The sequence below is a fragment of the Limnohabitans sp. 2KL-3 genome (genome assembly GCF_001269405.1).
Lineage (GTDB): Bacteria > Pseudomonadota > Gammaproteobacteria > Burkholderiales > Burkholderiaceae_C > Limnohabitans_A.
The window spans coordinates 1-115,343 of sequence record NZ_CXON01000007.1 but is presented as its reverse complement, the minus strand read 5'-3'; the positions used below and the strand labels follow the sequence as shown (position 1 = coordinate 115,343).

The window sequence follows — 115,343 nt, the reverse complement described above, 5'->3', positions numbered from 1 at the left end:
CAATGTCGGCGCGACCACCGACTTGGTCAACCAGTTGGAGCGCGGCTTCTTTTTGTCCAAGTTGTGCAAGCGCTTGCGCAAAGTCGAGCTGAGCGCCGGGCAGTGTGGGGTCGAGCAGGAGTGCTTTTTCGAGGCTGGTGGCCGCTTCAGGCAGACGCCCGGCCATGAGCAGCAGGCTGCCTCGGTAAGCAAAATAGTCGGCACGGGTGTCGCAGACTTCGGCTTGGGCAGCCAGCTTGAGCAGGTGTGCGCTTTGGGCCAGCGCGGGGGTGGGCACCGGAAATCCTGCTGGGCATTGCCCCGTGAGCAAGGCTACCGACGGTGGTGCACTCAGTTCTTGGGCTTGAGGATGGGGGATGTTTTGGGCTGCGGCTCCGGCGCACAACATGGCCATCGTCCACGCGCACACAAGCGCACGGCCCGTGGTGGGACTGTGCAAGTGCGCTGGGTGGGCAGGATTTGGGCGGATCATGGATCGGCCCAAATGAGGATGCAGCCCTGGCGCAACAGCGGACAAGGGGTGCTTGGCCCCCGGCTGGACATGGTCAAAGCGTTCAGGCCCAGTTGGCTTTTTCTTCGTCGATGCTGTAGACCAGGTGCAGGTGGCTGGCTTCGTAGTGCACGGGGAGTCTGTAAATCTGGTGTGAGGTGGTCAGTCCGTCGAGCAAAAATTCGCCCAGCGGTTCGGGTTTGGGGTTGGCCGCGCAGCGCACGACTTCGGGGCCCAGCAAGATGGGGTAGGCCAATTCGGCGGTGAGTGATTCGAGCCGGGCGGCAATGGTGACGGGTTCGCCCAGCACGGCGTGCACACGGCGGTGGGCGGGGCCAAATGAGCCGACCATGACGGGGCCGGTTTCGATGCCGATGCCGATGTCCAGCGGTGGGGTCAGGCGTGTGGCGACTCGGGGCAGTTGGGCCAGGGCTTCGCGCCAGACTTGTTCGGCCGAGCCCAAGGCTTGGCGGGCGTGTTCGGGGCAGGGGCTGGAGCCGTTCCAGACGGCCATGATGCTGTCGCCCACCATTTGCTCGACCACGCCACCGTGTTGGGTGACGATGCGTTCGACGGTGGTGTAGAAGTTGTGCAGCACGGTGGCGGTGTCTTCTGGCGTGCGGCCTTCGCAATAGGTCGAGAAGTTGCGCACATCAATGATCATGACGGTGGCGTCTTGGCGCTGGGCCTGCACTTGGGCGGTGGGTTCTTGGAAGGCGACTTTTTGGGCGGCTTGGGCGGGCAGGTAGCTGGCCAGGTTGACAAAGAGTCTTTCGCGTTCAAGGCGCACGCGCAGGGTGTCGGCACTGAGCACCAGCAAAGCGCTGAGCACGGCAAAGATGGCGGGGGTGCCCCACGGCAGCAGTTGGGCGTGCACCAACAGGGCATAGGCGTGCACGGCAAACAGGGTGCCCACACTGAGCAGCGCGGCCAATGGAAGGGTGACGGCCGCTGCCATGCGCCCGGTGTAAAGGGCGGCAAACAAAATGACCAGGCTGAACAAGCCGCCCAACCATGGCCACAGCTTGGCCCAGGTGGGGGTGTAGGGCGTGCGGGCGTCAAGCGCGGCGGCCATGAGTTGGGCGTGTACTTCGATGCCGCCGACCGCGCCGCCTTGGGGGGTGGGCACGGCGTCGCCTGCGCCCATGGCGGTGGAGCCCACCAAGGCCCATGCCCCTTGAAGCAGGCCGGGGGGCACGGTGCCCTGAATGACGTCAACCGCCGAGACCGACAAAAAGCCAGCGCGGGGCACTTGGTAAGAGACAGTCAGCTGGCCCTTGGGGTTGAGGGGCAGTTCAAACCCGCCAATGTCGAGCACCGAGCGCTGGCCCCACAGCTCGGTGCGGGTGGTGAGTTGCGGGTGTGTGCCGGTGGCTGCGGCCAGCGCCGACACCACCAGCGCCGGGTAGGTTTGGCCTTGGTAACAGACCAGCGCGGGCACTTGGCGCACGGAACCATCGGGGGCAATGACGGGGGTGATGTGACCAAGGGCTTGGCCGCTTTGCAGCAAGGTGCCTGAGGGCGAGAGGTGACCAAAGGCCGCCGTGGTTTGGTTGGGGCAAGCTTGCCCCAACAGGTCGGATGCGGGCAGTGCGCCGCTCAGCTGACCGGTGCGCACCAGGGGTTCGGCTTGCAGCGAAAAGAGTTGGGCCATGACGCTGGGTGCGCCTTGCTGAAGGGCTTTGGCCAACACCGGGTCTTGGCCTTGGGGGCCGTCAAAAAGTATGTCAACGACTTTGAGGTTGACGCCTTGGGCGTCGAGTGCGGTGAGCAGTTGGGCGACACGGTCGCGGGGCCACGGCCATGCGCCGAGTTGTTGCACGCTTTTTTCGTCAATGTCGACCACGACCACACGGCGTTCCAGAGCTTGGCTGTCGGCCAGTGCCCAGGTTTGGCTGCTCAGGCGGTCGTTCCAGTGGCCCAACCAAGCACCGGCCTGGCTGTGTAGCAAAGCCAGCAGTGCCAGCGCCAAAGCCACAGCGGCGCTGCGCATCCAGAAGGGGCTGAGCAGCAAGCGTGCCGCGAGGCTGGCCATGGTGGAGCCGGACGGCGCGGCGCTCGTTGTGGCAGAAGGCGTGGTGTGGCGGGCCATGCTCAGCGCCCCCAGAGGGTGGCCCCCGATAGGCTGCCGTTGCCCACGGGCTGGCTGAACAGGTAGCCGGCTTGTCGCCCGGTCTGGGTCAGGCTGCCGGCCAAGCTGGGTTTGCCGTTGCCGCCTTCGCTCAAAAAGATGCCTGAAGCGGGATCGACTTTGCCACTGTAAGAAAAGGCTTGCGGGGTGATGCCGGGGGCCGACACTTGCAATTGGGTGGCAAAGGTGCGGGCACCAAAGTCAATGCTCAGGCTGGCGGCATCGACCTGTGCGGCGCTGATGTCGTTGCCGGGTGATCGGTATTGGGCCGCAGAGCCAGTGAGTTTGAATTCGGCTTGGCTGGTGAGGCTGGGCAAGAGATTGACGGTGCTGGCTTCGCGAAAGAGGAAGTAGTAGCCGTCGCCCACGGTGACTTCGCGGCCTTGCATGGCGTCGCGGAAACTGAGGGTGAGGCCGTCACCCGGAGCGGGAGTTCGGCTCCAGCGGCCCCAGGCCAGCCGGGCCACAGGAAACAGGCCTTCGAGGAGTTTGTCGTCAACGCTGTTGACTTTGGGGTCGTCAATGCCTTTGCGGTCGGGCGAGATGGGTTTGGCGGGGTCTTTGACGCCGGGCAGGATTTGCAAGCTGGGGTCTGCAAACCCGCTTTTGTAGATGAGGGCCATGCCGACCATGTCGGCGGTGAGTTCGCGGGCCCGCGATCCAGAGCAAACGCCCAAGGCTTGGGCTTTGCAGTTTTGGTCAAACGGGGCCATGACGATGGCGCCTTGGTTGACCATGACGCGGGTGCCCTCTTGGCTGGTTTGGGTGACGAAGTCGGTACCTTTGACGCCAATGGCCACCAAGGGGGTGTTGAGGCGAAACCGGTCTTTGGCGGCTTGGGCAGCGGCACCAGAGATGGAGCGCACTTCGCCACGGTCGAGGTTCATGCGGACCACCGAGACCGCGGGGTCGGCCGGGTTGTAGCGAAACTCTTGGATGGACAGCACCGAGTTGGGCCGGACGCTGACCAGTGCGCCGTCAACAAAGCGGATGTGGACATGGCCGTTGGCCGAGGTCTTGACGATGTCGCCTTGTTGGATGAGGTCGCCTTTGGCGGGGGCGTTGTTGGGGTTGGCTGCGCGTTCGATTTCGGATTGGCCAATGACGAGGGTGATTTCACCGACGCGGTTGGTGGCCCATGCTGGCTGCATCAGGACGATGACCAGCGCGGTCAGTAAGCCTTTTTTGATGAGGTTGAGCATGGGAATTGCCAGTAAAAAAATCAGAGTAAGGCGGTATTCTATGAAGGCCTATAACAAATACGTGTGAGTACAATCACAGGACCGTAAAGATTCTTTCGTATGCATGGCTGTTTCATAATACGCAACTGATGGCCATTCACCCCTCTTTGTTGCTTCAGTTTTCTTTGCTGAAGAATTTGCCCCCCACTCTGTTGCCCGAGGTTGCCGCAGCAAGCTCGCTCAAGACCTTTGCCAAGCGCGAAGTGGTGCTGAACAAGGGGGCGGCTTCGGTGCAGCTGTGCTTTTTGCTGGAGGGGCGTTTGCAAGCCACTGACTTCACGCTGGATGGCAAAGAAGTGGGCTTGTACTTCGTTGACGAGGGGGGCTACTTTGGCGAGATCGCCATGCTCGACGGTTTGGCACAGCCCGAGATCATGATCGCCAACAAAAAGTCTCAGGTGGTTTTGATTCCCAACTCGGTGATTCGGGGCTTGATTTTGTCGCACCCGGCCATGACCGAAGCGATCACCACGGGCCTGGCCAAACGCATTCGCGCACAGAGCGAGCAACGGCAAATTTTGTCGATCAACAACCCAATGCAGCGGGTGTGTTCGCAGATTTTGTCGATGCAGCAGCCAGCACGACAAAGCGATGTGTCGGCCAGTGTGGAATGGGCTTTGGCCGATCCACCGACGCATCAAGAGCTGGCCATGATGGTGAATTTGAGCCGCGAAACCGTGACCCGGGTGTTTCAGATTTTGCAAAGCCAGTCTTTGGTTTTGCGCGAGAAAGATGCGCTGATCGTGTCGAAGCCCGATGTTTTGCAACAGGTGGCCAAAGGGCTACTGGATTTAACCAAATAAAAACATGCACTTTGTTGAGTTTTTAAAACGCTATTTTTGGCCTGTGCAGCACACCCATTTGTTGTGGCAGTTTGCGCGCCGTGAAGTGCTGGGGCGTTACCGTGGCTCCCTTTTGGGGCTGGGCTGGTCTTTTGTTTCGCCTTTGTTGATGCTGGCGGTATACACCTTTGTGTTTGTGGGCGTTTTCAAGGCGCGTTGGCCAGGGTCCGAGGCCGGTGGTGGCGTTGAGTTTGCCTTGCAATTGATGGCCGGGTTGATGGTTTTTAATTTGTTTTCGGAGTTGGCCTCGCGTGCGCCGCAGTTGATTTTGGAGCAGCCCAATCTGGTCAAAAAAGTGATTTTTCCGCTCGAGGTCTTGCCTTGGGTGGCGGTGTTGTCGGCCAGCTTTCATTGGTTGCTCAATGCCTCGGTGCTGTGCTTGGCCACCTTGGCGGTGCATGGCGCTTTGCCTTGGTCAGCGGTGGTTTTGCCGGTGGTGATTTTGAGCTTTTTGCCTTTCATGTTGGGCTTGTGTTGGTTTTTGTCTGCGCTGGGGGTGTATGTGCGTGACATTGGCCAGATGATGCTGATGGTGGTGAGCATGGGCATGTTTTTGTCACCGGTTTTTTACTCTTCGCGTGCGCTGCCCGAAGTCTTGCAGGACTGGATGTGGCTGAACCCCTTGAGCTTTGTGATCGAGACCTCGCGCATGGTGTTGCTGCAAGGTGTGTGGCCGGACTGGTGGGGTTTGCTGGTTTATGGCTTGGGGGGGTGCTGTGCGGCGGTGCTGGGCGCAGGATTTTTTCAATTGACGCGCAAGGGGTTTGCCGATGTCCTCTGACCTGAATGTGATTGAGGCGCAGGACCTGTCCAAGGTTTACCAGCTCTTTTTGTCCCCTGCCGACCGTTTGCGCCAGATGTTGTTTGGTGCATCTCGCTTTGGTAACCGGTCTTTTTCGGCTTTGAGTGGGGTGAGTTTTTCCTTGCACCGGGGTGAGGTGCTGGGCTTGGTGGGGCGCAATGGCGCGGGCAAGTCAACACTGCTGCAAATTGTGTGCGGCACCTTGATGCCGTCTTCGGGCGCACTGAATGTGCGTGGCCGGGTGGCTGCCTTGCTGGAGCTGGGCGCGGGTTTTAATGTCGAGTTTTCGGGCCGCGAAAACGTGTATTTGTATGGCTCGGTTTTGGGTTTGTCGCACCAGGAGATGGCAGACCGATTTGACGAGATTGTGGCGTTTTCGGGCATTGCCGAGTTCATCGATCAGCCGGTCAAAACCTACTCCAGTGGCATGTATGTGCGCTTGGCTTTTTCGATTGCCACCAGTGTTGACCCCGATATTTTGGTGGTGGATGAAGCCTTGTCGGTGGGTGATGGTGAGTTTGCCCGCAAGTCGTTTGACCGGATCATGGCGCTGCGCGAGCGGGGCACGACGATTTTGTTTTGCTCGCATTCCTTGTTTCAGGTCGAATCGATTTGCACGCGGGCCATGTGGCTGCATGCGGGCAAGGTGGTGGCTCAGGGCAATCCGGCGCAGGTGGTGTCGGCTTACCAAGAGTTTTTGGATCGCCAGGGTTCACCGCAGCCCGCGTCGGCGGTTTCGCCCTCACAGCCCATGTCTCCTAAAGGGTTTGCGCGCTTGGTGCGGGTGCGGGTGGGGGGTCTGGGGCCGGGTGAGGGGCCTTTGCACTTGACGTCCATGGTCGATGATTTGGTTGTTCAGGCCCGCTTTGCGAGTGACCCCGCCCTGCCCTGCCCCACGGTCGCGGTGTCGGTGCACACGCCCGATGACCGCATTGTGAGCAGCGCTGGGGCCTGGAACGATGGCGTGGAGTTGCAGCGTGATGCCTCGGGTGCGGGCTTCGTCCAGGTTTGTTTTGCCAAGTTTCCTTTGCTCAAGGGGCGCTATTTTGTGAGCGTGCATTTGTTTTGCGAACGGGGTTTGCACATTTACGACGCCGCCGACCGCGCCGTGTATCTGGAGGTGACACAAAACGGGCTTGAACAGGGTCTTTTTCATGTCCCCAGGGTCTGGACCTCGGCGGCCGGCGTGCCTCAGGCCGCTGACACTTCTGAAGGGGCCTTGCGGCTTGAGGGCAAGGCAGAAACACATCTGGTGACTTTGCTCGATGGGTTGTCGTCGCAGGCGGTGTCTTTGGAGGTGGGGGAGTCACTGACTTTCCCAGATCCTCAGGCCCATGGCTTGGCGGCGTTGGCCGCGCGTTTTGGTTTAACGGCGCAGCCCGATGGGTCTTGGCTGAAGACGCGTTCGCCGCGCTGGTCTTTGGGATGGGTCCGCTCAGGGGCTGTGCACAAGGGCTGGCATGCTTTGTTTGAGGCCAGTTTTGGCCATGTGTTGACCCAGGCGCACTGGGATTGGAAGTACGGCGGGCATGAGCTGGCTGGAGTGGGCGCGTTTGCCCAAGATGAATTGGTGGGTTTTTACGGGGGCTTGCCCCGTCCGGTGCTGGTGCATGGCGTGCAGGCGATGGCGCTGCAAATTTGTGATGTGATGGTGCAGCCGTCTGAGCGAGGGGTGCTGACCCGCCAGGGTCCTTTCTTTTTGTCTTGTACGACCTTGCTGGAGCAGTTGATGGGCTTTGGCCGCCCGTTTTTGCTGGGCTTTGGCTTTCCCAATCTGAAGCATTTGCGGCTGGCAGAGCGCCAGGGCATTTACGCTGCGGTCGATCAGGTGGTGGAGTTGCACTGGCCGGTGCCGCGCCTGCTGCCAAGCTGGCGGGTGCGCTCGCATGCGGTGTCTTTGGCCAATGAGGCGGCCGTGAATACCTGCTGGACCGAGATGGCGCAGGCCATGCGGTCGAGCATTTTGGGGGTGCGCGATTGGCAGCATGTGGCCAAGCGGTTTTTGCAGCACCCGACGGTGAATTACACGGTGCTGCTGATGCGTTCGCGTTTGTCGGGCAGGCCTTTGGGGGTGGTGGTGTTGCGTGACCGGGGTGCAGACGGGTTGGAGTTGATGGACCTGATTGGTGCCCCGGTGCATTTTTCGGCGTTGGTACGGGTGGCTTTGCGCCATGCGCATTTGCTGGGTCGCAGCCGTTTGTTGGCTTGGGTCACTTCGAGTCACCGGCATTTGCTGGGTGCATGGGACAGTGAGTCTGTGCCCCTGGATGTGTGGATTCCGGCCAATGTGTGGACGCCAGGGCCGTCGGCTGCCGAGTTGCAGGGGCAGTGGTGGTTGATGGGCGGGGACACGGATTTCCGGTGACAGATTGGCGCTTTGTCATGGCTTGGCCTGATCTTTGTAATGGCTTTAGGGGAGTTTTTGCTTGAACGAATCTGATCTGATCCCCTATGTGGCCACACTAGAAATTCCAGCTCGGCGTGTGCTGGTGGTCGCTCCACACCCGGACGACGAGGTGTTTGGCTGCGCAGGGGCCATCGTCTCGCACTTGCGGCACGGTGTCAGTGTTCAGGTACTGGTGTTGACCGATGGCTCCAAGCATGGAAACGACCAAATTCGCGCTGAGGAGTGTGCGCGTGCTGCAGCCGTTTTGGGTTATGGCGTCCCCATTTTTTGGGGCGAAGTGGATCGGGCTTTGGCTTGCAGTGAGCGGCTGGTCGATCGTCTGACACGGTTACTCATTTCAGAGCAAATCGATTTGGTTTATGCCCCTTCGCCTTGGGAAATTCACCCAGACCATCGGCAGGCGTCGCGGTTGGCGACAGAGAGCATTCAACGCACCGGTGGTTTTTGCCGCATGGCGTTTTATGAGGTGGGCGCTGCGCTGAGGCCGAATGTTTTGCTGGACATCACCGCGGATGTCGCCTTGAAACAGCAAGCCATGGCTTGTTTCGAGTCGCAGTTGGTGTACCAAAATTATGACCAACATATCGCAGCGCTGAATCGATTCAGGTCTTATACCTTGCCCGCCCCAGTCAAGTCAGCTGAGGCTTTTTTGCTGATGTCAGCCCAAGAGTTGACGAGTTTTACGGTTTGGCCATATTGGGGCGGAGCGACTGGGTCGAGTGGACCTGAGCCCGAAGCGCTCAGACCTGCTGCGCCACTGGTCTCGGTGCTGGTCAGGAGCGCCGACAGCCGTTATTTGCAAGAGGCTTTGGACTCGATTGCCTTTCAGACTTGGCCTCATTTGGAAGTGGTGGTGGTGGCTGAGGTGCCGGACCACAGCCGCTTGGCACATCGCTGTGGCCCGCATGCTCTGAGGCTGATCAGTGCGCAAGCGCCTTTGTCGCGCGCGGCCGCAGGTCAATTGGCTTTGCAGGAAGCCAAAGGTGATTATTTGTTGTTTCTGGATGAGGATGATTGGCTTTTCCCCGGCCATGTCACCCGCTTGGTGGGCGTGTTGGAACACCAACCCCATTTATTGGCCGCCTACACAGGCGTTGCTTTGGTCAGACCCGATGGCTCTGCCTTGGGGAAAATTCTGGATCTGCCTTGGGATTTTTCGAACCAACAGGACGACACGTTGCTGCCCTTACATGCGGTTTTGTTCAAGTCAAGCGTTTTGCAAAAAGGTTTGTCTTTTGATTTGTCTTTGGACTGGCAGGCGGATCGGGATTTTTGGATGCGCCTGGCGCAATTGGCGGTTTGGGTGCATTTGCCGGGTGTGAGTGCGGCTTCCAGAACGTACGGAGACTTGCCAGACGATGCTTCGCAGTCGCCACGGGCTCGCACTTACTCGGTCCTGGAGCAAGAGTTGCTCGACTTGCGCGCAGAGTTGGCCCACCAAATTGGCCTTCGCAATGATGCAACGGCCCTGTTGGTGCAGGCGTCTTTGTCGCTGCAAGAACAGGCCAGGGCCGGGGCGGCCAACGAGGCGGTTTTGAATCAGCTTTTGACCAGTCGCAGCTGGCTTTTGACGCGACCCTTGCGGTGGGTGGCGACATGGTTGCGGCGCTGAAATCTCGGGGAAATGCTGGGATGCCTGATGCGTCAGGCAAAGCGCCAGTCAGTCAGGGATATGCCCTTGTGCACCGGTGCGTTTCGCCCAGCCATCTCGCCAGCCACGGGCCACCCAGATCAACCTTTGCAGCCGACCGGGCGCAAAAATCAAGTTGGCCAGAATGACGCGCAGAGCGTAGAGGAGGTGGTGTGCGCGCCACCCTGTTGGAAAACGCTTGTCAGACCACAGCAACAAGGCATTTCGCAATACAAAGTAATGGCGAAAAGGTGAATGCACATGAAAATGCCGCCCCAAAAATGCCTGTGACCGATGACCTATGCGGTGAATCAAAACCGCATCACCGTCCATGAGCAGGGTGTAACCTGCCGCGCGTGCTCGGCCACACCATTCAACATCGACCCAATCGATGAAAAGATCGGCATTCATTGGGCCTGTTTTTTCCCAAGCTTCACGCGGGATAAGGCAGCCCGATGTAATGAGGTGGTCAACATGCCAACGCTTGCCGGACGTTGGTCGTATGCGCTGACGCATCCAGTTATAAGGCGCAAAGCTTGTAAGCAAATGCGCACCATCCCTGTCACATGTGGCGGGTCCGATGGCTCCAAATTTGAGATGCGATTGGCGATGGACTTCGCCGTTCCAATGGTCTCGCATTTGCGAAACAAGCCCCACTGGGGGTTCGCTGTCTTGATCGAAACCAATCACGGCATCGGCACCCTCGGCGTATGCCTTGGCAAAACCGCGGTTGAGTGCTTCGGCCACGCCTAGGTTGCAGCCAAGTTCTATGCATTGCACTTGTGCGCCCAAATCACTTGGCAGTTCATCCACTTGGCCGTTGTTCACCAGCAAAATTTGATGCACATCGGGCGCAAGCGCCAAGATCAAGCGGTGCAGTGTTTCAGGGTTTGGATGAAAACAAACAATGACGGCGGAAACCACATGAATTTCTTGGCTCATGTTTGATTAGCCAACACACCACGGAGTAAAGGTTGGGGAAACAGCTTTTCCAAATTACATTGCAAGTACGCTGTTTGATGAAAATAAGACATACTTGAATTGTATGATTCAAACATATGTCTACACCAATAATTTCAATACTGATACGCAGCACTGCCAGAAAATCCCTTGAGGAGACGTTGAACTCCGTTGGGCGGCAAACCTACCCAAAAATTGAGGTTTTGGTTATTGCTGCTGTTCCAAACCACCCGGAATTGCCCGTGCGAAATGACCACTGTCATGTGCAACTGGTGGCAACAGATATACCGCTTCAACGATCCAAGGCAGCCAATAAAGCGCTTCAACTGGCCACAGGTGAGTACGCTCTTTTGTTGGACGATGACGACTGGATTTCGCCCAACCACATCAGCAACTTGGTCGATGCCCTTCAAAAGGCACCCTCTTATCTGGTGTCTTACAGCCGAACGCAGACCGTCAACGCCAATGGTGAAGCAACAGGCCAACCCGTTATGGGGCTGCCGTACGATCCTTTGCGTTTGTTGGCGGGGAACTCCATGCCTGCGCACAGTGCACTGTTTTCCATTCGCTTGCGTGAATTGGGATGTCGTTTTGATGAGCAACTTGATCTGTACGAAGACTGGGACTTTTGGCTGCAAGCCGCACAACACAGCGACTTTCTGTTTGTGCCTGTCATCACTGCTTTTTATCGCATTCACGAGAGCTCTGGCGTGCATCAACATGCGCCATTTCACGGCAATGCGGCTCATGTTGTTTATGAAAAATGGCGTACTCGCTGGTCAATCTCTCAATTGGGCTTGGTCATGGAGCGCAATTGGCAACACAGCGATTGGGTTGAAACAGTAGAAAGTAAAACCTCCGAGCTTGCAAACCAAGCGACTGTCATCAAACAACAGCATGACCGTGCCATCGCCCTTGAAAATCACGCTCAACAACTCGAAGATCGCGCCCAGCAACTTGACAGTCTTCGTCTGCAACTCAAAGACCGATGCACGGTGCTTGAGGGTCAGCAACACGGACTGCAGCAGGAGCTGACGCAGTTGCTTGCAAGCACTGTGCCCAAACTGCAACACGAGCAGGAATTGGCCACTTTGTATAACAGCCGCAGCTGGCGTTGGATGTCTCCGGTTCGATGGTTTTTTAATGGTGTCAGGCGGTGGAGAGCGCAATCACGCTCATGGCTTCGGGTCATCAAAACCATGGCCGTCTCGCTGCCCAAGTTGCCCAAGCTTTTGCGCAAATACAGCATTCAAGATCTGTCAAACAAGGTGCAGGCCGAATTGCAGCTGGGCAATGACTACCTTGATTGGATCAAAGCCAATGAACCCACACCAGACCAGGTTGCACGCATGCGTGGCCTGATGCCGTCATGGTCCAACAAGCCGCTGGTGTCTATTTTGATGCCCACCTACAACTCCCCTTTGAACTACCTTCAAGAGGCGATCGAAAGCGTTCAGGCGCAGGTGTATGACCGTTGGGAGTTGTGCATTGCGGACGATGCCTCACCACGGCCAGAGGTTCGCCAATATTTGAGGGATGCGGCCAAAAAAGACCCCCGCATTGTGCTCAGCTTGCGCGAAGAAAATGGGCATATTTCAGAAAGCAGCAACACAGCTTTGCACTCCGCCAGTGGCGAATGGGTGGCCTTGCTGGATCACGATGACAGGTTGCACCCCTTGGCCCTGTTTTGGGTGGTCAACGCCCTGCAAAAACAGCCCGATGCCAACATCATCTTCAGCGATGAAGACAAGATTGACGGCAGCGGTGTTCGCTTTGGACCCTACTTCAAAGGTGAGTACAACCGTGAGCTGATGTGGGCTCAAAACATGATCAGTCATTTGGGTTGCTACAGACGCAGTGAGTTGCTTGAAATTGGCGGATTCCGCGTGGGTTACGAGGGCTCGCAAGATTACGATTTGGCTTTGCGCGTGATTGAGCGCAGTGCCACCCACCAGATTGTTCATATCCCGCGCGTGCTGTACCACTGGCGTGCGATAGCAGGCAGTACGGCTTTGGCCGCCGATCAAAAACCTTATGCAGAGTCTGCCAGCAGAAAGGCGTTAGAGGGTCACTTGGCACGCATCGGTTTGGCCGCAACAGTGTCTCCTTCGCCGGAAATTCCAAGCATGAATCGGGTCATGCCTGCACTGCCAACCCCCTTGCCGATGGTGAGCATTTTGATTCCGACCCGTGACAGGATTGAGCTTCTCCAAACCTGCATTGAGTCTTTGCTCAAACTCAGCACTTACCCTCACATTGAAATCCTGGTCATTGACAATGGCAGCGTTGAGCCCAACAGCTTGCTTTACTTTGAGCAATTGAAGGCTCAGGGTATTGGCATCATTCGAGACGATGGCCCCTTCAATTACTCGGCCTTGAATAACAGAGCGGCAAAACAGGCAAAGGGGGAGTTTTTGTGCCTGATGAACAATGACATTGAAATCATCACACCGAATTGGCTGGAAGAGATGTTGTCATTTGCCGCCCTGCCCGATGTGGGCGCGGTGGGCACAAGGTTGTGGTATCCCAACGACCAGGGTTTGCAACACGGTGGTGTGATCATTGGAATGGGTGGGGTGGCCGGTCACGCCCACTCCAAGTCACCCAAGGGCCATGCGGGTTACTTCGGCAGAATTGCGTTGCACCATCGCTTGTTGGCCGTGACTGCGGCGTGCTTGCTGATTCGCAAGTCGCATTATGAAAAGGTCGGGGGTCTTGATGAGAAACTCGCCGTTGCGTTCAATGATGTGGATTTTTGCTTGCGCCTTCACCAAGCTGGCTTTGCTTGCATTTACACCCCCTTTGCAGAAATGGTCCACCACGAGTCCGCAAGTCGAGGCGATGATCTAACGGGTGAGCGCCATCAACGCTTTGTGTCAGAGGTGCATTTCATGATGGACCGGTGGCAAGACCGTTTGAATGATGACCCGTTCTTTTCACCTAACCTGTCTTTGGCGCATGGCGACTTCAGGCCGGCCCTGAAGAGTCGTGTAGCGTCCATTGAGTGATCTTGGGTGATGAGGTGAGGCCATGGACCCAACGCTCTTGGCCGACGTGGGTCAAGGTCTCAACAACGTCAATATGCGCCGTCCTTGGAAAAAACCACATGGACGGTCCTGAACAGGATGATGAGGTCGTACCAAAACGACCAATTTTTAACGTACCAGGCATCCAGGTAAACACGCTTGTCGTAGTCCAAACTGGATCGACCGCTGGTCTGCCAGAGACCGGTCATTCCGGGCCGCACCAGCAGGTAGTAACTGGCATCTGAACCAAAGCGTTTGAGCTCGGCCTCAACCACAGGCCGAGGCCCCACCAGACTCATCTCGCCACGGATCACGTTGATCAATTGCGGCAGTTCGTCGAGGCTGTGGATGCGCAAAAAGCGGCCAAATCCGTTGACGCGGGGGTCGTTCTTGAGTTTGCGTTCGTTTTCCCATTGCACACGCAGTTCGGGCTGGCATTGGAGGAAGAGTTCGAGTTGTTGCTCGGCGTCGACCACCATGGTGCGAAATTTGTAGCAATTAAAGGTTTTGCCGTACTTGCCGATCCGTGGGTGTGCAAACAGGGCCGGGCCGCCGTCGCGCCGGATCAGCAAGGCAAGGGCCAGCATGAGGGGGCTCAGTACCACCAGCAAGGCGATGGCTGCCAAGGTGTCAAACACCCTTTTGGTCAGGCGGGCGGGCCAGCGGCGCAGGTTGTTGCGCATGCGCAGCATGGCGACTTCGTGTGAGAAAAAATGCGAGATGTCGGTGCCGTGCAGCGGTATACCGCGCATGGCGGGGATGACGCTGATGTCGGGTGCGCCCCATTGGGCCAACATGCGCAGCCAGTGTTCACGTTGTTCCGATTCGGAGTGTTCGAGGGCAATGACCCACTGCACGCCGATTTGGCCAGCCAGGGCTTCGATTTGTTGCTGTTGCAGGCGCGGGTAGGTAGCGGGGTTGTCGCCTTTTTGGCCTTCGCATGTCGAGACAAAACCGATGACTTGCAAGCCAAGTTCGGGCTGGCTTTTGAGGGCCATGGCGGCATCGGCGGCGTTGTTGCCAACGCCAATGATGACGGTGGGCCGAATCCAGAGGTTCATGCGTTTGAGCAGGCGCCGAGTCGCGGCCCGCATGCACACCAGCGCCAGCAAAACCATGCCCCAAGAAATGCACCACCATGGCAGGGACACTTGCCATTGGTTGATGGCCACGAGCGACATGTCCAGCAGCGCCAGCAAGCCGATCAGGCGTAAAAAATCGCCCAGTTCGTCCCAAAAGGGGCGTCGGTCGCTGTAGTGCTGGTAACTGATGAGCAACAAGAATGTGCCCAGCATGCCCATGAGCCCCCATGAGATGAGCCGTGCGGTTTGTTGTTGGTCCAACCAGTGCGCCACGTGGAGCATGCTGCCGGTGGCCAGCCCTGTGCAGGCCAGTGTGGCCAACACAAAGGCCAGCATGATGGCGGCCAGGTCGCCGCACAAAATGGCGAGTTTGGACAGCCGCACGGTGCGCAAGCTCATGGTCGAGGCCTCGCGCATGAAGGGCGCTGACAGGCTATTGGCTTGATTCAAACCCAATACCCTTTGTGCATGGACAAGCCCTTGGCCAGCCACTGGGGCATGTTCGCGTGAAGTTGTCCGGTTTTGAATCCGGCATATTTCATTAAGTTTCGCAATAAGGCTTCGGGCAATGAAAATGCGGATTTTTTAATCAAATAATTCATTTCTGAGCGGATGAATTGAATACCTTCATTTGCAGCAGATCCGAATGTTTCGATTAACCAGTGCTGTTGGGCATGAAAAACACCGGTGTCGAAGTAACGGCCGAGTTCTTGACGCAGGGAATAGCTGTGCGAGTGGTAAACGCTGGCGTTGGCTTGGTAGCGAATGGCGTGGCCGGCCAATAGCAAGCGGGCGGCAAGGTGCATGTCTTCACCCAAAATCAGATCTGTGGCGAACCCACCCACTTGGTGCAATGCCGATAGCCTGTAAGCGGCAAAGGAGTTGGAGAGAAAGCAGGTTTTGATGCCTTTGTGGGTTTTGTCTTGCAGGGTGACGGTGTGGCTTTGCGGGGGGTAGTTGAACAGCCGGGCATGGGCGGCGATGGGGGTGGCGTTGTGGTGGGGCAACTGCCGACCGTAAGCTGCGGCGACTTGGGGGTCGTTGAATGCTTGAAACAGGTTGCGCAAGGCGTAGGGGTCGGCAAGGATGGCGTCTTGGGTCAAAAAAATCACGAACTCGGCACCTGATGTGTGCTGCTCGATGCCTTGCTGGCGGGTTCCCCCGTGGTTGAAACGACGGCGGCTCACGGTTTGCACCTGGTGGCCCCGCGCTTGCGCCGCCTGTGCACTGCCGTCGGTTGATTCGGAGTCAAGAATGACGACTTTGAGGGGTTGCGCGACCTGTTGTTGGATCGCCTCCAAAAAGTCGGGCCAAGTCGGGCCGGGGTTGCAGGTCGGGACCAAAACGACGGCACGCTCACAAAATGATTTTGAGGACTGCTGAAAGTACGCCATTTTTTGGTTTAAGTTTGTATCTAAAAACATACTAGCTTGTTATTGTGCCTTTATTGGTTTGATGTTTATGAGACTTTTTAATAAAAAATTGAGAATTAAGGCACTATGTGCAGGTTCCTGTTGCGTCCGGGCTATAGTCCCGCACCGGCCAAATGGCCCTCTGTGTAGAAAAAAGGCGCCTGAAGGCGATACGGCATGAATGTGCAACCCGAGTTGGTCTGGACTGAGGACAACGAGACGCGGTCTTTGTTTTGGCGCATGGACCAGGGGGCGGCGGTGCCCAAAAAGGTGGTGTTGGCCGATGACACGATGAGCGCGGACACGGCTTTCAGGCTGGCTTGTGAGGGCACGGGCTTGTTGTGGCGGGGGGATTTTCAGAACGCCCGGCAGTTGTTGCAGGCTTTGGCGCGGCGCATCGACAAGCCCAAAAAGGTGCGCGTCAAGAAATCAGAGGCGGCCCCCGCCGTGGTGCCCGGGGCTGCGTTTCACACGCATCGCCAGGCGCAGGCGCACCGAAGCCGGGTGCTCAACCAAGTGTTGATTGAGTTGCAGGGCGATTACGGGGTGGCTTTGCGGCGTGCGCCCGATGTGCGCCAGGCTTGTACGCAGGCTTTTGGGCCGGCCAATGGGCAGGGTTCGGTGCTGTCGCTGCGCAGTTTGCAGGGGGTGGTGGGGGCGTTTGAGTGGCGCAAAAACGGGGTGGAGGTGCCCGCTTTGGGCGAGGCTCTGAGGATTTTTCCGCACTATGGGGTGTTTTCGCCCATTCGCGGCGAGTATGTGGCGTTGGTGGCCAAGGCCCCATGGCCTGCCGCCATGGGCACGCATTCGGTGGCGTTTGACATTGGGGTAGGCACGGGGGTGCTGTCAGCAGCACTGGCCCGTCGCGGCGCGGCCCAGGTGGTGGGCACCGATTTGAGCGATCGGGCCATGGCTTGCGCTAAAGACAATTTGCAGCGTTTGGGCGTGCAAAACCAGGTGACGTTGCTGCAGACCGATTTGTTCCCCCCAGGGCAAGCGGCTTTGGTGGTGTGCAACCCGCCTTGGTTGCCAGCCCGGGCCACGTCGCTGTTGGACCAGGCCGTGTACGACGAAGGCAGCCAGATGCTCAAGGGGTTTTTAAAGGGTTTGCCTGAACACCTGTGCCCAGGGGGCGAGGGTTGGCTGATTTTGTCGGACTTGGCCGAGCATTTGGGTTTGCGCTCGCGGCAGGAGCTGATGGGCTGGATCGAGGCGGCAGGTTTGGTGGTGCTGGGGCGCATGGACGCCAAGCCGGTTCACAGCAAAGCCCAAGACGCGACCGACCCGCTGCACGCAGCAAGGGCGGCCGAGGTGACATCGTTGTGGCGTTTGGGGGTGGCCTGCGAGGGTCATCGCGACGAGGGCGTCGCTCCTACAGGGGAATAACCCGCATTTTGTGGGAGCCCCGCCCTCGGGGCGATGGTCTTTTTGTGGGAGCCCCGCCCTCGGGGCGATGGGTGGTGGTCTGCTAGGGTCATCGCGACGAGGGCGTCGCTCCTACAGGGGAAGAGCCCGCATTTTGTAGGAGCCCCGCCCCCGGGGCGATGGGTCGTGGTCTGCGAGGGTCATCGCGACGGGGGCGTCGCTCCTACAGGGGAAGAGCCCGCATTTTGTGGGAGCCCCGCCCTCGGGGCGATGGGTGGTGGTCTGCTAGGGTCATCGCGACGGGGGCGTCGCTCCTGGTATGGATTGACCTGTCAATAGGTGTCGGTTGTTTTTCAGCTTTCTCTGTCTGTTTCTTTTGTCTTCTCGGTCAGTGACTGTGGTTCAGGGACTACGAGGCTGATTGGGCGACGGTAGATCAATCTGGTATTCGTGGGTTGGTTACCACATGCCTTGTCTTCGGTCGCGCAGCTGCCCATCTCTACAGTCGTGGGTCATCTCCCCCTTGCGAGTGAGCGCCACATAGGAGCATCTGGGGTTCTGCAGTTCTGCCTGCGCAGTCCCTGAACCACAATCACCGACCTCTTGTTCATGCCGTTGCCCGGCTACCGTGCACCCGGCCACTGGCCTCGCACGCAATCGCCCAGACAAAGCCCACCATCTCGCGGGCCACCGCCGTGCACACTTTTTGTTTGAGCTTGCCCGACGTCAGCAGTTTTTGATACCGCCCGCACAGTCTCTTTTGCCCCTCCCACGCAATGGCCTGCACCCGCTCGCTGGTCTTTTCTGCCCGCATCTCTATCGTGCGGCTCTTGCGTGCCGGGAATCGGTAGTTCCAGGCCGCCTCGATCAGCACCCGCCTGACGTGCCCGTTGCCCGTCTTCGTGATCGCGCCTTGCTGCCTTTTGCTGCCGCTGCTGTATTCGCTGGGCACCAGCCCCAAATACGACATCAGCTGCTTGGGGTTGTCAAAGCGCGTGATGTCCCCCAGCTCGGCCAACAAAGTCACCGCCGTGATCGTATTCACCCCTCTCATGGCCAACAGGCTGTTCAACACTGGCTCCAGGCTCCAGCCGCGCACGGCCAGCAAGATTTGCTTTTCCATGCCCAACACGCGCCGACTGGCCTCCTTGAGCGCCTCCACGTACTCTTGCATCACGATGTGCTGCGTGGGCGTCTCAAATGTGAGCGTCTCCATCCAGCGCCAGTGCGCCACGGTCCACTTGCTTTTGCCGGTGAAGACCTTGCCGTTGCGCAGCAAAAACGCTCCCAAGCGTTGGCGTGCCTTGGTCTCGGTTTGTTTGAAATCTTCGCGTGCCCGGCTCAGATCTCGGATGCCCTCTTGCTCTTTGTCGGGTACCCACACGGCCGTCAAGCTGCCATCGGCGTGCAACTTGGCCAAGCTCATGGCGTCACGCCTGTCGGTTTTGATGCGCACGCCTGGCATCTTCAGGATCAAGGAAGGGGCCACCACGTCACAGGCGTGGCCCTGCCGGGTGAGCTGATGGTAGACCTCATAACCACATGGCCCCGCTTCGTAGCAAAAGTTCAGCACCTCGCCATCGGGGCTCAGTTGTTTGAGCAACTTGGTGATGGCCGTTGGTGTGTTGGGGATTTCTCCAAAGTAACTCGGTTTCGTGCGAAGACCGCGCACGACGGCAACGGCGATGGTGTCTTTGTGAACATCAAGGCCGACGTAAATATCGTTAAACTGTTTCATGACCTGCCTCCTGAGTTGTGGCACTGAGTTGATAAAGGTTTCACACCCATTAACTTAACCCACGTTTGTCAGGTGGGCAGGTCATCCATCATGTCTACAAAATGCAGGGTATCCCCCATAGGAGCGACGCCCTCGTCGCGATCAGCCTCGCAGACCACGACCCATCGACCCGGGGGCGGGGCTCCTACAAATTGCAGGGCATCCCCTGTAGGAGCGACGCCCCCGTCGCGATAGAGCCTCGCAGACCACGACCCATCGCCCCGAGGGCGGGGCTCCTACAAAATGCAGGGCATCCCCTGTAGGAGCGACGCCCCCGTCGCGATCAGCCTCGCAGACCACGACCCATCGCCCCGGGGGCGGGGCTCCTACAAAATGCAGGGCATTCCCTGTCGGAACTACGCCCCCGGCGCGAGCAGCCTCGTTGACCACGACCCATCGCCCCGGGGGCGGGGCTCCTACAAAATGCAGGGCATTCCCTGTCGGAACTACGCCCCCGGCGCGAGCAGCCTCGCAGACCACGACCCATCGCCCCGGGGGCGGGGCTCCTACAAAATGCAGGGCATTCCCTGTCGGAACTACGCCCCCGTCGCGATCAGCCTCGCAGACCACGACCCATCGCCCCGGGGTCGGGGCTCCTACAAAATGCAGGGCATCCCCTGTAGGAGCGACGCCCCCGTCGCGAGCAGCCTCGCAGACCACGACCCATCGCCCTGAGGCAGGTCTTCCTCAAGGCCAAAAGCCATCGCCTGGCGGGGGCGGGGCTCCCACAACGGCATAAAACCACATGGCCGACAAAAACTGGGACCCTACAAACTGGATGGGGTTGGATCAATAAGTCGCGCGGGTGATATGCCTTAGGGGCAAACCCCGAGCGCATTTGTTGCCGCAGCGGTTACGCTGAAGCTGTTCCGATTAACCACGCAGGAGACCTTGAATGAAAACCACCACCCGTCTGATCGCAGCCGCAGCCCTGGCCGCTTGCTCCATGGGCGCTTATGCGCAAAAGGGCGAGACCGTCAAGATCGCCTGGATCGATCCGCTGTCCGGCCTGATGGCCCCTGTGGGCAGCAACCAGCTCAAGAGCTTTCAGTTTTTTGCTGAAAAATTCAGCAAAACCAACCCCGCAGGTGTCAAGTTTGAGGTGATTGGCATCGACAACAAGTTGAGCCCCGCTGAAAGCCTGAACGCGCTCAAAGCCGCCATGGACCAAGGCGTGCGTTACATCACCCAAGGCAACGGCTCTTCGGTGGCCGGTGCCTTGATCGAAGCGGTCAACAAGCACAACGAGCGCAACCCCGGCAAGGAAATCATTTTCCTGAACCACTCTGCGGTGGACCCCGACTTCACCAACAGCAAGTGCAGCTACTGGCACTTCCGCTTTGACGCCGACACCTCGATGAAGATCGAGGCCATGACCACCTTCATGAAGGACGACAAAGACATCAAGAAGGTGTACCTGTTCAACCAGAACTACTCACACGGCCACCAGGTCGCCAAGTTCGCCAAGGAAAACCTGGCCCGCAAGCGCACCGATGTGCAAATCGTGGGTGAAGACCTGCACCCCTTGGCCCAAGTGCGTGACTTCTCGCCCTACATCGCCAAGATCAAAGCCTCGGGTGCAGACACCGTGATCACCGGCAACTGGGGCTCTGACTTGGCATTGCTGGTCAAGGCGGCCAACGAAGGCGGCTACACCGGCAAGTTCTACACCTACTACACAGGCGTGACGGGCACACCAACGGCTTTGGGCCAAACCGGTGCAGGTCGTGTTTATCAAATTGCCTACAGCCACTACAACATGGGTGGTGACATGGGCAAGTGGATGGCCGAGTTCAAGCAAAAGTTCAACGACGACTTTTACACCGGTTCTGTGGTCACGATTTACAGCGCCTTGGGTGAAGCCATGGCCAAAGCCAAGTCGACCGACCCGGTCAAAGTGGCCGCAGCTCTGTCGGGCTTGAAGTTCAAGAGCTACCACGGTGATGTGGAAATGCGCAAGACTGACCACCAAATGCAGCAACCGCTGTACATGACCGTGTGGCAAAAGGCGGACAAAAAGTACCCCTACAGCCCTGAGAACACTGGCATGACCTTGGCCCCGGTCAAGGAATTCCCGTCTTACGTCTCCAGCACGCCTACCAGCTGCCAGATGAAGCGCCCTGGCTAATCAAAGGGTGCCGCTTGGCGGCCAGTCTTGTGCAGCGCAGAGCCTGTGGTTCTGTGCTGTGCAAGATGAGAGGGTTCAGGCCCGATCAACGTGATGTTCATCGGGCTTTTTCATGGGCTTGTGCCTTGGGTGTGGTTGGGGTTTGAGTGTTCAAACCCACTTTCGGTAACGTTGTTAGACCCCAGAGGGTCTGGAAAGTTTTTATGGAGTTTTTCATCATCTCCATGCTCAACGGTCTCAGTTACGGACTGTTGCTCTTCATGCTCAGCTCCGGGCTGACGCTGATTTTCAGCATGATGGGTGTGCTCAACTTTGCGCACGCCAGTTTTTACATGATCGGGGCCTATCTCGGTTACACCCTCACCGGGTGGATCGGCTTTTGGCCTGCCTTGGTTGTGGCGCCCCTGCTCGTCGGGGCTTGTGGTGCCGTTTTTGAGCGTGTCACCTTGCGCAAAGTCCACCCCTTCGGCCATGTGCCCGAACTGCTGGTCACGTTTGGCCTGTCTTATGTGGTGCTGGAATTGGTGCAGCTGGTGTGGGGCCGCACGGCGGTCGAGTTTCCCCCGCCTGAAATTTTGCGCAGCTCAGCTTTTACCCTGATCAACCACTCGGTCAACGGCCTGGGTGTGGTCTGGGGCGCTGCGCCTGCCGAGATGTGCAGTGCAGCCGATGCCGCCATTCGTGTGGTGTGCTCACCGTTTCCGGCCACACGCGGCTTCATGATGCTGGTGGCCTTGCTCATGCTGATGTCTTTGTGGCTTTTGCTCACCCGCACGCGCATCGGTTTGGTCATTCAGGCCGCGTTGACTCACCCCGAAATGGTGGAGTCGCTGGGCCACAACGTGCCACGCGTGTTCATGCTGGTGTTTGGTGCGGGCACAGGCCTGGCCGGTTTGGCCGGCGTGATTGGCGGCAGCACTTTCGTCACTGAGCCCGCCATGGCCGCCACCGTGGGTTCGGTCATTTTTGTGGTCGTGGTGGTGGGCGGAATGGGTTCGCTGTCGGGGGCCTTTTTGGCGTCCATCCTGATCGGTGTGATCCAGACTTTTGCCGTGGCCATTGACTATTCTTTCTTGACGCTGGCCAAAGACATGGGCTGGGCTTTGTCGGCCGCTACGCAGGAAAACTCCTTTGCCAAGCTCACGCTGTCGCAGGTCGCGCCCATCTTGCCTTACCTGTTTTTGGTGTTGATTCTGATCTTCCGACCCAAGGGTCTTTTGGGCACACGCGAGGGTTAAGACATGGCTGCTGTTTACAAATTCAAACCTTACAACGTGGGCCGCTGGGTCATCTGGAGCCTGTTCGCCCTGGTCTTGCTGGCTGCGCCGCTGGTTTTTACCAGTAACTTGTCGGTGACCATGCTGGCGCAAATGGGCATCGCCATCATTGCCTGCCTGTCCTACAACATCTTGTTGGGGCAAGGCGGCATGTTGAGCTTTGGCCATGCGGTTTACACCGGCTTGGGCTCATACATGGCGATTCACGCGCTCAATGCCGTGAGTGGCGGCAAGTTGAACATCCCGGTCAGCCTGCTGCCCATCGTGGGTGGCGTGGCAGGCATGGGCTTTGCCATTTTGCTGGGCTGGGTGACCACCCGAAAATCGGGCACGCCGTTTGCCATGATCACGCTGGGCGTGGCCGAACTGGTGTTTGCCATGTCGCTCATGTTCTCGGAGTTTTTCGGGGGTGAGGCGGGCGTCTCGGGCAACCGGGTGGCGGGTGAGGCCTTTTTTGGCATCACCTACGGCCCACAAATTCAGGTGTACTACCTGATTGCCATCTACACCTTTGTGAGTGTGGCGCTCATGTATGCCTTCACACAAACGCCGCTGGGCCGCATTTTGAACGCGGTGCGCGACAACCCTGAGCGTGTGGAGTTCATTGGTTACAACACCCAGCGCGTGCGCTACATGGCCTTCATCATTGCTGGCTTTTTTGCGGGCATCGCGGGCGGTTTGGGTGCACTCAACTTCGAGATTGTGACGGCCGAGGTGGTCGGGGCAGGGCGCTCGGGCGCTTATTTGCTCTTCACCTTTTTGGGCGGAGCCACTTTCTTTTTTGGCCCCATCATCGGCGCGATCTTGATGATCATTGCCTTTGTGCTGCTGTCCGAGTTGACCAAGGCCTGGCTGCTTTATCTGGGCCTGGTGTTCCTGTTCATGGTCATGTATGCACCGGGCGGCATTGCCAGCTTGATCATGATGAACCTGCGGGTGGCCAAGTTCGGCAAACTGCGCCAGATCTGGACCAGTTATTTGGGCCTGGGTCTCACGGCCATCGTCATGCTGGCGGGTGCCGGGGCCATGATCGAGATGGTTTATCACTTGCAGCTCAACTCGGCTTTGGGTGACACGGTCAAGTTCATGGGGGCCACGCTGAATGCCAAGAGCTTGGACAGCTGGTTTGGCTCGGCCTTTGTCATGCTGACCGGTTTGGGCTTGTTTGAGTTGGCCCGCAGGCAGTTTGCGCGTGACTGGGGCGAGATTCAGACCGACATTGAAAAAGAAATCAAGCGCCGGGAGAACGCAGCATGAGCACCAATGCACTTGAACTCAAAGACCTTCGCAAGAATTTTGGCAAGACCGAAATCATCCGGGGCGTGAACCTGGCGGTCGCGCCCGGCGAACGCGTGGCCGTGATTGGCCCCAACGGCGCGGGCAAGTCCACGCTGTTCAACCTGATCAGCGGCCGTTTTGGACCCACAAGCGGCGAGATTTTGCTCAATGGCCAAGCCATTCAACACAAAACGCCTTACGAGATCAACCGCTTGGGGCTGTCGCGCAGCTTCCAGATCACCAACATCTTTCCCAAGCTGAGTGTGTTCGAGAACCTGCGCTGCGCGGTGCTGTGGAGCCTGGGCTACAAATACAGCTTCTTGAAGTTCCTGTCAGGCCTGAAAGACGCCAACGAGCGGACCGATCAGCTGCTGAACATGATCCGTTTGGACAAAAAACGGGACGTGCTGGCGGTGAATTTGACCTATGCCGAACAGCGTGCGCTGGAGATTGGCGTGACCATTGCCGGTGGCTCGGATGTGATCTTGCTGGACGAACCCACGGCGGGCATGAGCAAGAGCGAAACCTCGCGTTTCATCCAACTCATCAAGGAAGTCACGGTGGGCAAAACCTTGCTCACGGTGGAACACGACATGGGGGTGGTGTTCGGTTTGGCCGACAAAATCGCGGTGGTGGTGTATGGCGAAGTGATCGCTTTTGACACACCCCAAGCCGTGCGGGCCAACGCCAAGGTGCAGGAGGCCTATTTGGGCTCTCCGGTTGCGGACAGCCAAGCGGGAGCCCACTGATGTTGAAAATCGAAAACCTTCATGCCTATTACGGCAAAAGCCATGTGTTGCACGGTGTTGATTTCGAGGTGGGGCAAGGCGAAATCGTGGCCTTGCTCGGGCGCAATGGTTCGGGCCGCTCCACCACCGCCAAGGCCATCATGGGACTGGTCGAGTGCGAAGGGCGCATCGACTGGAAAAGCCAGTCGATACAGGGCAAAAAAGCTTACGAAATCGCCCACTTGGGCCTGGGCTATGTGCCCGAAAACCGCGACATCTTTCCCAAACTCACCGTCAGCCAAAACCTGCAACTGGGTCAAAAACGCAGCGGCAAAAACGGCCGCTGGTCCTTTGAGGACATGTTTGCCATGTTTCCGCGCTTGAAAGAGCGTGAGCACACCGAAGCCGGTGTGTTGTCAGGCGGCGAGCAACAAATGCTCACGCTGTGCCGCACCCTCATGGGCGACCCGGACCTGATCATCATTGACGAGCCCACCGAGGGCCTGGCCCCCAAAATTGTGGAGTTGGTGGGGCAATTTCTGCACAGCCTGAAGGCCAAAGGGGTCTCGGTCTTGCTGATTGAGCAAAAACTGACCATTGCCATGAGCATTTCTGACCGTGCTTTGGTCATGGGCCATGGCTCCATCGTCTTCCAAGGCACACCCGATGAGTTGCGGGCCAACAGTTACATCCGCAAGGAGTGGCTGGAAGTTTGAGCTGAGGTGGGCGAATGGCCCACTTGGCTCTGGCTTGGCCCGTCTCAATCGCGACAAAATTTCGTTTTGGCTCGGTTTTTCTGTCTAAAATGGCAAAAAACGAACGGTCGTTCTTTTTTAATTTTTCACGCAAAGGAAGTCCAGCATGACAGCTGAATACAAAGTCCACGGCGATGTCGCGGTCATCACCCTGATGAACCCGCCGGTCAACGGTTTGGGTCTGTCCACACGCATCGGCATCACCGATGGTTTGGAAAAAGCCAACAACGACGCGGCTGTCAAAGCCATTGTCATCACGGGCGGCGGCAAGGCCTTTTCCGGTGGCGCAGACATCCGTGAATTCGGCTCGCCCAAAGCGATCCAAGAACCCAATTTGCTGAGCGTGATTCGCGCTTGCGAAAACTCGGCCAAGCCGGTGGTGGCGGCCATTCATTCGGTGGCCATGGGCGGTGGTTTGGAGCTGGCCTTGGGTTGCCACTACCGCATTGCAGCGCCTGGCACCTCGATTGCGCTGCCTGAAGTCAAGCTGGGTCTGATCCCCGGCGCGGGCGGCACACAGCGCCTGCCCCGCGTGATTGGCGTGGAAGCGGCCCTGAACATGATCGTCAGCGGCGAAGCCATCAAGAGCGAAATGCTGGCCATGTTGCCCGGTCAAAAGCTGTTTGACGCCATGGCCCAATCGGCCGAGAGCCTGCCCGAAGAAGCCTTTGCGCTGGCCCGCAAAGTGGCCGCTGCCCACGCCGATGGCAGCCCGCTGCCCCTGGTGCGCAACCTGCCTTGCAAGCACGTTCAAGGCGATGCGTACTTCCAGTTCACCCGCAACATGGTCAAAGGCATGGCCAAAAACCTGCCAGCCCCTGCCCAATGTGTGGACGCCGTCGAAGCCGCTACCAAGAAGAAGTTCGAAGACGGCATGGTCGTTGAGCGTGAGATCTTCATGAACCTGATGCTCACGCCCGAAAGCCGTGCTTTGCGTCACATCTTCATGGCCGACCGTGCAGCCAGCAAGATCCCCGATGTGCCCGCCGACACCCCCAAGCGCGACATCCAGAGCATCGCGGTCATTGGTGCCGGCACCATGGGCGGTGGTATTTCGATGAACTTCTTGAACGCGGGCATCCCGGTCAAGATTTTGGAAATGAAGCAAGACGCGCTGGACCGTGGCGTGGCCACCATCCGCAAAAATTACGAAGCCCAAGTCAAAAAGGGCAAGCTCAAGCAAGACAAATACGAGCAGCGCATGGCTTTGCTGAGCACCACGCTGAGCTACGACGACATCGGTCAGGCCGACCTGGTGATCGAAGCCGTGTTCGAAGAAATGGGCGTGAAAGAAGCCGTTTTCAAGAAGCTCGACGAAGTGATGAAGTCCGGCGCGATTTTGGCGTCCAACACTTCCACCTTGGATGTGAACAAGATCGCCAGCTTCACCCAGCGTCCTCAAGACGTGGTGGGCATGCACTTCTTCAGCCCGGCCAACGTGATGAAGCTGCTCGAAGTGGTGCGTGGTGCCCAAACCGGCAAAGACGTGCTGGCCACCGTGATGGCGATTGGCAAGAAGATCAAGAAGACCTCGGTGGTCTCGGGCGTGTGTGATGGTTTCATCGGCAACCGCATGATCGAGCAATACAGCCGCCAAGCTGGTTTCCTGATCGAAGAAGGCTGCACCCCTGCGCAGGTCGACAAAGCCGTTGAGAAATTCGGCTTTGCCATGGGCCCCTTCCGCATGGGCGACTTGGCGGGCAACGACATCGGCTGGGCGATCCGCAAGCGCCGTTACACCGAAAAGCCCGACCTCAAGTACAGCAAAACCGCTGACTTGCTGTGCGAAATGGGCCGCTACGGTCAGAAAACCGGCGCAGGCTGGTACGACTACCAAACCGGCAAGCGCGACGCGATCCCCAGCGCCGTGGTGGTCGAGATGATCGAAAAGCACCGCGCTGACATGGGCATCACCCCGCGCAAGATTTCGGACGACGAAATCGTTCAGCGCCTGGTGTTCTCGCTGGTCAACGAAGCCGCCCACATTCTGGAAGAAGGCATTGCCAGCAAGGCCAGCGACATCGACATGGTCTACATCACCGGCTATGGCTTCCCGTTCTGGCGCGGTGGCCCCATGAACTACGCCGACACGATTGGCCTGTTCAACGTGGCCGAAGCCATGAAGCGCTTTGCCAAAAACCCCCATGACGACGCCCAATTCTGGCAACCCGCGCCCTTGTTGGCACGCTTGGTGGCCGAAGGCAAGACATTCAACTGAGGCGCGTCGGGCGTTGAGGGTTCTGTGTTGCAGTTTGAGAGTTCAGTGTTGCGTGTCAAAAGACCACTTCACTGCTCGCTCAACGCCAGACGATCACCCATTAACGCCTGACACTCAACGCTCAACGAGCCAAAACAAGGATTCAAAATGACCAACGCCGTTATCGTATCGACCGCCCGCACCCCTCTGGCCAAGAGCTGGAAGGGCGCTTTCAACATGACCCATGGCGCCACTTTGGGCGGCCACGCGGTGCAACACGCCGTGGCCCGCGCTGGCATTGATGCCGCCGAAGTCGAAGACGTGATCATGGGCTGCGCCACGCCCGAAGGGGCAACGGGTGCCAACATCGCCCGCCAGATCGCCCTCAAGGCCGGTTTGCCCATCTCGGTGTCGGGCATGACCGTCAACCGTTTTTGCTCGTCCGGTCTGCAAACCATTGCCTTGGCTGCACAACGCATCATCGCGGGCGAAGGCCAGGTGTATGTGGCCGGTGGCGTGGAAAGCATCTCTTGCGTGCAGCAAGAGATGAACACCCACATGCTGCAAGACTTGGCGCTGGCCAAGATGAAGCCCGAGATTTACTGGAACATGCTGCAAACCGCCGAGCAAGTGGCCAAGCGCTACAAGATTGGCCGCGATGTGATGGACGCGTATGGCGCGGCCAGCCAGCAAAAAGCTTGCGCTGCGCAAGCCGCTGGTTTGTTCAACGACGAAATCGCTCCCATCACCGTCACGCAAGGCGTGATCGACAAGGTCATGGGCATGACCACCAAGCAAGTGACCGTGAGTGCGGACGAAGGCCTGCGCGAAGGCACCACCGTGGAAGCCATCAGCGGCCTGCGCTCTGCGCTGCCCGGCGGCCTGGTGTCGGCAGGCAATGCCAGCCAGTTCTCGGATGGCGCAGGCGCTTGCGTGCTGATGGACGAAAAGCTGGCCGAACAACGTGGCTTGAAGCCCCTGGGTCGCTTCCTCGGTTTTGCCGTGGCCGGTTGCGAGCCTGACGAAATGGGCATTGGCCCCGTCTACGCCGTGCCCAAAGCACTGGCGCGTCTGGGCCTCACCGTGCAAGACATTGACTTGTGGGAACTGAACGAAGCGTTTGCCGTGCAGGTGCTGTACTGCCGTGACAAGCTGGGCATCCCGGCTGACCGCTTGAACGTCAACGGCGGCGCGATCGCGGTGGGCCACCCCTACGGTGTGTCGGGCCAGCGCCTGACAGGCCACGCCCTGATCGAAGGCAAACGCCGTGGTGCCAAGCGCGTGGCAGTGACCATGTGCATCGGCGGCGGCATGGGCGCTTGCGGCATTTTTGAAGTGCTGTGATGCCGGTGGCTGTTGACGCCTGATCAACACCAAGGCGGTCGGTTTGCAGCTGACCGCCTTTTTCTTTGTCTGTTTTATTTTTCTGAACCGGGATGATGCGACATGAGCCTGCGCCCCACCGTTGATTTTTTGCTGCACGACTGGCTGAAGGTGGAAAGCCTGCAGTCCCGCGAACGTTTTGCCGACCACTCGCGCGAAACCTTTGACGCCGTGCTCGACACCTGCGAGCGCATCGCCCGCGAGAAGTACGCGCCGTTCAACCGCTTGGTCGACACGCAAGAGCCGCACTTTGATGGCGAAAAAGTCATCCTGCCTCAGGCCACACACGACGCCTACAAGGCCTATGCCGAGTCGGGCATGCTCAGCGCCGCGCAAGACTACGAGATTGGCGGCATGCAGCTGCCCTACACGGTCGAAGCGGCCGCCAACGCGTTTTTTGCCATGGCCTCGGTCAGCATCGGCTCGGGCATGCTCACCAGCGGCAACGCCAATTTGCTCATGGTGCACGGCACCGATTTGCAAAAGCAGGTGTTTGCCGCCAACGAATTTTCGGGGCGTTTTTCGGGCACCATGTGCCTGAGCGAACCGCAAGCGGGCTCGTCGCTCAGTGACGTGACCACCCGCGCTACGCCCGATGGCGAAGGCTTTGAAGACGACGCTTTGGGTGCACGCTACCGCCTCAAGGGCAACAAGATGTGGATTTCGTCCGGCGAGCACGAACTCTCCGAAAACATCATCCATTTGGTGCTGGCCAAGATACCCGATGCCAATGGCCAGTTGGTGCCCGGCGTCAAAGGCATCTCGCTCTTCATCGTGCCCAAAAAGATGGTGGACACGAATGGACAGCTGACGGGAGAACGCAATGATGTGGCGCTGGCGGGTTTGAACCACAAATGCGGCTGGCGCGGCACCACCAATACGCTGCTGAACTTTGGCGAAGGCAAGTACCCGGTGAGAGGCGATTCAGGTGGAGGCTTAGACGGTGGCGGAAGCGGCGCCGTGGGCTACTTGGTCGGCAAGCCCGGCGAAGGCCTGCGCTGCATGTTTCATATGATGAACGAGGCCCGCATTGGCGTAGGCATGGCCGCCACCATGCTGGGCATGGCCGGTTATTACGCCAGCCTCGACTACGCCAAAAACCGCCCGCAAGGCAGGCCCACAGGGGCAGGGGGCAAAGACGCCAGCCGCCCGCAGGTGCGCATCATCGAGCACGCCGACATCAAGCGCATGCTGCTTGCTCAAAAAGCCTACAGCGAAGGCGCTCTGGCGCTGGCTTTGTACTGCGCCCGCTTGGTCGACGAGCAGCACACCGGCACCGCCGAAGACGCCGATGTGGCACGTTTGCTGCTCGAAGTGCTGACGCCCATCGTCAAGAGCTTCCCCAGCGAATGGTGCCTGGAGGCCAACAGCCTGGCGATCCAGATCCATGGGGGTTACGGCTATACGCGTGACTTTCCGGTCGAGCAATACTGGCGTGACAACCGCCTGAACATGATCCACGAGGGCACCCACGGCATCCAGGCCATGGACTTGCTGGGCCGCAAGGTGTTGATGGAAAACGGCCGGGGCCTGCAACTGCTGGCTGAGCGCATGTTGTCCACCGCGAACAAGGCGCAAGCCATTTGGGGGCCTGAAGCTGAAGCTTTGCGTGACGCGCTCCAGCAAATCGGCCAAGCCACACAACAAGCCTGGGATGGCGCAGAACCCGCGCAGGCGCTGGCCAATGCCGTGCCGTATTTGCAGGCCTTTGGCCACACCGTGATCGCCTGGATCTGGCTCGATGTGGCAGCCAGCCTGGACGGCAACAATACCCCTGCCGCGCAGGGCCGTCGCGCTGCCTGCCGTTACTTCTTCCGCTACGAATTGCCCAAGATCGGTGCCTGGCTGAACGTGGTCAGCAGCCGCGACGCCACTTGTGCCGATCTGCCTGAAGAGGCTTTTTGATGATCCGCCACATGGTGATGTGGCGCTTGCATGACCAGGCACAAGGGGCCGACAAAGCCGCCAACCTGGCCAAAGCCAAAGATGTGTTGCTGTCGTGTGCCCAAGTGGTGCCCGGTATTCGCACTTTTGAAGTCGCCACCGCCACCCCCGGCATGGACTGCACCCACGATTTGGTGCTGCACATGCTGGTCGATGACGCCCATGTGCTAGCGGCCTATCAAAAACACCCGCAACATCAGGCCATCAAACCGTTCATGCAGGCCGTGGTTTTAGAACGCTGCTGCATGGATTTCACCCTCTGAATTCAACCCCCAAGGAAGCTCATCATGGCTCGCACCATTCAACAACTCTTTGATCTGACCGGACAAGTCGCCTTGGTCACAGGCGGCTCTCGTGGCCTGGGCTTGCAAATGGCCCACGCCTTGGGCGAAGCCGGTGCCAAGATCATGCTCAGTTCGCGCAAAGCCGCTGATCTGGAACAAGCGGCTGCCGAGTTGCAAGCCGCAGGCATTGACGCCCGCTGGATTGCGGCCGACTGCGGCAAAGAAGACGACATTCGCCGTCTGGCGGCAGAGACCATCGAACGCATGGGCCCGATCGACATTTTGGTCAACAACGCCGGTGCCACCTGGGGTGCCCCGGCCGAAGACCACCCGGTTGAAGCCTGGGACAAGGTCATGAACCTGAACGTGCGTGGCTATTTCATCCTTTCGCAAGAGGTGGCCAAGCGTTGCATGATTCCCCGTGGCAAGGGCCGCATCTTGAACGTCGCCTCGATTGCCGGGCTGGCGGGCAACCCCTCAGAGATGAAAACCATCGCCTACAACACCTCCAAAGGTGCGGTGATCAACTTCACCCGCGCCTTGGCGGGTGAGTGGGGTGAACACGGCATCACTGTGAACGCGATTTGCCCCGGCTTTTTCCCCAGCAAAATGACCTATGGCCTGCTCGAAAAGCTGGGGGCCGACAAAATGGCTCAGGGCGCTCCGCTGCGTCGTTTGGGCGACGACGAAGACCTCAAAGGTCTGGCTTTGTTGTACGCCTCGGACGCTGGAAAGCACATCACAGGCCAGTGGATGGCGGTGGATGGTGGCGTGAGCGCCATCATTGGCGGTTGAGCACGGGAGCCGGGCATTCATGAGCATTCCGTTTGGCGTCAAGATTCCCTTTGTGGACCACCTGGGCTTCAGCCTGGAAGTTTTTGAGGGGGGCCGATCCGAGTTGCATTTTGCCCCCCGTCCCGAACACCTCAATTCATTCGATGTGACCCATGGCGGGGCTGTGATGACGTTTTTGGATGTGGTCATGGCCACTGCGGCACGCAGCGTCGATCCAGGTTTTGGCGTGGTCACCATTGAGATGAAAACAAGTTTCATGCGGCCTGCCATCGCGCGATCGGGTCAGCACTTGGTCGGCCAAGGTTTGTTGCAGCACCGCACCAAGTCCATGGCCTTCACCGAGGCACGGATCTACGACGACCAAGGGCAGCTCTGTGCCATGGCCACGGGCACTTTCAAATATGTGCCCCACCGCGAAACACTTCCCACAGCCACCGACTGAGTTTTCAGCGGTCATTTGCCTCGATTTTTTTACCAACGACTGGAGACCTTTTCATGACCATCAATCACCAAATCCTGCTCGACAACCGCCCCCAAGGCGAAGCCACTGTGGCCAACTTCAAGTTGGTTGAAGCCCCCATTCCGGCCTTGCAAGACGGCCAAGTGCTGGTCAAGCACCACTTCATGAGCCTGGACCCTTACATGCGCGGCCGCATGAACGAGAGCAAGAGCTACGCCGTGCCCCAGCCCCTGGGCCAAGTCATGATCGGCGCCACCGTGGGTGAGGTGGTGGACAGCCTGCACCCCAAGTTCAAGGCCGGTGACCAAGTGGTCGGCATGGGCGGCTGGCAAGAGTACAGCGTGGTCGATGCCAACGTGCTCGGTGCGCTGCGCAAGGTGGACACCACCCATGTGCCCTTGTCGCATTACCTGGGTGCTGTGGGCATGCCCGGCGTGACCGCTTGGTATGGCCTGGTCAAGATCATCAACCCCAAAGCGGGTGAGACCGTCACGGTGAGCGCCGCCAGCGGTGCAGTGGGCAGCGCCTATGGCGCACTGGCCAAGGCCCGTGGCTGCCGCGTGGTCGGCATTGCCGGTGGCAAAGACAAATGCGACTACGTGGTCAATGAACTGGGTTTTGACGCCTGCATCGACTACAAAGAGCACAAGGATTACCTGAGCCTGTCCAAAGCCCTGCGTGAAGCTTGCCCGAACGGCATCGACGGCCATTTTGAAAACGTGGGCGGCATGGTTTTGGACGCGGTCATGCTGCGCACCAACGCCTTCGCCCGCATTGCGGTGTGCGGCATGATCGCCGGCTACGACGGTGCGCCATTGCCCATGGCCAACCCGGCGCTGATTTTGGTCAACCGCATGAAGATCGAAGGCTTCATCGTCAGCGAGCACATGGAAGTTTGGCCTGAGGCTTTGAACGAACTCGGCACCTTGGTGGGCACCGGCAAACTGCGCCCCCGCGAATCCGTGGCGCAAGGTTTGGCCGCTGCGCCTGAGGCTTTCCTGGGTCTGCTCAAAGGCAAGAACTTCGGCAAGCAATTGGTCAAACTGGTCTGAGGCCACGCGCATGTCCGATCTGATCTTGCACCACTACCCGACTTCGCCGTTTGCTGAAAAAATCCGGCTGATTCTGGGCTACAAACAATTGGCCTGGAAGAGCGTGTTCATCCCCATGATCATGCCCAAGCCCGACTTGACGGCCCTGACGGGCGGCTACCGCAAAACGCCGGTGCTGCAGATCGGAGCCGACATTTACTGCGACACCGCCTTGATCTGCGATGTGCTGGAGCATCTGGCCCCCACGCCAACGATCTATCCCGACGCCGTGAAAGGTGCGGCCAGGATCGTGGCCCAGTGGGCCGACAGCGCCTTGTTCACCGCCGCCATGGCCTACAACTTTCAGCCCGCCGGGGTGGCGCAAGTTTTTGCGGGTGCACCCGCTGAAGGCGTGCAGGCTTTTGTTGCTGACCGCACCGCCATGCGCGGGGGCGCATCCCGCATGGCGTCTGCGGACGCCACGGGCACCTACAAGAGTTATCTGCGCCGCATCGCCAACATGTTGCACGGTCAGGACTTCTTGTTCGGCGAGCAGCCTGGGGTGGCCGATTTTGCGGTCTATCACCCACTGTGGTTCACCCAAGAGCGAACGCCTGCATTGGCGGGCATTTTGGATGCCACGCCCGAGATCCAAGCCTGGATGGCCCGCATGCAGGCCATGGGTCACGGCACGGCTGGCAAATGCAGCGCCGAAGAAGCCTTGCAAGTGGCCCGCAACTCAACGCCCGCCACCGAGCCGGGCGACGTGTTTCAAGACGAGCACGGCATTGCCCTGGGCAGCCCGGTGCTGGTGGCGGCCGACAACTTCGGCTTGGAGCCCACCGAGGGTGAGTTGATCGCGGCCACACGCACCCGGTACACCCTGCGTCGCACCGATGACCGTGCGGGCACGGTCCATGTTCATTTCCCGCGTGTCGGGTTCACACTCAAAAAGGTATCCGCATGATCGACGATTTCAAAGGCAAAACCGCTGTGCTGACGGGCGCGGGTTCAGGCTTCGGGCTGGAATGCGCCCGCATTGGTGCCCGGCTGGGCATGAACCTGGTGCTGGTCGACGTGCAGCAAGACGCTTTGGACAAAGCCGAGGCCGAAATGACCGCCCAAGGCGTGCAGGTGTTGGCCCGCAAGGTCGACGTGTCCAATGCCCAGGCCATGGAGCAACTGGCTGCCGACGTGAAAGCCCGTTTTGGCGCACCGCACTTCGTGTTCAACAACGCGGGCGTGGGGGCAGGGGGCTTGGTCTGGGAAAACTCGGTGGCCGATTGGGAATGGGTGCTGGGTGTCAACCTCTGGGGCGTGGTGCACGGCGTGCGCCTGTTCACCCCCATGATGCTTGAAGCCGCCAAGGCCGACCCGGCTTACCGAGGCCACATCGTCAACACCGCCAGCATGGCCGGTCTGTTGACGCCCCCCAATATGGGCATCTACAACGTGAGCAAACACGCGGTGGTGTCACTGACCGAGACTTTGTACCAAGACTTGCAACTGGTGAGTGACCAAGTCAGCGCCAGTGTCTTGTGCCCTTACTTTGTGCCCACTGGCATCAGTCAGAGCCACCGAAACCGACCTGTGGACCTGGCGGCCGACAAGCCCACAGCCAGCCAATTGATAGGACAGGCGCAAAGTGATAAAGCTGTTGGCAGTGGCAAGGTGTCAGCGGCCGATGTGGCGCAAAAAGTGTTTGATGCTGTGGTCAGTGGTCAGTTCTACATCTACAGCCACCCGCAGGCGCTGGGCAATGTGCAAAGCCGGATGGAGGCGATTGTGCAGGGCCTGAACCCGCCGGACCCCTTTGCCGCTCGCCCTGAAGTGGGCGAGGGTTTGCGCAAGGCCTTGCGCGAAAGTTGATTTTGGGCTTTCACCGCTTCAACGGTGAAAGTGCCCCTCAAAACAATGCCGAACCTCGTGGCCCAAGGCCACATGGGTGGTCACGGGGCCAGTGACCACGGTGCATTCGGCCTTGACGGCATCCCACATGGCGCAGGCCAGAGGGGGTGTCAAATAAGCTTGTTCTCGCCCCATCTGATAGGCACGCGCACAGTACTGCGCCACGTCGTCCCGAATTTCCCACTTGATCCGCACGTTGTTCATGATCCGATTTTGGGTCGGCATGGCGTTGAATGCGTTGAACTCATTGGATGAAATGTTTTGTGATGGCACGCTGGTGCACGCGCTGATTCCCACCGCCGAGACCACCAAGGCCAGGGTGCGGAGAAGTCGGTTGCCACAGAAGCGAAGCTTAGATTCAACGAATTTCATAAAGAGTGATCTCTTGGTTGACGATTGTAGATGAATTTGTGTGTTTATGTGTTTATTCTCTTTGCAATTGTCAACTTTGTCAATAAATTTGGTGAAATTTATCAAAATGTATCAAATTTCTCTTTTGTCGATTTTGACGACTGTTCGTTCGGGTGTGCCTTTGAGGCGGCTGAACAGGGCAAGCTTTGTGGCAAACTCGCCCGCTTTCTATCTAGTGATGTGACCTGAGACATGCAGAAAATCCTGGCCCAACTGGCCGCAGAAATCCGTATCCGCCCTGACCAGGTCAAGACCGCCGTGGAGCTGCTCGATGGCGGCGCCACCGTCCCCTTCATCGCCCGTTACCGCAAAGAAGTGACCGGCGGCCTGGACGACATCCAGCTGCGCGAGCTGGAGTCGCGTCTGGGTTATTTGCGCGAGCTGGAAGACCGCCGCGCCGCCGTGATCAAAAGCATCACCGAGCAGGGCAAGATGACGCCCGAGTTGCTGGCCGCCATCGACGCCGCGCCCACCAAACAAGAGCTGGAAGACCTGTATTTGCCCTTCAAGCCCAAGCGCCGCACCAAAGGCATGATTGCCCGCGAAGCCGGTCTGGAGCCTTTGGCGGACAAGCTGTTTGCTGACCCCACACTCGACCCGCACGCCGAGGCTGCCGCCTTTGTGCTGGCCCCAGGTGCAATCGAAGGCGCCGACTTCACCACCACGGCTGCTGTGCTGGACGGCGTGCGCGATTTGCTGAGCGAGCGCTGGGCCGAAGACGCATCACTGGTGCAAGCCCTGCGCGAATGGCTGTGGAACGAGGGCCTTTTCAAAAGCAAGCTGGCCGACGGCAAGGACGAGAACAACGCCGATGTGTCCAAGTTCCGCGATTACTTTGACTACGACGAGCCGATTGGCCGCGTGCCCAGCCACCGCGCTTTGGCCGTTTTTCGTGGCCGCGCATTGGAAATGCTGGACGCCAAACTGGTTCTTCCTGTGGAGCCCGAGCCCGGCAAACCCAGCATCGCCGAAGGCAAGATCGCCATGCACCTTGGTTGGAGCCATGCGGCCCGCCCATCGGACGACCTGATTCGTAAATGTGTGGCCTGGACTTGGCGCGTGAAACTGAGCCTGTCGACTGAGCGGGATTTGTTTGCCCGCTTGCGCGAAGAGGCCGAAAAAGTCGCCATCAAGGTCTTCAGCGACAACCTGCGCGACCTGCTGCTGGCCGCGCCCGCTGGCCCCCGCGTGGTCATGGGTCTGGACCCGGGCATTCGCACGGGCGTGAAGGTGGCCGTGGTGGATGCGACGGGCAAACTGGTCGACACCTCCACGGTGTACCCCCACGAGCCGCGCAAGGACTGGGAGGGTTCGCTCTTCACCCTGGCCAAGCTCTGCGAAAAGCACAACGTGAACCTGATCGCCATTGGTAACGGCACTGCCAGCCGCGAGACCGACAAGCTGGCGGGGGACCTGATCAAGCAACTGGCCCGCCTGAGAGAAGGTGTCGAGATTCAAAAAGTGGTGGTCAGCGAGGCGGGTGCTTCGGTGTACTCGGCCAGTGAATTTGCCAGCCAAGAAATGCCCGACGTGGACGTGAGCCTGCGCGGCGCGGCATCCATTGCTCGTCGCTTGCAAGACCCGCTCTCTGAGCTGGTGAAGATCGACCCCAAGGCGATTGGCGTGGGCCAATACCAGCACGACGTGAACCAAAGCGAGCTGGCCAAAACCCTGGACGCCGTGGTCGAAGACTGCGTGAACTCGGTGGGCGTGGACCTGAACACAGCCAGCGTCCCCTTGCTCACCCGCGTGTCGGGTTTGTCGTCCAGCGTGGCCAAGTCGGTCGTGCGTTGGCGAGATGCCAATGGCGTGTTCAAAACCCGTCAGGATTTGCTGAAAGTGACTGGCCTGGGCGCCAAGACTTTCGAGCAAAGCGCGGGCTTTCTGCGCATTCGCGGCGGCGACAACCCGCTCGACATGACGGGCGTTCACCCTGAAACCTACCCGGTGGTCGAGCAGATCATTGTCAAAACCGCCAAGCCTATTCAAGAGATCATGGGCCGCTCGGACGTTTTGAAAACCCTCAAGCCCGAGCTGTTTGCCAACGACAAATTCGGTGCGATCACCATCAAAGACATCTTGGGCGAGCTGGAAAAACCCGGCCGCGACCCGCGCCCCGACTTCAAAGTGGCGCGTCTGGCGGACGGCGTGGAAGACATCAAGGACCTGAAAGAGGGCATGACCTTGGAGGGCACCGTGAGCAACGTCGCCCAGTTTGGCGCTTTTGTCGATTTGGGCGTGCACCAGGACGGGCTGGTCCATGTGAGCCAGCTGGCCAACAAGTTCGTCACCGACGCCCGCGAGGTGGTCAAGACGGGTGACATCGTCAAAGTGAAGGTGCTCGAAGTCGACGTGGCCCGCAAGCGCATCAGCTTGACCATGAAGCTCGACGCCGCGCCTGCCCGGCGCGATGGCCCCCGTGACAACCGGTTTGAAGGGGCAGGGCGGGACAACCGCCAGCGCGGCGGCGGTTGCTACACCTCCCCCCCCGCAGCCGGAGCAGGTTCGGCCATGGCCAGCGCCTTTGCCAAATTGCAGGGCTTGAAGAAATAAGCGCCTTCACTCTGACCCCTCCAAGTCATCCACCGAGATGCATAATTGCACCTTATTTGATGATTGGAGCCTGTGATGCGAACCACCGTGACCATTGAAGACCAGCTCTACCAAAGGGCTTTGGAAGTGGCCGACCCGTCCATGGACAAGGCCGATTTGTTTCGCGAGGCCATCAAGGCCTTTGTCCGCACGCAAGCGGCCAAACGCCTGGCCGCACTGGGCGGCACCCAAGTGGACATGCCCGACATTCCCCGTCGTGCGCAGGACTTGCCCGCATGACGCCTGTTTTGGTGGACACCTCGGTGTGGGTGGACCATTTCAGGCGCGGCAATGAGGCCTTGGTGGCGTTGCTGGTGCAGGATCGGGTGTTGATTCATCCTTGCATCCTGGGCGAAATCGCTTGCGGCACGCCGCCCCGGCGTGCGCAAACCTTGGCCGATTTGGCATCGCTGCAAGCTGCCCAGCAAGCCAGCTTGCCGGAAATGCTGGATTTTTTAGAGCGCGAGCAGCTTTTTGGGCGCGGTTGCGGCTGGGTTGAGTTGCAACTGTTGGCCGCCACCTGCCTGAGTCAAGGGGCCGTGCTGTGGTCGCTGGACCTGCGTCTGCAATCCTTGGCTGAGCGCTTAGGCCGCGCCTACCGAAGCCCCTTGCACTAAATACCATTGAGAGCCATTGATCCCACCATGCAAGCCCTTCACATCCACGCCGGCCCCAAGGCTTTGGCCCACATCCGCGAACATGGCCTGCGGCCCGAGCACATCGGCGTCATTCCGGGCGCAGCCGGTGGCCCCAAAGGCCTGATCCTCGGCCCACTCGACCGATTCATCTTTGGCGAGTGGTTGAGCCAAAGCCAGCAGCCTGTCGACCTGGTGGGCGCATCGATTGGCGCTTGGCGCATGGCCACCGCTTGCCTGAATGAGCCGGTGGCCGCGTTTGAACGGCTGGAGCACGACTACATCCACCAGCATTACGAACCGCTGCCGGGCAAAAAACGCGTGAGCGCCGAGCAGGTGAGCGAAGCGTTTGGACACAGCCTGCAAGCGTTTTACGGCGGCCGCATTGGCGAGGTGCTGAGCCACCCGCGTTACCGCCTGCACATCGTCACCTCACGCGGGCGGCACATCCTGCACCGCGAACACCCTCTGGCTACGCCACTGGGCTATGCGGGGGCATTTTTGAGCAACGCCGTTCACCGCCGGGCCTTGGGTGGTTGGCTGGAGCGGGTGGTGTTTTCAGGGCAGGGCCCGGCTTTGCCGTTTGACGCCCAAGACTTTCGCACCCGCGCCGTGGGCCTGACAGAGGGCAACTTCATGCCCGCCTTGCAAGCCAGTTGCTCTATCCCCTTTGCCCTGAAAGCCGTGCAGGACATCCCCGGCGCACCCACTGGCGCCTATTGGGACGGCGGCATCACCGACTACCACCTGCACCTGAACTGGACCGTACCCACCCAAGGCCCCGAACGGGCCATCGTGCTGTACCCGCACTTCCAGCAAAACGTGGTGCCCGGCTGGCTCGACAAAGCGCTCAAGTGGCGACACGGCGCCACGCCGTTTCTGGACAGCACCATCGTGTTGGCCCCCAACCCCGAATGGGTCAAAACCCTGCCGGGCGGCAAACTGCCCGACCGCAAGGACTTCATGACCTACGACCGCGATCTGGCGGGGCGGGTGAAGGTGTGGAACGCGGCTGCCAGCGCAGCGCAGCAGATGGCGGATGAGTTTGGCCACTGGTTGCAAAAACCTGCCACCTCCATGGTTCAGCCTTTATAAGGATCGCTCATGTCTAAAGCCTATGTCGTCGGTCAAATGACTGTGAAAAACCCCGAAAAATGGGGCCAATACCGATCGCAGGTTTTGGCGACCCTGCTGCCTTTTGGAGGGGAACTGGTTTTTCGGGGGGAGCAAGTCAAGGCCTTTTCGGGTGTTTGCCCGCACCCCGACATCGTGGTGATTCGTTTCCCCTCACTGCAAGAGGCCGAGGGCTGGCATGGGTCTGCAGCCTACCAAGCGCTGATTCCTTTGCGCCAAGAGGCGGCTGACGTTGTTTTGGTCACTTATGAGGCATGACCCTTCTCACAAACTCGGGTGAGAACGAGCAAGTCAATCATTTTCTACCTGTTCGGCTGACGAGGCGCTGGTTTGCCGAGAACTCGGGCGTCCGAGGAGTTCGCCCATACAAGGCGAGTATGCGCAGTGTCGTTGAAGCGGGGGGCGAGCTGGTCGACGAAGAGCCCCAAAGATGTCCTGTCGGTGTTGTGGTGAAGTTCCGCGACCCCTCGGGTGTGCTGCATGACCTTCTCCAGTTCGATGCGCTCTGATCTGTCATTCGATCAACATGTTGCTACCTCGTCCAATCAGCGCTGTCATCTTCGATATGGATGGCCTTTTACTTGACACTGTTCCACTTTATGCAGAAGCGATGGTGCAGGCCGGTCAGGACGTTGGCGTCAACATCACCCACAGCTATGTCCTCTCGCTGGTTGGCCTTCTCGGAAGTGAACTGAAAGCCCGGCTAATCGCCGACCATGATCCGGACTTTCCGATAACAAACTATCTGAAGGCAATGAATACCCGATTGGAACCACTAATCGGCGGACGGGTTCCTCTAAAGCCTGCGCTGCTGACCTGGCAAAGTATCTTTCCTCCCCAAAAGTCCCACTCGCCATCGCAACGTCGATGAAACATGCAGAGGCGCGGCACCATCTGGATGCAACGGGTTTGAGTCCCTACTTTCAGATCGTGGCAGCCCGAGACGATGTTGCACAAGGGAAGCCGTACCCAGACGTTTACTTTAAGGCCATGAGCATGCTCGGCTCGGCACCTGCATCGTGCATTGCGCTCGAAGACTCATTCAACGGCGTCAGAGCAGCGCATGCAGCTGGAGCGATGACCATCATGGTCCCGGACGTCCAGATTCCCACAAAGGAAATTGAAGGGCTCTGCGTCCAAGTCGCCCGGGATCTTTACGGGGTTAAGGCCATTCTCAGTGCCAGCACGGACGCCTGACGAGTGAAAGAGGCGCATAACAGTCGTCATCTTGATCCATACGGCAAACTGCCGTATCCTCGCATCAGGAGGTCACCACCATGCCCGCAGCCATTTCTACCGCCCGCCTCGAAGCCCGAATCAGCACCGATCTGCATGCCATGCTCAAGCGTGCGGCCGAGCTTCAGGGTCGCACCATGACCGATTTTGTGGTGTCTGCCGTGCAGGCCGCCGCACATCAGGCCATCGAACAAGCGGATGTCATTCGTCTGTCGCAGGCCGATCAAGCCTGTTTTGCGCAGGCGCTACTGTCGCCACCCAAACCGGCCCCTGCTTTGGAGCGTGCCTTCAGTCGTCGCAACAAGCTGCTGCGTTCTGAATGAGCCGCGCCCCGTTCCTGCTGGCCCCGCTGGATGGGGCACATGACCGCGCCAAGTTCCATTGCGATTCGGAGCCGCTCAATCGCTACCTGCGCGAGCAAGCCACCCAGGACATTCGCCGTCGCGTCGCCGCCTGCTTTGTGGCCCTGGCAGACGGGCAGCGCATTGCGGGGTACTACACCTTGGCCTCGGCCAGCCTGTATCTGGCCGATTTGCCGACCAGCACCCGCAAGAAGCTGCCGCGCTACCCGACGGTGCCCGCCGTGCGCATGGGCCGCTTGGCCGTCGATCATGAATTCAAGGGCCAAGGTCTGGGCGGTGCGTTACTGGCCGATGCGCTTGACCGCGCTGCTCGCTCAGAGATTGCCGCCTTCGCCCTGGTCGTGGACGCCAAGGACGAGGCGGCAGCTGCTTTTTACAGTCATCATGGTTTCATCGCCTTGCCCGACTCACCGCTGACCCTGTTCTTGCCCTTGGCCACTGTTCAGCATTCCTGAAGCTTGTCGTTCACGAAAAACCTGCCCTTGTTGGCATGGATAATTACGGCATGTTGACCGAAACCCTTTACCTCACCGCCGCCCTCTACAAATTTGTCGATTTGCCCGATTTCGAGGCCCTCCAAGCCCCTTTGCAAGCCTGTTGCGAAGCCAACGAGGTCAAAGGCACCTTGCTCTTGGCCCACGAGGGCATCAACGGCACGATTGCCGGACCTGAAAACGGCATCCGCGCCGTGTTGGCGTTTTTGCGGGCCGATCCGCGCCTGGCCAGCTTGGTGCACAAAGAGTCCTGGAGCCCCAAGCCGCCGTTCACCCGCATGAAGGTCAAGCTCAAAAAAGAGATCGTGACTCTGCGCGTGCCCGAGTTGGATCCGAACAAGACGGTGGGCCAGTACGTCAAACCTGCCGACTGGAACGCCTTGCTGGCCGACCCGGATGTGGTGGTGATCGACACGCGCAACGACTACGAGGTGGCCATTGGCACCTTCAAGGGCGCGGTCAACCCGAACATCAAAAACTTTGTGCAGCTGCCCGCCTGGCTGGATGCGCAGCCCCATTTGCAAGGCGAAGCCGCCAAAAAGACCAAGGTGGCGATGTTTTGCACAGGCGGCATCCGCTGCGAAAAATCCACCGCGCTGATGAAAATGCGCGGTTTTTACGAGGTGTATCACCTCGAAGGCGGCATCCTCAAATACCTGGAAGAAATTCCGCCCGAGCAAAGCACCTGGGAGGGTGAGTGCTTTGTGTTTGACGAGCGCGTGAGTGTGGGCCACGGCCTTGGCGTGGGCAGCCATGAGCTGTGCCGCTCCTGCCGCTGGCCTTTGAGCGAGCAGGACAAGTTGTCGCCGAACTACGTGTTGGGTGTGAGCTGTGACCACTGCCACGACCAGCGCACACCCGAGCAAAAGGTCAAACTGGCCGAGCGTCAGCGCCAGGTTGAGCTGGCCGAGTCTCGGGGCGAGCTGCATGTAGGCGCCAAGATGCCCAGTCACGACGGCCTTTGAACCGATGTGACTGACGCGCAGGGTGCACTGCACGAAACTGGTTCAGGTTTCACTTCAAAAGATCGGAAGAACATGAACTGGATTCGCACACCCAGCTTGCTGCTGGCCACCGGTGTATTGGCCGCTTGCAGCACACTGCCCAGCACCGGGCCTGCCGTCAGCACGGCCAAGCCACCCGCCCAAACCGCCACGGCACCGCTGCGCAGCATGCTGTGGGTGGGCAACAGCTTTTTTTATTACAACAATTCCATGCACGGTCACCTGGGCCAATTGATGGCGGGCGCGGCCGACAATGGCAAGCGCAGTGTGCGCAATGTGTCGGCCACCATCAGCGGCTCGGGCATCAACTGGCACGATGTGGCGGCTTATTTCAAGCCCGGCGGCGTGTCGAGCTATTCGTTTGTGGGCGACAACGAGGTGCGTTTCAACACCTTTGACAAGCCGTTTGACGCGGTCATGATGATGGACTGCAGCCAGTGCCCCATCCACCCCAAGCTGCAGCCGGTTTTCCATGAATTTGCCAAAAAGCACAGCGACACAGCCCGCAAGCACGGGGCTGAGCCCATCCTGTTCATGTCCTGGGCCTATTCGGACAAGCCCGACATGACCGAGCCACTCGCGGCCGAATACACCAAGGTGGGCAAAGCCAACAACGCGCTGGTGGTGCCGGCTGGCTTGGCTTTTGCCGCATCCTTGGCCAAACGTCCGGACATCCCGCTCATCATTGGCGACAAGCGCCACCCGACTTTGCAGGGCACTTACCTTGGGGCCAGCACGGTGCTGGCGTCGGTGTTCAAAATCAACCCGATCGGCAGCAAGTACACCGCAGGTCTGCCCGCTGACGTGGCCGCGCACCTGCAAGCCATGGCCTGGGAAACTGCCCAGAAGTACCACGCCGAGCACGGTCGGGGCAGCCTTTGAGTGAATTCATCGGCTTCGTTCAGGAGCTGTTGGAAAAGTGGGGCCAGGTCACCGCCCGCCGCACGTTTGGCGGGCATGGCCTGTACCACGAGGGCTTGATGTTCGCCATCGTCATGGACAACCGGCTGTACCTCAAGGCGGACGCTGTGAACCGGCCCGATTTTGAAGCGCTGAACTTGACGCCCCTCACCCACCCCATGAAGGGCAAAGACGTGGCCCTGTCTTATTGGACGGCACCCGATGCGATTTTTGACGAGCCCGCCGAGGCCGTGCGCTGGGCACGGTCGGCTTGGGATGCCGCTTTGCGTGGGCATGTGGCCAAAGCGCAGACACGCGAGAGGGCCAAAACCCGTTTGAAAAAACGTCTTGAGTCCACACGCACAGGGGGCTGACTGTCGCTCACAGGGGGGCGCTTTCCCCCCCACAAGCGATGGTTTTTTCTTCTTTGTGGGAGCTCACCCAGTGGGCGATGTCATGCCATGGCGGTGTACGACAAAAACGTCCACAGGGGTGGGAAACACAAAATCAAGGCTTTCGCCAAGCCTCACAGGCTGGTCAGCAGCATGTCGCGGTATTCGTCCGCCGAAGCGATGCGCGGGTTGGTCTTGTGGCAATGGTCGGCCAGCGCCCCAGTGATGACGGCGTCAAACAGGCTTTCCGTCACGCCCATGGCACCCAAACCGGTGGGCAGGCCCAAACGGACGTTCATGTCCTGGATGGCCGCAGGGATGTCGCTGCCGCTTTGCAAGCCCATGGCTTGGGCCATGCGGTTCAGGCGGTTTTCCTTTTGCACCGATTCGGCAGCCGCGTTGAACGTGACCACGGCGGGCAAAAACATGGCGTTCAAGGTGCCGTGGTGCAGGCGTGGGTTCACGCCGCCCAGGCTGTGGCTCAAGCTGTGCACACAACCCAGCCCTTTTTGGAAGGCCATGGCGCCTTGCATGCTGGCGCTCATCATGTTCAGGCGGGCTTCGCGGTCTTGGCCGTTGTGGGTGGCGCGTTCAATGTGGGCCCAACCTCGGGTCAAACCGTCCAGCGCAATGCCGTCGGCGGGCGGGTTGAAAGGCGCGGCCATGAAGGTCTCCATGCAGTGCGCCACCGCGTCCATGCCGGTCGCAGCGGTGAGCATGGGCGGCAAACCCAAGGTGAGTTCGGGATCACAAATGGCGGCTTTGGGCACGATGAACCAACTGTGAAAACCCAACTTGCGGCCGTCGTCCAAGATCAAAATCGCGCCGCGTGCCACCTCGCTGCCGGTGCCGCTGGTGGTGGGCACGGCGATGATGGGGGCCACACGGTCGGTGATTTTCAGCGAGCCGCCTTCTATGGTTGCGTAGGTTTTGAGCGGTCCTTCGTGGCTCACGGCAATGGCCACGCCCTTGGCACAGTCGATGGCCGAGCCGCCACCCACTGCGATCAGACCGTCGCATCCGTGGCTCTGGTACATGGCCGCAGCGGCGCGAACAGCCGCCTCGGTGGGGTTGGAGGGGGTTTGGTCAAACACGATGACAGGCAAGTCGGGCAAGGCGTCGAGCGCTTTTTGCAGCACGCCTGCGGCCTTGACGCCCGCATCGGTCACGATGAGGGGTTTGCGGATGCCCACGCGCTCGCACTCGGCCTGCAGCAGCTTGACAGCGCCAAAGTCGATCTGGATTTGGGTGACGTAATTGATGAAGGACATGAGAGGCACTCCGGTGATGTGCTGAGGATGTTTGCGGCGGGGGTGACAGGCAGGGGCCCCGGCGCGTTGTACGATGCCATTCATTTTGATTCAGGAAGCCGTCCATTGTCAGCCGCAACGGCCCCGAGCCGTCACGTTGGCGATAGGACCCCGCCTTGCATGAGCAGCCACCACCTCAACCCCCGATCCTTGCTGAACCCGGCCACCCGCACCCTGATTGACCGCGTGGAGCGGGCAGGGCGTCCCCCCATGCACGCCATGACGGCAGCACAGGCCCGTGCGTTTTACGACATCGGCGGCCCGATCCTGGACCTGCAGCCCGCGCCCCATGTGGACCAGGTGCAGGACCTCACCATTCCTGCCCGCGATGGCCACGCCATGCCCGCCCGGCTTTATGCCCCGCAAAGCGACGCCGCCTTGCCCGTGCTGCTGTACCTGCACGGCGGCGGTTTCACGGTGGGCAGTTTGACCACGCACGACGTGCTGTGCCGCCAACTCAGCCGCCAGGGCCACTGCGCCGTCGTGTCGCTGGACTACCGGCTCGCACCCGAGCACCGATTCCCCACGGCCGTGCACGACGCCTGGGACGCGCTGAACTGGCTGCAGCAGCACGGCCAAACCTTGGGCCTGGACAGCTCACGATTGGCCATAGGCGGTGACAGCGCAGGCGGCACTTTGTCTGCCGTGTGCGCCTTGATGGCCCGCGATGCAGGCCTGAAGCTCGCTTTGCAGCTGCTGTTTTACCCGGGCTGTGGCTCCCAACAAGACACGGCTTCGCACCACACTTTTGGCCAAGGCTTCATGCTCGACAAGGACACCATCGCCTGGTTTTTTGACGGCTACATCGATGCTCAAGACCGTCATGATTGGCGCTTTGCCCCCGGCAACGCGCCCGACCACAGCGATTTGGCCCCGTGCTGGATGGGCCTGGCCGAATGCGACCCGCTGGTGGACGAGGGCGTGCGCTATGCCGACACGCTGCGCATGGCGGGTGTGCCGGTTGATCTGGAGATTTACAAAGGCGTGATCCATGGTTTTGTCACCATGGGCCGCGCCATTCCCGATGCCCTGCAAGCGCATGCCGATGCTGGCCGGGCCTTAAAAACCGCTTTTTTGTAAGAGCGGCGCCCCCGCCGCGAGAGCCCTCATAAGGAACAAGATGAAACGCCAAGACTTCCGTTTTTCCCACCGCATGCGCGTGCGCTGGGTCGAGGTGGACATGCAAAAGATCGTCTTCAACGGTCATTACCTCATGTACTTCGACACCGCCGTGACCGACTATTGGCGCAACCTGGCCATGCCTTACGCCGACACCATGCACCAACTGGGCGGGGACATGTTTGTCAAAAAGGCCAGCCTCGAATACCACGCCAGCGCCGAGATGGACGATTTTTTGGATGTGTGCATGCGCTGCGAACGCGTGGGCAACTCGTCCATGACCTTTGTGGGCGCGATTTTTCGGGGTGATGAATTGCTGATCACCAGCGAGCTGGTCTATGTGTACGCAGACCCGGTGGCCAAAAAGAGCCAGCCCGTCCCGGCCCCCTTGCGCGACATGCTCGAAGGCTTTGAGCGCGGCGAAGACATGGTGCAGGTGCATCTGGGCGCTTGGCACGACTTTCAAAAGCTGGCCAGCCCGCTGCGCACCGAAGTGTTTGTGCTTGAGCAAAAAGTTCCGGCCGAGCTGGAATGGGACCATGAAGACGACACCGCCTTGCACGCGGTGGCCCTGAACCGAATGGGCTTTTGCCTGGCCACAGGCCGCCTGATTCAACACGCGCCCGGTGTGTCCCGCATTGGTCGCATGGCGGTCAAAAAGCAAATGCGCGGCAGCGACCTGGGCCGCCGCGTGCTGCATGCCCTGATGGACGCGGCAAAGCACCGGGGCGATACCCAGGTGATCCTGCACGCCCAATGCAGCGCCGAAGGTTTTTACAAGCGCTCAGGATTTGAGCCGCATGGCGCGGTATTTGAAGAAGCGGGCATTGCGCACATCGAGATGGTTCGCCAGCTGTAGTGTTTGCGGTCACAGCCTTGCCTGTGGGCCTGGTCTGCGAGGCTTATCGCGACGAGGGCGTCGCTCCTACGGGGGACAAGGCATGCCGTGCATCGCGTGTGCGGGTGCCAGGCATGTTGTAGGAGTCCCGCCCTCTGGGCGATGGGTCGTGGCCTGCGAGGCTTATCGCGACGAGGGCATCGCTCCTACGGGGGACAAGGCATGCCGTGCATCGCGTGTGCGGGTGCCATGCATGTTGCAGGAGCCCCGCCCTCGGGGCGATGGGTTGTGGCCTGCAAGGCCTATCGCGACGAGGGCGTCGCTCCTACGGGGGACAAGGCATGCGGTGCATCGCGTGTGTGGGTGTTATGCATTTTGTAGGAGCCCCGCCCTCGGGGCGATGGGTCGTGGCCTGCGAGGCTTATCGCGACGAGGGCGTCGCTCCTACGGGGGACAAGGCATGCCGTGCTTCGCGTGTGATGGTGCCATGCATGTTGTAGGAGCCCCGCCCTCGGGGCGATGGGTCGTGGCCTGCGAGGCTTATCGCGACGAGGGCGTCGCTCCTACGGGGGACAAGGCACGCCATTCGAGGGTGTTGCTCCCTCCAGTGATGCCGCTCTCGTCGTGAAAGGGTCATGCAAAGGCGATGAGGGCCTGTTCAGACTCTGGTCAACCCTCAAATGTCGGCCAGCAAGGTGTAGGGCAAGGGCAGCAACCCCAAGGCGGTGCCGTCTGCTCCGCCAACTTGCCACCCCGTCTGCTGGCTCTCGGTGGTGCCGCTGACCAGTGCGTCAAAACCTTGGCCGTCCGGTCGGGCAGCACTCAGAACCACGGTAGCGCAAGGCTGATCGGGGTCGGCTGGGGTGAACACGTCCTGCCCGGCCGTCAGGGCCACAGGGCTGTGCACCAGCGCCGTGCGGCGCTTCAAGGTGCCACGAAATTGGCTGCGGGCCACGACCTCTTGCCCGGGGTAGCAGCCTTTTTTGAAGTTGACGCCGCCCACCGATTCGTAATTCATCATTTGTGGCACGAAGGCTTCGAACACGGGCTGGCTGACCAGCGTCACGCCGCTCATGACCTCGGCCCAAGACCAAACATCGGTGGGCACATCGACGCCTGCAGGTAACGCATGGCCCGCCGGGGCGATCCACAAAGCGCGGGGAATTTTGGTGTCGCCCGATACGGCGGGATAAAGCGCCACGGTGTGCGCCATATCCTGCGCCAGGGTCTCCCAAGGCGCGGCACCGCCCACCACAGCCTGGGCGCTGTCACCCAGCAAACCGCGCAGCTGCCACTGTCCCGTGGCGTCGCTCATTTTGACTTTGGCCCGCAGCACAAACATGGACAGGCGCTTGAGGGTCTGGGCCAGCAAGTCGAGGCTCAAGACCAGCAGCACGGTATCGGGCGCGGTTTTGACCAGAATGAAACTGGCCTGCATGCGCCCCTTGGCCGAGCAAAAAGCCGCCAGTCGCGCTTGGCCCACGGGCAAGAGCAGCACGTCGTTGCTCAGTTGGTTGTGCAAAAAGTTGGCCGCTTCTTCGCCTTGGGCCTGGATCACGCCCAAGTGGGGCAGGGCGCTGGTGCCATTCAAAACGGTGTTCATGGGTGGGCTCAATTCTGGGCGGGTGTTCATGGGGTGACTCGGTCCGGGGGGCAAGGCCTGAATTATCATGCCCTCCACGTTTTCAACACCCGAACAAAGGACATGGCCGTGCTCAAAGGCTTGATGAAGTTACTGCTCAGTGTGATGTTGCTCGCCCTGGGAATGGCTGCGGCGGGCTTTTGGTGGCTGAATCAGCCCATGGACACCCGCCAAGCCACTCTGGATTTGTCGATTGAGCCCGGCACTTCGCCCAAGTCCATCGCCCAAGCGGTGGTGGACGCCGGGGCGCAAACGTCGCCCACGCTCTTGTATGCGTGGTTTCGCGTCTCGGGCCAATCGCGCCAGATGCGGGCGGGCAGTTACGAAATGGCGCCTGGCACCACGCCGCAACGCTTGCTGAACATGCTGGTGCGGGGCGAAGAAAGCCTGCGCACGGTGACGATTGTCGAGGGCTGGAACTGGCGGCAAGTGCGCCAAGCCTTGGCCAAAGCTGAGAGCCTCAAGCCGGACAGCCGCGCTTTGGCCGACGACGCCTTGATGGCGCAATTGGGCCGTCCCGGTGTGGCCCCTGAAGGGCGTTTTTACCCGGACACTTATTCCTACGCCAAGGGGTCGAGCGATCTGGCGGTCTTGCAGCGGGCCATGAAGGCCATGGACAAGCATGTGCAGCAGGCTTGGGCGCTGCGGCAGCCCGATGCGTCGCTCAAGTCGCCGGAAGAGGCCTTGATTTTGGCCAGCATTGTGGAAAAGGAAACCGGCAAGGGCTCAGACCGGCCGCTGATTTCGGGCGTTTTTAACAACCGCCTGCGCATCGGCATGCGTTTGCAAACCGACCCCACGGTGATTTATGGTTTGGGCGAGGCTTTCGATGGCAACTTGCGCCGTGTGCACCTGACAAGCGATACACCTTGGAACACCTACACCCGGGCCGGCCTGCCACCGACGCCCATTGCCATGCCCGGCAAGTCGGCACTCTTGGCCGCAGTGCAACCGGCCAAAACGGCCGCCATCTACTTTGTGGCCAAGGGCGACGGCCGCAGCCATTTCAGTGCCACCCTGGACGAGCACAACCGGGCCGTGAACCGTTACCAGCGTGGCCAGTGAGATCTGTCGGCCTTGGGGACAGTTCGCCCCCAGGGCTTACACCGCCATCGGCGACAATCGACGATCAACTCCAGACGCTCATGACACACGGCACATTCATCAGTTTTGAAGGCATCGACGGTGCGGGCAAGTCCACGCACATCGCCGGCGTGGCCGAGATTTTTCGGCAGGCGGGCAGGGCGGTGGTGCTGACCCGCGAGCCCGGCGGCACGCCACTGTCTGAAAAGCTGCGCGAATTGGTGCTGCACGAGCCCATGGACCCGCTGACAGAGGCGCTGTTGATGTTTGCGGCTCGCCGCGAGCACTTGGTGCAGGTGATCGAACCCGCGCTGGCCCGGGGCGATGTGGTTTTGTGCGACCGTTTCACCGACGCCACCTTTGCCTACCAAGGCGGTGGGCGTGGCTTTGATTGGCAAGTGTTGGCCCAACTCGAGGGCATGGTGCAAGGACTGGCTGACGGTTCTTTGCGCCAACCCGACCTCACCGTTTGGTTTGACCTTGACCCCTTGATTGCGGCTGAGCGCCTGGCTTCGGCCCGCGTGCCGGACAAGTTTGAGTCCCAACCGGCTGACTTTTTTGCGGCAGTGCGGGCCGGTTACGCCCGCCGCCAAGCCGAGATGCCCAGTCGTTTTGCCCGCATTGACGCGGCGCAAGTCATGGAAGCCGTGGGCGCTGATGTGTTGTATGCACTGAGTGATTGGCTGAAGAGGAGGGCCTCATGAGCGCCGTCTTGAACGCCCCCTGGATTGCCCGGCAAGCCACCGATTTGCTGGCCCAGCGCGGTCACGCCTGGCTGCTGCAAGGCCCGTCGGGCCTGGGCCAGTACGAGTTGGCTTTGGCCTTGGCTTCGGCCTGGCTGTGCGAAAAACCCACCGCGCAGGGCGCTTGCGGCGACTGCCCCAGCTGCCACGCGATTGCTGTGCACACCCACGCTGACCTCGAAGTGCTGATGCCCGAAACGGTGATGATCGAGCTGGGCTGGCCTTTGCCTGAAAAAGCCCAAGACGAGATCGACAAGAAAACCCGCAAGCCCAGCAAAGAGATCCGGGTGGACGCGATGCGAGATGCGGTGGAGTTTTCTCAGCGCACCGACGCACGCGGACGAGGCAAGGCGGTGCTGGTGTTTCCGGCCGAGCGCATGAACACCATCGCGGCGAATGCTTTGCTCAAAACGCTGGAAGAGCCGCCCGGCGACGTGCGCTTCGTGCTGGCCACCGAGGCCAGCCATATGTTGCTGCCCACCATCCGCAGCCGCTGCTTGGCCCACACCATGAAGTGGCCCGAAGCCGATGAGGCGCTGCCCTGGCTCACGGGGCAGGGCGTGCCCGCCGATGTGGCGCAAGATTTGCTGCGCAGTGCAGGCGGGCGTCCAGCCGATGTGCTGCGCCAAGCTGAATCGGGTTTGTCGCCCGACTGGTGGGCGCATTTGCCCAAAGCCATGCGCCAGGGCGATGCCCGGCACTTGGCCGAATTGAGCCCTGCCCAGGCCATTGACGCCTTACAAAAGCTTTGCCACGACCTGGTGTTGCGCCAAACGGGGGCAGTGCCGAGGTTTTTTGAGGCATCGCATTTGCCCGCCAGCGCGGCTTCTGTGGCGGTGTTGACCGACTGGTTCAAGCGCCTGATGCAATCTGCCCGCACGGCCGAACACCCTTTTAATGCCGGTCTGATGCTCGAAGCCCTGACCGCCGATGCCCAACAAACCCTGATGTCCAAGGGCTGATTCACATGTACACCGATTCCCATTGCCACCTGAATTTTCCCGAACTGATGAGCCAGCTGGACAGCATCCAGCAGTCCATGCAGGCCGCACAAGTGACCCGCGCCATGGTCATTTGCACCACCATGGAAAAGTTTGACGAAGTCCACAACCTGGCTTTGGCCCACGACAACATGTGGGCCACCGTGGGTGTGCACCCCGACAACGAAGGCGTGCAGGAGCCCAGCCTGCAGGATCTGCTGGACGGTGCCGCCCGCCCCAAAGTGGTGGCGATTGGCGAGACCGGGCTGGATTATTACCAAATGGACGAGCGCAAAGGCGGGCGCACCGTGGCCGACCTGGAATGGCAGCGCGAGCGATTTCGCACCCACATCCGCGCCGCGCGCCAGACGGCTTTGCCTTTGGTCATCCACACCCGGCAGGCTTCAGACGACACCATCGCCATCCTGAAAGAAGAGGGTGAAACGGGGGGGGCAGGGTGTGCGGGCGGCGTATTCCATTGCTTCACCGAAAGCCAGCAGGTGGCCCGTGCCGCTTTGGACTTGGGTTTTTACATCTCGTTTTCAGGTATCCTGACCTTCAAAACAGCGGCCGATTTGCGTGAGGTGGCCAAGTTTGTGCCCGATGACCGCTTGCTCATCGAGACCGATAGCCCTTATTTGGCGCCTGTGCCATATCGCGGCAAGACCAACAACCCATCTTATGTGCCTTACGTGGCCAAGTTATTGGGAGAGTTGCGAGGATGCACATCCGAGTCCATTGGTGAGTTGACCACGCATAATTTTTTAAGTCTTTTTTCAAAAACAGCCGCTTAAAAAAACCATGTTTCATGTTCAAGGCCTTCAAAAACTGATCGTTTTCATTGCTTTGTCTCTGGGTTTGAGCACCGCATCTGCGGGGTCTTATGAGGATTTTTTCGATGCGCTCAAAGCCGACGATGTGACCGTGGTCCGGTCCTTGTTGCAACGGGGATTTGATCCGAATACGGTGAACCCTCAGGGTGTGCCCGCCTTGATGATGGCCGTTCTGATCCCATCCCTTCAAGTGGCAGAGTTGTTGGTGCGATCTCCGCAAATACGGGTGGAGGTGCGCAATGCAAAAGACGAAAGTGTTTTGATGCTGGCGGCCATCAAAGGCTATTTGCCCTTGGTTCAACAATTGGTGGCCAAAGATGCCGACGTGAACAAAACGGGTTGGACACCTTTGCATTACGCCGCTTCTGGAGGACACGTGGCGGTGATGTCGTTTTTGCTGGACCACAGTGCGTACATCGACGCCGAATCGCCCAATGGAACGACGCCGCTGATGATGGCCGCCAGGTATGGCAGCCCTGAAGCGGTCAAACTGTTGATTCAGGAAGGCGCTGACCCCACCTTGTCCAATCAGTTGGGATTGACCGCCAAGGATTTTGCGGTTCAGGGTCGTCGCCAAAATTCCATCGAATTGATGGATGCCGGTTTGGCCAGGTGGGCTGCACGTCAAAAATCCACCACTGTGCCTGTCCAGCCCAATCGCTGGCCATCAGCGTTGCCAAGATAGTCGTTCAGCACGGTCTTGGGTGAATTGTGGATGTTCACGTTCACACAAGTAAATTTGATGCTACGAACAGCTGGATCTTCCCTCTGGAGGGTGTCTCTTTCCAAGTAAAGTTGATGCTACGAATTCCAAGTAAAGTTGACGTTAAGTGATTCTTCCTTTTTAATGAGTCTTGGATAGACCTTTAACTAGGAGGTTCTATGGCTTTATCGGGACGAATTGGATATCGCTCAACTCCGAATTCTGAGCTATCGAGCCAGAGCATTGACCTTGGCAATTGGCCTATGGTGGATGAGAACAGCTTGTCAGCTGCTCGCAAAACTAAATTTTTAGCCCGAAAAAAAGCCATTGAGCTGTATCTCAAGGGTGCTACCGATGCAGTTTTGCAGAAGAAAACGGGTGAAAAACGATCCAATATCTACCGAATCATCACAAACCGATGCCTTCAAAGGCACTCAGATGGGGATATTTTTGGTTGGCGAGGAGCACTTCCACATTTCCGTGTGACCGCTTACGAGCGTCAAACTGCACCTGTTGTTCACGAAAATGGGGCTGGAGCAACCGGCGCGTTGAAGTGGCTACTTGAACGTCCACAGTTCAAAGATTTGAAAGATCGTTTTCACAAACGAATCCTCAATAACGCCGATTCTCTTGCACACCCTAAGATCAATGTTCAAACGATCTTTCGATGGTTCATTGACGAGCTAAGAAAAGCTGGCTTGGAAGATCAGAAAGCCTGGCCATTCAATTCAGAGTCGCTCGGCTATGAGTCAGTTCGTCTGTACATCAAGAAGGTTTTGGCAGAGCATCCTTTTTTAGCCATGTCAAAAATGGGGGGGCCAGACGCAATTGCAAAAGCCAAAGCCTCCGATGGAACCCGACGGCCTGATTTCAAGCTGTTTGATCGGGTCGAGTGTGATGCCCACAAATTGGACTGCCGTATGGTGGTCATGGTGCCGTCTCCTCACGGCGGTTATGAACCCAGAAAAATCCGCCGCATCTGGATCATCGTGATCATTGACGTCAGATCCCGTGCAGTTTTGGGGTATCACATTAGTTTGCGACGCGAATGTAGTGCGCTCGACGTTCTGATCACCATCAAAAATGCTTTGTCCAAGTGGGCCCCAAGAACCTTGACGTTTTGTGAGGATGGGTACGCAGAAGGCGCGGCCTTGCCATCCGCGCACTCTGAAGTCTATTTGTCAGCTTGCTGGAATGAATTCAGTGTCGATGGCGCGTTGGCCAACGTTTGCCCTAGAGTCGAGGAACCATTACTGCATATTGTGGGCGCCAAGGTCATCAAGCCCCAGGATCCGATGTCTTACAGCTCAAGACGCAGCAAAGATGATCGGCCATTTATCGAGTCTTTTTTCAGGGTTTTGGCCTCTGGCACCATGCACCGACTCTCTCCGAGCACAGGCAGCAGTCACGAAGATAAGAAAGGGCGAGATCCAGAAAAAATTGCGGCGGAGGTCCAGTTCCAACTTGACTATGCCGAGGAGTTGCTGGATGTCACCATCGCGAACTACAACGCCACGCCACATACAGGTCTGGGCTATCGCAGTCCTCTGGCTCAAATGGACTTCTTGTCTTCCAAAACAAAAAATCGCATACGCCACGCTGACCCTGAGCTCGTTAAAAGAATGGCGGGAACAAGAAAGGTCTGCACATTGCTTGGCGGTGAATACACGGGCAAAAGATCGTATTTCAACTTTGAGAACGCCAAATACACCTCCGAGTGGCTGGTTCAACGTCCTGATCTTCTCGGTAAAAAACTATGGCTTCAACTGGATGACGAAACAGACGCACGCTGGGCCACAGTCTCCGATTCAAATGGTCTGATCTACGGAACCGTCCATGTTCAACCGCCGTGGCACCGATCACCCCACACCCTTTACATGCGGCAAGCCATTCGGGCACTTGCGACAAAGCGATTGTTATTTCTGACCGGCAACAGAGATCCCGTCCAGGCGTTAATTGAATACGCTGAGATACAAGCCAATAAAAAGCTACCTGTTCATCCGGCCTATCTGCATGCGTATTCCAGTGATGTTGACCAATCAACCCAGCAACGTGACCAACTAGTCCAATCGTTGTAACCATCGACAGCTATCGGCCAAAAGCGGACGATGCTGTTGTTGTATCAATCTGTGATTTAGGCTGGTTGTAGTCACTCGCGTGCTTGACGTCAACTATCCTGACCGCTCGGCGACAACTATCCTGGCCGGTGGAAGCGGGGAATGAATTCAATCCGTTATTTGCTTGAGCTGACCTTTCTCACCGGTGTGGCCATGGCCTGCGCCGAGCGCCTGCGGTAACTCTCCACATTCATCTCCAATATCGTGGAGTGATGCACCAAGCGGTCAACTGCCGCTATCGTCATGGCCGGATCTACAAACACCTCTCCCCACTGCGAGAACGGCGTGTTGGCCGTGATGGCCAAGCTCTTGCGCTCATACCGCTCAGAGATCAATTCAAACAACACCGATGTTTCAGCTTGGTCACGGCGCACGTAGCTCAGGTCGTCCAGAATCAATAAATCAAACCGCTCCAGCTTGGCCAACTCCTGCGGCAGCCGCAGATCACGCCTGGCCGCCTGCAAGCGTTGCACCAGATCCGAGCAGCGTGTGAACAACACCCGCTTGCCTGCTTCAATCAGGGCATGGCCCAAAGCACTGACCAAGTGGCTCTTGCCCACCCCGGGCGGGCCGAACAACAAGACATTCGCACCCCGGTCAAGCCACTCTGTCCCTTCGCTCAATGCCATCACCTGCGCCTTGGACACGCTGGGCACGGCCGCAAAGTCAAAGCTCGACAGCCGCTTGTCTGGCCCCAGCCCCGAGTCGTGGCGATGCCGGTCTATGCGCCTGCGCTCCCTCTCGTTGATCTCATGCTCCAGCAACGCTTCCAAGAAGCGGTGTGCAGGCCAGCCTTCCAAATCGGATTGGGCGCACAGATCCCCAGCCAAACGCTTGACCGTTGGCAACCTCAAGTCGGTCAGCATCAGGCCCAGCCTGGCTGATGTGCTGGCCCCTGTAGTTGTCGTCATAGTTGTCGCTGTAATTGTCGTTTTGGGTTTTGTCATTGACGCCTCGCTCATACCGCCACCCCAAACAGTTCGTCATAGCCCGCCAACGTAGGCAGCTTGACCACCACCGGTGGCACATCCGCACTGGGCGGACGTAGCAGCAAGCTCAATGCGCTCAGGTCGGGCAGCTGATCCAGCTCGATCAACTGCTGCAGTTCCTGGGCCAATTGCGCCTCGTGCCCGTCAGCGGCCAGCGCCAGTAAGCCGACCATGGTTTTGCAGGCCTCGCGCTCGGGCTTTTGTGCCGACAACCGCTCCCACGTTTGGCGGTACACCGCACGGGGGAATGCCGCATCGCGCAGCACCCAGCGGGCAAACGCACCGGGCTTGCGCTTTAACGCGCCCACCAAGTGCCTGTAATCAATGCTGCGGCCAAGACGCTGGCCGTCAGCAGGCTTGGCCCTTGGCAAACTGACCACGCATTGCCCACCGAGCCAGCCTTCCACATGCTGGGCGTACTGGCGAACCATCAACCGGTGGCCAATGAGTTGGCTGGGCACGCTGTAGAGCACGCCTTTGAGCGTGAAGATGGCGAATTTACTCACCCGAGCCGGGATTTCTTCAAACTCCGCCGTGCGGCGCACGGGCAAGGGCTTGAGCACGGCCCGCTCAGCGACCAGCAGCTTGGCCACGCGCGCATTCATGCGTTGCACGACGGTGTCCACAAAGGCCTCGTAATCGGCGCGTGTCTCAAAGCTACGGGTGCCGCGCAGACGCAGCGCCTGGTCCAGTGCTTTCTTCAAAGAGTTGTTGCGCGCCTCAATGGAGCCGTTCTCGTTGGATTGCCCGGGGTTGCAGCGGGTCGGGCGAAGACCATAGTGCAGGCACAGATCGGCGTAGCGCTGGGTCAGCTCCTCTTGCTCGGCCAAGTTGTTGAAGGCGGCTGAGAGGCTGTCGGTGCGGTGCTCTTCTGGCGAACCGCCCAAGGCCCAAAGCGCCGCCTGCAAACCGGTGGACAGCGCCAAGAAGCTCTCGCCGGTGTCAATGACCGTGACGTGCCGCCAGCCGGAGTGGGCCAGCGCGAATTGGTACAGGCGGTGCTTGAACGGGGCACCGGCAATCTCCACATCCAGCGCATCGGCCACGGTGAAGTCGGAGATGCCTTGTCGCCCGGGCGGGTGCTCTTGGGCAAAGTAGACCTCTCGCTCGGCACCGAACTGGGCACGCCACAGGCGCATGCGCCGCTGCAAGGTGCGCAGCACGCGGGTGTCCCACTGGTCTGGGTGGCGGCGTTGGAGTTCTTCGAGCAAGGTAACGGCGTTGAGATGTACGTCGGTTTGAAGCAAAGGCACGATCTCGCTGTCCCAAACCGCATTCAACGGATCTTGTCTGGTGCGCCAGTTTCGTTTGGGGCGCTGGGAGGGCAGGCTTGGGGCTTGCTCGATGCGCCTGGCGCTGCGCTCGCTGATGCCAGCTTTGGCGGCGGAGGCCACTTGGCTGAGTTGGTTGCGGTGTTGCTTGTACTTGTGCACTTGGTGGTCCGTGATTCTCTTGCCGGGCATGCCGCCTACCTTCGATTTGTCTCGAAGGCTCAACGGTAGCCCCGCCTCCCGGACCCGCCCGGAACAGGCCTCTAACCGGCCAACATAGTTGTCGTCAACCGGCCAAGGTAATTGTCGTCAAACACTCGCGGTAAGTGGACGTCATAGTTGCGGCGATTACTACCGGTCATTTAAGCGGGAGGAGCTACGAGGACCGTTGTAATTGAAATACCGGTCACTCGACATGCCGCGTATGCGATCCGTGCTTATGCGAACATGATCGGGCGGTCTGGTGCTGGCTGTACAGACACCCCGCTGTCATGGAGTCAGTCGCCATCACTATCTTTTACAGTCCCGTCTCACCAAATCCGTAACCGCTGCTCCTCCCACAGCGCAGGCGGGTCCACCGCAAGATCAAACAGCGTCAGGTGATCCGGCAGCGTATCCTCCAAAATCGCCTCGACGATGTCCGGTGCCAGCGTAGTCAAATTCACCATCCGGCTGACGTAGCTGTTGTCGACTCCCTCCAGCGCTACATTTTCAGTCAGGTTTTTCAACTTGCCGTACTCCAGCATTGCCAACCACCGGTGGCCCCTGGCCAGCGCCAGTTCCAGCGGTGTGGCCGCCACGTCCCACGGCCGCAGCAGTTTCCCCGGTCGCCTTGATTGCTCATTGGGCAGTCTCATTTGTTTGCGCCCGCTGCGGCGGTTGTTATGAATCGGTACAGCGCGATCCGGCCCTCTCTTGTTCACGCAAAAGGCGTTATTCAGGGCCGACTAAGTAGTTCAGTCGCTTGCCTCATCCTTGCTTGAAGCCCTGGAAAAACAAGCCTGAATCGAGTCCACTCCTGGTCTGAAGTAACCGAGATCGCCCCGCCATGGGCCTCGACGATGGCTTTGGTAATCGACAGCCCCAAGCCTGCCCCGTCAGAAGCTGGGTGCCTGCGTGCTGAGTCTGCGCGATAGAAGCGCTCGAAGACTCTCTGCTGGACATCCAATGGAATCTCCTTGCCCGTGTTTTTGACAGTGACTTCAATTCCACGCGACGAACTTTCGATTCTGACGCCCACGACACCGCCGACTGGTGCATGCCTGAGCGCATTGGATAGGAGGTTGCTCAAGGCACGTCTGAACATCAAACGATCGCCATAGATTCGCCCATCACCTTCCACGCTCATCAAGATGCGTTTTTCGTCCGCAACGGCTTCATAAAATTCAACGAGTTCGCGAGCTCCTTGTGCTGCCGAGAAGGACTCCTTATGGGGCAGGTCTACCCCCCGCTCTGTCTTGGCGAGGAATAGCATGTCTGATACCACCCGAGCCAAACGCTGCAATTCCTCTGCGTTGGACGCCAGCGTATCTTGGTATGTCTTAAGGTCGCGTTGGGTGGACAGCGTCACCTGTGTTTGGGTGAGGAGATTGCTGATGGGTGTGCGAAGTTCATGTGCCAAATCCGCCGCAAAATCAGCAAGCTGTTTGAAGTCGTTCTGCAGGCGACCCAACATCTCATTGAGTTCCCTTGCCAAATCTGCCATTTCAATCGGGACGGCATCCTCGGGCATGCGCTCTTGCAACTGTTGGCCTGTCACTGCAGCGGCGCGACGTTTCATTGCGCGCAGCGGAGACATGCCTTGATGAGCCGCGAACCAAGCCAAGAATCCGCTTAGAAGAATGGCCAGCACAGCATAGATCGCAATGCTGCGCCGGAGCTCCCTCATGAATTCTTGGTGGTGCTGCGTATCGACGGCGAGTGATATTTGGAGCGGCCCGGCCATTCCCTGAACCATGCCAGCAGTAAAGCTCATCTCATGGAACTCGCGACCGCCACTCCTCCAAGACTGAAGCCCGTGGCCGTCGTCATTCGTGATGAATGATGCTTGCGTAGTCGGGCCGCTGTATCCGTTGGTCTGGTACAACTTTTCACCCTGCGGTCCTTTGACCAGAGCGTAAAGGCTGTGGTGATGGCTCAATGCTTCGTTCAGGCGACTGCGAGCTTCTTCATGGGATCGAGAACTGGCCAGAATGCCCTCGATCAGGTGCTTTTTATCATCCAAGGCGGCGCTATCGAGGTCGACGAAGTGCCTATCAGCCTCTACCATGAAAAGAAGCGCCAAGCCCAGGATGACCGAACTGGCCAGCGCTATAAAAAAGATGGTGAGGCGGGATGTCAGTGACAGCCTGCGAAACATCTAGCGACCCTCCGGCGCTTCGAGCACGTAGCCCATGCCGCGTACAGTTTGGATCAGCTTGAACTGGTGATCATCATCGATCTTGACGCGCAGACGCCTCATGGCCACCTCGATGACGTTAGTGTCGCTGTCGAAGTTCATGTCCCAAACCTGAGAGGCGATCAGCGACCTGGGCAGGACTTCTCCCTGCCTACGCATCAGCAGTTCTAGCAATCCAAACTCCTTGGCGGTGAGATTAAGGCGCTTGCCGTCTCGGGTGACGCGGCGGCGTAGCAGATCAAGTTGGAGGTCTGCCACCTGCAAGATCGTGGATTCGGTGCCACTACGACCGCGGCGCACAATGGTGCGAACTCGGGCCAAGAGCTCGGCAAAGGAAAACGGCTTGACGAGGTAATCGTCGGCGCCTAATTCAAGCCCCTTCACGCGATCTTCCACCTGATCGCGGGCGGTGAGAAACATGGCTGGCACTTGTAGGCCTTCATGACGTATCGCCTGCAGGACCTCCCAACCGTTCATGCCCGGCATCATCACATCCAGGATCGCGAGATCGTAGTTACCGCCAAGAGCTAGGTGAAGGCCGTCGGGCCCATTTCTGGCCAAGTCCACAACGAAACCGGCCTCGATCAGTCCCTGGCGCAGATATGCCCCGGTCTTAGGCTCATCTTCCACAATCAAAATTTTCATTGGCAACTGACCCTCTTTGGCAGACCTGAGTATGACGACTTCCATTTGTTGCGATGGCAAGATGACAAATATGTAATCTTTTCGACATCGTGCTGACGACTTGGTATTTTAATAATTCCCCCTATCTATGTTACCGATCACATTGAGGAAACCATGCTCGTCAGACGTTCACTATTATTCGCACAGACATGTCTCGCCCTGAGTTGTGCCATGTTAGCTGGTGTAGCCGCGGCCCAAGCCACCAGCGAGCCCGTGAAAAATCTTTCGGTGGTGGAAGTTGAGTACAAGTCTGCACTTAGTGACTTCCGCCCCTATAACGACCAGGCCATTCAGTCATGGGTCAAAGCCAACGACTTGGTAGGTCGTATTGGAGGCTGGCGCAGCTATGCCAAGGAGGTCGCGACAGGTGAGGCCCTGAAGGACGCCTCTGACGTGCCTGATACGCAATCTGGTCATCATGGGGGAGTCAAGCCATGAAGCGCATCCCAAGCACCTCGCTAGGGAAACTGGCGCTATCCGCGATCGCCTTGGCCACGCTTGCCGGTTGCGCCACTGTTAGCCTCGAACAAAACGTTGCCCGGGTGAACGAGGAGGCCAAGAGTTTTGCCGAAGGGCAGATTTCTCTCGCGCGGACTGCCGATGAGCGCGAACAGCGTGCGCAGGCGGCCCAGAAGCTGCTTCAAAACATTCTGGGTCAGCGCGAGGCGGTCCAGCTGGCGCTCGTCAACAGCCCATCGCTCCAGGCGTTGCTGGCTCAAGGTTGGGCGGAGTCCGCAGATGCGGCACAAGTGGGCACGATTGCAAACCCGGTCTTCTCCCTGGAACGCATGGTGGCCGGTGATGCGCTGGAGTTAAACCGTGCGCTTTCCTTTGGTCTGCTCGATATTCTGACCCTCCCTAGTCGCCAGGGAATCGCCAACCGTCGCATCGAAGTGGCCCATCTGCGACTGTCGAGTGATGTGGTCGACCAGGTCACCCGCGTGCGCCAGGCATGGGTCCGCGCCGTGGCTGCCCAACAGACGCTTCAGTATGCCAAGCAGGTGTATGAAAGCGCTGCAGCGAGTGCCGAACTGGCTCGCAGGATGCAGGCCATAGGCAACTTCAATCGCCTCACACGGGCTCGTGAGCAGGCCTTCTATGCGGACGCAGGGACCCGATTGGCAACAGCAACTCACCAAGTAACTGCTGCCCGCGAAGAGTTCGTACGCGTACTCGGTCTGGATGCCCAACAGGCCCAGATGCTCAAACTGCCGGACCGCTTGCCTGAACTACCCAAACAGGCGCTCGATCCGCAGGGCGTTGCGACGTTTGCTACGCGTAACCGCCTCGACATCCGTCTTGCCCAAAGCACACTGGATGCTTCCGCCAGAGCCCAGGGTTTGAACATGGTCACCAGCATCACCGACATTGAACTGAGGGCCATGCGCAACACCAGCACGAACAGCGTGGCGGGTGAGCGCAGCGTAGCGCGAGGGTATGAAATCGCGGTACGCCTGCCCATCTTTGATTGGGGGGGCATGCAGCGCGATGCCATGAACGCACGCACCTTGGCCGCAGCCAATCAGCTTGAGGCGACCGTCCGCTCGGCGGGTTCAAGCTTGCGAGAAAGCTACTCATCCTATCGCACGGCTTATGACATTGCACGGCACAACCGGGACGAGGTGATACCGCTTCGTAAGGTGATCTCAGAAGAGAACCAACTGCGCTACAACGGAATGATCATCGGCATCTTCGAGTTGCTGGCGGACTCACGTGATCAGGTCTCTACGGTCATGGCTGCGATCGGAGCCGAGCAGCAGTTTTGGCTAGCGGATGCCGCGCTACAAGCCTCACTGGTCGGGCGACCGATGAACACTCCGCTGGCAGCCATGCCCAGTGCGCCAGCCGGTGGCGCTGCGCCTCATTGAATGAAAGATACAACGATGACTTCCAGAAGAGACTTTTTTAAGTACGCCGGGATTGCTGGTGGTGCCGTGGCCGCCAGCGCGGTCAGCCGCGTGGCGATGGCCGCTCTGCCTGAGCCTGTAATACAGACCAGCCCTAACACCATGGCGCCGCTTGTCCCCAACAGCGGACGCGCCTACAACCCGGTGGTGACGCTGAATGGATGGACTTTGCCATGGCGCATGAATCAAGGCGTCAAGGAATTTCACCTGGTCGCCGAACCAGTAGTGCGGGAAATGGCCCCTGGCTTTAAAGCCCATCTCTGGGGCTACAACGGCCAGAGCCCGGGGCCCACGATTGAAGTGGTCGAGGGCGATCGCGTACGGATCTTCGTGACCAACAAGCTGCCAGAGCATACCTCCATTCACTGGCACGGGCAGCGCCTGCCCAACGGCATGGACGGTGTGGCCGGACTGAACCAGCCGGCTATTCCCTCCGGCAAGACGTTTGTTTACGAGTTCGTCGCGCGCCGGCCTGGCACCTTCATGTACCACCCGCATGCTGATGAGATGACACAGATGGCCATGGGCATGATGGGCTTTTGGGTGACCCATCCTAAGGTCAAGAATGATCTGATTGATGAGGTCCAGCGAGACTTCTGCTTCCTACTCAACGCCTATGACATCGATCCGGGCAGCTACACCCCCAAGATCATGACAATGCTGGACTTCAACCTGTGGAGCTGGAATAGCCGGATATTTCCAGGCATTGACAGCCTCAATGTTCGCCTGAACGACAAGGTGCGTATTCGCATTGGCAATCTGACGATGACGAATCACCCCATACATTTGCACGGCCATGAGTTCCTCGTCACTGGTACGGACGGTGGCCCGACACCCAAGAGCACCCGCTGGCATGAAGTGACGACCGATGTGGCCGTCGGTCAGATGCGACAGATCGAGTTTCTGGCAGATGAGGAAGGGGACTGGGCCTTCCACTGTCACAAAAGCCATCACACCATGAACGCCATGGGCCATAACGTTCCGACATTGATTGGTGTGGATCACCGTGGCATCGCCAAGAAGATCAATAACCTGATTCCAGACTACATGGTCATGGGTGAGCGTGGTATGGCCGACATGACTGAGATGGAAATGCCCATCCCTGACAACACCGCTGCGATGATGACTGGCCAAGGCCCCTTCGGATCGGTCGAAATGGGTGGCATGTTCAGCGTTCTGAAGGTCCGCCGTAATCAAAAGCCGGGGGACTACAAGGACCCGGGTTGGTACAAGCATCCCGAAGGCACGGTAGCCCATGAGTACACCGGGCCGTTGACTGAACCAGCGCGCTTCAAGGCGGAGGGTGGGCAGTCCATGCCTCGCGCCCAGATGCCCGCCAAGACGACCGAAGTCAAGGTGCGCAAGCCCTCATCACATAGCAATCACTGAATTTTTTTTCCGGAGTTAACGAATGAAACCCAAGCACATCACTTCTCGCCAAATCTTTGTTTTGGTTGCTCTGACCCTGTCAGCGTCGGCTTTTGCGGCTGGAAAGCACGCCGGTGGGCATGGCCATGCTGACGAGGAAACCGCAATTGGCAAACCAGGTGTTGCCTCCAAGGTAACGCAGACCATCAATGTCGATATGACGGATAACATGCGTTACACACCCTCATCTATTCAGGTCAAGCAAGGAGAGACGGTCCGCTTTGTTGTCAAGAATCAAGGAAAGGTCAAGCACGAATTGAGTCTGGGCACCCAGAAGGAATTGCTCGAGCATCTGGAGCAGATGAAAAAATTCCCAGATATGGAACATGACGAACCTGGCAAAGTGACACTATCTCCAGGACAGCAAGGCGAAATTGTTTGGCAATTCACGAAGACTGGAACCGTAAATTTTGCCTGCTTGATGCCAGGCCACTACGAAGCTGGGATGAAGGGCGCGATCAAGGTTGGCAAGAAGTAATTTCATTACAGGATAGGGCTGCTGAAATGACTGACAAAAACAGTTCAAAAAATTCAACGAGGCGGTTGCTATTGTTGGGAATAGCTTCAATGTGCTCGTCCTCAATTGCTATTGCAGCCAGCCCAAACGCTATAGCTATACAAGTCTGGAAAGACCCTAACTGTGGCTGTTGCAAAGACTGGATTATTCATTTAGAAAAGAATAATTTTTCTTTGAAAGTAAACGATCAAGGTAATAACGCAGCGCGGGCTCGACTGGGTATGCCTCAAAAGTTCGCTTCATGTCATACAGCTCTGGTCGGTGGATATGTGATTGAGGGGCATGTGCCAGCCGAAGACATTCAACGTTTACTCAAAGAAAAACCACAAGCGTTAGGTCTTGCCGTTCCGGGGATGCCTATCGGATCTCCTGGAATGGACGGTCCTGTCTACGGCGCAAGGCGTGACGCGTATCAAGTCTTGCTAATCCAAAAAGACGGATCATCAAAAGTTTTTAACTCTTACTCATGAGGAAAATATGAAAAATATTCAAACGAAAATTGCAATTGCACTATTGACCATTGGTGCGGCTCTTCCCTTAAGCAGTTTTTCCCAAGCTGTCATGGATCACAGCAAGATGAACATGTCTCAAATGACGCCGTCTTTAACCGACGGAGAGGTCAAGAAAATTGATCTCGAAACTGGCAAGGTCACGATCAAACACGGCGAAATCAAACATATGGATATGCCGGGAATGACAATGGTATTTACTGCTAAAGATAAGAGTTTATTGACCAGCATCAAGCCAGGCGAAAAAATTAAGTTTATGGTGATCAATGAAGGTGGCAAGATGATCGTCACTGACATCCAGCTAGTTCAGTAAGAAAACGTCGCTGCATCGAAAATGTGCAGGGCTCCCTGTTCATTGGGCGTCATAGCCTGTTGTGCAAATTGGCCCATGCATCAATGGATCCTATCCGTCAGCACTGGATAGGATGTGTGGTAGCGGTCATTGGCCTATGACCGAACTGACCGGCTGCCGAGCCTGATGGTTAAAGATCGACCGACCGCTACTGGCAGAAAGCCCACAAATGACTGCGGGACACGACCGGCAGCAACCGCTACAAACAAGTCAACGTCTTAAAAGATGTGACCGGCTGCAATGGGTCGGAAGCTGACTGACAAAATTTGTGTTGCGAAATAGGAATTTGACATTAAATGCGGGGGGGGGGGCTACCGTCCAACCCATGGAAGAGTTAGTGTTAAAGCCATTGATCTCATTGACTGTCCACTGACACTAATTTTGGAACCCACACACGCAGAAACACGTTTAAGAATGGCTGAGGCACAACGCGGCAAACCAATCTGGGAGACGTGGGTTGACCGGGCTGGGCCTGTCAAGCTCTTGAAACGAGCCGACTATGGTCAGACTGCTTTTGGCTGGGGTGGGAGCAACGGCCCTTGAAGAAAGACGGCGGTAATGGGGGCCTCGCTGGTTGAAAACCAGGTTGACCAAGGTCGGTCCAGAGAAAAACCATTGACCAGATGCCCAAGTTTCAGATGTCGGTTTGATTTGATGTGCGACCAAGGGGTCATCGATTGATCTCACGGGAGAAGATGACCACTTCCATTCGCCATTCAGGGGATGGGTAGATCCAGTGTTTGCACTTGAGATCAATTTCATGGAATAGATCGAGTGCGATAGGCGCAATCTCTGGCAACACCTTCACCCAAGACTGGCAATGGTGGTAAGCGTTAAGCGCCAACTCTCGTAACTCTTGAGAGGAAATCAATTCTGATTTTTTGACGAGCAAGATGAGCGCAACCAACGCTTCAAATGTTCCGATTTCTGCCAACCGATAGGCCGTTTTTTCATCAAATTTCTGGAAACGATCTGGTTGCGGGATGGCCTGAAGCATTGGAGGTGCTGAAACCATCAGGAGATCCGTGATAGCAGGGGCTAATGCTTTCAGCTGATCGTCAATCCATCTCTGATTGAGCTGATCCCCACGCAACACAGCCCAAATAGGCGAATCAAAGTAGGACGCAGTACCGGGATAGTTTTGATCGGCAATATCAACTGAATATGGCTTGCCGACCATTCTTCGCGGGACACGCAAACCCGTTTGATAGCCATCCCATTTACGCGGGCGTACCACCCCTGCCTCTTTGTGTTTAACGATGGACGGCTCTATTGCCAACTCAATGGCGTAGGCACTTGGCAAACCCGACCTGGCTTTGACGGCATAAAACCAGACCTTCGTGCGCAAGACATCAATCGGATTTCGCTTGGGGCGACCCGGCTTTGGCGGTTGCAAAAAGGTGGGCATGGTCATGGTGTACAGAAACTCCGATTATCCGTTCGGGTTCCACAATTGCTAACTTTCGGAAACACTGCGTGACAACCGTAGAGAGACCCGAACAAATGACCACGAGTTCATGCGAGCCAGGCACCTTGGCTGAAAAATTGAAAACAGAAATGGAGCAAACCCATGGCCCACTGCTGGGAGGCCTGCGGTTGGCCAACGCTCTGGGACACGCCAGTGTGGCGGGGCTAAGACAAGCCAGATACCGTGGTCAAGTCGCCGTAACGCTGTTCACGTTGCCACATCGACGAGGTTTTTATGCACTCACCAGAGATGTCGCCCACTGGCTTGCGCAGGCACGGATCACGTCTAGCACTGAATAAAACGAGGAGGAAAAAACCAGAACGACGCTAAATCTAGCCACCCAGAAACGCAAAAGCCCGAGGCGGACACCTCGGGCCTAGCGTCCGACCGAAGCCGAATCAAGTAGTACCTTGTGGGTTGGAGTATCGGTCGAGCATCCCCTCATGTCAAGTGGGCGGGAGTGGGTTAACTCACCCCGAGTGCATGCCTCCTGCACTCGTTTGACCAAAGGAGCAGCCCATGAGGCTACCCGTTCATTTGCAGCGTGACATTGCACGCCAGCACTTTTATGACCCGACGTTGGCTCACCGAGCAATTTCAAGAACAACAGGGACGCACCACGACACGATCCGAAAATTTCGACAGCAAGTGGATGCCTCTGGCTTGAGTTGGCAAGAGCTTTCGCCGTTAGATGATGATGCCTGGCGGGCAGCACTTGGAACCCAAGATCGATCTATTGCGCAACTCAAGACGCATCCAGATTGTGAATTGATTCATGCCGAAATGCGGCGACCCGACGCAACTCTGGAGCGTCTTTGGCGAGAGTGGCGCGAGACCACCCCCGACGGGGTGGGCTACTCACAATTTGCCATGCTCTATAGAGCTTGGACAAAAAATCAACATGTGGTGATGCGACGCACGCACCGACCAGGTGAAAAGCTGTTTGTGGATTTTGCGGGCCGGACCGTTGAAATCCGAGATCAAAACGGTGGCCCATCGACCTTTGCTCAAATCTTTGTGGCTGTGCTTGGGTACTCAAACTACACGTACATCGAAGCTACGGCGAGTCAGACCACCAAAGACTGGCTGAAATGTCACGCTAATTGTTTCGAGGCTCTGGGTGGTGTGCCAGAGTGGGTCGTCAGCGACAACCTTAAAGCGGCCGTTTGGCGGCGTGAACGGGATCGAACGGTGATCAACCCCGCCTACAGAGATTGCCTGAGCCATTACGACACGGCACCTTTACCAACGGGGGCACGAAAACCCAAACACAAAGCCAAGGCTGAAGTGGGAGTGCAAATCGCTCAACGATGGGCTTTGTTTTCACTTCGTGATCGCATTTTCTTCAGCCTTGCCGAGTTGAATGCAGAACTCCGGATCAAGGCCGAAGAAATGAATCGCCATCCATTTAAACGGCTCCCTGGCTGTCGATTGGATCGCTTTTTGGAAACAGAAAAAGCGAGCCTCAAGCCATTGCCTGGAACGGCATTTGAATTGAGTGATTGGCGATATAGCGTCAGGGCCCTGATGGCCAGTCCAAATTCCCCCACCCGTGGCCACCCCAAATTCCCCCAGGCAGCGCCGTCAGATTATGACGTTTCCGGATTCACGACCAAGCGAGCAGCCGCCTCCTTGAGCCTGTAGCTCTTGCCCTCAAACTCCAGCATCGCGCAGCGGTGCATCAACCTATCCAGGATCGTGCTGGCCATCGTGGCATCCCCCAAATACTTGCCCCAGTCCTGCACCACCCGGTTTGATGTAACCACCAACGCTCGGCGCAGCTTGTAGCGCTGGTGCACGATGGCCTGCAATGCCTCTGCTGCCTCCGCCGTGATTCGCCTGGCCAGAAACAAATCGTCCACGATCAACAAATCCGGCTTGACCCACTCCCGCAGCAAATTCGCCCTGTCTTGGCTACCCGCCAGCGCATACCGCGCAAACTCGGTGTCCGCCTCCAGATACCGCACGTCATAGCCCTGCAGCGTGGCCTGGTACGCCAGCGCCTTGGCCACATGGCTCTTGCCCGTGCCCGGTTTGCCCACAATCAAGGCATTGGCCCCTTCGGTGATGAACTTCAAGGTGTGCAACTCAAAGCACGCCGCCCGGGGTATCTTGGGGTTAAAGCGCCAGTCCAAGTCCGCCAACGAGGCCTTCTCATCGAGCCCTGAACGCTTGTAGCGGCGATCGAGCAGCACCGATCGGCGCCGCTCCAGCTCGTCTTGCAGCAACGCGGCGAAGGTCTCCAAGAATGACTCCTGGCTGGCCTGGGCCTGCATCGCTCGGGTGGAAAGGGTTTGCTGCATGCCCGACAGTCGCAGCTGGCGCAAAGCGTTGTCGATCTCAGTCATGTTCATGCCTGACCTCCTTGGGCCGCATCCATGGCACGGCTCACGGCCGCACCGGCCACCATGGCCGCATGGGTGAACAAATCCGCGTACTCGTCTCCTTGACGAATGAGAGCATGCTGCTGTGCCAGAGGGTCTGATTGAACGAGGTCACCACCGCTGCCACCACCGTCATGGCCATCGTTTGCGGCCTCGTCCATGGCCGCCATGGCGCTGGCAAACAAGCGCTCGCTCAAGGTTTTGACATGGTTGTAGCTGTAGACCCCTTGCTCCAGGGCTTGGGCGCAGGCGCTGTCAATGCAGACCGCCGGGTAGCGTTTGGCCAAACCCACAATGCCCCAGAGCTTTCTTTGACCCACCCGACCTTCGGCCGCAAACATCAGCTCACACAGGCGGCTGGCGTGCTCGCCAATTTCTTTGGCCTGGCCAAGGATCAACCGCGTCTCGCGTGATGGGTTGAACACCCGCTCATCCGCAGGCAGCACCACCGAGCCTGGCTGCTCGGCTTTGGCATGTGTGCGCAGCAAAGCGCCTTGCACATCCCGGATCTCGACGCGCCGCTCAAAGATGCGCACCAGCACTTTGGAGCCGATGGCCGCAGGGCGTGCGGCGTAGCTGCTGTGGTCGACCCGCACGCAGCTGTCATCGCACACGGTGCGCACCCCTTGTGTGAAGTACTGCATGCCCAACAGGGGTAAGGGCTTGAGGTGAGCTCGTTCGGCCTCGAACATGGCCTGCACTTGTTGGCGCTCTGTGCCGTGGATGCGCTTGGAGGCCCAGTTCGTCTCCCAATGCTCCAGGTGCTCGTTCTGGGCCTCGATCGATTCAAAGCGTTTGCCCTTCAAGGCGGTGGCCTGGGTGTGGCCGATGGCGTGCTCCACCGTGCCCTTGCGGTTGGGGTCGCGCACGCGGGCGGGGTCGGCCACCACGCTGTAGTGGTCCAGCATGGCCGCATACACGGGGTTGAGTTCGGGCTCGTACAAATCGGGTCTGAGCACGCCCTCCTTGAGGTTGTCCAGCACCACGTACTGGGGGCAGCCGCCGAAGTAGCGAAACGCCTGCTCGTGCAACTGGGCCCAAACATGCTGGCTGGACTTCCAGACCACCCGGCGAAAGCTGCGCCGTGAGTGACGCAATGTGGCGACAAATAAACGGGGCTTCTTGTAGCGATCGGTGCCGGGCACCAAGGTCGGTGCACCCTCGCCGTAGTCGACCTGCATCTCTTCGCCCGGCAAGAAGGACAGGCGATCAAACTGTTCGGGTGCCTTCTTGCGCAAGGCACGCACAAAGCGTTTGACGCTGTTGTAGGCCCCGGTAAAGCCGTGGGCATCGACCAAGTCTTGGTAGATGCCCATGGCGTTGCGGCGCAAAAGCAACTGGGCCTGGATGAAGTCGCGGTGGACTTCGCACAGGCTGGCGGAAGTGGAAACTGGAGCCGGTGGCCAGGGTGGGGGAATTTGAGTGGCCACGGCCTCAGAGCCGGTGGCCACCCCGGGGGAATTTGCGGGGTCAAGCAGCCAGCGCTGGTGGTAGCTGCGAATGGTTTTGCGGTCGATGCCGGTGATGCGGGCAATCTCTCGCTGGGGAGTATTGCGCTCCAGCAGCGTGATGACGGTGGCGCGTTGGTTGGGTTTCAAGACATTCACTCCTTGGCCTTCCTTCGAGGAAGGCCAGAACATGCGTCCTGCCAACAGGTGCCGACGGTGTCGGCGTTGAGACCCTGTCCCCGATCAATTCAGGTGGGGGAGTTTGAGGTGGCCATAAGTGGGGGAATTTAGGTGGCCATCAGGGCAGGGTACAGGATGACTATCACGTCGAACATCAAAGACGCTTCTATTCAGTGCCTCACACGCTTGCACGAGAAAGCGTGGACCTCAGGTTTACAGCCACTGTGATTGAAATTTTCCACCGAGGTCGAAGGGTTGCCCTTCACCCTTTGATTGAGATACAAGGAAATGCCAGAACGATACCAGAGCATCGGCCCGTCATACACAGCCGAGTGCTTGATGCCGAACCTCGGGCATTGTTGGCATGGGCGATGAACGTCGGCGGCAATGTGGAGTTGATGATTCGGCATCAACTTGAAAACCGAAGCGACATCACAAACGGCGTCAAAGCTGCACGACGAATGCGTGATCTCGCAAGGGACTACGGTGAGGCCCGATTTGAAGAGGTCTGCGCCTACGCGATGCCATTGAATATCACCTCACTTCGCAGCATCACATCCATCCTCAAAGAGGATGCAGACAAACGTTTTTCTATCACTCAAGCACCCAAAGTCAAAATCATTGGTGAATTGCGTGGTCCTAGTTATTTTGGAGAATCAGCATGAGCAGCACGCAACAAACCATCGCTCGCCTTCGAGAGCTCAAGCTCGTTCCAATGGCTGATGCTTACGACATGCAGCTTCAGCAACCCAAATTGCATGATGTCAGTTTTGATGATCGCTTTGCAATGCTTGTTGATCACGAGGCATCCGAGCGAGAGGGCCGAAAGTTGAAGCGTTTTATCCGAGGCGCAGGGATGCCTGAATTGGCTTCATTTGAGGATGTGGAATACAAGGTAAACCGTGGACTAGACAAGGCACAGTTGGCATCTTTGGCAAGCTGTGATTGGATAAGGCGTCAGCAAAATCTGATCATCCAAGGCGCTACGGGTGTTGGTAAGACGTGGCTTGCGTGTGCATTTGGCCAGCAGGCGTGCAGGCTAAAAATGCCAGTCCTGTTCTATCGCGCCAGTGATCTTTATGGGGCAATCACAGAGTCATTGCTTGATGGCTCATTGCCCGCTCTGAAGCTGTCATTGAGCAAACCAAGTATGTTGATACTTGACGATCTGGGTTTGGGTGAGATGAATCAACATGCGTCGCAGTTCTTGCTTGATGTGATTGATCGGCGAATGCGCACAGGATCATTGCTCATTACAACGCAATACCCAACTGACCAATGGCATGGGTTCTTTCCTGATCCCACGTTGGCTGATGCGATATTGGATCGCGTGGTGCATCAATCGCATCGGTTATCTCTGAAAGGGGAGTCCATGCGTAAACAATGGCTCGCAAAAAAATGCAATCCAGCTGATAGTCTGAGTAGTCAGATTGACCATGTCAGTCTGACTACTATCTGGTCAAATCGCCATACTTTTTTCTTTGGTCAACTTGCTGGACTGAGTGGTCAGCTTTGACTGGAATTGATGGTCACGAGGGATTGGAGCGGATGGTCAATAGGTTCTGGAATACGCACTGCAGGCGCGACGAATCATGATGACCAGCACTCAAGCGCTGGATGAAATGAAAGAGCCGAACTTTTCGGTGCCAGACGTCATGGGTGAAATCAACCGTCAGGCCATGCCCGAAGAGCTGACCAAGGTCTCCGGAGCATCCAAGAAAACGAAGGGCACCTCACCGCCACCTGAGCCGAAACCCAAATCTGCAAGCCAGAGCGCTCCACTTCCCAAGATGCGCATGGCAAAGACCTGGTGATGGAAAACTCAGACTTTCAGCTCGTTCCAGAGCACATCCCCAAAGACCATCCCCTGGTCACGAGAGATTACTCGTTGTTCACCCCCGCCATTGAAAAAATGGTGAGCACCATCGGACGATGGCTGGACGATCAATTTGATGGTGCCACCATTTATGGGGCCTCTCGACTGGGTAAATCTAGCGCTGTGGATAACTGGCTCGAAGGCTTGCTTGCTGCCAGGTATGGAGGATTCATACCGATGGTGATCTGGAGTCATACCGAATCGGGCGGTGCCAGCGCATCCGGGCGGTTTTATGCAAATTTGCTGGAAGCAGCCAAGCATCGGTTGGCCAGATCAACCCGTAGCCCAACGGAACGCTTGGGAATGCTCGTGGACCGTTTTGAACAATTGTCAGCACAGGCGGGCGGACGTTTTGTTGTACTTGTGATTGACGAAGCACAAGGCATGACGATGCGCGAGTGGTTGTGGCTTGTCGAGCTGCACAGCATGCTGGAGAAAAAGAGGATTCGGTTGTGTGTGATTTCCATCGCTTCTGTTCAATTTCGGGATGACCCGATCAATCTCGCCATGGCTGGCGGTGCACATGTCGCTGCGAGGTTCTTGCTTACCGCTGCCAGGTTTCATGGCATTTGCGATGAGGCGCAATTGGGGTACGTGATGTCCGGGTATGACGAAGGCTCTGAATGGCCTGTTGGATCGGGCATTTCTTTTACTGCCAGCATCATCCCTGAGCTTTGGAGCAATGGATTTCGCCTTGCCAGTTATGCGGCACCACTTTGGGAAGAGTTCATCAACCAATTGCCGCATCGCTATGACGGGCCGCATGAAATTCCAATGAACACCATCTCTGTGGTGTGCAGACGGATTCTCCTTTTGCTGGCGTCTGGACGAGCGGTGTCTGATGTGCTGTCAAAAAAATCCATCAGTGAAATCGTCGAGCATTCTGGCCATGGTGCCCTGATGGCGATTATTTCAGCGGGGGCACCAAGGGGACGAACACCAAAGGGGTAAGCGCATGACAACTCTGACATGGAAGCCAGGCACGCTGTTGCCCTACACGTCACTTTGGCTGACATTGAGAAAACTGGCCCACTTGAACAAACTCAGAATTTCTGACTTTCCACTGAGTGAAAGTTTTTCACCCAGGGCGAAACGTGCGCAGAGTCAAAGCCGTTCGGTTCAAAATGTTGATCTTCGGGTTTTGGCTCGACTGATGGGTGAGCCAGTTCAATTTTTTTCATTTTGTGATCATCGATTCATTCCATACTGCTGGCAATTCTTGTTCACACCCCAAAACGGCTACTGCCCAAAGTGCTTGGAGTTGGGGTATCACACCAGACTTTTTTCACTGAAATTGCTCAATCAGTGCCCGATCCACGAGGAGCCTCTGCACGTCGAATGTTCGTGCATGAAGAACGATGGAGAGCGTGTTGATGCCATGTCTCTTGCTTATCCAAATACCTGCCAATGTTCAAGCCTGAAGTATTTCGATCCAGCGCGCTTGCACGGAAACGATCATCGTTTGATCGACACCGAAAAACTCAAGCCTCTTGCCGATTGGTTGACGTCGTTGAGCGCCATTTATGTGGCCTCGTACATGAACAGAAAATTTGATGCTTTGAACGAGGAAGAATGGCTCATTCGACTCAAAGAATTGTGTGAAATCCAAGCTATCGCATATCCGAATGCATTGATCAAATATGAAACACCTAATTACCGTTACGCCTACAGAACTAAGAGTATTGAATTTCGAGAGCTACCAAATAAACCTCGGCTGGGATTCGAGCAGGGTGGTCACACTGATTTTTGGAGAATGAGTTTTGTACCAACAGATGTCTACAAATCTGTAGCGCGGTATTTGCGTCGGCACGTGGTTCCGCGATCTGATTATTGGGTGTGGCAATTCAGAAAGTGCATAACGCCAGAGGCGATTGCGGCACTGCTGCGATCCAACCGGCAAGCCCGTCTGGCATTCATAGAGCTGATTTGGGCCAGAACCGTTGAGCCGACGGGGGACATAAGGCGCTGGGATGAACGTAAGAAATTCCCCCCAGAAGTAGGGTGGTACAGATGCAAATTTTCAGAGTTCTTGGGCGAGGCGTCCGTTGGATTTGAGCAGTACCTTCAGAGAGCATCAAAAACCGAATATTCATCATGGGTCCAAAGTCACGTCTTTGGCCTTTACTGCCTGGCAGTTTGGAAAGAAGCAGAGCGATTTGTTGAATACAAGATCGGACAGGGACGATGCACTTGGTCAACCGATGACATTCGTCAATTGAACCTTTTCCAGATCACAGTGACCCGGCCTACTGCACGAAGTCTGGAGTTCACAAGCTATGTGGATGAGCCATTGGCATTGACACGAAAAATCGGACGAAGCAAATCACAAAGAGTTTTGGATCATGACAACCTTGCCCAAGCGATGAAAGAAAAGTGTGGGTCAGGTCTTTGTTTGACTTGGTCCGAGCGTGATGGTTGGCACACAGCGCCAAGTGTTGAACTCTGTGATGGTTGGAAAATCCACCATGTGTCCATCGCTCCCAGACGACGAATTAAATCAATCCTGGTCTACTCAGGAGGGTACTTTTACCTACGGTTGGTTGACTACAAAATTCAAGTCTTTTCAGTCCGAACATCCGACCTGTTCGGTTTTATGCGCCTGCAATTTGCTCAATTTTGCAAGATGAACAACCTCTCGCTCTCCAACGATGAGCATAATTTTGCTCACCCTTTGAAGGCTATTTCGAGTCCGGTATGTAGGAGTTTTGATCAATATAAATATTTATGTGAACGTGAAATTGATCGGCATGGATTTTGCGCATCAGATCGTCGTATCGAAGCCTTTCGGTTGAACGGGTTGGTCTCATAGCGAAATGATTTCGTTGAAATATGGCCAATTCAGACCCGGTCATCTATCACTGCCTTGAGGGTGAGGTAGAGGCCATAAGCGGACGATAAGGATATTGCATCAACCTGAGCTTCAGGCTGATTGCAGGCGTTTGTGAAACCAAGCGTGTTGAGTGTTTGCGCCATGAACGTCACTGCCACTCCCACCGCCAATGACAAACAGTCATGGCGGGGGCCCCAGAACATCAAAGCAAAGTGATGTCTTTGATCAAACGGGAACGCAGTGCGCGCCGTTTGAGTTGATCAACTGAGTCATCTGTCCACCAATGTGAAGAGTTGCCCCAGATCCAATCGGTACCCGTAATCCCTAGTAACTGAACTTCCCCCTTCGTACCTGAAATTGTTCGATCAAAGGTCTTGCCTCCAACATTGAAGGTGATTTGATGAGTCCCCTCTTTTAATCGCAGGCGAATCATGGAGTTTGGAACAGTCTCCATCGCTGCGCCACCATCCACAGAAATGTCCAACGGATGATGTCCGTCGCCCCAATAACGCACGACGTAAACCGTCAGAGCTTCAGGCACTGAGGCAAACAACTTTGCTTCATCATCTTTGGCAATGCTGGGTGCAGGATCTTTGGTGCAGTAAGCATTTCTTCCTCGATCCGTATGGCAATGCGGCTTCTCAGCGATTCGATCAACCGGTGAAGCGCAGCCCGCGATGCCAAGTACGCAAGCTGAGACGACGATTGTTTTAGTAATCCAAGTTTTCATAATATTTTCCCAAAATTGATCCACCATTTGTGGCAAAAACAAGTAAGTTGTAAACGCCTCATTTCAGAACAAAACGTGCAGAAGTGGTTTTCCCAGCTGAACTGAATTGAGCAACAACCTTTGTCCCAGGAGCTACCTTGAAGCTACCTTTGGCTTCAAGCTTGTCGCCTGTTGGTTTCAACTCAACTTCTTGCTTGTCAGCGCCAGAAAGCAGTGTGACTTTTGCCGTCGTTTTACTCACGTCAACGGGTTTGCCATGGTCACGCACGAACAACTGCAGCACATCAGGTTTGGCGACCAGTTCGTAGTCAACATCCTTGACGGTGGTCAAAACACCACCTTGCATGGGTTTGTGATCCGCATCGTGTGGCCCTGCCCATGCGAGTCCGCTGAGAAAAAGCGACGATGTGATCAAGAGCGTATGGAATTTCATGAGATGTCCTTTTGAGGTTTTGGTTGAGGTTGAAGAAAAGAATGAATGGTCAGAATGCTTCAGCATCTTTGTCTTGCAAAAGCGCCTCGGCAGGTTTTCGGCCAAAGAGCCAAAACATGGCAGGCGTCAGAAAGGTGTCGAGCAGCGTCGAGCTGATCAAGCCCGAGAAAATCACCACGGCGACCGGGTGCAAAATTTCGGTGCCGGGGCGTTCGGCCTCGAAGAGCAAGGGTGCCAATGCGAAGGCAGTCACCAAGGCCGTCATCAACACAGGGCTCAATCGTTCCATCGAACCGCGCAAGATCATGGGCTTGGTGAAGGACTCTCCCTCAAAGCGCATGAGGTTGATGTAATGGCTGACTTTCAAAATGCCGTTGCGCACCGAAATGCCAGCCAACGTGATGAACCCGACCAAGGCGGCCACCGACAAGGGCTGACCTGACAGCCAAAGACCCAACACGGCACCCACGAGCGCCAAGGGAATGTTCACCATGATCAAGGCCGACAAAACGGCGGACTTGTAGCGGCTGTAAAGCACCACAAACATCAACACCACAGAGACCACCGAGAGCAAAGAGATCAGGCGCGAGGCTTCTTCTTGCGCCTGAAACTGTCCTCCAAGGGTGATGAAGTAGCCCTCTGGCAATCGAGAATCCGCCGTCACTTTGCGTATGTCGGCCACAACTTCTGACAATGGGCGGCCCGAAGCGTTGGCAGAAATCACGATACGCCGCTTGCCGTTGTCCCGACTGATTTGGTTGGGACCATCGGCGTCTTCAATCGTTGCGATTTTGGACAGCGGAATTCTGCCCGAGGGTGTTTCGATCAACACCTGGCCCAAGCCTTCCAGCGATCGTGCGGATTCTGGTAAACGCACAACCAACGCAAAGCGGCGACCTCCCTCCATGATTTGCGTGACACGTTCACCTTCCACCAGGGTCTGCAGTGTGGCAAGCACTTGCGCGCCAGACAGGCCGTATTGCGCCGCTGCCGCATAGTCCAACCGTACCTTGATCTGGGGTGCAAGAACTTGTTTTTCGATTTGCAGGTCAGCTATGCCCTCGATACCTGACAGCCGTGAGCGCAGCGCATCGGCTTGCCCGCGCAGCACGTCCAGGTCTTCGCCAAAAATCTTGATGGCGATTTGGGAGCGCACCCCAGACAGCATGTGGTCGATGCGGTGTGAGATGGGTTGCCCCACCTCAATCGAAGCAGGCAGGTTGACCAAGCGTGCACGGATGTCGGCACGGACCTCATCCATTGAGCGCGTCAACTCGCCTGAGGGTTTGATGCCCACGTCCAATTCGCTGACATGAACACCTTCGGCATGCTCATCCAGTTCAGCACGTCCGCTGCGCCTGCCCACATGCAGCACTTCGGGCACCTGCTTGACCAGCACTTCGGCCTGGCGCGCCAGGTCAGAGGACTCGGTCAAGGTCACGCCCGGGTTCAGCCGTATGCCCACCAGCAAGGTGCCTTCATTAAAAGGAGGCAAGAAGGTGGTCGGAAAAAACGGAACAGCCGCCGCAGCCAACACCACCGCCACACATGCACTGGTTATCGCCACGCGTGGCTTGTCCAGCACTTTTTGCAAACTGCCTTTGTAGCCTTGCTTGAGCCATGCCAGCACTTTGGTGTCGCCATGGTCCAGGTTTTTCATGCCCGGCAAGAGGTAGTAGCTCAGCACCGGCGTCATCGTTACCGACACCAACAAAGAGGCCAGTGTCGAGATGATGAAGGCAATGCCCAGCGGCACAAACAACTTGCCTTCCAGGCCCGGCAAAGCAAAAAGCGGCAGGAAGACCAGCACGATGATCACCGTCGCATAGAGGATCGCCGAGCGGACTTCCATGGACGCCTTGGCCACGAGCGCGAGCAGCGACAGGCGCTGACTGGGGTCCTTGGCACGGTCTTCTTTCATGCGCCGCAAGATGTTTTCCACATCCACCACGGCATCGTCCACCAGTCCGCCAATGGCAATCGCCAGTCCTCCAAGCGTCATGGTGTTGATCGACAAGCCAAAATACTTGAACACCAGTGCCGTGATGAAGATGGACACTGGGATGGCGGTGAGCGCAATGATGGTGGGTCGAACTGTGCCCAAGAAGAAGAAAAGGATCGCGGCCACAAACAGCGACGCACCGATCAACTTGCCTTGCAGCGTCGAGATCGACGCCTCAATGAAGCTGGCCTGGCGGAAGGTCACACGGGGTGCCTCCATCCCCTCAGGAAGGGATGCCTTGAGATCCGTAATCGCTTCTTCAATCGACTGTGTCAAACGGGTCGTGTCAGCGGTGGGTTGCTTTTGAACGCCCAGAATCACGGCGGGCTTGCCCTCAAAGCCTGCATCCCCACGTTTGATGGCTGCGGCAAAAGTGACCTCAGCGATCTGGCGCAACAAGATGGGCTGACCGTTCTTGGCGGTGATGGCCAGATTGCGCAAGTCCTCCAGGCGTGAAGTGCGACCAAGATTTCGAATCAGGTACTCGCGCCCGTTGAGTTCCAGAAACCCCCCCGAGGTGTTGGCCGAAAACCCGCGCAACGCCGACTCCAACTGGTCCAAGGAGATACCCAAGTCCGACAGGCGCGCTGTGTTGGGCTGCACCTGAAACTGACGCACTTCGCCGCCAATGGGAATGATCTGTGCGACACCCGGTATGGACAAGAGTCGCGGCCGGAGCACCCAGTCGGCGTACTCACGCACCGCCATAGGGGAGATTTTCTGCGGATCGACAGGAATAGCGATCTGCATGATCTCACCCATGATGGAGCTGATCGGTCCCATGCGGGGTATCACCCCGGCAGCCAAACCTTCTTCCATGGACGAGAGACGTTCAGACACCAGTTGGCGTGCCCGAAAAATCTCTGTGTCCCAGTTGAAGGTGACATACAAAAAGGACAGGCCAGCAGAGGAAGTAGAACGAACCGATTCGACCCCAGGCAAGCCATTCATGGCCGTCTCCAGAGGAAAGGTAATCAGTTGCTCGACCTCTTCGGGCGCCATGCCACCCGCCTCGGTCATGATCGTCACAGTAGGTTTGTTGAGGTCAGGAAAGACATCGACTGGCGTTCGAGACAATGTGAATGCCCCGTAAGCCATCAATACGGCACCCGCTATCAACACCAGAAGCCGGTTGGTCAGGCTATTTTCGAGAAGCCACTTGAACATATCGTGACCCCTTTACCGGACTTGATTGATGAGCGTGGCACCTTGGGTCGCCACACGATCGCCAGACTTCAAGCCCGAGATCACCGTGACACGCGCTCCATCCAGGGGCTCGAACGTCACCGTGCGGGGTTCAAACTGCTCAGCTGCAGACTTGACCCACACAACGTTCTGATTAGCAGCGTTTTTCATCAGTGCCGACTGGGGGACCGCAATACCCTGTGTCTTTTGCTTGGACTGCACATAGACTTTGACGGGCTGTCCAACGGCCAGACCTAGTAGTTCCGGGCTTTGCACTTGGAAGTTCAGCGGCAGCGCTTGCTCGCGCAAACTGCGCGCTGCACCCATGAAAACCAGTGGCGTGCGCTGGTCGCCGACAGCCAATGTGGCACCGCCGATGTTGTTGGCCACTGAGATATCAAAAGCCAAGGCTTCAATGCGCAGCCGCTTCGGGTCGACAATTTCAAAAATCAATTCCCGCGTGTCCACCACTTGGCCTGCCACGACATGCGCCGAGGCAATCACGCCAGAAACGGGCGCGACCAGTGCTTCTTTGCTGCTGAGGCCGCCACCAACGGCCGACATGCGGTCGGTCAGGCTGAGCACATCACTCTCTGCGGCTTCCACTTCCTTGCGCGGTACGGTATCTGATAACTCGCGCAAACGTGCCAAACGCTTTTCAGCAAGCGCTTTGGCAGCGCGAAATTCGGCCAATTGAGTCAACTGGCTGGCCCGCTCCAGGGGGGCGACCGCAGGGACCACGTAGGCCAATACCTGACCCTTCTTGACGGTTTGCCCTGCGTTGGGCAAGCCATTGGGGCCGGGTTCTATGCGTCCGGCGTTGATGGGCTGGACTTTGCCCCCAGCGTTGGGGTCCATCAGTACCTGACCATTGAGTTCAAAGGCGCGTGGCACCTCAGCGGTTTCCACCACCATCGTGCGCACATTCAGTTGGCGTTGGGCTGGTTTGGGCAGAAACACGCTGCCATCGGCCATGCGCTGTGGACCATTGGCATTGGCCGTCGCAGGCGCAGCGCCGTGGTCATGGCCTTCGCCCGCGTACGTAGGCAGCGCAGCACCTGCAAGGGTCAAAGCAGTGGCCAGTGCCATCCAGTGGCGTTTTTTTGAAGTGTTGATTGTTTTCATGCTGAGGCTCCTTAGGCCGTACGAGCTTGTTGACGAAAGCGAACGATCGCGCCTAATGCCATCAGGGCCAATAACCCCCCGCCGATCCACAGGGCGATGCCTTTCCAAGAAGAACCACTGACAGGTTCATCTTCGTCCTCGTGCAAATCGAGTTCGCCAGTCAGCAGGTCGTTCAGTTCACCGGCCTGAATGGTTGCGGTGATGGCAATGACGCCAGGTTTGAGCGTGTCCTTGAGGATGACTTCGTATTCACCTACGCCGTGTTTTTCAGCTTTGTATTTGCTGCCTTCGATGTCAATGTCAATTTGAGCGTCATTAACCGGACTGTTGTCTGTAAAACGGTCCAGGAAAATCGTCAGCTGCTTGCCATTGACGATGCCAACCATTTCCAGATCCTCTGAAACCGCGACGAAACGCGGCAGTGCTGTTCCCTGGGTTTTTGGCGCAGCTTCCGCGTGATCGTGACCCGCACCGGCAATGGCCATAGGACTGAGTAATGTGAATATCAGCGCCATAAAGGTGGCGACTGTTGAATGAATGATCTTCATGGTGTTCCTTGAATTTTTGAGGGGTGTCAGCATCACTGAGGCAGCAGGCCCAAGGACTGCCGCAATGCCGAAATGGCGGAGGCCAGGTCAATTCGGCTTCGAGCGGCTTGTCTCGCGGCCTCTGCAGCCTCTGCTTCAATGCGCAAGCGGGTGGGCAGATCCGACTCGCCCAGCCTGAACGACTTGTCAAAAAAGCTGCGGGACTCGTTGGCCAGCTGGGCTCGTCGCTGCGCAGCATCAAGTTGAGTGCGTGCGGCCTCCAGACGAGCAGCAGCGCCTTGTTTGTCGGCTTGAATGCGCGCCTGCTCGAGGACCAGTTGTGACTGCACTTCTATCGCTTCGGCTTGTGCAGTCGCAAGACGGGCGTCATGCCTAGGGCCTGCACCCAAGGGCACGCGAATGCCAATCAGCACAGTCTGGCCATAGCGTTCTCCAAATGCCCCACGGCCGCGCGTGGTGGCCACCGTGAGTTCCGGGTTGGATCGCCTCTGGGCGCTGATCAGCTGAGCCGTCCGCTCGGCCATCGTGATGCGATCCTCCAGTTCAGCCAACAAGGGATGCCCCACTGACGCACCCGTATGTGGGGTCGAATCTGGCGTTGGCTCCACCGCCGCGTTGACTTTCAAGTCTGCCGGTGCCGTCCTGCCTGTTAGCGCCATCACTTGTGCCAAGGCTGCGGCAGATGCAGCTTGAGCTTGGGCGGCATGCGCTTGGGCCGCAGCGACAGCGCCTTCGGCTTGATGCTGGTCGGACTTTGCCAGATCACCCGCGTTGGTCCGTTTGGCAACATCAGCGGCGAGGCGTTGTGCATTGGCCAGTTGTTCGCTCGCCAGTTCAGCATCTACGCGAGCTCGCAACCAGCCCCACCAAGCATCCCTGACGGAAGAAGCGAGCCGAAGTTGTGAGGCGAGCAGCTTGCGCTCAACCAACGATATTTCAGCTTGCGCCAGATCGGCACTGGCTGTGCGTTGTCCGGGTAGCCAAATTGGAACGGCGATACCCACCTCAGCTTCCCGCGCACCGCTGTTGCCTGTCATCCGGTCTGATCGCTGACTTATCTCCAGCGAGGGCGGCTCGGGGGACAGCATCGACGCGGCTTTGGCCTGGGCCAGGGCGGCATCGCGACGCGATTGAAGCGCGTGCGCCTCGGGTTGCCTTTGCCACGCCGTTTCGAAAACATCTTTCAAGGACACCGAGCCACTCAACGCGGCGGCGGATGTGCCTTGTGCTTGGGCCGTCAGCACCAAGCCACTCAGGGTCATGACCAACAGCGCGATTCGAATCGGTGTCGGTCTTTTTTTGTACAAACTCATAGCTCATCTCCAATGGTGAAAACATCCAAGGAGATCAGCGAGCAGCGACAACACGTCGCTAGGCGATGACGCACAACGCGCAAAGCGTCATGTGCATCCGCACACAGGGGATTCGAAAAGAGGGAAAGGTAAAGAAACCCGAGGCTCGCCGATCAGGCAAGCACGGGCCATTGAGGCCGTTCAGGACGTTCACTTGCCATATGAGAAGCAATGACCTGAAGGTGAAGTGGGTGATCGTCAGAGGCTGCTAATGTGGTCTTGCTCAGATCGCTGACCAGGGCAGCGGCACAACCCATATGGCAAGTGGCACAGTCATGGTCCATGCCCGCCGATTGAGGGGGATTTTTGCTGGACTCTTGCTGGTCAATTGACGCATGGTCATGGGTGTGGTGACCAGGGTGCTTGGCAGTTACACTGGTTTCGTGCTCGCAATAGCTTGCCATTGCTGCCCAGCTGTATTGCAAGGGCAACAGAACCAGCAAGAAAATTGCCAAGAACTTTTTCATAAGTTGATAGTATAGTCGCTTCAGGCTTGCTTGATCACGGGACGAGGCGTTGGCCTCAGTAATCCTGAGGAAATGGAAGAGGTTTACAGCTGCCAAGGAGCCATCACTTGACTGCCTTGAGAAGCCGAAGCCCGTTGAAAACCACCAACAAGCTTGCGCCCATGTCGGCAAAGACCGCCATCCACATAGAGGCGTCATCAAAGATGGCCATCAGCAAGAATACTGCCTTGATACCCAGAGCGAGGGTGATGTTCTGCCACAAAATGACATGGGTCCGTTTGGATAGGCGAATCGTCTCGGGCAATCGGCGCAGGTCGTCGTTCATGACGACGACGTCGGCCGCTTCCATGGCCGTGTGAGTGCCCGCAGCGCCCATCGCAAAGCCAATGTTCGCCTTTGCAAGTGCCGGGGCATCATTGATGCCGTCACCGGTCATGGCCGTCACACCGTATCTTCCTTGGAACTCTTCAATCGCCTTGAGCTTGTCCTCGGGCAGCAGGTTGCCTCGGATTTCTGAAATGCCTGCCAAGTGTCCGACGGTGCGCGCCGTTGCGGCGTTATCACCGGTCAACATGATGGGAACGACCCCCAGCGCCTTCATCTCGGAAATGGCCTCGATCGATGACGGTTTGATCGTGTCCGCTACAGCGAAGAGCGCGATCACCCGGTCCCGATTGGCCAAAATGGTCACAGTTCGTCCTGCCTCTTCATGAACTGCGAGGCGTGCTTCCAATGGCGCAGAACACTGGCCGCGCTCTTCGATCCAGCGGTGATTGGCCAGGATGTAGGGGTGGCCATCGATCACCCCCTGGACGCCACGACCTGCGACAGCTTCAAATGCTTCGACTTCTTGGGCTTGTACCGCTAGGCCTTGAGCAATCGCTTTCGAGACCGGGTGGTCTGAACGCGCAGCCAGGCTCTTTGCGAGCAGTTCTACCCCTTGCTCAGGCTCGTCGGGCGCGATGGGCTCGAACGCCACCAATTTGGGCTTCCCTTCGGTGATGGTGCCGGTTTTGTCCAAAGCGACGGCTTTGATCTTTCGGGCTTCCTCCAGGTAAACGCCTCCCTTGATCAAGATACCCCGCCGTGCCCCTGCGGCCAGACCACTCACCACCGTGACGGGTGTGGAGATGACCAAGGCGCAAGGGCATGCAATCACAAGCAGGACCAAAGCCTTGTAGACCGCTTCGAGCCACGTGATCCCGGCCACCCAGGGCATCACGACGGCAACCAGCAGCGCAAGGGCAAAGACCGCAGGTGTGTAGACGGCGGCGAACTGGTCAACAAAACGCTGCGTCGGTGCGCGAGAGGCCTGCGCTTCCTCGACGGCTTTGATGATCCGGCTGAGCGTGCTGTCTGAGGCGGGCGATGTGACCCGGACTTCCAAAGCAGAGGCCTGGTTGATGGTTCCGGCAAACACCTCATCACCAGGTCCTTTGTCCACGGGCAGGCTCTCGCCTGTCAAAGGCGATTGATCCACCGCGCTCTGACCCGCCAGCACGGTGCCATCAAGCGGAACACGCTCACCCGGAGAGATACGTACCACCGAGTTCAATGCAACAGACTTGACGTCAATCCGAAGCCAGCCGCCGTCGGCCTGGCGTACCTCGGCTTGCTCTGGTGACAAGGCAAGAAGGCTTTTGATGGCACCTCGAGCGCGGTCGACCGCCCGCGCTTCGATGGCCTCTGCAATGGCATAGAGCGCCATCACCATGGCGGCCTCAGGCCACTGGCCGATCAAGAAGGCGCCTGTGACGGCTACTGCCATGAGGGCGTTGATGTTCAATCGTCCTTGCCGCAGCGCAGCCAGGCCTTTTCCGTAGACGCCGAAGCCTGAAAGGAAGATGGCACCCAAAGCGATGGCCATGCCCAGGGCTTTGATCCAGGTCGTCGCAGGGAAGGCGTACGCGATCGCCTCTGCTGCCAATGCCAAGCCGAGCGCCGCCAGAAGCTTTCCCCACATGTCCCAAAACGTCGCAGACGCATTAGTTGTACCGGAAGGTTTTTTGTCGGCTTCATCGATGGGCTCAGGCTTAAACCCTGCCTTTCGAATCGCCTGTAGTGCGTTTGGCAATGCAGCTTGGCTCGCAGAAATGGTCAGTACGCGTGCCCCCAGATCGAATCGCAAGGCTTCAATTTCCGGGATGCCATCCACAGCGCGCCGGATCTCGGACTCCTCTGAGGCGCAGTCCATGTTGGAGATACGGAACCTTTTCTGTGACTGGTCTGTGTTCATATGCGCCACGTCCTGCTCAGATTGCACCAAGGGTACGCAGGAAGCGGCTGAACATCCGTTCTCAGTCGGGCGGACCTGTGGCTTTGCGCCTTCGCAAGATGTACTTGTACTCATGATTTCTTCCTCGTTACAGCGATTAGAAACCCTGTAGCCACTTTAGAGTCAAGCGCCTAAAATATGGTCAACCGCTGATGGAGGACACCATGAGGATTGGAGAGCTCGCCAAGGCCACCGATACACAGGTGGAGACGATTCGCTACTACGAGCGTGAGGCCTTGTTGCCACAGCCGGGGCGAACAGAAGGCAACTACCGCGTCTATGGACCGGAGCACGTTGAACGACTTTCGTTCATTCGGTACTGCCGAAGCTTGGACATGGCCCTGGATGAGATTCGAGCGCTGTTGCGCATGAAAGATTCCCCCCCACAGGACTGTTCTGACATCAACGCCTTGGTTGATGAGCACATCAAGCATGTGGCGGTTCGAATCAGAGAGCTGAAGGTCTTGCAAAGGCAACTTGTTGAGTTGCGAACCGGTTGTGCCGGAAACGGCTCTGTCAGTGAGTGCGGTGTGCTTTCCGGAATTGCTCAGGCCTCTAAGGAAGTGGGGCCGGTGGGCAAGCGAGGCGCGCGCCATGTGCATGGGGCGCACTGATTTGCGTCAAAGGGGTACGAGTCCCTTTGAGCGCCCGTAAACACTGTTCCGAGATCCGCAAGCAAGGCGCTTTTTTCAAAGCATTCTCCAAATTGAGGATCTGTTCCTAGCGCGGTTGAAAGGCAATGATGCTCATACCCAGCAGGGCCACGGCAACACCCGCGACATCCCAATTCGATGGTCGGATGCCGTCGACGGCCCATAGCCAAAGAATAGCTGCAAAGATGTAGACACCCCCGTAAGCAGCGTAGACGCGTCCGGTGGCAGCTTCGTGCAGTGTCAGTAGCCACGCGAAGGCCGCCAGACTGACTCCGGCGGGTATCAGCAACCATGGAGATCCGTTTTGCTTGAGCCAGAGCCAGGGCAGGTAGCACCCCACGATTTCAGCGATTGCGGTTGCGAAATAGAGCGTGATGGTCTTCATTTGATCTCCTGTGCCTGATTTTCCATACAAGTTCATACCCCAGTTGAGCTTCAAGTGTTGGGGCGCGCATCTCTCATAAGGTCTGTCACCTCAGCCTCTTGTGTGATGCGGAAATAACCCAACACGGTGGAGACGCTGTGGTGCCCCGTCATGGCCATGGTCTGAGCGAGGGGAACGTTTTGCAAGCCTGCCTCTGTCACGAACCCTGAGCGCAGGGAGTGGGCGGCATAGTTGCCGTCAATGCCTGCCAACAAGCATCGCTTTTTAACGATATCTTTGACAGCGGCAGGGGAGAGCGCTTCACCGATGTGACCGCCTTTGCGCACTCTTCGGAAAATCGCCCCGCTGGTGATGTGGCTGACGGTGAGCCATGCCGAGAGGGCTTGCGCTGCGAGCCCGAAAATGGGTTTGTGGTTTTCAGCGCGTTCTGCTCCGGCCTGGTTCGTTTTGGAAAACGCCAAGTTGTAGAGATAGGCATCGGGGCCGGTGCGTTTTAAAAACTGTATGTCTGCGCTGGCCACCTCGGATCTCCTGCGCCCGCCACTGGACCAGGCGAACAAGATCAGTGCTCTATCGCGGATGCCGATGACTGAGTCATCGCACGTTTGCAAGATGGCTTGAAGAGGCTCTTTGGTGAGGGCGTCTTTTTTGCGGGGGAGGGCACCCCGTTTGGCGTAGGCCTTGCGGGTGCGGGAGAGAAGCTCGCGCACTTTGGGGTCGTGGCAAGGGTTTTTGAACTCGCCGATTTGGTGGGCTTTGGACAGGACCGCAATTCGGTGAATCAGGGTGTTGTGTGCGAGTGCGCCGAGTTTGCCTTTGAAGCCAGATTTCACCAGGGCTTGATCGATCTCGATGGGCAACTCGTGCGCCAAGCCTTTGTCGGTGGTTCGATCCGCGTGGTCGACGACAAACTGGAGCACACAGGCGGTGGGAACGGGCAGCTGTATTTGTCGGCCGTAGCGTGCACCAAACCATGCGGCCCAGTAGCGCAAGGCGCTGCGGTAGCTGATGAGGGTGTTTTTTGATTCACCTTCGCGCAGCAGATCTTCGACGGCGCGTTGGGTGACTTCGCTCAGAGCCTCTGGCTCCAGGGCGGGTGTATTTTTGAGCGTGGGCAGGCGCAAGTTCATGGGCGGCTTATTTCTTTGAAGAAATCTTACATAGTATGTAAGATTATTTATCTTTTTATCCTTTAAATCACGATAAATATCTCTTATCGTCGGTAAATTTACAGCAAGGAGCAGGGCGATGCAAGTTAAAAGTCCAAGAGGTGTTCAGCAAGCCGATGTCAACGGCGCAGCCGACGAATTGCTCAGTGAGCAACTCAAACCGACCATCGAACGTGTTCGCATGAAATTGGGCCGTGGATCGCCCAACACCGTGGGCCCGATGCTGGAGGTCTGGTTTTCTTCATTGGGAGAGCGTTTGAGAGGACCAACGGGTGAATCCGATAAAACAAGCGAATTGCCAGCTACTGTGCAAGTTGCCATGAAAACCCTCTGGAAAAGTGCTTTGCAGGAGGCTCACAGTACTTTTGAAACATCAAAAGCAGATTTAGCGAACAAAGCAAGTCAGCAAGAACAGCAAATGACGACGGTGCTTGCTGAAATTGAAGCTGAGCGTGGAGCGTTCACGCAGAAGGCATCAGAATTAAAGCAAGCCCTTGATGCGCTTGAACTGAAGCATGCCGAAACACAAGGTCAAGCGCATAAGCTTCAAATGCTTGTGAACAAGAAGGATGAGGAACTCACATCATCGCGTCTGGCGCTTCAACAGCAAGTTGCCGAAGGCAATGAGGAGCGTCGCCGTCACGATGCGCAACTGTGGTCTCACAGCGCTGAAATCCAAGCGCTTCAGGCACAGTTTGTGTCTTCAGAACGAAGACTGATGGCGGAGATTGATCGCGAGCGCCAACAAGTAAAAAAATTACAGGCAGAGGTGGGGATTGAAAAAAAAAAGCAGATACGACATCAAAGTGAGGCTCTGGAAGTGGCAGGAAATTTGACCAAGCAACTGCACGAGCTGAGGATGCAAAACACGCAGCTATCAGAGCGCGCATCAGGTTATCTTGCACGCATCAACGACATGCAACCCAAAAAACTCAAATCTGCAGCAAAGAACAAAGCCGTACGAAGCGTAATCGGATAGAAGTTAGCACATCAACGTTTTGGTCTTGCCAAATCACCAGTCCTTGATAGCGTCAACTTTACTTGGAATATGTGAGTAGCTATAACTTTACTTGGAAAGTAGCGTCAACTTTACTTGTGTGACCGGTTCATGCACCGTTGTCATGCACATCCAACACATGCTGTTAATTTCGTACAATCAATATTATGTAAAGTTAAAGACTTGGTTTGACAACACTGGGTTCACCAGCGTGGATTGATCACCTTGGGGTCAACAGCACCCCATGATGTTGCCTAAAACTCAGGCTGGCATCAAAAACACTGGGGTGCACAAAGACCTGCCAAAGCACAAAGATCAATGCAGGACAGAGCAGTTGCTCAAGGTGTCAGCAACAAGCGATGAACAGCGGTACTTTTTTGTTGCAAAAGCCGGTAATTGCCAGAGGCCCAAGCCGCAGCCATGTCGCGGCTTCTTGGATCGAAAGCATGTCCAGATTGACCGGTCTGGTAGATGAAAACCGATTGATCGGCATCGGCCAGGTCATAAACCGTCCGCATCGAAGCCGCATGGCGGTTGGCAAAAGGCTCTTTCGGGTCATTGGCCCAGTATTGGCCCACGTTCACCGTGAACAGGTCTCCTGCGCTTTCCGTGCGGACATCAAAAATGGCATTGAGGTACGGCACTTTGCCAAACGGTTTGTGGCTGCTGATGGCTGGATGCCATGCGCCCCAGCGCCATGAACGCATGTCGGTGCCTTGCTGGGCTGATATGCGGACCAGTGCGCGGTCAAGTGCCAAAGACACTTGTGCTGGGCAGCCCGCAGCGCCACACCAAAAAGCGTCTGAGCGCTTGAGAATGCCATCGACTGCGGCGCGAAAATGGCGTTTGCCATACAAGGACTGAAAGCGTTCGGCTCCCAAATGGGGCACCAGCAAACCGCGTGACAACTCATCGGCCCAGACGTTGAACACCAAGGCAGGCGCACTTTGGGCGTGCATTTGGCCATCAAAAGTGGCCAGCATTTTCAGCGCCTGATCGCCCAGCGCATGCTGAGGCTTGGCACTTAGCAATGTGGGCAACAGCGCTTTGGCACCCAAAGAGGTGACGTCGTTTTGAATGGCTTGCAGGCTTTCTCGGCTGTGCTTGGGGCTGGCGGCGAGCAACTGCTCAATGCGCTCAAACCGCTCGGGCGTGGTCCAGTCGCCACCTACAAAATGGGCATAACCAGGCGGCAAAATATTCTGGTTGGCAGTGGCATGCCAGCCTTTGGCTTCGATGGCCTGGTGGCCCAATGACGGGTTTTGCTCGGCAGGCAGCCAGCCGGTCCAATCATATTGGGGCATCCAGCCTGGCGCAGGAGCCACACCTCGAATGTCATTTTCCGGCGAGCGCGTTGGCAGTTTCCCCACAGCCTGGTAGGCCACTTCGCCCAAGGTGTCAGCCATGACCACGCTTTGCATGGGGGCATGGTTGTGAATGAAGGCTTTTTTCAACTCGGGCACGGTTTGCGCCCAATTGGTCAGCATGCCCGCTTCCACCGTCTTGTTGTCTTCGGTCAACGCTGACCAGCGCAGGCTGATGGCATAACGCTGGGCATCGATCAGGCCTTTGTATTGCGCTTGAACATCGCTGATGACAGGGCCGTGGCGCGTGCTGCGCACTTGGAGGGTCACATCGCCCTGCCCTTTGACGCGGATGGTTTCGGCGCGTTCCTCAAACGCCGCCCAGCCGGTGGGCGTGCGGTATTGGCCGGGTTGGGTTGCGTCCAGCTGTTCGAGGTACAGGTCTTGAACGTCCGGCCCCGTGTTGGTAAAGCCCCAGGCCACACCTTGGGTTCGGCCCAACACGACAAAAGGCAAACCGGGCAAAGTGGCTCCAATCACATCCAGCGCGGGGTGTTGATGACCGCCGGGCAATTCACCAGCAGGCGCTTTCAGGTGTGCAAAATACCAGATGGCCGGAGAACTCAAGGCCAAGTGAGGATCGTTGGCCAGCAGGGGTTTGCCACTGACGGTGTGGCTGCCAGGAACCACCCAATTGTTGCTGCCTTTGCCTTCCAGAATGCCGACATCGCGCACCCAGTCAGCAGACCATTGGGCCAGTGCGTTGGGCGCTGCTGTGAAAGGGAAGGCCTTGGTTTGGCCCTTGGTCGCATACACGCCCAATTGAGCGTACAAGGCAGGCAGGTCCACTGTGGTGGCCGGTTTTTCACCAGGATACGGCGGCAGGAGTTGCCAAAGCTGTTCGTGGTTGAGCACTTTCGAGGCGGATAAGCGAGCGAACTCTTGGCCCCAGTTGCCCCCCAGATCAAGGGCCATCATCAGCGCCCACCCCAGGCTGTCTTCGGGCGACCAGGCCTGTCCTTTGGGCCCGCCAGCTTGTGTACCCAGCAACTTGAATTCGGGTGAAGGCCGCACAGCACCGCTGAGCCAAGCGTTTTGGATGCCCTCGCTGTAAGCCTGCAACGCAGCTTGTGTTGCGGGCGACAAGCCCTGCAGCTGCTTTTGCGCCATGCCGATGATGCCCAAGGTGCGCATGAGCTTGTCGGTGTCCAGCGTGGCAGCACCCAGAATTTCAGACAATTCGCCACGCATCAGGCGGCGGTTGAATTCGAGCTGCCAGCCGCGCTCTTGCGCATGAACAAAGCCCAGACCGCGCCACGTATCCAGAGCACTGGCCCCTTCGATGTGCGTCACATCCGATGAATCCCGGCTGATCTGGACCGGTGCCTTCAAGCCTTGAAGTTTCACCTGACCATCGAGTTTGGGCATGCTGCGCAACAGCTGCACACTGACCAGGCCCCCGGCGCTCAATGCAGCCACGAGGCCAAGCAAAGCCAAGCGTCCAAACCATTTCATGTGAGTCTCCTGTTTTGATTGTCTTTGGCCATGGCTTTTGATGGCACCCATGACCAAGAAGAAGCCGTGGAATCTGAAAAAACGGACTTAAATGTGGCCCCAAACCATCAACGCGTCACGCCCTTCGGTGACAAGGTCAACCTTGGCACCCACAGGCAGCAACACCTTGGTCTCCACATGGCCAAAGGGCAGGCCAGTTAGTACAGGTGCCTTGATCTGGCTGCGCAGCCAGTCCACCACAGTGGCCAGCTTGAAGCCTTTGTCGTGCGCGGGCACCATTTTGTAGTTGCTGAACTGCCCCATCAGCACCGCCTTTTGCTGGGCCAAAACGCCTGAATGCAAGAGCTGTGTGAGCATGCGCTCAACCCGGTAAGGGTGTTCGCCCACGTCTTCGAGGAACAACACGCCGCCTTGGAATGGCGGGAAATACGGCGTGCCCAGCAAAGAGGTCAGCACGGTCAGATTGCCGCCCCACAGCGGCGCGTCTTTCACCACCACGCGGCGCTCGGCCTCGGCCTTGGGCAGTTGCCAGCCCGTGCCCTCCCCTTGCTCCAGCAGCAGGTCGTCAAAGCAGGCTTGCATGATGTCGTCGGGTTCTTGTACGGGGCCAAAGTCTTCGCCCAGAGCCGGGCCCTGCCAGCTGATGCGGACGGTCTTGGCGAACACGGCTTGGTTGAAGGCCGTGAAATCGCTCAGGCCCACAAACTGCATTCCGTCATCAATGGCTTTGGCGATCTGTTTATAGGGCAAGGCGGGCAGGATGCGCGTGAGGCCGTAGCCGCCACGCGAGATGAGTGCCACGTTGGCCCCACTGGCCGTCGCGCGGGTGATGGCCGCAATGCGTGTGGCGTCGTCGCCCGCAAAACGCATGTGGCTGGCCAGCGCCGCCTCGTCGACTTCCACCTCGTGGCCTTGGGCTTTCAGGCGCTTCACGCCCCGGCGAAAAGCCGCTTTGTCGCGCACGGCGCTGGAGGGGGAAAAAATGTAGATGTGGGCCATGTTTTTATCGTTGAGAGGGGGCCGATGTCATGCTGTGGCTTGGCTCGGTAGCCCCCCGTAAAGCGGAGGAATCAGGGCTTGAAGTGTCGCACAGCCGCCTCGGCAATCGCCCTGCCCTGTTCCTGCACAAAATGACCCGCATCGGCAAGGCGCATCGGCTCGGGGCAGCCCAAAATCCGGCTTTGCAAATCGCGCATCACGGGCTCGCCCAGCACCGGGTCTTGCTGGCCAATGGCCATGAAAGTCTGGCCTTGCCAGTCATCGCGCCAAAACGCCTGCGCTTGTCGAGAGATGGCCGCACCCGGTGAATCGGCAAACTCCGGCACCATGGGCGGAAAAGCCCTGAGCGCGGCGCGAAAGCCTTTGTCCGTAAACGGTGCGTTGTAGGCCGCCGTCTCTTGTGGCGACATGCCGGGGTTGCCTCGCTTGAACAACTTGCCCACGTCAAACAGCGGCTGGCTCTGGCACCAGTCGCGCCAGGCCAAAAAGCCTGCGCTCAAGGGGGCCTCGCCCGTGGCCAAAGTGGTGTTCATGACCAAAAGACCCTTGTACCGTTCGGGTGCAGCCATGGGTAAGGTCAGGCCCAAAATGCCGCCCCAGTCTTGCACTACCAGCACCACGCGCTGCAGGTCAAGGCGCTCGATCAAATCGAGCAATGACTGGCGGTGGATTTCAAACTGGTGAAAACTGTCCTTCTTGGGCTTGTCGCTCTTGCCAAAGCCGATCAGGTCGGGTGCCACCACGCGGTGCCCCGCCGCCAGCCAGACCGGGATCATCTTGCGGTACAGGTAACTCCAAGCCGGGTTGCCGTGCAGGCACAGCCAGGTGAGCGGCGCATTCGTGTCGCCCTCGTCCAGGTAATGCATGCGCAAGCCCAAGATGCTGGGCAGGTCGTTCACGTAATGCGGCTGCCAGGGGTAGTCGGGCAATTCGGCAAACGCGGTATCGGGTGTGCGCAGCGCATCTTCTCTGAGGGGTTGGGTGTTCATTCTTTTGGGCCTGAAAAAATCCTTGAGCAGACTGCCGCATTCCTCAGCCAGCACGCCGCCCGTTACCTGCGTCTGGTGGTTCAGCTGCGTGTGGCTAAACAGGTCGAGCACTGAGCCCGCCACGCCCGTTCGTGGGTCGGCTGCGCCAAACACCACCCGCTCCACCCGTGCATGCAGCATCGCGCCGCTGCACATGGCGCAGGGCTCGAGCGTCACATACAGGGTGCAGCCGTCGAGCCGGTAATTGCCAAGCACCCGGGCCGCTTCGCGCAGTGCGACCACCTCGGCGTGGGCTGTGGGGTCGTGGCTGGCAATCGGGGCGTTGCGGCCTGTGGCGATGACTTGTCCCTGCTTGATGACCACCGCACCCACGGGCACCTCACCTGCTGATGCGGCCAGCCGGGCTTGTTCCAGGGCCAGTGCCATCCAGTGGGCGTCCTGGTTTGGTGCGGTCACGATCAAGGCACCATGCCCAGACGCTGCATCCACTGCGCCAGGGCTTGCTCTTGTTCGCTGCCCGCGGCATAGGCCACGTGCATGGCTGTGTGCGACTCGGGGCGATGCTGGTTGATCTTGACCTTGGTTTTGATGTCCAGAATTTTCAATTCAAACGCCACAATGCCGTTCAGCATGCCGTGGGCATAGCTCTCGGGCAGCCCACGCCATTGGTCGGCGTAAGCGGGCTCGTGGTCGGCAATCATTTGTTTGAGCATGGCGTCTTTGGCATCGTCGCCATCCAACATTCGGGCTTCGACCCGGGCATGCACCGCCAGGTAAGTCCAGGTCGGCACACGCAACAAATCGGGGTAAACGGCTGGAGACATGTAGGCCTGTGGCCCCATGAAAGTCACCAGCGCCTGCGGCCGCTCTTGCAGAAATTTGGCATGCGGATTGGAACGCGCACAGTGGCCCAGCAGCGCCACCGGCTGGCCGCCCTTCTCGATCAGCTTGAGCGGCAAATGCGTGACAAACGGAAAGCCGTCACCGTCGGTGGAGACCAGACTGGCGAACGGGTGCTCGCGCATGATGGCCGCAGCGTGTTGGGGGTGATTGAATTGTGGAGGCAGGTACATGAAAAGACTGTACCAAAACAAAGGCACCCGAAGGTGCCTTGTCTGTCATTCCCACTCAATCGTCGCCGGTGGTTTGGAACTCACGTCGTAAGTCACCCGGTTGATGCCGCGCACCTCGTTGATGATGCGGCCCGACACTTTTTTGAGCAGCGCATAAGGCAACTCAGCCCAGTCGGCGGTCATGAAGTCGCTGGTCTGCACGGCACGCAGGGCCACGACGTAGTCGTAGGTGCGACCGTCGCCCATCACACCCACGCTCTTCACGGGCAAGAACACGGTAAAGGCTTGACTGGTCAGGTCGTACCAGGTCTTGCCCGATTCGTCGGTGAAGTTGCGCAGCTCTTCGATGAAGATCGCGTCCGCACGGCGCAGCAGGTCGGCGTATTCTTTTTTGACTTCGCCCAAGATGCGCACGCCCAAGCCCGGGCCTGGGAAGGGGTGGCGGTAGACCATCTCGCGTGGCAAGCCCAGGGCCACACCCAATTCGCGCACTTCGTCTTTGAACAGTTCGCGCAGGGGTTCCAGCAGTTTCAGGCCCAGTTGCTCAGGCAAGCCGCCAACGTTGTGGTGGCTCTTGATGGTCACGGCTTTCTTGCTCTTGGCACCGCCGGACTCGATCACGTCGGGGTAAATCGTGCCTTGGGCTAGGAACGTCGCGCCTTTGTGGCCGCCATCACCCGCTTTGAGCTTGGCCGCTTGTTCCTTGAACACATCGACAAACAAACCGCCAATGATCTTGCGCTTGGCTTCAGGCTCGCTCACGCCGGCCAGTTTGCCGAGGAACAAGTCACTGGCATCGACACGGATGACTTTCGCGTGCAGTTTGCCGACGAACATCTCCATGACCATGTCGCCTTCATTCAGGCGCAGCAGGCCGTGGTCCACAAACACGCAGGTCAGCTTGTCGCCGATGGCGCGGTGGATCAGTGCGGCGGCTACGGAGGAATCAACGCCGCCGGACAAGCCGAGAATGACCTCTTCGTCACCGACCTGCTCGCGGATCTTGGCGACGGCTTCTTCGATGTAGTTGCCCATGATCCAGTCGGGGCTGGCCTTGCAAATGTCCAGCACAAAGCGGTTGAGCAAGGCCTGGCCTTGCACGGTGTGTGTGACTTCGGGGTGAAACTGCACCGCGTAAAAATGGCGCGATTCATCGGCCATGCCCGCAATCGGGCAAGCCGGGGTCGAGGCCATGACCTTGAAGCCTTCGGGCATTTGGGTGACCTTGTCGCCGTGGCTCATCCAGACCTTGAGCATGCCGTGGCCTTCGGCTGTGGCGAAGTCTTCGATGCCCTTGAGCAGTTCGGTATGGCCGTGGGCGCGGACTTCGGCATAGCCAAATTCGCGGGTGGTGCCCGCTTCGACCTTGCCGCCCAGCTGCTCGGCCATGGTTTGCATGCCGTAGCAAATGCCCAAGACGGGGATGCCCAACTCAAAAACGGCATCGGGCGCGCGGTCATCGACTTCATACACGCTGGCGTGAGAGCCCGACAGGATGATGCCTTTGAGGTTGCCGTCTTGGGCGTACTCCCGCACCCAGTCGCTGCTGACGTCGCAGGGGTGCACTTCGCAAAACACATGCGCTTCGCGCACGCGACGGGCAATCAGCTGGGTGACTTGCGAACCGAAGTCGAGGATCAGGATTTTGGAGTGCTGCATGGCAGGCGTCGTTCTTTGAGAAATGAAAAGGCGTCTGGGGTGCAGACGCCTTGGTGATCAAGTGCAGATTTTACTCAGCCCGGTAGTTCGGGGCTTCCTTGGTGATCTGCACGTCATGGACATGGCTTTCACGGATGCCCGCAGCGGTGATTTCGACAAACTGCGATTCGTTGTGCATGGCCTCGATGGTCGCGCAGCCGCAGTAACCCATGCTGGCCCGCAAGCCACCCGCCATTTGGTAAATGATGGCCACGACCGAGCCTTTGTAGGGCACACGGCCTTCGATGCCTTCGGGCACCAGTTTGTCGGCATTGGGGTTGCCAGTGCTGGACTCCTGGAAGTAGCGGTCAGCACTGCCTTGCTGCATGGCTCCAATCGAGCCCATGCCACGGTAGCTCTTATAGCTGCGGCCTTGGAACAAAATCACTTCGCCTGGCGCTTCTTCGGTGCCCGCGAACATGCCGCCCATCATCACCGTGCCCGCACCTGCGGCGATGGCCTTGGCAATGTCACCGCTGTAGCGGATACCGCCGTCAGCGATCAGGGGCACGCCCGTGCCTTTGAGGGCCGTGGCCACACTGTCCACCGCCATGATTTGCGGCACGCCCACGCCCGCCACGATGCGGGTGGTGCAAATCGATCCGGGGCCGATGCCGACCTTGACACCGTCCGCGCCCGCCTCGACCAAGGCCAAAGCCGCTGCGCCGGTGGCAATGTTGCCGCCAATGACTTCGATGTGCGGGTAGTTTTGCTTGACCCAGCGCACGCGGTCGAGCACGCCTTTGCTGTGGCCGTGTGCGGTGTCCACCACGATGGCGTCCACGCCTGCACGGGACAGCGCCTCCACGCGTTCTTCGGTGCCCTCACCCACACCCACGGCCGCGCCCACACGCAATTTGCCTGCGGCGTCGCGTGCTGCATTGGGAAAGTTCAGCTGTTTGGTGATGTCTTTGACGGTGATCAGGCCTTTGAGTTCAAAGGCGTCGTTGATGACCAGCAATCGTTCGAGTTTGTGTTTGTTGAGCAGATGTTTGGCCTGCTCGGGGGTGGTGCCTTCGGGCACGGTGATCAGGCGTTCGCGCGGCGTCATGATCTCGCTGACTTTTTGGTCGTAGCGGGTTTCAAAGCGCAAGTCGCGGCCAGTCACAATGCCCACCACTTGGCGACCGTCACAAACGGGAAAGCCCGATACGCCCAGTTCATCGCTCAAGGCCATGACCTGGCGCACGGTGGTGTCGGGTGTGATCACGACCGGGTCGCGCAACACGCCCGATTCGTAGCGCTTGACCTTGGCCACTTGGGCAGCTTGCTCTTGCGCAGTGAGGTTTTTGTGCACGATGCCAATGCCGCCTTCTTGGGCAATGGCGATGGCCAAGCGCGCTTCGGTGACGGTGTCCATGGCAGCGGACACCAGGGGCAGGTTCAGGCGGATGTTGCGGGTGAATTGCGTCGCAAGGGACGTGTCCTTGGGCAGGACTTGGGAGTAAGCGGGGACGAGGAGAACGTCGTCAAAAGTCAGGGCTTTACCGAGTAGGCGCATAAGCTAAGGCTCCAAAAAATCGATTGTACCCGCGCGAGCCAAGGGATTTCCCTGGCTGTGCGGCTGAATTCGGCGTTTTTTCGAGCCTGGGTTCAGCTCAGGCGTTCTGGTAATGCAGCACTTTGAGAGACTTTTCCGGGTCAATGTCGGCAAAAACCTCGGGGTTATCCAAACGCTCGACAAAGCGCAAGTTGGGCGCAGCTTGGGCAACTTGGCTGTGTAAAAACTGCGTGTCCAACTCGGGCGCGTTCAGGCACAGCAAAACATGGCCCTGTGGCTCAAGCAATTCGGGCAGGCGACGGATCAACTTGACGTAATCCTTGGTGGCAATGAAGCTGCCCTTTTGGTAGCTGGGCGGGTCGATCACGATCACACCGTAAGGCCCCATTTTTTTGATCTTCCCCCAAGTCTTGAAGATGTCATGGCCCAAAAAACGGGCTTTGGCAGGCAAGTTGTTCAAGCGATGGTTTTGCTGTCCGACAGACAACGCAGCTTGGCTCATGTCGACATTGACCACCTGCGCTGCACCGCCTTGCAAGGCGACGACCGAAAACGCGCAAGTGTAGGCAAATAAATTCAAGATGTTTTCGTGCTTGGCGTGGTTCTTCAGCCATTCGCGCCCCTTGGCCATGTCCAAAAACAGGCCATGGTTTTGTCCACGCATCACATGCACCAAATACTGTGCATCCTGCTCTGTCACCACATGTGTTTCAGGCACGCTGCCCGACATGAGGCGAGTTTCGGCTTGCCCTGTCGCGCGGCATTGAAAAACCCAATTCAAAGGCTGATCGGGAGCCAAGGTCTGCCAACGTTGCGCCAAGGCGTCGTGGCAGCATGCCAATTCGTGATCACTGACCGCTTTGAAGCTGGTCAAGACCCAAACGGGTGCAAACCAGTCCAGCGTCCACTGTTCACAGTCTGGAAACAAGCCGCCACGGCCATGAAAAACGCGTTGCGCATGTGGGGTGTTGTGGCTTTGGGCAATGGCATTCAAGAGGGCTTGCATGTGCGCTTTCAATAACCCGCAGCCACGCCGCTTTTGCGGTTGGCAAACAGTCCAGTCCGACCTTTGCCCTGCCGTTTGAAGCGTTGACGCCGGGCCACTTTGGGGTCAACTTGAAGGTCACGGTACAGCTCGATGCGGTCGCCCGCCTCAATGGTCTGATCCCAAGACACTTTTCGCCCCCATATGCCAGGCTGCAAAAAAGGCAAACGAGCCTTGGCCTCGTCGTTCAGTGAGGGTAAATTGACGGTCATCAATTGGGCCAACACCGATTGAACCGAGCAAGCAGCAGGCACGCTCAGGGGGTGCTCAATCACTTGCCGGGGCAGCAAACTCCAGCACACCAGAACTTGCACGCACGGCGTAGGTGCGTCACTCATACACCGCCTCGGCACGTTTGACAAAGGCATCGACCAAGCTGGCGGCTATCTTGTCAAAAACCGGGCCGACCAGTGCAGCCAACGTGGAGCTGGAAAAGCCGTACTGCAAATCCAGTTCGACTTTGCAGGCTCGCTGTGTGCCATCGCCCACGGGGCTGAAACGCCAGACACCACTGAGATTGGAAAACGGCCCTTTGACCAAATTCATGCCCACAGAACGGCCCGCCTCGTGCGTGTTGCGTGTGGTGAAACTTTGCTTGATGCCGCCCAGGCTGATGCCGACTTCGGCCAACATGCCTTGGTCATCGGTTTCGAGTACCCGTGCTTGGTCGCACCATGGCAAAAACTCGGGGTAACGAGCCACATCGGTGACCAGGCGAAACATTTCATCGGGGCTGAACCAGATGAGGACGGACTTGTGGATATTCTTCATACAATGCTCGGAGTGCGTGGATTGTAGTTTTTTCATCCCGCCGATTTGCTTGCGAGCTTGCTGCAATCCCTTGCGAACGGCCTTGCGGCCCCATCTGTTGACCATGGCCACACCCAAAAAGTCCCCTTCTGCCCCTGTTTTTGCCAAAATCGCCGAGAACAAAAAAGCGTCTTTTGACTATTTTTTTGAAGAGCGCTACGAGGCCGGCATGGTGCTGGAGGGCTGGGAAGTCAAGGCCATTCGCGAAGGCAAGGTGCAGCTCACAGACGGTTATGTGGTGATCCGCAATGGCGAATTGTTCATCATCGGCTGCTTGATCAACCCGCTCAAAACCGCATCCACCCACATCAACCCCGAGGCCGCACGCACGCGCAAATTGCTGCTGAACAAGGAAGAGATCAAGCGGCTGATCGGCAAGATCGAGCAAAAAGGTTACACCCTCGTGCCGATCAATTTGCACTGGAAATCAGGCAAGGTGAAATGCGACATCGCGCTGGCCAAGGGCAAGGCCGAGCACGACAAACGCGACACCATCAAGGACCGTGAAGGCAAGCGCGAAGTCGAACGTGCCATGAAAAGCCGCCACCGCGACCGTTGAGACTCGCATCCCAAGATTTTGCTTGACGGTCTGAGGCTTGAGCCCCGAAACAGGGGCCATGCACAAATTGTCGGGGCTGAAAGCACCGACCTGCAAAATCAACTCAAGTCGCGCAATGGGTGGTGGTCGGAGGGCCAAGGGCTGACAAAAAACCGCGCCGCTTCAGACAGATCCACATCTTCCACACGGGCCGGTTTCCATTGTGGGTGATGGTCCTTGTCGACGGCCAAGGCGCGGATGCCTTCCACTGTCTCGCTGTCGGCCACGGGCCGCAGGTGAAAACAGTGGTGAACCATGTCCCGCTCCATGCGCAGGTCATCAGCCAAACTCATTTGGCGGGCCCGGCGAATTTGCTCAAGCACCACATGCAACATCAAGGGGGATCGATGCCGCAAGGTGTCAGCCGTTTTCTGGCTCCATTCATCGGATGCCGATTCCAACCGGGTCAACATGTCGGCGACGGTAGGCAAACCAAACACGTCGTCAATTTGAGGCTGAGGGGTGAGCTTTTCGGGCGTCATCGCACCTGCTTGGGCCAAGACCCAGCGCTCCACCGATTCGGCATTTTCAAAGGGGCTGCTGATCAAGGTTTGCCAGATGGGCTCGAGCATGCCGCTGGGCAGCGCGATGTCGGCCAATTTGGCGGCCACGGCTTGTGCGCCATTGAGCATTTGGCCCGTCAGGCCCAGGTACTCGCCCAGACGGCCAGGGCAACGGCTGAGGAAATAACCGCCGCCCACATCCGGAAACAATCCGATGTGGGTTTCAGGCATGGCCATCTTGGTGCGTTCGGTGACCACTCGCACGCTGGCACCCTGACTGATGCCCATGCCGCCCCCCATGACAATGCCATCCATGAAGGCAATGTAGGGCTTGTTGTAGGTGTGAATCAGGTGGTTGAGGCGGTACTCTTCAGTGAAGAAATCACCCAATGACGCATCGCCTGCCGTGGCTGCTTGGTGAAAAAACCGGATGTCGCCACCTGCACAAAATGCCCCAAAAGGCCCTTCTTTGCCAGTGCCTCGCACCGCCACAGCCAAGACTTGCGAATTGACTTTCCAGTCGAGCAATGCCTGGGTGATGGACCGCACCATATCAAGGGACAGGGCATTCAGTGCCTTGGGCCGGTTGAGGGTGATGCAGCCGATACGGCCTTCAATTTGTGCAATGACATCAGACATTGTTTTGTCTCCAACCTAACCATTGGTTCATGAGCAAAGCCCCCAAAACCAGGGACCCGCCCAACAATACGCTCATTTGCGGGGCTTCGTTGGCCCCCCACCATGCCAAGGCAATGCCAAAGACAATTTCCAGCAAGCAAAGCAAGGACGCTTCAGGGGCTTTGAGTACGCGAACACAAACGACCGAGACAACGCAGGGAATGGCCAACTGAAACAATCCCAGCATCGCCAACAAAGACACATCATGGACCGACGCCTGAAAAGGCATGGCCAAAGGCAAAGTGAGCAGTGTTGAGAACAGGGCTCCCAGCAACACCGAAGGGACCAAATCCAGGCTGTGCCCCTCGTTTTGGCTCTTTTGTGCCAGTGTCCACTGAACGGCACCGGCAATGGGTACACACAAGGCGACCAAAGACCCGATCAGGAAGTTGGGGTCACCTAAACTGAGCTGCGAACCATACATCCATCCAATGCCCACGCCAGCCAGCACAATGGCCACCCAAGTGCGCAAGGGCAATTGATGGCGCAAAAAAACCCGGGTGAACAAGGCCGTGAGCAAGGGCCCGGCGGCCATGGTGATCAGCACATTGGCCACGGCGGTCAAGGTCAAGGCCACCATGAAGGCGGTGAACATGACACTCCAGCAAAGGCCAGAAAGCCAGAAGTATCGGTTGCGCCAAGGCACTCGAGCCCAGACGCCCCACCCCTGCCAAACAGGCAGGATGATCAGCAAAGACACCACCGTGAAGAAGCTTCGCCAGAAGGTCACTTCAAAGCTTCGTGCCTCTTCCAAGTGCCGTGTCACCACACCTGCGATGGACCACAAGGCGGTGCAGCCCACCATGGTCCAGACAGCCAAGCTGTGACTCATGCGCATGATCGATCAGCCGATCACTTGTTGCGCTTGCGGTCGCTTTCCTTGAGGAAGCGCTTGCGCAGTCGCACGCTCTTGGGCGTGATCTCGACCAACTCGTCGTCCTCGATGAACTCGACGCCGTATTCCAGTGTCAGGTCGATCGGAGGCGTGATCTTGATCGCGTCTTCTTTGCCGGACACGCGGAAGTTGGTCAGCTGCTTGGTACGTGTAGCGTTGACCACCAGGTCGTTGTCACGGCTGTGGATGCCCACAATCATGCCTTCGTACACGGGATCGTTCGCCTTGACGAACATGCGACCGCGGTCGTCCAGCTTGCCCAGGGCGTAGGTGAAAATTTCACCGTCGTCCATGGAGATCAACACACCGTTTTTACGGCCACCAATGTCACCCTTGTGCGGCTCGTAGCTGTCGAAGATGTTCGAAATCAGGCCGGAACCACGGGTCAAGTTCAGAAATTCGTTGGTGAAACCGATCAAACCACGGGCTGGAATGCGGTATTCCAAACGGACACGACCACGGCCATCGGGTTCCATGTTGACCAGTTCGCCTTTGCGCTCGCCCAAGGCTTGCATCACGCCGCCCTGGTGGGTTTCTTCGATGTCAGCCGTGACCAGCTCGATGGGCTCATGACGCTCACCATTGATGTCACGGAACACCACGCGAGGCTTGGAAACCGCCATCTCGTAGCCTTCACGGCGCATGTTTTCCAGCAAGATGGTCAGGTGCAATTCACCACGGCCCATGACTTCAAAGATACCTTCTTCATCGGTTTCCTTGACGCGCAAAGCCACGTTGTGTTGCAACTCTTTTTGCAGACGGTCCCAGATTTGGCGGCTGGTGACGAACTTGCCTTCACGACCGGCCAATGGCGAGGTGTTCACGCAGAAGTTCATGGTCAGCGTGGGCTCGTCCACTTTCAGCATGGGCAAAGGTGCTGGGTTGGCGTTGTCGGTCACAGTGACGCCAATGTTCAGGTCGGCAATGCCGTTGATCAAAACGATGTCACCAGGACCGGCTTCGGTCACTTGTACACGGTCCAAACCTTGGAACTTCAGCACCTGGTTGACGCGACCTTTGATGGCTTTTCCGTCCGGGCCTTCCATGACGACCACATCCATTTGCGGCTTGATCGTGCCTTGGCTGATGCGGCCCACGCCGATGCGGCCAACGAAAGTCGAGAAGTCGAGGGCAGAAATTTGCAGCTGCAAAGGTGCTGCAGGATCACCCTTTTGCGGTGGAACGTGTTTCAGCACAGTGTTGAACAAGGCCGACATGTCGGGGCCCCACTGCTCACCAGGCGCGCCCTCTTCGAGCGATGTCCAGCCGTTGATACCGGAGGCGTACACCACGGGGAAGTCCAGTTGCTCGTCGTTCGCACCGAGTTTGTCAAACAGGTCAAATGCGGCGTTCACCACTTTGTCGGGGTTGGCACCGGGCTTGTCAACCTTGTTCACCACGACGATGGGCTTGAGGCCCAAGGCCAAAGCTTTTTTGGTCACGAAGCGGGTCTGTGGCATAGGGCCTTCTTGGGCATCGATCAACAAGACCACACCATCGACCATGGACAAAGCGCGTTCGACTTCGCCACCGAAGTCCGCGTGACCGGGGGTGTCCACGATGTTGATGTGGGTGCCTTCCCAGCTCACAGCGCAGTTTTTGGCCAAAATGGTGATGCCGCGCTCACGTTCGATGGCATTGTTGTCCATCACGGTGTCCACGATTTTTTCGTGATCGGCAAAGGTACCAGACTGACGCAGCAGTTGGTCCACCATGGTGGTTTTACCGTGGTCAACGTGCGCGATGATGGCGATGTTGCGAATTTGCTTGCTCATGCTTTCTCTTCCTTTAAACCTGCTCGGCCAGCAATGGCGCGTTGACAGGTGATTTTTCCAAAATCTGTTGAATTTCGATCGGGCTCAACAATCGACCCGGAATCAACTCGCCGCCATGCACATGTGCTGTTCCCAGCAAGGCACGAGGATGCTCTCCATACACCACGACTTGATCACAATCAACCCAAGGGCCGCGTCTGCGCACCCCGCTCAAAAATTTCCCGGCATTTTCGCTGTCCAAGCTGACCGGGGTGTAGTCCGGCAGCAGCACATCGACCGGCTGCAAAGCCGCCAGGCGCTGGGATTCATTCATGCTCTCGAGTGCGGACAAGGTCACACACTGGGCTTCATCAAAAGGTCCAGTGACCACACGGCGCAGAGCGCTCAAATGGCCACCACAACCCAGAGCCTCTGCAATGTCTTCACCCAAGGTTCGGATGTAGGTGCCTTTGCTGCAGCGAACACGCAATCGCAAATAAGGCGCATCGCCATGAAGCTGCATGTCCAGCAGATCCAGATCATGGATCACCACGTTTCGCGCTTCGCGCTCCACGGTTTCACCTTCCCGGGCATATTCATACAGGGCCTTGCCGTCTTTCTTCAAGGCACTGTACATCGGAGGCACTTGACTGATAGGCCCCATGAAACGATCCAAAACTTCAACCACTGTACCCGCTGTACATGACACTTCGCGTACAGAGATCACATCCCCTTCGGCATCGCCCGTGCTGGTTTTCAAACCGAGTCTCACGGTGGTTTCGTAGGTTTTGTCAGCGTTCAAATGCTGTTGACTGAATTTGGTGGCAGCCCCAAAACACAGGGGTAAAACACCTGTGGCCAGGGGGTCCAGGGTTCCGGTATGTCCTGCTTTTTCAGCACGAAGCAACCACTTGGCCTTTTGCAAAGCCTGGTTACTGGAAAGTCCCAAAGGTTTGTCGAGCAAAAGCACCCCATGCACAGGGCGCCGTTGCACCCGTGTGCGTGGCGTGTTCATGCTCAGTCCTCCTGGGCGCGAGACGACACAGCCTTGGCGATCAATGCGTTCATGTCCGACGCACGCTCAGTGGTGCGATCAAACAAAAAATGCAAGGTCGGCACAGTGTGAATGTGCAAGCGTTTGAACAAACCATTTCGCAGAAATCCTGCGGCCGCATTCAAACCTTCAGTGGCGTCTTCGGGTTGACCTGTCAACACACTGAAATAGACCTTGGCATGGGCGTAGTCTGGCGTGACCTCGATCGTGTTGATGGTGATCATGCCCACACGCGGGTCTTTCAACTCGCGCGAGATCAACTCGGCCAGATCACGCTGGATCTGGTCGGCCACGCGAAACCCGCGATTGGGAACAGAGGACTGCTTTTTACGCGCCATTTACAGCGTTCTCGCAATTTCCTTGACATCGAAGAATTCGAGGTAATCGCCTTCTCTGATGTCGTTGTAGTTTTTGAGTTTGATACCGCACTCGAAACCTTCCTTGACTTCGCGAACGTCGTCCTTGAGGCGCTTGAGCGAATCGAGTTCACCGGTGTAGATGACCACGTTGTCACGCAACAAGCGGAACTTGGCGCTGCGGGTGACTTGACCCGAGGTGACCATACAACCTGCCACCGTGCCAATTTTGGACGCCACAAACACGGTCCGGATTTCGGCCATGCCCATGATTTCTTCTCGCTGCTCGGGTGCCAACATGCCGGACATGGCGGCCTTGAGTTCATCCACAGCGTCATAAATGATGTTGTAGTAATGAATGTCAACGCCATTGCCTTCGGCAGTTTTACGGGCTCCCGCATCGGCTCGCACGTTGAAGCCAATCACAATCGCCTTGGACGCGATGGCCAAGTTGATGTCTGATTCACTGATACCACCCACACCGGAGTAAACCAGTTGGACTTTGACTTCTTCGTTGGACAGCTTGAGCAAAGAGGCACCGAGGGCTTCTTGCGAACCTTGTACATCGGCCTTGATGATGATGGGCAGCATCTTGACTTCGCCAGCCGACATGTCGGTGAACATGTTTTCGAGCTTGGCGGCTTGTTGCTTGGCCAACTTGGTGTTACGGAATTTGCCCGCACGGTAAGTGGCAATTTCGCGGGCACGGCGTTCGTCGCTCATGACCATGAATTCGTCACCTGCTTGGGGTACTTCCGTCAGGCCTTGAATTTCAACAGGAATCGATGGACCCGCGGACTTGATGGTCGCGCCGTTTTCGTCCAGCATGGCACGAACGCGACCAAAAGTCTGTCCAGCCAACACCACGTCACCGGTGTTCAATGTTCCGGATTGAACCAAGATGGTGGCCACAGGCCCACGGCCCTTGTCCAGACGCGCTTCGATCACCAAACCTTTGGCTGCAGCTTGAACGGGAGCCTTGAGTTCAAGCACCTCTGCTTGCAACAAAACTTGTTCGAGCAAGTCATCAATGCCCATGCCCGTTTTGGCAGACACCGACACAAAAGGAGAATCGCCACCAAACTCTTCGGGAACCACCTCCTCGGCAATCAGTTCTGCACGAACACGCTCGATGTTGGAATCGGGCTTGTCCATCTTGTTGATGGCGACCACGATGGGCACGCCAGCTGCTTTGGCGTGCTTGATCGCTTCTTTGGTTTGGGGCATGACACCGTCATCACCGGCCACCACCAAAATGACAATGTCGGTCGCTTGTGCACCACGGGCACGCATGGCCGTGAAAGCCTCGTGACCCGGAGTGTCCAAGAAAGAGATCATGCCGCGAGGTGTTTCGACGTGGTAAGCACCAATGTGCTGCGTGATGCCACCGGCTTCGCCCGAAGCCACTTTAGCGCGTCGGATGTAATCGAGCAGCGATGTTTTACCGTGGTCAACGTGACCCATGACCGTGACCACAGGGGCCCGGGGCAGGGATTCGGCATGCTGATCCAGCACCTCATCGTCTGTGAACGCTTCTGGATCGTCCAGTGCGGCGATCACGGCTTTGTGGCCCATTTCTTCCACCACGATCATGGCGGTATCCTGGTCCAAGGGCTGGTTCATGGTGGCCATCTGACCGAGCTTCATCAAATGTTTGATGACCTCGGACGCCTTGATGGCCATTTTGTGGGCCAATTCAGCCACCGTAATGGTCTCTGGCACGTGAACTTCCAACACGCGCACTTCAACGGTTGCTTGCTGGTTGTGACCTTCATCACGGTCGCGTTCGTTGCCTCGACGGCCACGGGGACCGGTACGCCAATTGTTGCGACCCACACCACCACTGGTATCACCACGTGTTGGAATGGCTTTTTTCTTGGCCGGATCTCCAGCCCAGCTGGAAGACAACTTGGCAGATTTGACTTCTTTGTTTCCACCAGCGGGCGCTGCAGGCGCAGAAGCGGGTGCGGCTGCTTGACGAGCCCCAGCAGCGGGCGTCCCGGCTGGTTTGTGCAAAGTCCCTTTCACCGCGGCTTTGGGCTCGACTTTGGGCTCTTCTTTCTTGGCGACCAACACCCGTTTGGGTGCGTTCATCATGTTTCGAATGGCTTCGGCTTCGGCCAATGCTTTGCGACGACGTGAATCCAGGTCCAAAGCGCGTGCTGTTTCCTCATCGGCCTTGGCCTTGGAGTCTGCAGCCGCTTTTTGTGCTGCAGCTTGGCGGGCATCTTGCTCTGATTTGGCTTTGGCCGCTGCGATTTCGGCTTGCTCAGCTGCTTTTGCTGCCGCAATTTCTGCTTGCTGGGCTGCTTTGGTGGCTGCCAGGGATTCTGCAGACACAGCAGGAGCTGCCGGTGCATGCTTAATCTGAGCTGCGGCATTGATGCTGGCCGCTTCTGCACGTGCAAGTTGCTCACGCTCTTGACGGCTCAGTTGAGGCTTGGGAACAGCTGCTTGCTGTGCGGCTTGGGCAGCGGCTTTTGCAACAGATTCGGCCAAAGCCTTGGCTTCAGCAAGCGCTTTGGCTTCTTGCGCAGCAAGTTCTTGCTTTTGCTTGGCTTCTTGCTCTTCGCGCAATCGGCGTTTTTCAGCCAGCTCTTCTTCTTGGCGCTGAATCAATTCGGCTTGGTGCCGAGCTTCTTCTTCGCGTCTGGCCAAATCGGCATGATCAACTTGGGGCGCAGTGGGCTCCTGAGGTGATGATTCGGCCGTTTGTTCATCATCACGCTTGATCAATGTGCGCTTTTTACGCACTTCAACCTGGATCGTCCGGGCTTTGCCCGAAGCATCAGCTTGTTTGATTTCACTGGTTGATTTTTTGACCAGCGTGATTTTTTTGCGATCACCGGTCACGGTCCCATGACTGACTTGCAAATAACTCAGCAATTTTTGCTTGTCAGCATCGTTGAGCGTATCGCTGACAGAGTTTTTGGCAACGCCTGCTGATCGCAATTGATCAAGGAGGACATCGGCAGATTTTTTGAGTTCATTGGCGAACTCGGCAACAGTGGTACTGGACATAATTTTGTTCAAGCCTCCATCAGACTTCAGGCCTGGCCAGCGAACCAATGTTCGCGGGCTTTCATGATCAGGGCGGTCGCCTCTTCAGCAGTCTGAGCAGTGATGTCAGACAGTTCGTCGGTGGCCAAGTCAGCCAAATCTTCACGGGTATGGATACCCGCTTCAACCAGCTTAGAAATCAGCTCAGGCGTCAAGCCTGGCAGGTCGCGCAAATCTTGGGAAACGTCTTCAACGCTCTCTTCTCGCGCAATTTCAAGGGTCAACAAAGCATCTTTCGCACGGGTGCGCAGCTCGTTGATGGTGTCTTCGTCGAAACTCTCGATTTCCAGCATCTCTTGGATGGGCACATACGCCACTTCTTCGAGACTGGCGAAACCTTCACCGATCAAGATGTCGGCAATTTCTTCGTCAACGTCCAGTTTTTCCATGAACAATTGACGGATGCCGGTGGTCTCTTCGGCCTGCTTTTGTGCAGATTCAGCCGCATCCATGATGTTGATTTTCCAGCCCGTGAGGTCAGAAGCCAAACGGACGTTTTGACCGCCACGGCCAATTGCGATGGCGAGGTTCTCTTCGTCCACCACCACATCCATGGCGTGCTTTTCTTCGTCAACAACGATCGATTGCACGTTGGCCGGAGCCAAAGCACCAATCACAAATTGGGCAGGGTCTTCGCTCCACAACACAATGTCAACTCGCTCGCCAGCCAATTCGTTGGTGACCGCGTTCACACGTGTGCCCCGCACACCCACACAGGTGCCGATGGGATCGACGCGTTTGTCATGCGACAAAACAGCGATCTTGGCGCGTGAACCTGGGTCGCGTGCGCAAGTTTTGATTTCCAGCAAACCTTGCTCAATTTCTGGCACTTCTTGACGGAAAAGTTCAATCATGAACTCGGGTGCAGAACGTGACAACAAAATGGGGGCGCCGCGCAGTGTCAGGTCCACTTCCATGATCATGGCCCGCACACGATCGCCGCTGCGCAGGTTTTCTTTCGGGATCATTTCACTGCGGCGAAGTCGACCTTCAATGCGTCCCGATTCGCAAATGATGTCGCCTTTGTCCATGCGTTTGACCGTGCCGACAAAAATCTTCTCGCCCCGGGACATGAAATCATTGAGCAGCATTTCACGTTCTGCGTCACGAATTTTTTGCAAGATGACTTGCTTGGCCGCCATGGCTCCGATTCGGCCAATTGGAACCGACTCAATTGGCTCTTCGATGTATTCGTCAACTTCGATGTCAGGAATTTGTTCTTTGGCTTCGAACAACAGAATTTCCTGCTCGGGCAATTGCAAACCCGCTTCATCGGGCACCACGTGCCAACGTCGAAAGGTCTCGTAGTTGCCACTGTCACGATCAACCGCAACCCGAATGTCCACTTCACCGACGTACAGCTTTTTGGTCGCTTGTGCCAAAGCGGCTTCCACGGCCCCAAAAACCACGTCGCGCTCAACGTTTTTTTCTCTTGAGATGGCCTCAACCAACATCAACATTTCGCGATTCATGACTCGACTCTCCTGTTCCACTGAGGCCTTTAACGAGGCCCGATATAAATATTCAAAACCCGACCAATCCGTCAGGCTTCAATTTTTGGCTTGCGCCCTTTGAAATCCACCACAGGTGCAAGACGCGCCTCGCGCAGTTCGTCCAAGGTAAAACCCAGCACATTCAAGGGCGCTGGAATTCGTTTTTTGCTGATTTTTTGACCAGGCTTGACGGGTGGCTCTTCGCTCCAGACGATTTGCCAGCTTTGACCTGAGGCGTCACGCTCAAGCGTTCCGCGAAATTTTTTGCGTGTGGGATTGACCATGCCAGCGGCGTTCTCACCCATAGGCACTTTCAGAGTGATGTCAATCAACTCGCCGACGAAACGCTCAAAGTCTTGAGCATTGCGCAAGGGACGATCAATGCCTGGGGAAGAAACTTCAAGGCGGTTGTAGGTGACGCCATCGACTTCGAGCGCAAACTGAAGTTGTCGGTTGACTTTTTCACAGTCTTCGACGTTGATGAACAATTCAGATCCGGGTTGCCAAGGGAAATCAATGGTGATGCGCAGCAAACCGCCCGCTGTGCGGTCAATTTCAACCAGGTCATAGCCCAGGCCGGTCACGGTTTCTTGAACAATTTGCTGCAATGCCACAGAGCTTCTGAATGTCAACGTTAAAAAAGAAAGACCCAAAAAAAACGGGCGGTGAAAACCCGCCCGTTTGGTCGTGAAGCCATTATTCTAGCTGAAAATTGCGCTAAGTGCGTGATTATTAAGGAAAACGATGGGCAAAATACCCAGTACAGCCATCAGCCGTCAGGGAAGGCGGCCAGCAAACTGCGGGTGTAATTGTGCGCAGCTTGGTTCAACACCTTGTCGGCAAGCCCCATTTCAACAATGTGCCCCGCTTTGAGCACCATGACCCAATGGGCCATGGCCCGTAGAACATCGATGTCATGGGTAATCATTAAATAAGCGATTCTGCGGTTTTTTTGCAATGTCTGAAGTAAGCTCAAAATTTGCTTTTGTACCGTGACATCCAAGGCACTTGTGGGCTCATCCAAAACAAGCAAGTCTGGCTCCACCACCAAAGCACGCGCCAATGCGATGCGTTGGCGTTGCCCCCCAGAAAACGCATGAGGATATCGGTTCAGCAAGTCTGGAAAATCGGCCGTCATCAGACCCACTTCAGACAAAGCAGACACGACTTGCGCCTCAATCTCCGGCTCAGACAGGTGCGGCCGGTGCAGTCGCAAGCCTTCCGAGACGATTTCACCCACGGTCATTCTTGGCGACAGACTGCCAAATGGATCTTGAAAAACAACCTGAACCTTTTGACGCAAAGCTTTGTCACGCCCAGGACTGCCCTGCCAGGATTTGCCCTCAAATGTCAGCTCACCTCCGTAAGGCATCAGACCCAAAACCGCCATAGCCAGGCTGGACTTGCCTGAGCCCGACTCGCCCATCACACCCAATGTCGTGCCTGGCAGGATGCTGAAATCTGCGCCGTGCAAGGCCGTGAAATGTTGTTTCTTGAACCAACCGCGAATGCCAGGTGTGGCCATGGGGTACTGAACTCGCAGACCTTTTGCCAGCAACAATGGCGAGGGGGATGGGATTGGGGCCTCTGCCAATCCATCGCGACTGGGGCGGCTGTCGAGCAGTTTTTGGGTGTAAGGATGTTGAGGGTTTGAAAACACCTCCATCAAACTCCCCTGCTCCACAAGCACGCCTTTTTCCATCACCGCCACCCGGTCGGCGAAGTGGCGCACCAAGGCCAAATCGTGGGTGATCAGCAGCACGGCCATGCCGGTTTTTTGCTGCAAATCGGCCAAAAGCTGCAACATCTGCAGGCGCAAACTGGCGTCCAATGCGGTGGTGGGTTCGTCGGCCAGCAGCAGCTTGGGCTCGGACGCCAGAGCCATGGCCATCATGGCGCGTTGGCGTTGGCCGCCCGACAACTGGTGCGGGTAAGCCCCAAAACGGCGCTCCGGGTCGTCGATCCCGGTTTCGGACAACAAATGCACGGCCCGCGAATCGGCATCGCGCCGATTCAAGAGCTTTTTGAGCTGCAGCACTTCCGAGATTTGCGACCCTACCGTCATCAGGGGATTGAGCGCCGTCATGGGCTCCTGAAAAATCATGGCAATGTCATCACCTCGGATGCGTTGCATCTCGGCAGGCGTTTGCTTTAGCAAGTCCCGGCCTTGCCACAGCACCTGGCCCGACAGCTCAGCAGATTCCAACAAACGCAGCACCGACAGCGCGGTGACGGATTTGCCCGACCCCGACTCGCCCACCAAAGCCACCCGCTCGCCGGGCTGGATGCTCAGGTTCACGCCATGCACCACCGCCTGCCCGCCAAAGGCGATGCGCAGGTCTTTCAGTTCGAGCAAAGCTTGTGATGTGCTCATGCGTCCACCTTTCGCGGGTCGAGTGCGTCGCGCAAGGCGTCGCCCATGAAAGTCAAGAGCAGCAAGGTCACCACCAGCACCACAAAAGTGGACATCGATATCCACCAGGCGTCGATGTTGTTTTTGCCTTGGGCCAGCAACTCGCCCAAAGACGGTGTGCCCGGTGGCACGCCCAGGCCCAAAAAGTCCAGCGAGGTCAGGGCCAAAATGGCGCCGCTCATGCGAAACGGCAAAAAGGTCACCACCGGGGTCATGCTGTTGGGCAGCACATGCCGCCACATGATCTGCCAATGGCCCAAGCCCAGCGCACGCGCCGATTTGACGTAATCAAGCTGCCGGTTGCGCAAAAATTCGGCCCGCACATAGTCGGACAAACCCATCCAACCAAACAGGCCCAGCAGCAAGAGCAGCAAACCCACGCTGGGCTCGAACACGGCCGAGAAGATGATGAGCAAATACAACTCCGGCATGGCGCTCCAGACTTCGATGAAGCGCTGAAACACCAGGTCGGTCTTGCCCACAAAAAAGCCCTGCACCGCGCCGGTCAATACACCCAGCACCACACCAAACAAGGTGAGCGCCAATGCAAACAGCACTGACACCCGAAAGCCATACAGCAAACGTGCCAAGACATCACGACCCCGGTCATCGGTGCCCAGCCAGTTGCGGGCCGTGGGCGGGGCCGGGTTGGGCAAAGGCGCGAAATAGTCGAGCGTGCTGTGATGGTAGGGGTTGAAGGCCTGCAAAGCCCAGTTGTCGCCCTTGTGCAACTGCTGCTGAATAAAGGGGTCAAGGTAGTCGGCGGGTGTCTCGAAATCCCCCCCGAACACTTTTTCAGGCAAGGTCTGCACCACCGGGAAATACCATTGCCCCTCAAAACGCACCACCAAAGGCTTGTCGTTGGACAAGAATTCGGCCCCCAAGCTAAGGACAAACAGGATGAGAAAAATGAGCAGGCTGCCAAAGCCCAAGCGGTTGCGTCTGAAGCGCTGCCAGGCCCGGGCCGAGGGGGACATCTGCTGCGGGGGTGCGGTGGTGTTGGCTGCGGTCATTTGTCGAACTTCACGCGCGGGTCCACCCACAGGTAACACAGGTCACTGATCAGCTTGGTGACCAGACCGATCAGGGTGAACAAATACAAAGTGCCCAGCACCACCGGGTAGTCGCGCCGGATCACGGCCTCGTAACTGAGCAAACCCAGGCCGTCGAGCGAGAACAGGGTTTCGATGAGCAAGGAGCCCGTGAAAAAAGCGCCGATGAAGGCCGCAGGAAACCCCGTGACCAGCGGGATCAAGGCGTTGCGCATGACATGGCGGTACAAAACGCGGTTTTCACTCAGGCCTTTGGCGCGAGCGGTCAGCACATACTGTTTGCGGATTTCTTCCAAAAATGCGTTCTTGGTCAACATGGTGATGACGGCAAACGAGCCGAGCACACTGGCCGTGACCGGCAAGGCGATGTGCCACAAATAATCCACCACTCTGGCGCCCCAGCTCAGCTGCTCCCAGTTGGACGAGGTCAGGCCGCGCAGCGGAAACCACTGCAGTTGACCGCCAAAAATCACCAGCAAGGCCACGCCCAGCACAAAACCCGGAATGGCATAACCCACCAGCACCAGCAAGCTGGTGAGCGTGTCAAAACGCGTGCCCGCCCGCACCGCCTTGGCGATCCCCAAAGGCACCGACACCATGTAACTCAGGAAAAACGTCCACAAGCCCAGGCTGATGGACACAGGCAACTTTTCCTTGATGAGGCTCCAGACGTCTTTGGGGTAGAAAAAGCTCTTGCCCAAGTCGAACTGCGCAAACTGCTGGAGCATCATCCAAAAACGCTCGGTGGGTGGTTTGTCAAAGCCGTAAAGCGTTTTGATTTCGGCAATGCGGGCGGCGTCCACGCCCTGCCGGCCGCGGTAGCCGCTGCCCGCTGCGGCTGCGCCCTCCCCGCCTGTGTCACGGCCTTGCAGCTGAGACACCATTTGCTCGACTGGGCCGCCGGGCACAAACTGGATCACCACAAAGGTCATCAACAACACCCCGAACAAGGTCGGGATCATCAGCAGCAAGCGTTTGAAAATGTAGGCCAGCATGGTTCAAGGGGCCTTTTTGGCTGGTTGAGCCGCTGTGGAGGGCGATGGGCCAGGCGCGCTTGTGGCGGTGGGGGGCCACCACACAGTGGTGACCAGTTTTTYAGGTTGATAAAAMCGAGGCAAATCGGCCGGACG

At 57.7% G+C, this 115,343-nt stretch carries 103 protein-coding genes (1 of these 103 running past the window's edge); 55 read left to right on the top strand and 48 right to left on the bottom strand.

Going from position 1 to position 115,343, the window contains the following annotated elements:
* The 3 genes from AMM41_RS11400 to AMM41_RS11390 form a co-directional block, all read right to left on the bottom strand.
* Positions 1 to 388 carry the 5' portion of a tetratricopeptide repeat protein gene (locus AMM41_RS11400; protein WP_194944742.1) on the bottom strand. The gene continues 959 nt to the left of window position 1, outside the view, so the window shows 388 of its 1,347 coding nt (coding positions 1-388); the start codon lies at positions 386 to 388; the stop codon falls past the left edge of the window.
* A 166-nt stretch (positions 389 to 554) separates the two neighbouring features.
* A complete protein-coding gene (locus AMM41_RS11395; protein ID WP_089957856.1) occupies positions 555 to 2,582 on the bottom strand; it encodes a CHASE2 domain-containing protein in 2,028 nt (675 codons plus the stop codon).
* Between the two features lie 2 nt (positions 2,583 to 2,584).
* Positions 2,585 to 3,823, bottom strand: a complete 1,239-nt coding sequence (locus AMM41_RS11390; protein ID WP_089957853.1) for a FecR family protein — start codon at positions 3,821 to 3,823, stop codon at positions 2,585 to 2,587.
* A gap of 128 nt (positions 3,824 to 3,951) precedes the next feature.
* Between AMM41_RS11390 and AMM41_RS11385 the strand changes: the two genes are divergently transcribed.
* From AMM41_RS11385 to AMM41_RS11370, 4 genes are all read left to right on the top strand, one after another.
* Complete coding sequence (locus AMM41_RS11385; RefSeq protein ID WP_089957850.1) at positions 3,952 to 4,665, top strand: Crp/Fnr family transcriptional regulator; 714 nt, start codon at positions 3,952 to 3,954, stop codon at positions 4,663 to 4,665.
* A 4-nt stretch (positions 4,666 to 4,669) separates the two neighbouring features.
* Positions 4,670 to 5,485: an ABC transporter permease gene (locus tag AMM41_RS11380; protein WP_089957848.1), complete on the top strand. Its 816-nt coding sequence runs from the start codon at positions 4,670 to 4,672 to the stop codon at positions 5,483 to 5,485.
* On the top strand, positions 5,475 to 7,871 hold the full coding sequence (locus AMM41_RS11375; RefSeq protein WP_089957845.1) for a GNAT family N-acetyltransferase: 2,397 nt from the start codon (positions 5,475 to 5,477) through the stop codon (positions 7,869 to 7,871). The genes AMM41_RS11380 and AMM41_RS11375 overlap by 11 nt, the downstream gene beginning before the upstream one ends.
* Positions 7,872 to 7,932: 61 nt before the next feature.
* Complete coding sequence (locus AMM41_RS11370; protein WP_089957842.1) at positions 7,933 to 9,525, top strand: PIG-L family deacetylase; 1,593 nt, start codon at positions 7,933 to 7,935, stop codon at positions 9,523 to 9,525.
* Between the two features lie 48 nt (positions 9,526 to 9,573).
* Here the strand turns inward: AMM41_RS11370 and AMM41_RS11365 are convergent, their stop codons facing one another.
* Positions 9,574 to 10,485, bottom strand: coding sequence for a glycosyltransferase family 2 protein (locus tag AMM41_RS11365; protein ID WP_089957839.1), 912 nt, complete (start codon positions 10,483 to 10,485; stop codon positions 9,574 to 9,576).
* 116 nt (positions 10,486 to 10,601) lie between these two features.
* On the opposite strand from AMM41_RS11365, the gene AMM41_RS11360 reads away from it, so the two are divergent.
* Positions 10,602 to 13,511: a glycosyltransferase gene (locus AMM41_RS11360; protein WP_089957835.1), complete on the top strand. Its 2,910-nt coding sequence runs from the start codon at positions 10,602 to 10,604 to the stop codon at positions 13,509 to 13,511.
* Between the two features lie 68 nt (positions 13,512 to 13,579).
* Here the strand turns inward: AMM41_RS11360 and wbaP are convergent, their stop codons facing one another.
* Together wbaP and AMM41_RS11350 are read right to left on the bottom strand one after the other, a co-directional pair.
* Positions 13,580 to 15,061 (bottom strand): undecaprenyl-phosphate galactose phosphotransferase WbaP, encoded by a 1,482-nt coding sequence (gene wbaP, locus AMM41_RS11355; protein WP_228769238.1) that lies wholly within the window; start codon positions 15,059 to 15,061, stop codon positions 13,580 to 13,582.
* A complete protein-coding gene (locus AMM41_RS11350; protein WP_089957830.1) occupies positions 15,058 to 16,005 on the bottom strand; it encodes a glycosyltransferase family 2 protein in 948 nt (315 codons plus the stop codon). Before AMM41_RS11350 ends, wbaP begins: the two co-directional genes overlap by 4 nt.
* A 195-nt stretch (positions 16,006 to 16,200) precedes the next feature.
* Between AMM41_RS11350 and AMM41_RS11345 the strand changes: the two genes are divergently transcribed.
* Positions 16,201 to 17,409, top strand: a complete 1,209-nt coding sequence (locus tag AMM41_RS11345; RefSeq protein WP_089957827.1) for a 50S ribosomal protein L11 methyltransferase — start codon at positions 16,201 to 16,203, stop codon at positions 17,407 to 17,409.
* A gap of 586 nt (positions 17,410 to 17,995) precedes the next feature.
* On the opposite strand, the gene AMM41_RS11340 is transcribed toward AMM41_RS11345, so the two are convergent.
* Complete coding sequence (locus AMM41_RS11340; protein ID WP_089957824.1) at positions 17,996 to 19,126, bottom strand: IS110 family RNA-guided transposase; 1,131 nt, start codon at positions 19,124 to 19,126, stop codon at positions 17,996 to 17,998.
* 934 nt (positions 19,127 to 20,060) lie between these two features.
* On the opposite strand from AMM41_RS11340, the gene AMM41_RS11335 reads away from it, so the two are divergent.
* The 14 genes from AMM41_RS11335 (at position 20,061) to AMM41_RS11270 (ending at position 35,294) form a co-directional block, all read left to right on the top strand.
* Positions 20,061 to 21,293, top strand: a complete 1,233-nt coding sequence (locus tag AMM41_RS11335; RefSeq protein ID WP_089957821.1) for a branched-chain amino acid ABC transporter substrate-binding protein — start codon at positions 20,061 to 20,063, stop codon at positions 21,291 to 21,293.
* Positions 21,294 to 21,496: 203 nt separating this feature from the next.
* The gene (locus AMM41_RS11330; RefSeq protein ID WP_089957818.1) at positions 21,497 to 22,531 is read left to right on the top strand and encodes a branched-chain amino acid ABC transporter permease; all 1,035 of its coding nucleotides are present in this window, start codon (positions 21,497 to 21,499) and stop codon (positions 22,529 to 22,531) included.
* Between the two features lie 3 nt (positions 22,532 to 22,534).
* Complete coding sequence (locus AMM41_RS11325) at positions 22,535 to 23,827, top strand: branched-chain amino acid ABC transporter permease (protein WP_089957816.1); 1,293 nt, start codon at positions 22,535 to 22,537, stop codon at positions 23,825 to 23,827.
* The gene (locus AMM41_RS11320) at positions 23,824 to 24,597 is read left to right on the top strand and encodes an ABC transporter ATP-binding protein (RefSeq protein ID WP_089957813.1); all 774 of its coding nucleotides are present in this window, start codon (positions 23,824 to 23,826) and stop codon (positions 24,595 to 24,597) included. The genes AMM41_RS11325 and AMM41_RS11320 overlap by 4 nt, the downstream gene beginning before the upstream one ends.
* A complete protein-coding gene (locus AMM41_RS11315; RefSeq protein WP_089957810.1) occupies positions 24,597 to 25,292 on the top strand; it encodes an ABC transporter ATP-binding protein in 696 nt (231 codons plus the stop codon). Before AMM41_RS11320 ends, AMM41_RS11315 begins: the two co-directional genes overlap by 1 nt.
* A gap of 145 nt (positions 25,293 to 25,437) precedes the next feature.
* Entirely contained in the window at positions 25,438 to 27,549 is a 2,112-nt protein-coding gene (locus AMM41_RS11310; protein WP_089957807.1) for a 3-hydroxyacyl-CoA dehydrogenase NAD-binding domain-containing protein, read from the top strand.
* A 147-nt stretch (positions 27,550 to 27,696) separates the two neighbouring features.
* Entirely contained in the window at positions 27,697 to 28,872 is a 1,176-nt protein-coding gene (locus tag AMM41_RS11305) for an acetyl-CoA C-acyltransferase (protein WP_089957804.1), read from the top strand.
* Between the two features lie 102 nt (positions 28,873 to 28,974).
* Positions 28,975 to 30,816 carry an acyl-CoA dehydrogenase gene (locus AMM41_RS11300; RefSeq protein ID WP_089957801.1) on the top strand — a complete coding sequence of 614 codons (1,842 nt, stop codon included), beginning with the start codon at positions 28,975 to 28,977 and terminating at the stop codon, positions 30,814 to 30,816.
* Complete coding sequence (locus AMM41_RS11295; RefSeq protein WP_089957799.1) at positions 30,816 to 31,118, top strand: Dabb family protein; 303 nt, start codon at positions 30,816 to 30,818, stop codon at positions 31,116 to 31,118. The genes AMM41_RS11300 and AMM41_RS11295 overlap by 1 nt, the downstream gene beginning before the upstream one ends.
* A 24-nt stretch (positions 31,119 to 31,142) precedes the next feature.
* Positions 31,143 to 31,934, top strand: a complete 792-nt coding sequence (locus AMM41_RS11290) for an SDR family oxidoreductase (protein ID WP_089957796.1) — start codon at positions 31,143 to 31,145, stop codon at positions 31,932 to 31,934.
* A gap of 19 nt (positions 31,935 to 31,953) precedes the next feature.
* A complete protein-coding gene (locus AMM41_RS11285) occupies positions 31,954 to 32,376 on the top strand; it encodes a PaaI family thioesterase (RefSeq protein WP_089957793.1) in 423 nt (140 codons plus the stop codon).
* A gap of 53 nt (positions 32,377 to 32,429) precedes the next feature.
* Complete coding sequence (locus AMM41_RS11280; RefSeq protein ID WP_089957789.1) at positions 32,430 to 33,446, top strand: NADP-dependent oxidoreductase; 1,017 nt, start codon at positions 32,430 to 32,432, stop codon at positions 33,444 to 33,446.
* Between the two features lie 10 nt (positions 33,447 to 33,456).
* The gene (locus tag AMM41_RS11275) at positions 33,457 to 34,392 is read left to right on the top strand and encodes a glutathione S-transferase family protein (protein ID WP_089957787.1); all 936 of its coding nucleotides are present in this window, start codon (positions 33,457 to 33,459) and stop codon (positions 34,390 to 34,392) included.
* Positions 34,389 to 35,294 carry an SDR family oxidoreductase gene (locus tag AMM41_RS11270; protein WP_089957784.1) on the top strand — a complete coding sequence of 302 codons (906 nt, stop codon included), beginning with the start codon at positions 34,389 to 34,391 and terminating at the stop codon, positions 35,292 to 35,294. The genes AMM41_RS11275 and AMM41_RS11270 overlap by 4 nt, the downstream gene beginning before the upstream one ends.
* 18 nt (positions 35,295 to 35,312) lie before the next feature.
* Here the strand turns inward: AMM41_RS11270 and AMM41_RS11265 are convergent, their stop codons facing one another.
* Positions 35,313 to 35,705 (bottom strand): hypothetical protein, encoded by a 393-nt coding sequence (locus AMM41_RS11265; protein ID WP_089957781.1) that lies wholly within the window; start codon positions 35,703 to 35,705, stop codon positions 35,313 to 35,315.
* 231 nt (positions 35,706 to 35,936) lie between these two features.
* Here AMM41_RS11265 and AMM41_RS11255 point away from each other — a divergent pair, with 231 nt between their 5' ends.
* The 12 genes from AMM41_RS11255 to AMM41_RS11195 all read left to right on the top strand — a co-directional run bounded on the left by AMM41_RS11255 (position 35,937) and on the right by AMM41_RS11195 (position 44,475).
* Complete coding sequence (locus AMM41_RS11255) at positions 35,937 to 38,297, top strand: Tex family protein (RefSeq protein ID WP_089957777.1); 2,361 nt, start codon at positions 35,937 to 35,939, stop codon at positions 38,295 to 38,297.
* A 75-nt stretch (positions 38,298 to 38,372) separates the two neighbouring features.
* Entirely contained in the window at positions 38,373 to 38,576 is a 204-nt protein-coding gene (locus AMM41_RS11250; RefSeq protein ID WP_089957774.1) for a type II toxin-antitoxin system VapB family antitoxin, read from the top strand.
* Positions 38,573 to 38,953 carry a type II toxin-antitoxin system VapC family toxin gene (locus tag AMM41_RS11245; RefSeq protein ID WP_089957771.1) on the top strand — a complete coding sequence of 127 codons (381 nt, stop codon included), beginning with the start codon at positions 38,573 to 38,575 and terminating at the stop codon, positions 38,951 to 38,953. Before AMM41_RS11250 ends, AMM41_RS11245 begins: the two co-directional genes overlap by 4 nt.
* A gap of 27 nt (positions 38,954 to 38,980) precedes the next feature.
* Positions 38,981 to 40,066: a patatin-like phospholipase domain-containing protein gene (locus tag AMM41_RS11240; RefSeq protein WP_089957768.1), complete on the top strand. Its 1,086-nt coding sequence runs from the start codon at positions 38,981 to 38,983 to the stop codon at positions 40,064 to 40,066.
* Positions 40,067 to 40,075: 9 nt separating this feature from the next.
* On the top strand, positions 40,076 to 40,363 hold the full coding sequence (locus tag AMM41_RS11235; protein WP_089957763.1) for a DUF1330 domain-containing protein: 288 nt from the start codon (positions 40,076 to 40,078) through the stop codon (positions 40,361 to 40,363).
* Positions 40,364 to 40,631: 268 nt separating this feature from the next.
* On the top strand, positions 40,632 to 40,976 hold the full coding sequence (locus AMM41_RS22380) for an HAD hydrolase-like protein (RefSeq protein WP_089957758.1): 345 nt from the start codon (positions 40,632 to 40,634) through the stop codon (positions 40,974 to 40,976).
* Entirely contained in the window at positions 40,973 to 41,302 is a 330-nt protein-coding gene (locus tag AMM41_RS22375; protein WP_368664971.1) for an HAD family hydrolase, read from the top strand. The genes AMM41_RS22380 and AMM41_RS22375 overlap by 4 nt, the downstream gene beginning before the upstream one ends.
* Positions 41,303 to 41,382: 80 nt before the next feature.
* Positions 41,383 to 41,664 (top strand): type II toxin-antitoxin system TacA family antitoxin, encoded by a 282-nt coding sequence (locus tag AMM41_RS11215; protein WP_089957752.1) that lies wholly within the window; start codon positions 41,383 to 41,385, stop codon positions 41,662 to 41,664.
* Positions 41,661 to 42,158, top strand: coding sequence for a GNAT family N-acetyltransferase (locus AMM41_RS11210; RefSeq protein WP_089957749.1), 498 nt, complete (start codon positions 41,661 to 41,663; stop codon positions 42,156 to 42,158). The genes AMM41_RS11215 and AMM41_RS11210 overlap by 4 nt, the downstream gene beginning before the upstream one ends.
* Positions 42,159 to 42,208: 50 nt before the next feature.
* The gene (locus AMM41_RS11205; protein ID WP_228769237.1) at positions 42,209 to 43,162 is read left to right on the top strand and encodes an oxygen-dependent tRNA uridine(34) hydroxylase TrhO; all 954 of its coding nucleotides are present in this window, start codon (positions 42,209 to 42,211) and stop codon (positions 43,160 to 43,162) included.
* A gap of 72 nt (positions 43,163 to 43,234) precedes the next feature.
* A complete protein-coding gene (locus tag AMM41_RS11200) occupies positions 43,235 to 44,083 on the top strand; it encodes a hypothetical protein (RefSeq protein WP_089957742.1) in 849 nt (282 codons plus the stop codon).
* On the top strand, positions 44,080 to 44,475 hold the full coding sequence (locus tag AMM41_RS11195; protein ID WP_089957739.1) for a TfoX/Sxy family protein: 396 nt from the start codon (positions 44,080 to 44,082) through the stop codon (positions 44,473 to 44,475). The genes AMM41_RS11200 and AMM41_RS11195 overlap by 4 nt, the downstream gene beginning before the upstream one ends.
* A gap of 152 nt (positions 44,476 to 44,627) precedes the next feature.
* Here the strand turns inward: AMM41_RS11195 and AMM41_RS11190 are convergent, their stop codons facing one another.
* Positions 44,628 to 45,764, bottom strand: coding sequence for an iron-containing alcohol dehydrogenase (locus tag AMM41_RS11190; RefSeq protein WP_089957736.1), 1,137 nt, complete (start codon positions 45,762 to 45,764; stop codon positions 44,628 to 44,630).
* A gap of 159 nt (positions 45,765 to 45,923) precedes the next feature.
* Between AMM41_RS11190 and AMM41_RS11185 the strand changes: the two genes are divergently transcribed.
* Together AMM41_RS11185 and AMM41_RS11180 are read left to right on the top strand one after the other, a co-directional pair.
* Positions 45,924 to 46,883 carry an alpha/beta hydrolase gene (locus AMM41_RS11185; protein WP_089957733.1) on the top strand — a complete coding sequence of 320 codons (960 nt, stop codon included), beginning with the start codon at positions 45,924 to 45,926 and terminating at the stop codon, positions 46,881 to 46,883.
* 40 nt (positions 46,884 to 46,923) lie between these two features.
* A complete protein-coding gene (locus AMM41_RS11180; protein ID WP_089957730.1) occupies positions 46,924 to 47,781 on the top strand; it encodes a YbgC/FadM family acyl-CoA thioesterase in 858 nt (285 codons plus the stop codon).
* Positions 47,782 to 48,436: 655 nt separating this feature from the next.
* Here the strand turns inward: AMM41_RS11180 and AMM41_RS11175 are convergent.
* The gene (locus tag AMM41_RS11175) at positions 48,437 to 49,393 is read right to left on the bottom strand and encodes a CAF17-like 4Fe-4S cluster assembly/insertion protein YgfZ (protein WP_228769236.1); all 957 of its coding nucleotides are present in this window, start codon (positions 49,391 to 49,393) and stop codon (positions 48,437 to 48,439) included.
* A gap of 72 nt (positions 49,394 to 49,465) precedes the next feature.
* Between AMM41_RS11175 and mltG the strand changes: the two genes are divergently transcribed.
* The 6 genes from mltG to AMM41_RS11145 all read left to right on the top strand — a co-directional run bounded on the left by mltG (position 49,466) and on the right by AMM41_RS11145 (position 55,822).
* Positions 49,466 to 50,467: an endolytic transglycosylase MltG gene (gene mltG, locus AMM41_RS11170; protein WP_089957727.1), complete on the top strand. Its 1,002-nt coding sequence runs from the start codon at positions 49,466 to 49,468 to the stop codon at positions 50,465 to 50,467.
* An 80-nt stretch (positions 50,468 to 50,547) separates the two neighbouring features.
* Complete coding sequence (gene tmk, locus AMM41_RS11165; protein ID WP_089957723.1) at positions 50,548 to 51,189, top strand: dTMP kinase; 642 nt, start codon at positions 50,548 to 50,550, stop codon at positions 51,187 to 51,189.
* On the top strand, positions 51,186 to 52,190 hold the full coding sequence (locus tag AMM41_RS11160) for a DNA polymerase III subunit delta' (protein ID WP_089957719.1): 1,005 nt from the start codon (positions 51,186 to 51,188) through the stop codon (positions 52,188 to 52,190). Before tmk ends, AMM41_RS11160 begins: the two co-directional genes overlap by 4 nt.
* A 5-nt stretch (positions 52,191 to 52,195) precedes the next feature.
* Positions 52,196 to 53,002: a TatD family hydrolase gene (locus AMM41_RS11155; RefSeq protein ID WP_089957714.1), complete on the top strand. Its 807-nt coding sequence runs from the start codon at positions 52,196 to 52,198 to the stop codon at positions 53,000 to 53,002.
* Between the two features lie 7 nt (positions 53,003 to 53,009).
* Complete coding sequence (locus tag AMM41_RS11150; protein ID WP_089957712.1) at positions 53,010 to 53,726, top strand: ankyrin repeat domain-containing protein; 717 nt, start codon at positions 53,010 to 53,012, stop codon at positions 53,724 to 53,726.
* 197 nt (positions 53,727 to 53,923) lie between these two features.
* Positions 53,924 to 55,822, top strand: coding sequence for an integrase core domain-containing protein (locus AMM41_RS11145; protein WP_194944740.1), 1,899 nt, complete (start codon positions 53,924 to 53,926; stop codon positions 55,820 to 55,822).
* Between the two features lie 155 nt (positions 55,823 to 55,977).
* Here AMM41_RS11145 and istB (AMM41_RS11140) read toward each other — a convergent pair whose 3' ends face one another.
* The 5 genes from istB (AMM41_RS11140) to AMM41_RS11120 form a co-directional block, all read right to left on the bottom strand.
* Complete coding sequence (gene istB / locus AMM41_RS11140; RefSeq protein WP_089957707.1) at positions 55,978 to 56,772, bottom strand: IS21-like element helper ATPase IstB; 795 nt, start codon at positions 56,770 to 56,772, stop codon at positions 55,978 to 55,980.
* 47 nt (positions 56,773 to 56,819) lie between these two features.
* Positions 56,820 to 58,313: an IS21 family transposase gene (gene istA / locus AMM41_RS11135; protein WP_089957704.1), complete on the bottom strand. Its 1,494-nt coding sequence runs from the start codon at positions 58,311 to 58,313 to the stop codon at positions 56,820 to 56,822.
* 338 nt (positions 58,314 to 58,651) lie between these two features.
* The gene (locus tag AMM41_RS11130) at positions 58,652 to 58,978 is read right to left on the bottom strand and encodes a LacI family transcriptional regulator (RefSeq protein ID WP_194944739.1); all 327 of its coding nucleotides are present in this window, start codon (positions 58,976 to 58,978) and stop codon (positions 58,652 to 58,654) included.
* 80 nt (positions 58,979 to 59,058) lie between these two features.
* Positions 59,059 to 60,480: a heavy metal sensor histidine kinase gene (locus tag AMM41_RS11125; RefSeq protein ID WP_089957701.1), complete on the bottom strand. Its 1,422-nt coding sequence runs from the start codon at positions 60,478 to 60,480 to the stop codon at positions 59,059 to 59,061.
* Positions 60,481 to 61,164: a heavy metal response regulator transcription factor gene (locus AMM41_RS11120; RefSeq protein ID WP_089958025.1), complete on the bottom strand. Its 684-nt coding sequence runs from the start codon at positions 61,162 to 61,164 to the stop codon at positions 60,481 to 60,483.
* 210 nt (positions 61,165 to 61,374) lie between these two features.
* Here AMM41_RS11120 and AMM41_RS11115 point away from each other — a divergent pair, with 210 nt between their 5' ends.
* From AMM41_RS11115 to AMM41_RS11090, 6 genes are read left to right on the top strand one after another with little or no spacing between them, the layout of a single operon-like run.
* A complete protein-coding gene (locus tag AMM41_RS11115; protein WP_228769235.1) occupies positions 61,375 to 61,641 on the top strand; it encodes a hypothetical protein in 267 nt (88 codons plus the stop codon).
* Positions 61,638 to 63,071: a TolC family protein gene (locus AMM41_RS11110; protein ID WP_089957694.1), complete on the top strand. Its 1,434-nt coding sequence runs from the start codon at positions 61,638 to 61,640 to the stop codon at positions 63,069 to 63,071. The genes AMM41_RS11115 and AMM41_RS11110 overlap by 4 nt, the downstream gene beginning before the upstream one ends.
* A gap of 15 nt (positions 63,072 to 63,086) precedes the next feature.
* Positions 63,087 to 64,499: a multicopper oxidase family protein gene (locus tag AMM41_RS11105; RefSeq protein ID WP_089958022.1), complete on the top strand. Its 1,413-nt coding sequence runs from the start codon at positions 63,087 to 63,089 to the stop codon at positions 64,497 to 64,499.
* Between the two features lie 22 nt (positions 64,500 to 64,521).
* Positions 64,522 to 65,016 carry a cupredoxin domain-containing protein gene (locus tag AMM41_RS11100; RefSeq protein ID WP_089957691.1) on the top strand — a complete coding sequence of 165 codons (495 nt, stop codon included), beginning with the start codon at positions 64,522 to 64,524 and terminating at the stop codon, positions 65,014 to 65,016.
* A gap of 26 nt (positions 65,017 to 65,042) precedes the next feature.
* Complete coding sequence (locus AMM41_RS11095; protein ID WP_089957688.1) at positions 65,043 to 65,525, top strand: DUF411 domain-containing protein; 483 nt, start codon at positions 65,043 to 65,045, stop codon at positions 65,523 to 65,525.
* Positions 65,526 to 65,532: 7 nt separating this feature from the next.
* Entirely contained in the window at positions 65,533 to 65,877 is a 345-nt protein-coding gene (locus AMM41_RS11090) for a copper-binding protein (RefSeq protein WP_089957684.1), read from the top strand.
* Between the two features lie 709 nt (positions 65,878 to 66,586).
* Here AMM41_RS11090 and AMM41_RS11085 read toward each other — a convergent pair.
* Positions 66,587 to 67,330 carry a hypothetical protein gene (locus AMM41_RS11085; RefSeq protein WP_089957680.1) on the bottom strand — a complete coding sequence of 248 codons (744 nt, stop codon included), beginning with the start codon at positions 67,328 to 67,330 and terminating at the stop codon, positions 66,587 to 66,589.
* 573 nt (positions 67,331 to 67,903) lie between these two features.
* On the opposite strand from AMM41_RS11085, the gene istA (AMM41_RS11075) reads away from it, so the two are divergent.
* On the top strand, positions 67,904 to 69,028 hold the full coding sequence (gene istA, locus AMM41_RS11075; RefSeq protein ID WP_089957676.1) for an IS21 family transposase: 1,125 nt from the start codon (positions 67,904 to 67,906) through the stop codon (positions 69,026 to 69,028).
* Here istA (AMM41_RS11075) and istB (AMM41_RS11070) read toward each other — a convergent pair.
* Positions 68,974 to 69,738 (bottom strand): IS21-like element helper ATPase IstB, encoded by a 765-nt coding sequence (istB, locus tag AMM41_RS11070; protein WP_089957672.1) that lies wholly within the window; start codon positions 69,736 to 69,738, stop codon positions 68,974 to 68,976. The genes istA (AMM41_RS11075) and istB (AMM41_RS11070) overlap by 55 nt on opposite strands.
* A complete protein-coding gene (gene istA, locus AMM41_RS11065; RefSeq protein WP_228769234.1) occupies positions 69,735 to 71,408 on the bottom strand; it encodes an IS21 family transposase in 1,674 nt (557 codons plus the stop codon). The genes istB (AMM41_RS11070) and istA (AMM41_RS11065) overlap by 4 nt, the downstream gene beginning before the upstream one ends.
* Positions 71,409 to 71,728: 320 nt before the next feature.
* Between istA (AMM41_RS11065) and AMM41_RS11060 the strand changes: the two genes are divergently transcribed.
* The 5 genes from AMM41_RS11060 (at position 71,729) to AMM41_RS21910 (ending at position 76,081) form a co-directional block, all read left to right on the top strand.
* On the top strand, positions 71,729 to 72,061 hold the full coding sequence (locus AMM41_RS11060) for a hypothetical protein (RefSeq protein ID WP_194944738.1): 333 nt from the start codon (positions 71,729 to 71,731) through the stop codon (positions 72,059 to 72,061).
* Positions 72,058 to 72,912 (top strand): IS21-like element helper ATPase IstB, encoded by an 855-nt coding sequence (gene istB / locus AMM41_RS11055; RefSeq protein ID WP_089957666.1) that lies wholly within the window; start codon positions 72,058 to 72,060, stop codon positions 72,910 to 72,912. The genes AMM41_RS11060 and istB (AMM41_RS11055) overlap by 4 nt, the downstream gene beginning before the upstream one ends.
* Positions 72,913 to 72,988: 76 nt before the next feature.
* Positions 72,989 to 73,210, top strand: coding sequence for a hypothetical protein (locus tag AMM41_RS11050; RefSeq protein ID WP_089957663.1), 222 nt, complete (start codon positions 72,989 to 72,991; stop codon positions 73,208 to 73,210).
* The gene (locus AMM41_RS11045; RefSeq protein WP_089957660.1) at positions 73,210 to 74,223 is read left to right on the top strand and encodes an ATP-binding protein; all 1,014 of its coding nucleotides are present in this window, start codon (positions 73,210 to 73,212) and stop codon (positions 74,221 to 74,223) included. Before AMM41_RS11050 ends, AMM41_RS11045 begins: the two co-directional genes overlap by 1 nt.
* A gap of 4 nt (positions 74,224 to 74,227) precedes the next feature.
* Positions 74,228 to 76,081 carry a hypothetical protein gene (locus AMM41_RS21910; RefSeq protein ID WP_194944737.1) on the top strand — a complete coding sequence of 618 codons (1,854 nt, stop codon included), beginning with the start codon at positions 74,228 to 74,230 and terminating at the stop codon, positions 76,079 to 76,081.
* Positions 76,082 to 76,304: 223 nt separating this feature from the next.
* On the opposite strand, the gene AMM41_RS11030 is transcribed toward AMM41_RS21910, so the two are convergent.
* From AMM41_RS11030 to AMM41_RS10995, 8 genes are all read right to left on the bottom strand, one after another.
* Positions 76,305 to 76,832 (bottom strand): hypothetical protein, encoded by a 528-nt coding sequence (locus AMM41_RS11030; protein ID WP_133239944.1) that lies wholly within the window; start codon positions 76,830 to 76,832, stop codon positions 76,305 to 76,307.
* A gap of 58 nt (positions 76,833 to 76,890) precedes the next feature.
* Positions 76,891 to 77,265: a hypothetical protein gene (locus AMM41_RS11025; protein ID WP_053176209.1), complete on the bottom strand. Its 375-nt coding sequence runs from the start codon at positions 77,263 to 77,265 to the stop codon at positions 76,891 to 76,893.
* Between the two features lie 49 nt (positions 77,266 to 77,314).
* Positions 77,315 to 80,434 carry an efflux RND transporter permease subunit gene (locus AMM41_RS11020; RefSeq protein WP_053176211.1) on the bottom strand — a complete coding sequence of 1,040 codons (3,120 nt, stop codon included), beginning with the start codon at positions 80,432 to 80,434 and terminating at the stop codon, positions 77,315 to 77,317.
* Positions 80,435 to 80,446: 12 nt separating this feature from the next.
* Positions 80,447 to 81,577 carry an efflux RND transporter periplasmic adaptor subunit gene (locus AMM41_RS11015; protein WP_089957655.1) on the bottom strand — a complete coding sequence of 377 codons (1,131 nt, stop codon included), beginning with the start codon at positions 81,575 to 81,577 and terminating at the stop codon, positions 80,447 to 80,449.
* Between the two features lie 11 nt (positions 81,578 to 81,588).
* Complete coding sequence (locus AMM41_RS11010; protein WP_228768230.1) at positions 81,589 to 82,125, bottom strand: hypothetical protein; 537 nt, start codon at positions 82,123 to 82,125, stop codon at positions 81,589 to 81,591.
* A 32-nt stretch (positions 82,126 to 82,157) separates the two neighbouring features.
* Positions 82,158 to 83,438, bottom strand: coding sequence for a TolC family protein (locus tag AMM41_RS11005; protein WP_089957647.1), 1,281 nt, complete (start codon positions 83,436 to 83,438; stop codon positions 82,158 to 82,160).
* A 152-nt stretch (positions 83,439 to 83,590) separates the two neighbouring features.
* Positions 83,591 to 83,944, bottom strand: a complete 354-nt coding sequence (locus tag AMM41_RS11000; protein ID WP_089957644.1) for a hypothetical protein — start codon at positions 83,942 to 83,944, stop codon at positions 83,591 to 83,593.
* Positions 83,945 to 84,047: 103 nt separating this feature from the next.
* Positions 84,048 to 86,180, bottom strand: coding sequence for a heavy metal translocating P-type ATPase (locus tag AMM41_RS10995; protein WP_228769233.1), 2,133 nt, complete (start codon positions 86,178 to 86,180; stop codon positions 84,048 to 84,050).
* Positions 86,181 to 86,383: 203 nt separating this feature from the next.
* Here AMM41_RS10995 and cadR point away from each other — a divergent pair, with 203 nt between their 5' ends.
* A complete protein-coding gene (gene cadR / locus AMM41_RS10990) occupies positions 86,384 to 86,833 on the top strand; it encodes a Cd(II)/Pb(II)-responsive transcriptional regulator (protein ID WP_053176982.1) in 450 nt (149 codons plus the stop codon).
* Between the two features lie 106 nt (positions 86,834 to 86,939).
* On the opposite strand, the gene AMM41_RS10985 is transcribed toward cadR, so the two are convergent.
* Both AMM41_RS10985 and AMM41_RS10980 read right to left on the bottom strand, forming a co-directional pair.
* Entirely contained in the window at positions 86,940 to 87,257 is a 318-nt protein-coding gene (locus tag AMM41_RS10985) for a YnfA family protein (RefSeq protein ID WP_053176984.1), read from the bottom strand.
* 50 nt (positions 87,258 to 87,307) lie between these two features.
* A complete protein-coding gene (locus AMM41_RS10980) occupies positions 87,308 to 88,381 on the bottom strand; it encodes a site-specific integrase (protein WP_228769245.1) in 1,074 nt (357 codons plus the stop codon).
* A 124-nt stretch (positions 88,382 to 88,505) separates the two neighbouring features.
* Here AMM41_RS10980 and AMM41_RS10975 point away from each other — a divergent pair, with 124 nt between their 5' ends.
* Positions 88,506 to 89,405, top strand: a complete 900-nt coding sequence (locus tag AMM41_RS10975) for a DNA-binding protein (RefSeq protein WP_089957633.1) — start codon at positions 88,506 to 88,508, stop codon at positions 89,403 to 89,405.
* 356 nt (positions 89,406 to 89,761) lie between these two features.
* Here AMM41_RS10975 and AMM41_RS10970 read toward each other — a convergent pair whose 3' ends face one another.
* The 9 genes from AMM41_RS10970 to AMM41_RS10930 form a co-directional block, all read right to left on the bottom strand.
* On the bottom strand, positions 89,762 to 92,242 hold the full coding sequence (locus AMM41_RS10970; protein ID WP_089958010.1) for a penicillin acylase family protein: 2,481 nt from the start codon (positions 92,240 to 92,242) through the stop codon (positions 89,762 to 89,764).
* Between the two features lie 87 nt (positions 92,243 to 92,329).
* Complete coding sequence (locus AMM41_RS10965) at positions 92,330 to 93,241, bottom strand: LD-carboxypeptidase (protein WP_089957630.1); 912 nt, start codon at positions 93,239 to 93,241, stop codon at positions 92,330 to 92,332.
* A gap of 71 nt (positions 93,242 to 93,312) precedes the next feature.
* The gene (tadA, locus tag AMM41_RS10960) at positions 93,313 to 94,686 is read right to left on the bottom strand and encodes a tRNA adenosine(34) deaminase TadA (RefSeq protein WP_089957626.1); all 1,374 of its coding nucleotides are present in this window, start codon (positions 94,684 to 94,686) and stop codon (positions 93,313 to 93,315) included.
* Between the two features lie 2 nt (positions 94,687 to 94,688).
* Positions 94,689 to 95,303: an FMN-binding negative transcriptional regulator gene (locus AMM41_RS10955; RefSeq protein WP_089957622.1), complete on the bottom strand. Its 615-nt coding sequence runs from the start codon at positions 95,301 to 95,303 to the stop codon at positions 94,689 to 94,691.
* Positions 95,304 to 95,348: 45 nt separating this feature from the next.
* A complete protein-coding gene (guaA, locus tag AMM41_RS10950; protein ID WP_089957620.1) occupies positions 95,349 to 96,962 on the bottom strand; it encodes a glutamine-hydrolyzing GMP synthase in 1,614 nt (537 codons plus the stop codon).
* 70 nt (positions 96,963 to 97,032) lie between these two features.
* On the bottom strand, positions 97,033 to 98,502 hold the full coding sequence (gene guaB, locus AMM41_RS10945; protein ID WP_089957616.1) for an IMP dehydrogenase: 1,470 nt from the start codon (positions 98,500 to 98,502) through the stop codon (positions 97,033 to 97,035).
* Between the two features lie 97 nt (positions 98,503 to 98,599).
* Positions 98,600 to 99,508: a class I SAM-dependent methyltransferase gene (locus AMM41_RS10940; RefSeq protein WP_089957612.1), complete on the bottom strand. Its 909-nt coding sequence runs from the start codon at positions 99,506 to 99,508 to the stop codon at positions 98,600 to 98,602.
* Positions 99,509 to 99,516: 8 nt separating this feature from the next.
* Entirely contained in the window at positions 99,517 to 99,885 is a 369-nt protein-coding gene (locus AMM41_RS10935) for an RnfH family protein (RefSeq protein ID WP_089957609.1), read from the bottom strand.
* Positions 99,878 to 100,318: a type II toxin-antitoxin system RatA family toxin gene (locus AMM41_RS10930; RefSeq protein WP_089958006.1), complete on the bottom strand. Its 441-nt coding sequence runs from the start codon at positions 100,316 to 100,318 to the stop codon at positions 99,878 to 99,880. Before AMM41_RS10930 ends, AMM41_RS10935 begins: the two co-directional genes overlap by 8 nt.
* Before the next feature lie 103 nt (positions 100,319 to 100,421).
* Here AMM41_RS10930 and smpB point away from each other — a divergent pair, with 103 nt between their 5' ends.
* Positions 100,422 to 100,916, top strand: a complete 495-nt coding sequence (gene smpB / locus AMM41_RS10925) for an SsrA-binding protein SmpB (protein ID WP_089957606.1) — start codon at positions 100,422 to 100,424, stop codon at positions 100,914 to 100,916.
* A gap of 98 nt (positions 100,917 to 101,014) precedes the next feature.
* On the opposite strand, the gene AMM41_RS10920 is transcribed toward smpB, so the two are convergent.
* From AMM41_RS10920 to AMM41_RS10870, 11 genes are all read right to left on the bottom strand, one after another.
* Complete coding sequence (locus tag AMM41_RS10920) at positions 101,015 to 102,097, bottom strand: enoyl-CoA hydratase/isomerase family protein (RefSeq protein WP_089957603.1); 1,083 nt, start codon at positions 102,095 to 102,097, stop codon at positions 101,015 to 101,017.
* Positions 102,090 to 102,974 (bottom strand): DMT family transporter, encoded by an 885-nt coding sequence (locus AMM41_RS10915; RefSeq protein ID WP_089957600.1) that lies wholly within the window; start codon positions 102,972 to 102,974, stop codon positions 102,090 to 102,092. Before AMM41_RS10915 ends, AMM41_RS10920 begins: the two co-directional genes overlap by 8 nt.
* 14 nt (positions 102,975 to 102,988) lie before the next feature.
* Positions 102,989 to 104,806 (bottom strand): translational GTPase TypA, encoded by a 1,818-nt coding sequence (gene typA / locus AMM41_RS10910; RefSeq protein ID WP_089957597.1) that lies wholly within the window; start codon positions 104,804 to 104,806, stop codon positions 102,989 to 102,991.
* 13 nt (positions 104,807 to 104,819) lie between these two features.
* Positions 104,820 to 105,800, bottom strand: a complete 981-nt coding sequence (gene truB / locus AMM41_RS10905) for a tRNA pseudouridine(55) synthase TruB (RefSeq protein WP_089957594.1) — start codon at positions 105,798 to 105,800, stop codon at positions 104,820 to 104,822.
* Between the two features lie 2 nt (positions 105,801 to 105,802).
* Positions 105,803 to 106,177 (bottom strand): 30S ribosome-binding factor RbfA, encoded by a 375-nt coding sequence (gene rbfA, locus AMM41_RS10900; RefSeq protein WP_089957593.1) that lies wholly within the window; start codon positions 106,175 to 106,177, stop codon positions 105,803 to 105,805.
* A complete protein-coding gene (infB, locus tag AMM41_RS10895; protein WP_089957590.1) occupies positions 106,178 to 109,216 on the bottom strand; it encodes a translation initiation factor IF-2 in 3,039 nt (1,012 codons plus the stop codon).
* Positions 109,217 to 109,242: 26 nt separating this feature from the next.
* Positions 109,243 to 110,727, bottom strand: a complete 1,485-nt coding sequence (nusA, locus tag AMM41_RS10890; RefSeq protein ID WP_089957588.1) for a transcription termination factor NusA — start codon at positions 110,725 to 110,727, stop codon at positions 109,243 to 109,245.
* Between the two features lie 71 nt (positions 110,728 to 110,798).
* Positions 110,799 to 111,362 (bottom strand): ribosome maturation factor RimP, encoded by a 564-nt coding sequence (gene rimP, locus AMM41_RS10885; protein ID WP_089957584.1) that lies wholly within the window; start codon positions 111,360 to 111,362, stop codon positions 110,799 to 110,801.
* 155 nt (positions 111,363 to 111,517) lie between these two features.
* Positions 111,518 to 113,122 (bottom strand): ABC transporter ATP-binding protein, encoded by a 1,605-nt coding sequence (locus AMM41_RS10880; RefSeq protein WP_089957581.1) that lies wholly within the window; start codon positions 113,120 to 113,122, stop codon positions 111,518 to 111,520.
* Positions 113,119 to 114,174 carry an ABC transporter permease gene (locus AMM41_RS10875; protein WP_089957578.1) on the bottom strand — a complete coding sequence of 352 codons (1,056 nt, stop codon included), beginning with the start codon at positions 114,172 to 114,174 and terminating at the stop codon, positions 113,119 to 113,121. Before AMM41_RS10875 ends, AMM41_RS10880 begins: the two co-directional genes overlap by 4 nt.
* Positions 114,171 to 115,208: a microcin C ABC transporter permease YejB gene (locus AMM41_RS10870; protein ID WP_089957575.1), complete on the bottom strand. Its 1,038-nt coding sequence runs from the start codon at positions 115,206 to 115,208 to the stop codon at positions 114,171 to 114,173. Before AMM41_RS10870 ends, AMM41_RS10875 begins: the two co-directional genes overlap by 4 nt.
* Positions 115,209 to 115,343: the final 135 nt, after the last annotated feature.

Coding starts and splice junctions, on each gene's coding strand:
- AMM41_RS11395 (WP_089957856.1), bottom strand. CDS start 2,582: ATGGCCCGCCACACCACGCCTTCTGCCACAACGAGCGCCGCGCCGTCC.
- AMM41_RS11390 (WP_089957853.1), bottom strand. CDS start 3,823: ATGCTCAACCTCATCAAAAAAGGCTTACTGACCGCGCTGGTCATCGTC.
- AMM41_RS11385 (WP_089957850.1), top strand. CDS start 3,952: ATGGCCATTCACCCCTCTTTGTTGCTTCAGTTTTCTTTGCTGAAGAAT.
- AMM41_RS11380 (WP_089957848.1), top strand. CDS start 4,670: ATGCACTTTGTTGAGTTTTTAAAACGCTATTTTTGGCCTGTGCAGCAC.
- AMM41_RS11375 (WP_089957845.1), top strand. CDS start 5,475: ATGTCCTCTGACCTGAATGTGATTGAGGCGCAGGACCTGTCCAAGGTT.
- AMM41_RS11365 (WP_089957839.1), bottom strand. CDS start 10,485: ATGAGCCAAGAAATTCATGTGGTTTCCGCCGTCATTGTTTGTTTTCAT.
- AMM41_RS11360 (WP_089957835.1), top strand. CDS start 10,602: ATGTCTACACCAATAATTTCAATACTGATACGCAGCACTGCCAGAAAA.
- AMM41_RS11350 (WP_089957830.1), bottom strand. CDS start 16,005: ATGGCGTACTTTCAGCAGTCCTCAAAATCATTTTGTGAGCGTGCCGTC.
- AMM41_RS11345 (WP_089957827.1), top strand. CDS start 16,201: ATGAATGTGCAACCCGAGTTGGTCTGGACTGAGGACAACGAGACGCGG.
- AMM41_RS11340 (WP_089957824.1), bottom strand. CDS start 19,126: ATGAAACAGTTTAACGATATTTACGTCGGCCTTGATGTTCACAAAGAC.
- AMM41_RS11335 (WP_089957821.1), top strand. CDS start 20,061: ATGAAAACCACCACCCGTCTGATCGCAGCCGCAGCCCTGGCCGCTTGC.
- AMM41_RS11330 (WP_089957818.1), top strand. CDS start 21,497: ATGGAGTTTTTCATCATCTCCATGCTCAACGGTCTCAGTTACGGACTG.
- AMM41_RS11325 (WP_089957816.1), top strand. CDS start 22,535: ATGGCTGCTGTTTACAAATTCAAACCTTACAACGTGGGCCGCTGGGTC.
- AMM41_RS11320 (WP_089957813.1), top strand. CDS start 23,824: ATGAGCACCAATGCACTTGAACTCAAAGACCTTCGCAAGAATTTTGGC.
- AMM41_RS11315 (WP_089957810.1), top strand. CDS start 24,597: ATGTTGAAAATCGAAAACCTTCATGCCTATTACGGCAAAAGCCATGTG.
- AMM41_RS11310 (WP_089957807.1), top strand. CDS start 25,438: ATGACAGCTGAATACAAAGTCCACGGCGATGTCGCGGTCATCACCCTG.
- AMM41_RS11305 (WP_089957804.1), top strand. CDS start 27,697: ATGACCAACGCCGTTATCGTATCGACCGCCCGCACCCCTCTGGCCAAG.
- AMM41_RS11300 (WP_089957801.1), top strand. CDS start 28,975: ATGAGCCTGCGCCCCACCGTTGATTTTTTGCTGCACGACTGGCTGAAG.
- AMM41_RS11295 (WP_089957799.1), top strand. CDS start 30,816: ATGATCCGCCACATGGTGATGTGGCGCTTGCATGACCAGGCACAAGGG.
- AMM41_RS11290 (WP_089957796.1), top strand. CDS start 31,143: ATGGCTCGCACCATTCAACAACTCTTTGATCTGACCGGACAAGTCGCC.
- AMM41_RS11285 (WP_089957793.1), top strand. CDS start 31,954: ATGAGCATTCCGTTTGGCGTCAAGATTCCCTTTGTGGACCACCTGGGC.
- AMM41_RS11280 (WP_089957789.1), top strand. CDS start 32,430: ATGACCATCAATCACCAAATCCTGCTCGACAACCGCCCCCAAGGCGAA.
- AMM41_RS11275 (WP_089957787.1), top strand. CDS start 33,457: ATGTCCGATCTGATCTTGCACCACTACCCGACTTCGCCGTTTGCTGAA.
- AMM41_RS11270 (WP_089957784.1), top strand. CDS start 34,389: ATGATCGACGATTTCAAAGGCAAAACCGCTGTGCTGACGGGCGCGGGT.
- AMM41_RS11265 (WP_089957781.1), bottom strand. CDS start 35,705: ATGAAATTCGTTGAATCTAAGCTTCGCTTCTGTGGCAACCGACTTCTC.
- AMM41_RS11255 (WP_089957777.1), top strand. CDS start 35,937: ATGCAGAAAATCCTGGCCCAACTGGCCGCAGAAATCCGTATCCGCCCT.
- AMM41_RS11250 (WP_089957774.1), top strand. CDS start 38,373: ATGCGAACCACCGTGACCATTGAAGACCAGCTCTACCAAAGGGCTTTG.
- AMM41_RS11245 (WP_089957771.1), top strand. CDS start 38,573: ATGACGCCTGTTTTGGTGGACACCTCGGTGTGGGTGGACCATTTCAGG.
- AMM41_RS11240 (WP_089957768.1), top strand. CDS start 38,981: ATGCAAGCCCTTCACATCCACGCCGGCCCCAAGGCTTTGGCCCACATC.
- AMM41_RS11235 (WP_089957763.1), top strand. CDS start 40,076: ATGTCTAAAGCCTATGTCGTCGGTCAAATGACTGTGAAAAACCCCGAA.
- AMM41_RS22380 (WP_089957758.1), top strand. CDS start 40,632: ATGTTGCTACCTCGTCCAATCAGCGCTGTCATCTTCGATATGGATGGC.
- AMM41_RS22375 (WP_368664971.1), top strand. CDS start 40,973: ATGAAACATGCAGAGGCGCGGCACCATCTGGATGCAACGGGTTTGAGT.
- AMM41_RS11215 (WP_089957752.1), top strand. CDS start 41,383: ATGCCCGCAGCCATTTCTACCGCCCGCCTCGAAGCCCGAATCAGCACC.
- AMM41_RS11210 (WP_089957749.1), top strand. CDS start 41,661: ATGAGCCGCGCCCCGTTCCTGCTGGCCCCGCTGGATGGGGCACATGAC.
- AMM41_RS11205 (WP_228769237.1), top strand. CDS start 42,209: ATGTTGACCGAAACCCTTTACCTCACCGCCGCCCTCTACAAATTTGTC.
- AMM41_RS11200 (WP_089957742.1), top strand. CDS start 43,235: ATGAACTGGATTCGCACACCCAGCTTGCTGCTGGCCACCGGTGTATTG.
- AMM41_RS11190 (WP_089957736.1), bottom strand. CDS start 45,764: ATGTCCTTCATCAATTACGTCACCCAAATCCAGATCGACTTTGGCGCT.
- AMM41_RS11185 (WP_089957733.1), top strand. CDS start 45,924: ATGAGCAGCCACCACCTCAACCCCCGATCCTTGCTGAACCCGGCCACC.
- AMM41_RS11180 (WP_089957730.1), top strand. CDS start 46,924: ATGAAACGCCAAGACTTCCGTTTTTCCCACCGCATGCGCGTGCGCTGG.
- AMM41_RS11175 (WP_228769236.1), bottom strand. CDS start 49,393: ATGAACACCCGCCCAGAATTGAGCCCACCCATGAACACCGTTTTGAAT.
- mltG (WP_089957727.1), top strand. CDS start 49,466: ATGGCCGTGCTCAAAGGCTTGATGAAGTTACTGCTCAGTGTGATGTTG.
- tmk (WP_089957723.1), top strand. CDS start 50,548: ATGACACACGGCACATTCATCAGTTTTGAAGGCATCGACGGTGCGGGC.
- AMM41_RS11160 (WP_089957719.1), top strand. CDS start 51,186: ATGAGCGCCGTCTTGAACGCCCCCTGGATTGCCCGGCAAGCCACCGAT.
- AMM41_RS11155 (WP_089957714.1), top strand. CDS start 52,196: ATGTACACCGATTCCCATTGCCACCTGAATTTTCCCGAACTGATGAGC.
- AMM41_RS11150 (WP_089957712.1), top strand. CDS start 53,010: ATGTTTCATGTTCAAGGCCTTCAAAAACTGATCGTTTTCATTGCTTTG.
- AMM41_RS11145 (WP_194944740.1), top strand. CDS start 53,924: ATGGCTTTATCGGGACGAATTGGATATCGCTCAACTCCGAATTCTGAG.
- istB (WP_089957707.1), bottom strand. CDS start 56,772: ATGACGACAACTACAGGGGCCAGCACATCAGCCAGGCTGGGCCTGATG.
- istA (WP_089957704.1), bottom strand. CDS start 58,313: ATGCCCGGCAAGAGAATCACGGACCACCAAGTGCACAAGTACAAGCAA.
- AMM41_RS11130 (WP_194944739.1), bottom strand. CDS start 58,978: ATGAGACTGCCCAATGAGCAATCAAGGCGACCGGGGAAACTGCTGCGG.
- AMM41_RS11125 (WP_089957701.1), bottom strand. CDS start 60,480: ATGTTTCGCAGGCTGTCACTGACATCCCGCCTCACCATCTTTTTTATA.
- AMM41_RS11120 (WP_089958025.1), bottom strand. CDS start 61,164: ATGAAAATTTTGATTGTGGAAGATGAGCCTAAGACCGGGGCATATCTG.
- AMM41_RS11115 (WP_228769235.1), top strand. CDS start 61,375: ATGTTAGCTGGTGTAGCCGCGGCCCAAGCCACCAGCGAGCCCGTGAAA.
- AMM41_RS11110 (WP_089957694.1), top strand. CDS start 61,638: ATGAAGCGCATCCCAAGCACCTCGCTAGGGAAACTGGCGCTATCCGCG.
- AMM41_RS11105 (WP_089958022.1), top strand. CDS start 63,087: ATGACTTCCAGAAGAGACTTTTTTAAGTACGCCGGGATTGCTGGTGGT.
- AMM41_RS11100 (WP_089957691.1), top strand. CDS start 64,522: ATGAAACCCAAGCACATCACTTCTCGCCAAATCTTTGTTTTGGTTGCT.
- AMM41_RS11095 (WP_089957688.1), top strand. CDS start 65,043: ATGACTGACAAAAACAGTTCAAAAAATTCAACGAGGCGGTTGCTATTG.
- AMM41_RS11090 (WP_089957684.1), top strand. CDS start 65,533: ATGAAAAATATTCAAACGAAAATTGCAATTGCACTATTGACCATTGGT.
- AMM41_RS11085 (WP_089957680.1), bottom strand. CDS start 67,330: ATGACCATGCCCACCTTTTTGCAACCGCCAAAGCCGGGTCGCCCCAAG.
- istA (WP_089957676.1), top strand. CDS start 67,904: ATGAGGCTACCCGTTCATTTGCAGCGTGACATTGCACGCCAGCACTTT.
- istB (WP_089957672.1), bottom strand. CDS start 69,738: ATGAACATGACTGAGATCGACAACGCTTTGCGCCAGCTGCGACTGTCG.
- istA (WP_228769234.1), bottom strand. CDS start 71,408: ATGTTCTGGCCTTCCTCGAAGGAAGGCCAAGGAGTGAATGTCTTGAAA.
- istB (WP_089957666.1), top strand. CDS start 72,058: ATGAGCAGCACGCAACAAACCATCGCTCGCCTTCGAGAGCTCAAGCTC.
- AMM41_RS11050 (WP_089957663.1), top strand. CDS start 72,989: ATGATGACCAGCACTCAAGCGCTGGATGAAATGAAAGAGCCGAACTTT.
- AMM41_RS11045 (WP_089957660.1), top strand. CDS start 73,210: ATGGAAAACTCAGACTTTCAGCTCGTTCCAGAGCACATCCCCAAAGAC.
- AMM41_RS21910 (WP_194944737.1), top strand. CDS start 74,228: ATGACAACTCTGACATGGAAGCCAGGCACGCTGTTGCCCTACACGTCA.
- AMM41_RS11030 (WP_133239944.1), bottom strand. CDS start 76,832: ATGAAAACTTGGATTACTAAAACAATCGTCGTCTCAGCTTGCGTACTT.
- AMM41_RS11025 (WP_053176209.1), bottom strand. CDS start 77,265: ATGAAATTCCATACGCTCTTGATCACATCGTCGCTTTTTCTCAGCGGA.
- AMM41_RS11020 (WP_053176211.1), bottom strand. CDS start 80,434: ATGTTCAAGTGGCTTCTCGAAAATAGCCTGACCAACCGGCTTCTGGTG.
- AMM41_RS11015 (WP_089957655.1), bottom strand. CDS start 81,577: ATGAAAACAATCAACACTTCAAAAAAACGCCACTGGATGGCACTGGCC.
- AMM41_RS11010 (WP_228768230.1), bottom strand. CDS start 82,125: ATGAAGATCATTCATTCAACAGTCGCCACCTTTATGGCGCTGATATTC.
- AMM41_RS11005 (WP_089957647.1), bottom strand. CDS start 83,438: ATGAGTTTGTACAAAAAAAGACCGACACCGATTCGAATCGCGCTGTTG.
- AMM41_RS11000 (WP_089957644.1), bottom strand. CDS start 83,944: ATGAAAAAGTTCTTGGCAATTTTCTTGCTGGTTCTGTTGCCCTTGCAA.
- AMM41_RS10995 (WP_228769233.1), bottom strand. CDS start 86,180: ATGAACACAGACCAGTCACAGAAAAGGTTCCGTATCTCCAACATGGAC.
- cadR (WP_053176982.1), top strand. CDS start 86,384: ATGAGGATTGGAGAGCTCGCCAAGGCCACCGATACACAGGTGGAGACG.
- AMM41_RS10985 (WP_053176984.1), bottom strand. CDS start 87,257: ATGAAGACCATCACGCTCTATTTCGCAACCGCAATCGCTGAAATCGTG.
- AMM41_RS10975 (WP_089957633.1), top strand. CDS start 88,506: ATGCAAGTTAAAAGTCCAAGAGGTGTTCAGCAAGCCGATGTCAACGGC.
- AMM41_RS10970 (WP_089958010.1), bottom strand. CDS start 92,242: ATGAAATGGTTTGGACGCTTGGCTTTGCTTGGCCTCGTGGCTGCATTG.
- AMM41_RS10965 (WP_089957630.1), bottom strand. CDS start 93,241: ATGGCCCACATCTACATTTTTTCCCCCTCCAGCGCCGTGCGCGACAAA.
- AMM41_RS10955 (WP_089957622.1), bottom strand. CDS start 95,303: ATGTACCTGCCTCCACAATTCAATCACCCCCAACACGCTGCGGCCATC.
- guaA (WP_089957620.1), bottom strand. CDS start 96,962: ATGCAGCACTCCAAAATCCTGATCCTCGACTTCGGTTCGCAAGTCACC.
- guaB (WP_089957616.1), bottom strand. CDS start 98,502: ATGCGCCTACTCGGTAAAGCCCTGACTTTTGACGACGTTCTCCTCGTC.
- AMM41_RS10940 (WP_089957612.1), bottom strand. CDS start 99,508: ATGCAAGCCCTCTTGAATGCCATTGCCCAAAGCCACAACACCCCACAT.
- AMM41_RS10935 (WP_089957609.1), bottom strand. CDS start 99,885: ATGAGTGACGCACCTACGCCGTGCGTGCAAGTTCTGGTGTGCTGGAGT.
- AMM41_RS10930 (WP_089958006.1), bottom strand. CDS start 100,318: ATGAAGAATATCCACAAGTCCGTCCTCATCTGGTTCAGCCCCGATGAA.
- smpB (WP_089957606.1), top strand. CDS start 100,422: ATGGCCACACCCAAAAAGTCCCCTTCTGCCCCTGTTTTTGCCAAAATC.
- AMM41_RS10920 (WP_089957603.1), bottom strand. CDS start 102,097: ATGTCTGATGTCATTGCACAAATTGAAGGCCGTATCGGCTGCATCACC.
- AMM41_RS10915 (WP_089957600.1), bottom strand. CDS start 102,974: ATGCGCATGAGTCACAGCTTGGCTGTCTGGACCATGGTGGGCTGCACC.
- typA (WP_089957597.1), bottom strand. CDS start 104,806: ATGAGCAAGCAAATTCGCAACATCGCCATCATCGCGCACGTTGACCAC.
- truB (WP_089957594.1), bottom strand. CDS start 105,800: ATGAACACGCCACGCACACGGGTGCAACGGCGCCCTGTGCATGGGGTG.
- rbfA (WP_089957593.1), bottom strand. CDS start 106,177: ATGGCGCGTAAAAAGCAGTCCTCTGTTCCCAATCGCGGGTTTCGCGTG.
- infB (WP_089957590.1), bottom strand. CDS start 109,216: ATGTCCAGTACCACTGTTGCCGAGTTCGCCAATGAACTCAAAAAATCT.
- nusA (WP_089957588.1), bottom strand. CDS start 110,727: ATGAATCGCGAAATGTTGATGTTGGTTGAGGCCATCTCAAGAGAAAAA.
- AMM41_RS10880 (WP_089957581.1), bottom strand. CDS start 113,122: ATGAGCACATCACAAGCTTTGCTCGAACTGAAAGACCTGCGCATCGCC.
- AMM41_RS10875 (WP_089957578.1), bottom strand. CDS start 114,174: ATGACCGCAGCCAACACCACCGCACCCCCGCAGCAGATGTCCCCCTCG.
- AMM41_RS10870 (WP_089957575.1), bottom strand. CDS start 115,208: ATGCTGGCCTACATTTTCAAACGCTTGCTGCTGATGATCCCGACCTTG.